This is a genomic window from Pseudoalteromonas rubra (assembly GCF_000238295.3).
Taxonomy (GTDB): domain Bacteria; phylum Pseudomonadota; class Gammaproteobacteria; order Enterobacterales; family Alteromonadaceae; genus Pseudoalteromonas; species Pseudoalteromonas rubra.
In genome coordinates this window covers 57,672-173,014 of sequence record NZ_AHCD03000035.1, presented here as the reverse complement: position 1 = coordinate 173,014, position 115,343 = coordinate 57,672, and the positions used below count along the sequence as shown (strand labels likewise).

Here is a 115,343-nt window from a genome sequence, read left to right as displayed (position 1 = left end):
AACGCACTATCGCATGCCAGCCAATGGCTCCAGTCATCAAAGCCAACATTGAGTGTTTTGTCTATCAATAAGGCATTCAGGCCACTACAGTCAATAAACATGTCAGCACTTAATCGAGCACCATCATGCAAAACCAACTCAGACACTTCTCCAGTTTGCTGGCTAAGCTTTACCTCCGTGACCTTGCCTTCTTTGCGGATAACCCCTTGCTTTTGAGCAACCTCTTTTAATAGTTTTGCATACAAACCAGCGTCAAAATGATAGGCATATTCAAGTCCTGGTAAACGCGTGTTTGGTATCACAGGCAAATGCGCGAAGCGTCCCGCTTTGGCAGCTCTATAGTTAAGCGAATAGTCCCACAACGCGCTTTTGGCTGTACCGTGCTGTTGTGCCAGCTGCTGCGCATGCTGCCAGACATGGTGAAAGTCACAAAATGGAAAGCGTTTGCCAATATTACCAAACGCATGCATATACTGTGAGTTACTATCCCCCCATCCGGTAAACTCGATCCCAAGCTTTATGGTCGCTTGTGTTCGAGTTATAAATTCGCGCTCATCCAATCCCAGTCCCCGGTTAAAATCAACCAAAGGTGGAATACTGGCTTCGCCAACACCAATCGTCGCAATCTCATCTGACTCCACCAGAGTAATTGAAAGCTTATCTCTGAAAATCCGGGAAAGCATTGCCGCAGTCATCCAGCCAGCGGTACCACCTCCCAGAATAATTAGTTCTCTGACGCCCTTTTTTTGCATGCTTCACTCCAAAAAAAGCCTCTGATGCAAAACGCATCAGAGGCTGATTGTTAGCTAGTTAATATTGCACTAGTCGCCATATTAAAACTTATAGCTGAGCCCTAACAATAGGGTACGACCATAATCCTGATAGTCGCGAACCTGCAATGCATTATCACCAGATAACGCGGTGAAAGGCTCTTCAGTGATATTTTGCACCTGGATATTCACAGCCAACCCATCTAGATCCTTAAACCCTGCGTCTCCAAAGTCGTAGCCCAGCTGCGCATCCCAGATAGTTTCCCCAAGAATATCAACCTGCACTGTGTTAAAACCAGTCCCGTAGATATCCCCTTTAAACTCACTGCGCTTACGCATGCTTGTTCTGAATTGCAGGCCATGATTCTCATAATAGACAGTCAGGCTTTGTACTTTGTCAGACAGACCTGGCAGCTTGTACTCATTACCATTGTGGTCATTAACATCTGATTCAACACCCGTATGGCTGGCGATCAAACCAAACCCTTCAAGGCTATCGTGGAACATGCTAAATGGTAAAGTCACCGACAGTTCATAACCCCACAGGTCACCACCTCCGCCATTGACTTTCAGATGACGCGTTGCAGTTGGATTTTCTGGCACCAGGCCGGTTGCCGGGTTTACAACACCCGATAAATCTTCAATGACAGAAGCATCAAAAATCCAGTTGTTCAGATCTTTATAGAAAGCAGCAACCGAGAAGTAGCCTTCTGAATGGAAATAGTTTTCATAGGTAATGTCGTAACCGTCAGCTTCTTTTGGCTCCAGATAAGGGTTACCGCCCTTCACTTCCCAGTTATTCCCTTCATTGTCCGGCGTTTCTCTGTAATTACGCGTTACCGATGAATTCATTTCATCCATACGCGGACGTGAAATAGTCTTTGCATAGCCAAATCGGACTGTTTGCTCATCATCAATCGCCAATGACAAGTTCAGGCTTGGTAGTAAATGGTTGTAGCTATGATCAACATTGCTGTTTTCCAGTACTACTTTTCCATTGCCGTCAATACCAGCTTCGGTGCCTTGCGTGCTGATGTCGGTCTTCACGTAACGCAGACCCAGGTTGCCTTTTATTGGCAGGCTGGCAAATTCTGTATCAATGTTTGCCTGAACATACGCTGCCATCACTTCTTCTTTAACACCCCATGATTTGGACGCATGGCTGGTGTTAGTCAGGCTTTCTGCCAGCAAATCAAACTTACCGTCTCTCACCATAGCGCGAGAGTCATAAGCAACCATGTTGCCCATGCCAATGAAGTCCAGATTAGCGGTGCCCAGTCTGTATTGCTCTGGGATCGCCTGTAGTGCCAGGTTGTCCGGGTAAGACGCATCGGAAACCGTCATGAAGTAACCTTCTGACTGCTTGGTTTTTTCACGCTCACGATAAGATATCCCACCTTCTACTGAGCTAAACAGGTCACTCTCGAGTGCTTGTTTGGCCGCCAGTTTCAATGAGTTAATCTCGTCTTCTAACACGGGAGCGTTAATGAAGCCGTCCTGAAGTGTGTTTTCGTAGTCTGTGCCAGTTACATTGTACTTTTCATTCAATGCCGCACTGCCACCCCAAGACAACGGGCCTCCCAGCTTGATCAAGTCATAATCACTGTAATCTAGCTCATGCGTAAATTGAGCACCGGTGTTTCCACCATTAAACGCATAGCCGATGTTGTCTGCCACACCGCGACTGTCACCACGGCCTGTGCCAGAGTAGCTTTCCAGGCTCCAAATTTTTCTTTCTACACTTGAATGACTGGCATCTAACTCAAGCTGCAAAGTGTCAGTCAACTCATACTTAGTATTAAAACCAAATGACGTCATTTCTGCGTCGCGATCTTCGTAGTCGTTTCTGACTACCGGGCGCTGCTCTGAAATGGTTGCGCTGGTGATGAAGCCAGATGCATCATCAACAGTTGCTGACCCGGGTAAAATTGTACCTTGACCCCAGGCGAACGGGATCTCGATACCGCGTAGAATTTTTTCGTCTTTGAAATCAACGTACAGTGCATCAAACACCATAGACAGTCGATCATTAGGCGCGGCTTCAAAAACAAACATCGCAGAATCACGTTCAAGCGTCGACGAACGTACAAATGGCTTAGCCCCACCGAGTATTGAGTAATTTTTACCATTTGCTTCAAATTCAGGATAACCCCAGGCATTCCAGCGTTTTTCCTGATTTGGTGAAGACATGGTCGTTAGCGCAAATGCCACACCTATGGTGTCATCGGCAAACTGGTCAATGTACGAAAAGGTACCGCGATAGCCTTTGTCATTGCCATCTGGGTTAAGTTTATCAAAACCGGTTTGTTCGTACGCGGTGTTTACCTGAAAAACGCGCTCGTCCATACTCAGAGGTTTGACAGTTTGCATATCTATAACGCCCGCAATCCCCTCTGCTTCAAGGTTTGCGCTGGGCGTCTTATAAACAGTTACGCCACTCATGATTTCAGAAGGGTAAAGATCAAACTCGACCCCCCGATTGTCACCAATAGACACTTGCTCACGACCGTTGAATGTTGTCGCGCCTTCATTCTCACCAAAGCCACGAATAGACACTTTACTGGAGCGACCATCAAGGCGCTGAGAAGTCAAACCAGGAAGTCGAGCAATAGACTCCGCAATCGATGAGTCTGGTAACTTACCGATGTCTTCTGCTGAAATAGACTCAACGACTTCAGGAGAGAAACGTTTAGTATTGATAGATTTTACAACGCTTGCCCGAAATCCTTTAACCTCAATAACTTCCACTTTCTTTTTCGCAGTGTCGGCTTGCGCCTGCGTGTCTTCAGCAAATGCGCTCGTGTTAATACCCGCTGCAACAAATGCCAGCGTTAGCATGCTTGGTTTGAACATAGACATAGTGTTTTATCCCAATTAACCATTTTTATGACGCCTAGTTGTTTATTTTTCCGTCACACGGTGAACCGTGAAGCGCTACAACGATTTTAAAGGCGGTAATTTTGTTGTCAGCGGCAATAGTAGCGCTGCCTTCAACGTCCAAACAACTTTATGCATACGTATTCAATGCAGCCTTCATTTCATTTTGTTCACAGAACATTCACTCCTAGAAGCACTAACCCCCTGTTACCTTTATAAATATTATCGCAACAATCTGTTGGTGAACCTTGCATGTTATGCTTTCGCTGAATTTACTAAGTTTTAACGAAAATCAAATAACTGCCAACGATTGTGCCATCAAATTTGCTGAACTTTTCTGCTCCGAAATCAACATGAAAATTGGTATTACCAATTAATTAAACTGTAACACAGATAAAAGAAGGTAACCTGAGGCAGAAGCACATATTGGTAAAGAGCTTTAATAAGTTTGAAACCTTGCTTTTATATTAATCTAATGACAACTAATTATGCTGCATACGTATGCAGGCTTTTTACTCATATCAACGCATGTCGTATGCTCTTGGCCATTGTTAATATTTAGTGTTGTCGTACCCTGCTTACATCATAATCTGACCTCACCTTGTCTGAATTGACTACAGTTATTAAGCCCCTCAATACATTGAGTTGCGAGATGGCCTCAGAGGCAGATACGGATACGACAGCTCAGCTGCACGGCGCAGGAGAAAGTGCATGGCTCATAATGAATGGTGGAAAGGCGCGGTTATCTATCAGGTATACCCCCGCAGCTTTTGTGATACCAATAATGATGGAATTGGCGATCTTCAGGGGATCATTAGCAAGCTCGATTACATTAAGTCACTCGGCGTAGATGCCATCTGGATCTCGCCATTTTTCAAGTCTCCTATGAAAGACTTTGGCTATGATATCAGCGACTACCGTGATATTGACCCGATGTTTGGTAACCTTGATGACTTTGATGAATTAATCGATAAGGCACATCAACGAAATATCAAGATCATCATTGATCAGGTACTTAGCCACACTTCAGATGAACACGCCTGGTTTAGCGAAAGCCGTGCCAGCAAAACAAACGCCAAAGCTGACTGGTACGTTTGGGCGGATGCCAAGCCTGATGGCAGCCCGCCAAACAACTGGCTGTCTATCTTCGGTGGTGTTGCATGGCAGTGGGATTCCCGCCGTTGTCAGTACTATCTCCATAACTTTCTGACTGAGCAACCGGATTTGAACTTCCACAATCCTGAAGTACGTCAGGCGGTTCTGGATAATGTCGAATTCTGGTTGAAAAAAGGTGTTGACGGTTTTCGCCTGGACGCCATTAACTTTTGCTTCCATGACCAACAATTGCGTGACAACCCTGCAAAGCCAAAGGAATTACGTCAGGGTCGTGGCTTTAGCGAAGACAACCCTTATGCATTTCAGTACCACTATTACAACAATACCCAGCCGGAAAACCTCGCGTTTATGGCTGAGATCCGCGCCCTGCTCGACCGCTACCCAGGCACAGTCAGCCTGGGAGAGATTTCATCCGAGGATTCTCTTCAAACAATGGCTGAATATACCTCTGGCGGTGACAAACTGCACATGGGTTACAGCTTTGAGTTACTGACCAAAGACTACAGTGCAAGCTATATCCGTGAAACCGTATCTCGCCTTGAAGCGGTCATGACCGAAGGCTGGCCATGTTGGGCATTCAGTAACCACGACGTAGAACGCGTTGCAAGCCGCTGGTCTAAAGACGGTAAAACGGTTGACGCACGCCAGGCCAGCATGCTCACTGCGTTGTTGGGGTCATTGCGTGGCAGCGTATGTATGTATCAGGGCGAAGAGCTGGGACTGGGTGAAGCCGATGTTGCATTTGAAGATTTGCAGGATCCTTACGGCATTACGTTCTGGCCGAACTTTAAAGGCCGTGATGGCTGTCGCACACCAATGCCCTGGCATACCGAGCTTGAGCACGCAGGCTTCAGCGAAGGAAAGCCCTGGTTGCCTGTATCACCGGCACATCTGCCTCAAGCGGTATCCCAGCAAAGCGACTTAGCCGATTCTATTTTGACGCGCTATCAGGCATTTATGGCATGGCGTAATACAATGCCCGAGTTACAGGTTGGTGATATCGAGTTCATAGATAGCCCGGAACCTGTGCTGGCATTTTATCGGCGCTATCAGGGAAAATCCGTGCTATGTGCGTTCAACCTGAGCGAGCAGCCCGCGCAACTCGCATTGAACATTAGCCACCATGCGCAACACCTCGAGTTAGTTCATCATAATGGTCGCTATGAACAAGGCCAGCTGTCCCTGCCCGGATATGGCTGTTACTTTGCCTCATTGTAACCCCTTGACCTAAAAGCCCCGTTTTTGGGGCTTTTTCTATTCACTGGCTGGACTTAGCAAACCTGTTTGAGTTTATGTATTGGCATCGCTTTATAGTAGTACCAGCCCTGATGCACACACACGCCCTGACGGGATAAATACTCTGCCTGATGGGCCGTTTCTACGCCTTCTGCAATCAGCTTTTTATCAAGCTTAGCTGCCATCTCTATCATCGCATTCAGTACCGGGGACTGTAGGTTATCCATCCCAATAGAGGCAACAAAAGTTTGATCAATCTTCAACAGATCAATTGGAAAACTCTGCAGATAATGCAAACCACTGTATCCAGTACCAAAGTCGTCTATCGCGATCTCGACCCCGGAGTTTACCAATGACTGAAGAACGGAGTGTATTTGTGCCTGAGATAACACGTCCCGCTCTGTCAGCTCTATGGTGAGTTTCGGGATAATCTGGTTCGCTTTGTGCAACACTTCAAGGTAGTCTGCGCAAGTCAACAAATACCCGTTCACGTTAAATGAGACCTTGAAGTGAGGTTTGCTTTGTAAAATCGCACGCAACTCAGTCAGCGCTCTTTCTATCTGATAAATCGACAGATCAAGAATACTGCCATCGCGCTCTGCTTCGGGAATGAAATACGCCGGGCTAAGCTCCCCCTCAACTGGGTGTTGCCAGCGGATCAGCACTTCAACCCCAACAACTTCCCGAGTCGTTGCATCTACCAGAGGCTGATAAACATTAAATAGTTCCTGCTTATTGATAGCCCCAAGCAACAGTGCCCGGCTGCTCAATACCCGGCTATCATAGTGGTTAAGTAACATAGTGAGTCCCACCAATGAGCCACAATATAAAAGCAACAGGGTTAACAACCACACAGGCTGGATGGTAGACAGTCGCTTCGCATCGCTGGCCACCATAATGGTCAGTTGTGGCAAAGCAGCAAGCGGCCGTGCAAAGATGTATTTCTGCGTACCATCGTCAAAACGCCCTTCAAACTCCAATACTTCCGTAACGGGAAATATCGTCTCGCCTAAAGGCAAAGTGTATTTGCCACGCAAAAATATGGGCACGCCGGACTCACCATCGAGCAAAGCAATGAAAACCAGGTTTTTATGCCGGGTAATGTCTAACGTATCACTTAACCAGCTGGTTGGTAGTAAGGCATTAACTTCAAATCCATCATTGCGTGTGCGCGCCAGCACAAACGCAGGGACTTGCAAAAAGTCAGTAATGATTGGGCCATGATACCTCAAGCCGGGTTGTTTTATGGGCTCTGTGGTTTGTACGGGGGGCGTCAGACGGCCAAATGAGTTACACAGCAATCGGCCATATTCATCGACGATGCCAATCTCACTCAATGCCGGATTAATGAACACCTGCTCTCGCATCAAAGAGATAGTATGCGCGTCACATGTTTCATCGAGGCGCTCTGCATGTTTTAAAAAGACATCAATATTATGAAGCTGCGAATCGAGCTCCTGGCGGATCAATTCGGAGGCGGCCTGAACGGATTGCTTTGCGGCTTCTTTCTGTTGCACATAGACAAAAATCGCCAAAGAGCCAAATAGCAGAGAACTTATCAACCACGCAACACTGATATTTTTTATACGATTAGTCAAGGAGTGATTACCCTGGATCAACTTCGCACTCCAAACAAATACAAAGGCCAGATGGTAAAACAGGTAAATTAAATTTTTATGACAAGAAACCCCGGTTGATGCCGGGGTTTCTTAACTATCATACAGATATCTAGCTGAAGGTAACGCAGCAGTACATGCCTGCGATAAAACCCAAAGACGTCTGTGTGATCACAGGTTTTTGCTGGTTCCCACTTCTACACGTGTTTTTAACTTCTGACCAGGTCTGAAAGTTACAACACGGCGTGCCGAGATGGGAATGTCTTCACCAGTTTTAGGGTTACGACCAGGGCGTTCTTTTTTATCACGCAGGTCGAAATTACCAAAACCGGACAGCTTTACCTGCTCTCCACTTTCCAGCGCTGAGCGGATTTCTTCAAAAAACGCTTCAACTAAGTCTTTGGCATCCTTTTTATTTATCCCCAATTTCTCAAATAGGTGTTCAGCTATGTCGGCTTTAGTAAGCGCCATATCTAGTCCCTCAACGATGCATTAAATTGTTTGGCCAATTCGGCCACCACGATTTCTACAGTGTCGTTGATGTCTTTCTCTTCGAGCGTTCTATCAACGGCTTGCAGTGTTAGAGCAATGGCTAAACTCTTATAACCAGGCTCAATACCTTTGCCCTTATACACATCGAATAAGTTTAGGTCAACTAATTGATTTCCGCCAACTTTCTCAATGCTTTCTAAAATATCGCCTATTTTTACATCATCTGCAACTAAAATAGCAATATCACGGCGATTTGACGGGAATTTCGAGATACTAACGGCTTCTGGAAGCTTACGCTCAGCGATCGCTGCTGTTTCAACTTCAAAAACATACGCAGTTTCATTAAGATCCAATGATTTTTGCAGCTGCGGATGAACCGCGCCGATATAACCCACTTTCTCACCATTGGCATAAATGGCAGCAGATTGACCCGGGTGCAGACCATCACTTGCTTGCGCTTTGAAACTAAAACGTGCTTTGTCATTACATAAAGCCAGCAATGCCTCTACATCACCTTTCACGTCAAAGAAATCGGTCTTACGGCTTTCAATACCCCAATGTTCATTGTGCGTGTTGCCATAAACCACACCACCAATCACAGGAGTTTGACGTACGCCGTTTTCTGCTGCTTCGTCTTTAACGAACTTCAGACCGTGTTCAAACAAACGAATACGAGTTTGCTGACGGTTTTGGTTGTAGGCCACGGCATTAAGTAACCCAGGCATCAGGCTTACGCGCATCGCAGACATCTCTACCGAAATAGGATGTGGCAGTACCAGAGCGTCGCTTTCAGGGTGCAGCAGTTGCTGTTTCTTAGGATCAACAAAGCTGTAGGTAATTGCTTCCTGATAACCACGTGCAACCAGTTCATTACGCAGGCGAGAAACCGGCAAACGCGCTTCCTGGTGATCTGTCATTTTTAATGCCGCAGTCGGTGCTACATTTGGGATATTGTTATATCCAAACACCCGTGCAACTTCTTCAATAAGATCTTCTTCAATACTAATATCGAAGCGATAACTTGGTACAGTTGCAGTCCAGCTATCGTTAGCAAACGCCACATCCAGACCAAGGCGCGTCAGGATATCAGTCACTTTTTCATCAGCAATATGATAACCAATAACACGATCAAGACGTGCACGGCGCAGTGTCACAGATTTTGCCTCAGGCAAATCAGCTTCAGACACCGCTTCTACAACCGGACCGGCCTGACCGCCAGCAATTTCAAGTAGCAAGGCTGTAGCTCGCTCCATTGCATCATGCTGTAACTGATAATCCACACCGCGCTCATAACGGTGTGATGCATCAGTATGCAGGCCATAGCCACGTGCCTGACCGGCAATTGCTAAAGGACTGAAGAATGCACTTTCAAGCAAGATGTCTGTCGTGCCTTCTTTAACACCTGAGTTTTCACCACCGAAGATACCGGCCATCGCCAGCGCTTTGTTGTGATCGGCAATGACCAACGTGCTTGGCTTCAGCTTGGCCGTATTGCCATCAAGCAATACCAGCTCTTCGTTTTCAGCAGCACTACGTACTTTGATACCACCTTCAATGGCATTTAAGTCAAACGCATGCATAGGATGACCCAGCTCAAGTAATACGTAGTTAGTGATGTCGACAACCGGATCGATTGAGCGAATACCAGAGCGACGCAGCTTTTCAACCATCCAAAGAGGTGTGATTGCGTCCAGATTGATACCTTTAACCACACGACCCAGGTAACGAGGACAAGCCTGACTGTTTACCAGCTCAATCTCAATTTTGTCATCAATGGTTGGCTCAACAGCTGGGATGGCCAGCTCATTGACGTCAATGCCATTTAATACGCCGACTTCGCGCGCAAGGCCTTTAATACCCAGACAGTCACTGCGGTTTGCGGTCAGGTCAACGTCGATGGTGACATCGTCAAGGTTAAAGTATTCGCGGATGTTCTGACCAATTTGCGCATCTGCTGGTAACTCTAAAATACCGTCAGAGCTTTCTGCCATGCCCAGCTCTTCAAACGCACATAGCATGCCATGCGACGGCTGACCACGTAGCTTTGCTTTTTTGATCTTAAAGCCACCTGGTAGTACAGCACCCACTTTCGCCACTGCGACTTTTAAACCAGTGCGGCAATTCGCAGCACCACACACGATATCCAGCAACTCGTCTTCACCAACATTGACTTTGGTTACACGTAATTTGTCTGCGTCCGGGTGTTGGCCACACTCAACCACTTCACCAATTACCACGCCTTCGAAGTCACCCGCAACCGGGTCGACACCATCGACTTCCAGTCCGGCCATTGAAAGCTGTTCAGATAGAGCCTCGGTATCAATCGCAGGATTAACCCATTCTCTTAACCACTTTTCACTAAATTTCATTGTTGTATCGCTCTTATCTGAATTGGTTTAGGAATTTTAAATCGTTTTCGAAGAAAGCACGTAAGTCGTTTACGCCGTAGCGCAGCATGGTCAGACGTTCTACGCCCATACCAAATGCAAATCCAGTGTACTTCTCAGGGTCAATGCCTACAGAGCGCAATACGTTCGGATGCACCATTCCGCAGCCTAACACTTCTAACCACTTACCATTTTTACCTTTCACATCCACTTCCGCTGACGGCTCAGTGAACGGGAAGTAAGAAGGACGGAAGCGGATCTCCATGTCTTCTTCGAAAAAGTTACGTAAAAAGTCGTGCAAAATACCTTTCAATTCAGTGAAGCTCACATCCGTATCGACCATCAGACCTTCAACCTGGTGGAACATTGGCGTGTGTGTTTGATCGTAATCGTTACGATACACTCGACCCGGAGAAATAATACGCAAAGGCGGCTGCTCAGCTTCCATTGTACGGATCTGAACACCACTGGTTTGCGTTCTCAGAACCAGCTTAGGGTTAAAGTAAAAGGTGTCATGATCAGCACGAGCCGGGTGATGCTCTGGAATATTCAGCGCGTCAAAGTTATGGAAATCATCTTCTACTTCCGGGCCTGATTTAACCGCAAAGCCCAGTTCTCCAAAAAACTGCTCGATACGCTCAATGGTCCGTGTTACCGGGTGTAAACCGCCCTGCGGTGCCGTACGGCCAGGCAGCGTTACATCAATGGTTTCTGCCGCCAGTTTTTGAGCAAGTGCAGCCTGCTCCAGCGCTTCACGCTTTTCATTGATCGCGGTCTGAACCTGATTTTTTGCCTGGTTAATCACCTGACCCGCTTCTTTACGTTCTTCTGGTGCCAGTTTACCCAGGGTTTTTAGTAGTCCAGTGATCTCACCTTTTTTACCAAGGTAGTTAACTCTGACTTCCTCAAGTTGCGCAACTTCGCTCGCGTTAGCAACGGCGTCTAGCGCTTGCGCTAAAATATTCTCTAAGTTCATTCTATACCTGATCTTGTTGAGGTCATTTGCCTTTCATTGAATCGATTATAATAACTGAAACAACGGGGCAGATTCTAGCCCAAATTAGGGGCTTTTCATGGACAATTTGCTGGTTGTTGGTTGATTTTGGGCTGGTTTAGCGTTTCTTGTGGAATTTGTGACGTCGACGGTCAAAAATTCCACAAGTGAGGTTCACAAATTCAAAGTCGTCTTAATGAATGGGATTGTTAATTTTCGCTGGGCTGCCATTGAAGCATGATCCAGTTTATCAAGCACATCCAGCAAAGCACGCATATCGCGGCTAAGCCGGGTCAGTAAAAATCGCGCGCATTCATCGCTGAGTTCAAGGCCCCGCATTTTCGCGCGTTTTACCAGTGCTTCGGCCTTATCGTCATCGCTCATTGAACGGATCTGAAAGGTGGTTCCCCAGGTAAACCGTGATTCCAGATCAGGCAAACTCAAATTGAGCATGTTCGGCAACAGATCCGCGGTCACAACCAGGCACTTGCCGGGTTCGTTGAAGCGGTTAAAAAAATTAAACAGGGCTTTTTCCCAGGGCTCATCACCTGCCACCAAATGCACATCGTCAATGCACACAACATCCAGATTTTCCAGACCATCGAGCACTGCAGGACCAAAGTTAATCACTTCTCTGAGCGACAGCAGTATGGTCGACAGGCCCTGCTCTTGCGCGTGGATACAGGTAGCATAAAGTAAATGCGACTTACCTGAGTCACCCAGGCCACACAAATAAGTGAACTGAAAATCCTGCTGGCTCGATTCGAGCGCGCTTTTCAGATGCGTCACTTCAAGCGACCCCTCACCACCAAAATAGGCACTGAAAGTTTCATCATCAGGTAAAGTAACGGGCAACGCCATTTGCATTGGCTGCATCATATCATTGCCCTACCCAGCTATATCTGAGGTTATTGGCACTAGCAACCTGATAAAACGCGCGAGGGTCAACATAAACACTAAATGCGCGCTCTAATTTGAGTGATTTTTGTAGGTCAACGACGGATGAGCCATGTTCAACTTCAAACTTGACCAAATCTCCCTGACGATAAATGACATCTACATCCTGCACTGTGCTAATACTTAGCAACTGTCTTCTGGCCAGTTCAATTTTACTAAATGAAGTCAGCTTATCCACGGTCAAAACAGTGCTGCTGGTCGCATATGAACGATTAGGGTCTATCACATACTCAGCGGCCAGTGCCGTTGACATATCGTTAATCATGGCGATAAGTAATTGCTGTTTGTCACCCACTTGTTGGGTCGATTCAAACTGATCCGTATCTGTGTAGCGCCAATCGAGTTGCCAACTGCTGCTATTCGGTTGTTTAAACAAACGGCCGGTGATCACCCGCTCTGCGTTATAGCGCATCGAAGCGGCTTCAACCGGCTCCGAAAAATTTCCCCACACTTCAGCAATGCCGACCTGCGCTCGATCAGTCAGGTCCATCAAAGGTACAACAACGGGGATCCCCCACTCTGCCGCCGTGTCATAAATTAACCGCTCCAATTGGGGGTAACTTTCCTGGGTAACAAATTCTCGTCTCAGGTTGTCTTCTATCACCAGCCAGATTGCAATCATGGGACGACGATTTCCCCATAAGGGTAAATTGCTGTCTCTGACAAGCTGCTCGACTTTGTCTGCCTCAAACCTTACGCGTATTTTGATATCACCATCCGCAGACTCGATATACTCATATTTGAGCATATAATCAGAAATACGTTTCTTACTTTGCCGGATAAGTGGGTGATTTAAATGCTCCGTGCGGCCTGTCAACTTTTGGATCACACGGTCCAGCGCTTGCTGACTGGCTACCACGCGCTTTGCACGCGTTTTGTTGTCCACCTGTAAGGTGGCTTCGTATAGGTCTGTTACCTCAACCGCGCTTGCAGCCATACACCAGCCAAACAAACCCAGTAAAAAGAATCTCAGTGCCATAACAACCAAAAAGTTAAGGAGAAAACCCGATCCTAATGCAATCGACGCTGCAAAGCAAAAGCCAGTGCAGAGAGATTTTAATTAGCTGATACCGGGTTGCGGAATTTATCGTCAAAGCGACGCTTGTTCATAAAAAAATGCCTGGTTTTTGCCCAGCTCTTTCGATGAATAGAGTGCACTGTCAGCACATTTAAGCAGGGCCTCAGCACTGAACACCCCAGTGTTATTAGCAACGCCGATACTGCACCCACACTGTACCTGTTGACCGCCTTCCAGTTGAATAGGCGAAGAGATACAAGCAATAAGGCGCGAACAGATCTGCATTAGCACTGATTTTTCGAGTGGATCAGACAGCACCACCACAAACTCATCCCCACCCAGACGACACAGCACATCGTAAACACGCAGCTCACCCTGTATTCTCTTGGCAACTTCCTGCAACACGATATCACCACTGTGATGGCCATAGTTATCATTGATGGGTTTAAAATCGTCTAAGTCCAGATACAAAATATGCACGGTAACCAAACCTCGCTTTGACCGCTCTGCGAGATTATTCAGCTCCCGGAATAGAAATTTTCGGTTCGTCAGGCCCGTCAGTGTGTCGTGTAACGCTTCATGCTCCAACCGCTGTTGCAATGCCTCCCGAATACCAATTTCTTTTTGCAACTCAGTCAGACTCGATTCGAGCTCTTGGGTGCGTTCCGCGACTTTGATTTCTAATTCACCCTGGTAGTTTTGCAAAACCGTGTTGGCTTCTACTAAAGCTTGCTGGTTATTGAACGCATCCAGGGCTGAGGAGATCACATGGCTAATCGTAAACAGCACATCGACAATCACACCTGAGTATTCATCCTCACGACGATAAGATTGTATGATAAATGCGCCCATAAAGTTGTTGCGATTGACGAGGGGAAAACAAAGCCATTGTTTTGGCACTGTGCCGATGATATTTAACCGCCCTTCTGCCACCATGTCATTCAATTGCTCTGTGGTGTAGTTACACACATTTTGCGACTGCAAAGCATAGGCTGTTAATGAATGAGCGATTTCATCCAGAGACAGTGCCTCTAAATCTTCCGGGTCAATGTCATCCTTTACATCATGAAAATAAGGGAAGGTCAGACTGCCATCTTCCCGATATAGCACGACATAAAAGTTATCCGCATACGTCACCTTTTGCAAAATACAGTGTATGTCCAACAAAAACCGTTGGATTGAATCACTGGTATTTAAGCAGGCCACTATGTCTGTCATGCTGTCAATTACTTCTCCGCTGTCGAGGGCTTCTTCCGTCGTCTCTGACAAAAACTCATTCATCCGGTTCTCACTTTTTCACCTTTCATCGGGCACTTATTTAGTTTAGTCGAGGTTTTATCAGATTGCGTTGCGAATAATTCGCAGGTGAATACATGAATTTACGCATGAGTTAGTGCTTGACATAAAACTGCAACCCTTTATGTTTACACTATTTAAACATACGAATAACAAAAATTACGATGCGTAGAGTCACGTTTGTCCTTCTTCATGCCTTGGTCATCTTATTGGTGGTTTGCAGTCTGCTTACCGGCTTAAGATTTTCTTTGCTAACGCAAGATTGGCTGATGGTCATTAGCCCACTGCTGCCTGAGGGCGACTTATACCCTTGGCATATTGCCAGTGCCAGTAGCCTCAGTGTACTGGCGACCTGTTTTTTGTTGCTTTCACTGTGGCGACCCTATCGTAGCAACCCAAACCAATATCACCTTTGGGTTAACCGTCTGGGGTATCTGATTATATTAAGCCTACTGTTTTCAGGCTGGTTACTCTGGGCCGGTATATATGTTGCGCAGATGCAGCCACTACACTTTTTCAGTATGTGGCTATTGCTACTTTACCTGCTCATCCATGGCTGGATTTACTTCATTCAACACGGCAAGCGCGTTTTGTTTGCGCTCCTCCCATCACACATTGAGAAACAAGGTGCGTTTATTCTGGCCTCTGTATTCGTACTGGGGTCTCTGTTATTCATCAGCACTCGCTATTCGGCTGACACACTTGAAGTCGCGTCGCTGAGCCCAAGTGAATTCATTGACATAGATGGGCACGGTGATGAAGCACACTGGACAAGGGCACCTGTTTACACCATTGAAACCCATGGTGGCGCGAACTTTGATGATGGCCGCAGCACTATTCGCGTGCAGGCACTGGCCAATCAGTATGAAAGCTACTTCCTGATACGTTGGACCGATCCCAGCATGAGCACCAACCACCTGCCTTTATTAAAAACCGAGGCAGGCTGGAAAATCCAACAAAATGGCTTTTACCAATTTGATGAGCGTACTTTCTACGAGGACAAACTGGCGGTGATGCTTTCCCGCTCATGTTCTGGCGGAGCTGACAATACCACCCATTTAGGCCATCGACCCCTTGATGGCAAACCACCCAATTGGCATGGCAAGGGGTTCCACGCCAGTATGGATGGACAAATACGAGACTTATGGCACTGGAAAGCGGTGAGAACCAATGACATGTATCAGGCTGATGATAATTTTTTTGGGCCACCGGCCCTGGTGCAGCAAGGGCAGCGCCGCTATACCGCCGGGTATCAGCCTGATGGCAAAGAAAGTGGTGCCTATGTGATGAACTGGCAGTGGTACACGCCAGAAACCGTCATCCCAAAACGGTTACCAGACGAAGACAATGTGCACCTGAACGTCTTACCCTGGTTTGGCAGTACGCCTTATCACAAGAAAAAGGATATGTTTGTACCCGGAAGCAAGCTCTCATCTATTCTGTACCGCTCTAATCGGTTCGAGGGAGATCGAGCCGATGTCAGAGCACGAGGTAGCTGGGACAGCGGTATCTGGACCCTTGAATTAGTGCGCAAGCACAACACCGGCTCTTTACATGATGTGCCACTTGAAAGTGGTACTTGCATGTGGTTTTCCGCTTTTGACCATGCTCAGGTGGCACACACCCGCCACATTCGTCCAGCCATCTTAAGGTACCCGCTATGATCACACGTCTATTAATGTCATTGGCGACCGCTGTCATTGTTATCTCATTGTTGTGGATAGAGCCTTTGAGCCCAGTCGTCCAGCCACACCCTAGATTTGTTAAATTGGATCAATCAGGTAATGCATTGTCCCCCTGGCAAGGTCCCTGGTCTTGTGTGTTAGACACCCAGCGGGACCTGGTATGGGAAGTTAAAACCGACAGCGAAAACATCCATGACGGCTACTGGACGTATTCCTGGTATCTCTCAGCTGACGAGACCATGCAAAGCCAGGCCAGAGGCGAAGCAAACCTGGGAGATTGTTACTTCGAGTCTTCGCGATGTGATACTCAGGATTTGATTAACCGAGCCAGACAGACAGCCTTGTGCGGTCTGACACATTGGCGCCTGCCTACCAGTGGTGAATTAAGCAGCTTACTGCAAAACCCGGCACGCCCCGGGCATGTGCATATCGCCCAGGACTTTTTCCCTCATATGAAGCATGGAGATTACTGGAGTGCGGATCATTCACAGCCTCTTTCGGGCCATTATCAACGCTTCAAACAAGGTGCAACTGCTGTCAACTTTCATACCGGGGAGCAGTACCCACTTCCCTATCGTAATGCAGCGTTTGTGTTACTGGTGGCCGACTTACCCACAGAGTTTCAATCTACACGCCTCAAAGGTGTGACCCATTAACCAACAACAGGAAACGAGTCTATGAGAGTGCTTTTAGCGGGCCTCACCACGGTTGCTTTATATGCCACCACTGCCCACAGCGCCAGTGATTATCATCGTCTGATCTGGGACGCCAACCCCAGTCATCAGGCCACTGTGGGATATACCCCTACTGGCGGCAATAACCATTACGTAAAATATGGCACCACAACGAATGAACTAAGCTGGACGACAGTGCAACCAACAGCCACGAGTGTTTTTGATGGGAGCCTGCAAAGCGAGTTTGTGACATTAACGGGGCTGAGTGCCAATACTGCTATTTACTACCGCGTTTGCGACAGCACCGGATGTGGCCAGCGCTTATGGTTTAAAACAGCACCCCAAACTAGCACAGGGTTCGTCGCCATCGCGGGCGGAGACACCCGCACAGGCTGGACGACTCGACGTGAAGGCAACGAACTGGTCGCAAAGATCCGTCCTCTGTTTATCATGCATGGTGGTGACTATACCAATGCCAATTCTGCTCAGGAAATGCGAGAGTATCTCAAAGACTGGCAGCTGACATTTTCAAACGACGTGATCGACGGACAAAGCTATAAACGCATCTACCCGTTTGTGGCGACATTTGGTAACCATGAAGGCGACAACTTTAAAACGCTTTGTCAGGTATTCGGCGTAGATTTTGACAAAGATGGTGCCTGCACCAATAAAGACAGCTATGGTGCCTTTAATATTGCTAACCTCCTGCGTGTTTACACCCTCAACAGCCAGTATAAAGACAGTGGCTGGTCTGCCTATGCGACGGCCATGAACAATTGGCTGAAACAAGACTTGCAAAATAGTGGCGCTAGCACCAAGTGGCGTATTGCCCAATACCATAAGCCCATGTATCCCCACTACTCTGGCAAATCGGACAATACGATTTTGCATACCTGGTGGGCTGATTTGTTTTATCAAAATGGCATGAACCTGGTCGTGGAATCCGATACACACATCAACAAGCTGACCGAAGCTTTGCAGCCTTCAGGATCCGGATTTACCAAAACCACCACCGGCGGTACCGTCTATGTAGGCGAAGGCAGCTGGGGTGCCCCGGCACGCTCTGCCAACGATCCGAAAAGCTGGACGATTGATTTAGCCAGCATTCAACAGTTTAAAGTACTGAGTGTGGCACCCGACACCCTGAAAGTGCAAACCGCGCAATTCACAGCTGGCGCTGATACGCTCACACGCGAACAACGTGCTGCCGATGCGCTGGCGCTGCCTGCCAATATCAGTTGGTGGTATGCCAGTGAGCTTGGAGAAACCATGACACTCAAGCGCGCAGCCAATTCACTGTCAATCATCGACAGAGACAGTGGCCCGGTTGACCCTGGCAATGAGCTGCAAAACGGCCAGCCTGTCGGTAACCTCTCTGGCGCCGCTGACAGTGAAAAGGTCTTTACAATGCTTGTACCAGAAGGAGCAAGCAATCTGCGCTTTACCATGAGCGGTGGCAGTGGCGATGCCGATCTCTACGTACGCTTTGCGCAAAAACCCACAACCTCAACGTATGATTGCCGCCCCTATAAAGATGGTAATAATGAAAGTTGCAGCATCAACCCGGCACAAGCAGGCACTTATTATATCGTGGTTCGGGGTTATCAGGCGTTTTCCGGCGTATCCATAGTCGGCCAGTATGATCTGGGCACTCCACCGGGAGATGGTAATAAACAAGTCTGGACTGGGTTGAATGCAACAACAGGCAACTGGATCCATAAAACCTTTGATGTGCCAGCCAGTGCCACTAAGCTCACCGTCAGTACCTCCGGCGGCAGCGGTGATGCCGATCTGTATGTTCGCTATGGCGCCCAGCCAACCTCATCCAGTTACGATTGCCGTCCATACAAAGATGGTAATGCCGAAACGTGCACACAAACTCAACCTCAAACCGGTACATGGCATATCTCCGTGAAAGCCTATAAAGGCTTCAGCGATGTCACATTGACCGCAGAGTATTGATAATCTGACGCAATCAGGAGAGCAATCCCCCTGCTCTCCTTGATTTTTCTCGATATGCCCTCATCTTTCAGTCCTGACTTTAAAGGGGCAAATTTATGAAATATCTGCATACTATGGTTCGGGTCGAGAACCTCGACGCATCATTAAATTTTTACTGTGATCTACTGGGTTTGGTGGAAGTAAAACGTAAGGACAGTGAAAAAGGCCGTTTTACACTGGTTTACCTGGCGGCACCAGGCCAGCTGGAAGAAGCTAAAACGCACTTTTCTCCCACCATTGAGCTTACTTACAACTGGGATACTGAACAATACACTGGCGGGCGTAACTTCGGGCATTTAGCCTTTGCCGTAGAAGATATTTATGCGCTGTGCGAAAAGCTTCAGGCGGCGGGCATTACTATTAATCGCCCTCCCAGATGCGGGCACATGGCTTTTATCAAATCCCCCGATGGTATCTCAATTGAATTGTTGCAACAAGGTGAGCCGCTGCCACCACAAGAGCCCTGGCTAAGCATGGAAAATACCGGAAGCTGGTAAAGCAGTTCTGTCTTAGAGACAGTCATTGATTGTAAATTCGGGTTCAAAATCTGAGCCCGATATAAACGCGCAAGTCTCAGCCCGGACCTGCATCTATCTGATAACGGCTTAATAATTGAGTCAGCTTGCTGCGAAATTCTTCATCGCTGAGTATGGCTGATAACTTTTCAAACTGGGGCTGAAGTTGTTTCGGTAAAAGCATTGCCCGATAGTAAGTTTCATGAGGTTGTTTGGACAGATGGAAGTGCTCCTGCCAGCGATTCTTTTTGATAAAGTAGTTTAGTGTTGAACGGCTGACAATCGCAAAATCAACACGCTCTCTCAGCGCCAGCTCCAGCAGACCTTCTTCACTGTTTGCATCAACTCGCTCCAGCGCCCCCGCTTTTACGGGCTTAACCGTGCGAAAATAATGATAGCCTAAAATGCCACCAAACTTTTTGTTAGCCATAGAAGCTGCGCCATCGTATTCAAAGGGGTTTTCAGCACAAGAGACGAACTCATCGGTGTCATACATCAGGGCTGTACTCCACAAATAACGTGATTTATCGGGGTCTTTAAACCACACAGGGTGAACCCCCAATACAGCACCATCGAGAGTTTGCTCGTTAAGATCCCGTTCAATACGCCTGCGTGGCAGATAAACCAGCTTATAACGTGTATGGGACTGAGACGCATTGAGTAAGGCTACAAAGTCAAAATACAGGCCGCGCTGCTCTTCCTGATTCATGATGTAAGGCGGTTTATTGTGGTAGACATAGATGTTCAGCTGCTCTGCTGCGTGCGACGGCAATAGTACACTGAGTAAAAGTAAGATAAGGCCATTAATCAACAGGTTTAATTTCACAAATAGCTGCCACAAAAGGCTGGAGAAGACCCTTTAAATCTAGAGCCTGTCTCTCCAACCTTCAAGCACGTTTGTTAAATAGTCTTAACCTTAGTTACACCAGCCATCGTTATAAGTAACCTGGATAGTGGCACCACTTGGCGCACCGCTCACCTTCAAATATCCCCAGTACTGGCTTTGCCCGCTGAGGTTGATACATTCACCATTGCCTGCACGCTCAGAGCGGGCGTCAACATTGCTCCCGTCAGGCCAGCCCTGGTTACTGTACTCCAGCGTCAAATCACCATTGCCATGTGCGGTTTCAATGCGAATGCTTTGCTGACCACTCACATTCTCAAGGCTAAACCACATAGGATCCTGATCACTTAAGCAAACCGCCTGATCAGCGGATAGTCGACCACCAGAGACACTGCCCTGATCCACGCAAGTATCCGGCAAACCCGCAACCGGTGCTGTATAGCTTGCAACCAAGTTCACATCCGCGTAGGCGTTATAGCCTCTGAGCATTATGTAATACTCTCCGGCCTGAGGTGTCGCAACATCGCATCGCTCAGCGTTACCACCTACATAAGGTCGACAATCGTAGGTGTCCAGCGTGGGTTGCTGACCATGGCGCAGGTATAAATCAACGTCCCCCGTGCCATCACTAGTGCTGACCGTCAGATCAGTTGCCCCGGCCGGCAGTTGGACTTTAAAGTACTTCAGTTCGTCCTGAGCGCCAGCGACTCGTACTGCCTGACCATTTTGCAGCTCAGTGATCCCCTGATCTGCTTCAATCACGGCCTGAGTGGTGACTTGATGTGCCAATCCCTCACTGTCGGTTACTTTCAATGTCACCGTGTAATTTCCGGCATCCCCGTAAGTATGTGCGGGGCTGGCCTGGGTGCTCTGCGCGCCATCGCCAAACTGCCACAGATAGCTCAGGCTTTGACCTTCAGGATCTGAACTGCCCTGACTGCTGAAGCTGACCGATGAACCAGCAGTGCCCTGATAAGGCCCATTGATCACGGCAGTTGGTGCCTGATTGGTGTCCCCGGCCAGTTGCTGGGTCCACTGAGTAAACTCGTTGCTGTACTGTGCAGCCCACTTATTCATACGCGTTTTATAGGCGCTCCAGTTGCCAACCCGCGTCTCCCCCAGCATTGCATTAACTTCATCTTTATGTGTTTCAATCATGAAGCGTACCGCCAGATAGCCCCAGCGATAGATACGATCCTGGTCAAAACCATCATAAGTGGTTTCAAATACTTCGCCTAACTGATAGGTGCTACCGTCTTTAATCGTATCTATGGCGCGCTGATTATCGTTCAGGTTTGCCACATACTCTGCAACCCCTTCGCTCCACCACACAATTGCCTCAGTCGGCGCGTTAAAGTCACCATACAAGTCAAAACGGCCATCCAGGTAATGCACGTATTCGTGCTCCAGATTCCAGACATAATGATCAGCCTTGGCATAACTGGCTTCATAGGCAATGAAGTTAGCCTGGTTGCCAATCACACTCGGATCGCCTTCCAGATACATACCGCCGTTATCTGTGCTAATACCAAAAATTGGTCCTGCATACTTTTTGTAGTCACTGCTGCTGTTGAAAATATTGACCTGCAGCATCGTATTGTTGTCATCAGCAACTGGTGTTTGATTGGTTTCCAGCATGGTATGGAAGCGAGTTTCTTCCGCCGCCATGGTGTCACATGCTGACAGATGTTGTGCCTGGGTCATATCTTGCGAACGAATGCGGATTGTGCTGCTGCACTGATAGGTCTGTGACAAGGCCTTGTTGGTCAGCTCCTCTTTAAACCCACAGATCCCAAAATCATTACAATCCGCGTAGTAAGTCGCAACATCAGCGGCCCCAAGCCAGATCCCGTCCCCATAGCCATAGCTCTGATAAGTAGAAAATAGCGCTTTCAAGGCCGTATCAACCGCGCTCTGGATAGGCGTACCCTGATAGTTTTTAAGTCTGGCAAGTTCTCTGCCCGCATTAATTATCAAGAATTCTGCGTCCGAGCCCACCATCCAGCTTTGTTTAGTGAAATTAGCCAGCAAGCTAACCAGTTCCGTATCTTTGCCAACCAGCGTAACGAAATCACTGTTCCACTGACCCCTAAATAAAATGGTGAAGATCCCATTCACCGCACCACGCATATGCCAGCTGGTTGCATAGCTTTCACTCCAGCGAGATAACCAGGCTTTGACCACAGGCAGATAAACATGCTGTAACTCAGCAGAGTCCATCGTCGTCATGACTTCACTCAGCACTTCTCCGTGCGCATCATTGTTGTCATAGAAATGACGATTATTCACAAAGGCATCAAGGGCACTTCGAACTGTACTCTGCACTGTGGGATCAAAGCTCACGGAGTCATTGTAAAACTCAACATAAAAACCGGCTCTAATAAACAAGAACAGCGCTTCCAGCTCGCTGCTGCCGGTGCCACTATAGCTGCCTGACAGGGTCGTCGCTTGCTGCGCTGCAGCCAACATTTTGGCCGATGTAAAAGTCGCCACCTGAGTCGCCGACGGCGCACTGAACAGATCATTAACGCAGGTTGCACCCTGCCCCGTGATCTGGGCCACGATTGTCGATGCACTCGCGTTAGCAAATGCGGTTAAGTCGCAACCACTGGCAAGGTCAACCTGCTCAGACGCCATCTGCATCATCACGGGCAAATGTGAATGCAGCGCAGTGTCACGTGCTGCTGTCGGCGCGTTGTCCTGTGCGGCGTGATTATGACCCTCATCGCCATGTGCTAATTGCAGATCAGCCACGCTCAGTGGTTTAAAGTGTCGTTCAACGTGTTGTTGCGCGGCTTCTACACTTGCACAGAGCAAGGGAAGCGCAGCGATTATTGCTTTTATTTTCATAATTTAACCTTTTTTAAATGTGTATCCAAACCCCAAAAGAGGTGACATATTATTAACACCACGCACACAGTGTATACAATATAATTTATATAATTTTATTGAATATACCACCTAGCTTTTCCTTTTAAGCATAATTTATTCATTTAAGTCAGAAAGTTATCGGTTTTATGAAAAGAATAAAAATAGATACCTTTGTGATTTCGCTCAAAAAGCAGTCAAAAGATCAAAAAATTAGTAGCAAATTCATCAACAAAGGCTGGCTCGCAACTGGTCGCATAGCCACCACTTGTTAACCAATACTCAAAGTGAAGTGCAAAAAGTGGAGCCTGAAGTCTGGTACGTTGCCGTAAGACCGGCTGTTAAACTGGCCGAAGTTGGCATGTTAGAATGAGAAAGCTGCACGATTGAAGCGGTATGAGAGACTTACCAACGCACACTACTCACATTACAGGCGCGGTAATTGAATCAACTCTACAGAGCCCGATAAACATCGGTGCTTTCTGCGTGGTCCTGGTGTTATTTATATGGATTGGAAGAATTGGCAAGTAAAATGGTATCCAAAAGGATAACCTGCAGAATGAATGAACAACTCAGAGCAGACACCCAAAGTCTCTTTGCGCGCCAGCATACGAAGTGGGACACGATGCCAGGAGTCTGTTCATCAGCTTGTATAGCGCGCAGCTTTAAACACAGGTGAGGAAAAGTAAGCCTTTTACTAAGTCTACAGCTGACTCAGGCTAACGACTTTCGTAGATGGTTAATGCTTTTTAAACATTTTCAGATAGTTACATATGGACCAGACAGGAACATTACAATCCATTTCTGTGCTTAACTTCAAATAAATCAAAGCTCTGCCTGCTCTTAACTAATCGGTGTGTAACTCGGTAATCGACACAATCCCATGGTTTTCAATTGTGACTATCAGGGTTTGATGCTCTAATCTGATCGGGTATTGACCATCAGGCAATCGCCTGGCAGTCAGATTATTGAGCCCGACAATCAACCCGTCCAGCTCGCTGGCCTTTTGCGGCGCTGAGCCACCTCGCCCACGCATATACTCCATGCCCTGCTGAACACATTTTTCAACAACAGCATCAGCCACTTTTCGGCCCGCCTGGTGCTTCAGAGACTTAAACAATAACCCTTTGATTAAAGAAAACATAAAACTTCCAATATGCGATGACGACGATTCAGGAAGTGTAGCAAAGGTGGGTCCAGATGAGTATGACAAATCGTTTCAAAGTATGTAGGTGTGTGGGCGAACGACGGGCATTCGCTCTATCTCTTTTTTGGACAGGAATGGGTTAGAACGAATGCGCCCTTTTTTGTAACTTGTTATGCGTTTTTTAAAAGTTCGCCGAACTCTTGTTTGCGTGGCTCGCCGCTAGAGATATGAATAACTAGCGTATCTCTAAGTTCATAGTAAGGGTGTGATGCTAAATGTTTTGCAAACCAAAATACTTCTGACAGCGGCTCATCATCATGCCAAGTTGTTACAACCATATTTTCATCATTCAAGTCGCTATCTCCGACGAAAATGATATTAGCAGACTAAAATTGACGACGAAGGAGCACAAGCCTGCTGTTTTGTGTCCTTAGTTATACGGCCTTGTTAACTGCTTTATTCTTCGAGCCATTCTTTATGCTGTTCAATGAAATCTTCCCAAAAATCATCTTCTCCAGAAATGCTTTGTAGTCGTGTTTGTATTGAAGAAAGCGTATTAAAATCAGAGATTGTACTTTCATCAGGTTCGATTTGCGGACAGTTTTGTTCACTTAATTGAATTAGTTCCGACTAGACCTGACATTTCGATTTGAAAAATTGAGAGTTACCCGTTTTGATAAAGGTGTCGAATCTTTGTTCAAAACAACTAAGGAGTAACTCTCATGTTACATACTAACAATCCAATCATTAAACACAAAGCTGGTTTGCTCAACCTGGCTGAAGAGCTTGGAAACGTATCTAAAGCCTGCAAAATGATGGGGGTTTCGCGAGATACATTTTATCGTTATCAAGAGCTCGTTGATGAAGGCGGTATTGATGCACTCATCGATAAATCGCGTAGAGCACCAAACCTGAAGAATCGCGTAGATGAAGAAACTGAAAAAGCAGTTTGCACCTACGCGCTTGAATTTCCGGCTCACGGGCAAGTCAGAGCCAGCAATGAGTTGAGAAAACAAGGCGTGTTTGTTTCTGCCAGTGGTGTGCGGTCAATTTGGTTGCGCCATGACTTGGAAAACTTTAAAAAACGTCTGAAAGCACTAGAGGCTAAAGTCGCGCAAGAAGGTATCATTCTCACAGAGTCCCAGGTAACAGCCCTTGAGAAGAAAAAACAGGACGATGAAGCCTGCGGCGAAATTGAAACTGAGCACCCCGGATACCTTGGTTCACAAGACACTTTTTATGTCGGAAACCTAAAGGGAGTTGGCCGTATATATCAGCAAACTTTTGTTGATACATATTGTAAAGTCGCTTTTGCAAAGCTCTACACCACTAAAACACCGATCACAGCAGCAGATCTACTGAATGATAGAGTTTTACCCTACTTCGAGCAGCATGAGCTGCCCATGTTAAGGATCCTCACAGACCGGGGAACTGAGTACTGCGGTAAGGTTGAGCACCATGACTACCAGCTTTACCTAGCGATCAACGACATAGACCATACTACAACCAAAGCGATGTCGCCGCAGACAAACGGTATCTGCGAACGCTTCCACAAAACGATACTTCAAGAGTTTTACCAAGTGACATTTCGCAAAAAATTGTACAGTTCTCTGGAAGAGCTCCAAAAGGACCTGGACGAGTGGATAAATTACTACAATAATGACCGAACTCATCAAGGTAAAAAATGCTGCGGAAGAACGCCGCTTGAAACATTATTAGATGGGAAATCGATCTGGGTTGAAAAGAATTTAGCCCAAATCTAGGCTGACAGTCACCGATTGAAAAACGGGTAACTGTCAGGTCAAGTCTGAGCTAGTACAACTTAATCCATGCAGATAAGAAAGTAACTCTAAGAAAGAAGTTAAAGAAGTTGCAACTAGCTCAGGTTCCCAATATTCATTTCCATGCATTGCGGTATAAACTGGCAACGATGACTCACTTATATCTACGAAGAATGGATCTCCGACTTCAGTATCAGTCCCTATAACAACCCAACTATCCTGCCAATCCCCTTCGTTCATACCAGTTAAGTCGTTACCATCAGGGTCAATACTGTAGCCTAACTGGAGTTTATTAATCGAAGATCCATCAACAATATTAAAACCACTTGCACCAAAAAAGACTTCTTTGATACTCAGCGGTTTTAACTTACTTATTACTTCATGCACTACACTCTCCTTTGGCAGTTAATGCCATCAATTTTTTAAGTGACATATATGGACGCTCCAGACATGACTTTCTCCTGAGCTATAACGCTTTGCTATGGTGCGACTAACTCCGAGCAACATGAGCAAAGCCACGTACTCCCTGCACTTCACCGAACCAAAAGTATCAAAGCCTAACCGTCACTCTTGAGCAATTTGTTAGTTTTCAAATGTCACGTCGCCATCAACATATTTACCATACCCTTCAACCATTGCTTCTTCCATTTCAGGGATATCAAATATATCTATGAAAGGTACAGATAGAATCTTGGTTTGATTGCCAAGCACACCACCCTGAAATCGCTCACGTAAAGCTAAGCCCGGCGTAAAAATCTCAATCAAAAAACCTTCGAATATGAAACAGAATGAGTACCGCCGATGAGCTACTCTCCGGAAAAACGGTTTTATAATCAGGCTCTTCAGGCTTGTTAAGCTGAACCACTCTGTTCGATCGATTAACCGAGAAACTTTAACAGTAGCCAAGTTTGCAGGGATCTTCTGTTTCGAGATCAGCTTTGATCTGATTTGCGAATTCCATGGTTCTGGAATCATAACCTTAAAATAATTGGGGTGTTTTGAGTTGGCAGCTCTCCAAAAAACGGAAATAAAGAAGCTAACCAGTGTTTTACCGGTTATTCCATTGAAAGTGACACCGCCATCATGCTTGATGATTCGGCAACCTTTACCCCGAAGCACTTTGATTGAGTACTGTTCGTAGCTGACATTGAGCAATGACTCACAACTTGAGCATAATTGATTCGTCGCCCAACTATCGCTGGAGTAATGAATTGGTTCATCTCCTCCTCCCGGTACAACAATAGCCTTACCTGCGTTTGAGCGATAAATTCGTTTAAAGAAAGTATCAGGAATTGCATGTGAGTTCTGAAGCTCACTTTTACTCCCACACATTAAACATTTTTCCACTGAACTCTCCAAAAAAACTAACGCCGTGCTCTGAGGAATCCCCAGATAATCATTCTTAAAATCAATGTGGCGGACACGCACAGCATTGTTTGAGCTAATTTATTTCGCCAAAAACTAACCAGATAACAACACCATGCGTGATATCACCATCCTACACGATATGCTAAGAAAAAACTGCCCCCAAATTCATGCCCGGCGCCTTGATTCATTAATGCTGGCAACTGATACTTTGCTCGATAGCAATCAACTTTCTCTTACTGAGCTGGGTCGAAACATGAAGGGACCTGTCGCTGCAAAACACAACATTAAACGTATGGACCGACTGCTTGGCAACACTGCCATGCATAACGACCGGCTTGCTATTTACCGCTTTCATGCTCGCCTGACGTGTGGCGCTAATCCCATGCCCATTTTACTGGTCGACTGGGCCGATGTGCGCGAACAACTACGGCTGATGACGTTGCGTGCTTCCGTCAGCATTCAAGGGCGTTCAATGATCGTGTATGAACGCACTTTCACCTTTGCTCAATACAACTCACCTAAGTCCCATCAGCTGTTCCTTGATGAACTGGCCAGCATCCTGCCTGATAAATGTATTCCACTCATCGTGACCGATGCTGGATATCGAAACACCTGGTTTCGACAGGTCGATAAAAAAGGTTGGTTCTGGCTGGGACGGGTGCGTGGCAAAGTCACTCATCAGCATAAGAACAGCGAAGATTGGCACGTAAATCAAGCACTTTATCCATCCACCACTCCCCGTGGACGTTATATTGGTGAGGTAAAGCTGGCAGGCATCATACCGCCCAAAAAAGTTATCGAACTGGTAGTAAGGAGCCCTGGCTATTAGCCACCAACCTGCCCGTAGAATTGTTCCAACCCAAACGTGTAGTCTCACTTTACGCCAAACGTATGCAAATCGAAGAAAGCTTTCGAGACCTGAAAAGCCCCCAATACGGTATGGGCCTGAGACATAGTAAAAGTCGATGCCCCAACCGGCTCGATATACTGTTATTACTCTCTTTGCTGGCGACCATTATTCTCTGGTGGATCGGCCTGTATGCTCAGCACTCAAGTTGGCAACGAAAGTTTCAGGCAAATACCATCAGAGATCGTGCTGTGCTGTCAATTTTTTAAGTGACACCCACCGGTAAATTCACAGACCTATTGTGGGCAGGTTCAATAAAGAAATGCAAGACTATCAAATGCTGCGCTTTCTATAAGCTCTGATTAGTGAAAGTCGTAAGTTTAAGCATGAAATCCTGAAGAATAATCAGATTCGGACAATACGAATGCGCATCCCAGCCTCAACTTAGATAAATCGAAATGGTACTCACGGGAAGGTGTTAACCCAGTAAACGCTCGCACTGAGTCAAGTTGGCGCGTCGCCTTTTATGAAGATGCTCACAGTAATCCGTCATCACTTGCTTTCGCCCTACCGCGCCATGGAAGACCTTCGTAAATTGCGTAGTGAGCTTGAGCCAATTGTCTGGCTCTATTTGCAACCGTGTCAGCAATGGCTGGCTATCGCTGATATAACCCCGCTTATCTGCACGCATGCATCGGCCTGTTAATTCAACTAACTGTATGTAATAGGTCAGCTCAAACGGCAACCCTTTAGGCATGTGCTTTCTTGGGTTACCCGCAAAACGCAGCAGGCTTTTGGGTTGCTTACCTTGCTGTGCATGCTCAATACGCTTTTTAATGCTGGTGTAGTCTGATGTTTCCGGTGTCTCTGCCATTTTGGCTCTGATTGGGTTCAGGTCAACATACGCCAGGCACGCTGCCAGTGCTGCTTCATCCAGTAAGGCCTGTGACTTAAATCGCCCTTCCCAAAACCGGCCTGTACAACCATCTTCTTTATTGGCCTTGCGGGCAATGCCTTCATTCAACACCCGCATGAACCAGCTGATGCTCGCAAGGCGTATTCTGAATTCTCTGATGTCTCCATCAAGCATATTGCGCTCTGACTCGCTAAGCTCATCACCATTGATGTATTTTCGCGTCAGCCAACTACCTTTAAACAGTTTATGTGACAATTTCCCCCCACCTTTAACCAACCCATCCAAATGCGCTTTAATTTTTTCTACATCACCTTCTAAAGAGGGATTAGAAAAAGAGAAATTAGAACACAAAGAAAAAAACAAAAATAATAAAAATCTATTCATATCTTTTACTCTTCACAAAAGACTTAGGTATCCCCAGCATATCTTGTATATATATAAAAACATCTCCATCAACCACCGTTGTTTGGGGCGTAGTCGCCTTAATTATATTTCTGCTAGGTTTTCATGAGACACCCACCTGTAAGGGTTTTCATAAGACACCCACCTGTAAATTTACAGACCAATTGTGGGCAGGTTCAAAGTCGAATTGCAAGACTAACAAATGTTGCGCTTCCTATAAGCTCTGAGCAATTAAAGTCGTATGTTTAAGCACGAAATCCTAGAAAATAATCAGATTCGGACAATACGAATGCGCATCCAAGCCTCAACTTAGATAAATCGAAATGGTACTCACGGGAAGGTGTTAACCCAGTAAACGCTCGCACTGAGTCAAGTTGGCGCGTCGCCTTTTATGAAGATGCTCACAGTAATCCGTCATCACTTGCTTTCGCCCTACCGCGCCATGGAAGACCTTCGTAAATTGCGTAGTGAGCTTGAGCCAATTGTCTGGCTCTATTTGCAACCGTGTCAGCAATGGCTGGCTATCGCTGATATAACCCCGCTTATCTGCACGCATGCATCGGCCTGTTAATTCAACTAACTGTATGTAATAGGTCAGCTCAAACGGCAACCCTTTAGGCATGTGTTTTCTTGGGTTACCTGCAAAGCGCAGTAAGCTCTTAGGTTGCTTTCCTTGCCGTGCATAATCAATACGTTTTTTAATGCTGGTGTAGTCTGACGTTTCCGGTGTCTCTGCCATTTTGGCTCTGATTGGGTTCAGGTCAACATACGCCAGGCACGCTGCCAGTGCTGCTTCATCCAGTAAGGCCTGTGACTTAAATCGCCCTTCCCAAAACCGGCCTGTACAACCATCTTCTTTATTGGCCTTGCGGGCAATGCCTTCATTCAACACCCGCATGAACCAGCTGATGCTCGCAAGGCGTATTCTGAATTCTCTGATGTCTCCATCAAGCATATTGCGCTCTGACTCGCTAAGCTCATCACCATTGATGTATTTTCGCGTCAGCCAACTACCTTTAAACAGTTTATGTCAGCGAAGCACTATCGCTTTATCTGATAACCTTTGTGCTTTCTTATCATCCACATACAACACAATATGCGTATGATTGCTCATAACCGCATAGCCACACACATCAATGCAAAACACCTTCGCAAGGGTAAGCAATTTTTCCTCAACCCAGTCTCGCCGATGTTCATAAGACTTGCCCGTGACGCGGTCGTTGCCGCACAGAAATGCCCGGCGAACACACCGGGATATACAGTGGTAGTACTTAGTGTCTGATAAGCTGACCTGCTTCTTCCTTGCCATTGGCATAATCTAGCATCCTCAATCCATTGAGCATTACCTAAAGGTAGACGACGTACATTCCGCACGCCAATTTTAGGTGGGTGTCTCTGTTTGTCCCACATCTCTGTTTGCTCCCTTGCACGCCAATTTCGGGTGGGTGTCTCTGTTTGCTCCACTTGTCAGAGCAACAAATTTACTGCGGACTGGACCAAACATCAGGCATGGCAACACGGGTAACATAACGAACGAGATAACGATAATTCGCTATCTCGCAGGCCTACTCGGCTTGACATCGCTGGAGCGTCCATATATGTCTATTCTATCTTTTCAAGGCCTTTTACTTAAAATATCTTCTAAAATAGTAGTCAAAACATCAATAGAGATATACAAAAAACGTGTGCGTTGAGTTTGCAAAGCTAAATCCTTTAATTTCTGACCCGCGTCTAGCATTTCTCGACAAGCATACTCAAACTGAACTTTCTTACCTTTTTTAAGCTTTTCGTACAACTCGTTATATACCTTCTCATAATCAATGACTTGACGATATTTATGATCATCTTCTTCCAGTGAACATAATAACTTATGAGCTTTGTCAAAATATTCGAATGCTTGTGAGGAGGCTTTCGCATTATTCGAAAGTTCAACAGATTGCATTAGGTATAGCCTGGCCTGCTGAGTATCAATATGTTCGGTACGGTAACCATTAGATTTCTTCTGGGCAAACCGATAGGCACTGCTTAAATGCTCCTGAGCTTCCACAATGTCTCCAAAGCTAAGTCGGCACATCGCATATTGCACCCAATAGTGTGGGTGTTCTCGTAGCCAAATACAGTTGCGTTTTAAATGTACAAAGTAGTTGTTCAGTGCATTCTGTTTTTGAGGAATCAACTTCTCTACGTTGTGGAAAGTTCGCAACTTGGAATGAAGCTTTCTCAAATGTCCTAAACTGGAGTTGTCAATTCTTTTCATAATCTCTAGACAACTTTCCACAACGTATGATTCTGAAAGATAATTGTTAACAATAAAAAGACAAAGAATACTAGACTTTGATACGATACTATTATCAGCGCCAACTTGAAATAAGCTCTTAAAAGCCTCTTCTTTTCTAAATGAAACTTTTAAGATATCCTCATTACCAGCGATATCTGCGATATAGCTAGACTGCTTTTGTACATCAAAAATATCACATAAGCAGATTGCAAATAGTGTCTTTTTGTATGAATCATTACTAAGTAATTTGGATAATAAAGACCTTACTCTGCTTTTGATATCCGGGCTATTTAAAAGACCTATAAGTACATTTGATAATTGCTCTCCATAAGAATTTTTGAACAATTCCTTTTTACGCTCAAGAGGCCACCCTGTATATTGTTTCCACATGTTCTGGTCTTCGAGGATGCTGGTTACCTGAACTATTTCATCATCGGCTAACTTGTCTAATGTATAAACGGAGAAATCTATGTTTGATTCACTTAATATTTTAATATTTCCAAAGGAGTTTAAAGTGCGATCAGACAATAAGAGAGTTATATTGTTTGGGATTACAGCAGCAAAGTACGAAAAAAAATCAGCTAGACCTGTTATGTCATCAATTAATAATAAATGTTGGCCTTTTAAGGAAAGGAGGTCTAAATCCCTACATGGGTTAGCATCAAAGTTTGTAAGCTTCCATACATTTAGTCCTTCATTAGACAAGATAGAAGCTACTTGATCCATTAATACAGACTTGCCATTTCCTAGTTCACTTTGAAGAAGTACATGTCGCTTGGATTTAAGCGTTTGACAGATCTCTTTAGTAACACTTCTCTGAAACATGTACGGTATTTCAAAATTGGAACGTATCGCTGTGTCAACATCCTGAGTTTCATATCGCCCATATAGGAGAAGATTTCTGGCAGCATGGTCATCGAGGTTAGCATCTTCAGATGATACGACAACCTGAGTAAAGCACTCTGGCAACAAAACAGACTCATCTTGATATGTTATTTCAGAAATGAAGTTACCAAAACTCTCTGTTCCTATTGTACTAACGTATCCATACTTTGAAAGCTTGTAAGTATCTTGATGGCTCGCTCCTGCGTGAGTAATAAAGTATGTTTTCTCAGCATAGGCTGGATTTTCATTTAAAATCTTTGTAATATCAGCATCATACAAGGAGTAACCCACAAAGACTATCGCGCTACAATGATCAAGATCCTTGTTGAATACACTTCTCCATTCCGTATTTAAGAAAAAGTCACCGGACAGGTAAGAAGAATCAGTCAATTTAATTTTATTATCAAGATCGTCCTCTACTGCGTTCTTAATAGAACCATTAATATGAACGCATACCTGCCTTGAGCTTTTTATATAATCTGATGTTTTGTGTAAAAGAGATATCGAGTCGATATGCTTACCGTTTTTTCCATAAGCTAATTCGACACTATTGTCGTAGTTAGTTGTATAGATTCTACGCCAAGGAATACTACAAATTTTCACATTAGCATCAGAAGCTTCTGTTAAGGAATATTGTTGGTGTAGAATTTCTAGAATATCCAACTTGTTACCATATCTCATAAAAATATCAGATGTGTACATTAGGTCGTCATTCTCAGGTATACTAATATACTCGCTAAACAAATGAGATAACTTTTTAGCTAGCGGTGGAGTACCACCAGAAATATTCGTGCAATCTAGTGAGAAGCCAGCGCCTGTGAATAAAACCGCATTGCCAGTTGCAAGACGGCTTTCTAACTCTTCGAAATTGACTTCTGGCAATGCAACCTTTGATAAATCAAAACCTTTCTTTAACACTATTTCCTCTGACGATCGATGCTTTGGTGAAATAACTTTAACACCAATGAAAACAAAATGTATACAGCACTGTTAAAAAATACCAAAATACATTACTTCATTAGAAATTGATCAAAATCTCAAATTGATGAATAAGCTAGGTATCTTACTAAACTCCGATTAGACCACAAACAAGTAATAACTAACCCCCCGCCTTTAACACATAAAAAAACTGTCAGATTAAGCTTGTTAGCCAAACCTGACAGTTCAAGTTAAGTCTTATTTAAATTAAGCAACAGTCTGTGCTTTCTTAATAATAGAAAACAGCTGGTCTTTCAGGTGAAGACGTTGCTTTTTCAATGTTTCCAGGTAAGCGTCAGAGGTGTTTTCTGCGCCGGTTTCTATGCGATGTACCTCGTGATCGCACTCATGGTATTCTTTAAACAAACGAGCAAAGTGTGCGTCGTTCATCTTCAGGTGGTGGATCTCGTCTTTGTATTCAGGAAACTCGTGGTGCAGATCATGTTTTTCAATTGTCATAATACGGTCCTTTCTATTTTGCGCATTTAATACAAGTCGTTGTGTAAGGCAGAGCGTTTAAACGCTCCGGGTTGATTTGTTCTTCACAATGCTGACACAAGCCATAAGCCCCCTGCTCTATACGCAGTATCGCCTGATTAACCATCACCAGCTCTTGCTTCGCTTCCTGGTGAATTTCATCCAGTACATCGTCGTTTTCACGCTCTGTATTTTGCTCTGCGAAGCTGGCCGACCGGCCCTTTCTGAAATCGGCTTCAATGGCGGCTATCCGTTGACTCAGTTCGTTTTGTTTGGATTTGAGAAAACTATTTAGTTGGTCAGCAGTCATGATGTTCTCCTTTGTTAAACTCATCATAACGCGCTGCTTTTAAGGCTCTTTGATCTGGCACAAAGTTAAGGAGTGGGTAATAAAAAACCCGACACTGGGTCGGGTTTTTGGTGCTATAGGTTAGACAAATCTAGACATATTCAACTTCGATGATGTCGTATTCAACGCTACCGTTAGGAGTTTGAATGCTCACTGAATCATCCAGTTCTTTTCCGATCAGACCACGTGCAATTGGCGAGTTAACTGAGATCAGATTGTTTTTAATATCTGCCTCATCATCACCTACGATCTTGTAGGTCACTTCCTCGTCCGTATCAACATTGACTATGGTCACCGTGCTGCCAAAGATCACTTTGCCATTGTTTGCCATTTTAGTGACATCAATGACCTGTGATGTTGACAGTTTGGCTTCAATTTCCTGGATGCGGCCTTCACAGAATCCCTGCTGCTCACGTGCAGCATGGTACTCGGCGTTTTCTTTCAGATCGCCGTGCTCACGCGCTTCCGCGATATCGGCAACGATCTTTGGACGGACGACTTTCTTTAAGTGGTTCAGTTCTTCACGAAGCATTTCTTCGCCTCGTACTGTCATCGGAATTGATTGCATAGTATCTCACTCATTGCCAGAGCTTACGCTCTGGCCTTGTTCTTCTTAGTTCAAACGCTGGTGTAGCTCCTGAACAGAGTTTACAGAACTTCTGTCATCAGCCTCATTAGCTGTACAGTTTGCAAACGCTGCATTGAGCGTAGTGGTGTAGTTAGTCTTATGCTGAAGTGCACCACGACGTAACACCTTCGAATCTTCGATAGCCTGACGGCCTTCTGTGGTATTAACAATGTAGCTGTACTCACCATTCTTGATGCGGTCAAGAATGTGCGGACGACCTTCGAATACCTTGTTTACGCGACGTACTTCGATGCCGGCGTCTTCCAGAGCTTGTGCTGTACCTTTGGTTGCATCCAGCTCAAAGCCAATGGCTTTCATGGTCTTAGCCAACTCAACAACACGTGCCTTGTCACCATTGCGAACAGATAGTAGCGCGCGACCACCACGTGGTAAAGCGTTTGATGCACCTAATTGCGCTTTTGCGAAGGCTTCGGCGAAGTTTTCACCAACACCCATCACTTCACCCGTAGAACGCATCTCTGGGCCACGCATTGGGTCAACACCCTGGAACTTAGCAAATGGCAGTACCACTTCTTTTACGCTGTAGTAAGGTGGGATAACTTCTTTAGTTACACCCTGGCTTTCCAAAGACTGGCCAACCATACAACGTGCTGCCACTTTTGCCAGCGCAACACCGGTTGCTTTAGAAACAAACGGCACGGTACGCGCAGCACGCGGGTTCACTTCAATCAGGTAAACTTGACCGTCTTTGACTGCGAACTGAGTATTCATCAGACCAACCACGCCCAGCTCAAGTGCCATGTCACGCACTTGCTTGCGCATTACGTCCTGGATTTCCTGAGACAGAGAATGTGCTGGCAATGAACAAGCTGAGTCACCAGAGTGAACACCGGCTTGTTCAATGTGTTCCATGATACCACCAATGATGACGTTCTCACCGTCACAGATTGCATCAACGTCTACTTCAATGGCGTCATCCAGGAAGCGGTCCAGCAATACTGGTGCTTCGTTAGACACAGATACTGCTTCGGTCATATAGCGACGCAGGTCATCTTCGTCATACACGATTTCCATCGCACGACCACCCAGTACATAAGAAGGACGTACAACCAGTGGGAAGCCGATTTCCTGAGATTTCGCAATCGCTTCTTCCAGTGACGTGACCGTTGCGTTTTCAGGCTGAAGCAGGTCAAGACGCTCAACCAGCTGCTGGAAACGCTCACGGTCTTCCGCACGGTCGATTGCGTCTGGAGAAGTACCAATTACAGGTACACCATTCGCTTCAAGGTCACGGGCCAGTTTCAGTGGTGTTTGACCACCGTACTGAACAATCACCCCTTTTGGCTTTTCAACGCGCACGATTTCAAGCACATCTTCCAATGTGATTGGCTCGAAGAATAGACGATCTGACGTATCGTAGTCAGTTGAAACCGTTTCCGGGTTACAGTTAACCATGATGGTCTCGTAGCCATCTTCACGCATTGCCAGCGCAGCGTGTACACAACAGTAATCGAACTCGATGCCCTGACCGATACGGTTAGGACCACCACCAATTACCATGATTTTGTCTTTGTCAGACGGTGCCGCTTCACACTCTTCATCATAAGATGAGTACATGTAAGCCGTGTCTGAGCTGAATTCTGCTGCACAAGTATCAACGCGCTTATAAACCGGCAGGATATCCAGCTGGTGACGCTTCTTGCGAATTTCTTTTTCAGACACACCCGCAATCTCTGCGATGCGCGGATCTGAGAAACCTTTACGCTTCAGGCGACGCAGGAAGTCTTTGTTCAGACCGGCCATGCCCACTTCAGCGATGGTTGCTTCGTCTTTCAGAATGTCTTCAATCTGAACCAGGTACCAGCGGTCAACTTTGGTCAGCTCAAACACTTCTTCTACGCTCATACCGTGACGCATTGCATCGGCGATGTACCAGATACGCTCTGCGCCTGGCTCACGTAGTTCACGAATAATGGTTTCTTTCGCTTTCGGGTCGTCCAGTGCAACAATTGGGTTAAGACCTGTTGCGCCCACTTCCAGACCACGAAGTGCTTTTTGTAGTGATTCTTGCTGGTTACGACCAATGGCCATCACCTCACCCACTGACTTCATCTGTGTAGTCAGACGGTCGTTAGCGCCGGCGAACTTCTCGAAGTTAAAGCGTGGGATCTTAGTCACAACGTAATCGATTGACGGTTCGAATGACGCAGGGGTTGCACCGCCTGTGATGTCATTTTGTAGCTCGTCCAGGGTATAACCCACTGCCAGCTTAGCTGCAATCTTAGCGATCGGGAAACCGGTTGCTTTAGATGCCAGTGCTGATGAACGCGATACACGCGGGTTCATTTCAATGATAACCATACGGCCATCATCCGGGTTAACACCGAACTGAACGTTTGAACCACCAGTTTCTACGCCAATCTCACGCAGTACCGCCATCGAGGCGTTACGCATGATCTGATATTCTTTGTCAGTCAGCGTTTGTGCTGGTGCAACTGTGATTGAGTCACCGGTATGAACACCCATAGGGTCGAAGTTCTCGATAGAACACACAATGATGCAGTTGTCGTTTTTGTCACGCACCACTTCCATTTCGTATTCTTTCCAGCCCAGCAAGCTCTCGTCAATCAACAGCTCGTTGGTCGGAGACAAATCAAGACCACGGGTACAGATTTCGTCAAACTCTTCCATGTTGTAAGCAACACCACCACCGGTACCACCCATGGTGAAAGAAGGACGAATGATACACGGGAAGCCAATGCGCGACAGAACGTCGTGCGCTTCATCCATTGAGTGTGCAATCTCGGCGCGAGGACACTCAAGGCCAATGTTTTTCATCGCAACGTCGAAGCGCTCGCGGTTTTCTGCTTTATCGATGGCATCCGCAGTTGCACCGATCAGCTCAACACCGTGCTTAGCCAGTACACCATGCTTGTCCAGGTCAAGCGCACAGTTCAGCGCAGTCTGGCCACCCATAGTCGGTAGTACCGCATCTGGCTTTTCTTTTTCAATGATTTTCTCAACCACTTCCCAGTGAATTGGCTCGATGTAAGTCGCATCTGCCATTTCCGGGTCAGTCATGATGGTTGCCGGGTTTGAGTTAACCAGAATAACCCGGTAGCCCTCTTCTCTCAGCGCTTTACACGCCTGAGCACCAGAGTAGTCAAACTCACAGGCTTGGCCGATGACGATTGGGCCTGCGCCCAGGATCAGTATGCTGTTTAAGTCGGTACGTTTTGGCATTGTTACTCCGGTTCTAATTAGGCTTTACGTGCTTGCATTAATTCAATGAAGTGGTCGAACAGCGGTGCTGCATCGTGCGGACCCGGGCTTGCTTCAGGGTGACCCTGGAAGCTGAAAGCCGGCTTGTCAGTACGATGGATACCCTGCAAGGTACCGTCGAACAACGATTTATGCGTTGCACGCAGGTTATCTGGCAAAGTGGCCTCGTCCGCTGCGAAACCATGGTTCTGTGCTGTGATCATTACCACGTCACGCTCCAGGTCTTTCACCGGGTGGTTACCGCCATGGTGACCGAATTTCATTTTCACCGTCTGCGCACCAGAAGCCAGTGCCAGTAACTGATGGCCCAAACAAATGCCAAAGATAGGCGTATCAGTTTCTAAGAAGGCTTTAATCGCATCGATTGCATAAGTACATGGCTCAGGGTCACCAGGGCCATTAGACAGGAAAATACCGTCTGGATTCATCGCCAGCACTTCTGCAGCGGAGGTTTCTGCAGGTACTACTGTCAGTTTACAGCCACGGTCAACCAACATACGAAGAATGTTCTTTTTCACACCAAAATCATACGCTACAACATGAAATTTTTCTTCCTCAGAACTCAGAGTCTGGAAGCCCTGACCTAAAGTCCAGCTCCCTTCACGCCACTCATAAGTCTGTTCTGTTGTAACGACTTTCGCTAAATCCATCCCTTTAAGGCCTGGGAACGCTTTTGCCGCTTCCAGTGCCTGCTGCTCATCAATCTCATCGCCCGCGATGATGCAGCCATTTTGAGCGCCCTTATCACGCAGGATACGCGTCAGCTTACGCGTATCTATATCGGCAATCCCAAGGATATTGCGTGCTTTTAAGTAGTCACTTAACGATTGCTCGTTACGGAAATTACTTGCAAGCAATGGCAAATCCCGAATTACCAGACCCTTAGCCCAGATTTTATCGGCTTCTTCATCCTCACTATTTGTACCGGTATTCCCGATGTGCGGATAAGTCAGCGTCACAATCTGTTCTGCATAAGAAGGATCCGTCAAAATTTCTTGATATCCCGTCATAGACGTATTGAATACTACCTCACCAACGGACAAGCCGTCAGCGCCGATGGCAGTACCGCGAAACACAGTGCCGTCTTCAAGGACTAAGAGAGCGGATTTAGTCAAGTTAACCTCCTAGATAGTAAAAAACGGGAGCAAGCCAGCGCTTATCTTCCCGTCTACAAAGCGCTTGGTAACACGCAGTTATTAAAATTTTGGCAAATTCGTTATAGTCTACAGCACATTCTTAGATTCGTCTAATAATTCACGTAAAAAATAAAAAAATAAGGTTTTTAGCGACTTTTTATAACGAACACGCTAAAATAGTAAGCTTACTTCTTCAATCCAAGCACATCTTGCATGGAATAAAGTCCGTTTGGCTTATCTTTTAACCACTGTGCAGCCCTTACAGCACCTGATGCGAAGGTTAATCTTGATGTTGCTTTGTGTGTTAATTCCAGCCTTTCTCCCATGGTGGCAAAATAAGCTGTGTGTTCACCAACTATATCGCCAGCTCTGAGCACTGAATAGCCAATTTCTTGTTGACTTTTCGCCTCATGTACCTGAGTTCGGTCATAGCGTGCAACCTGCTCATGATCCCAGCCTTTTGCCTCTGCAATGGCTTCACCAATCGCCAGTGCAGTGCCCGACGGCGCGTCTACTTTGTTACGGTGGTGGGCTTCAAAAATTTCGATGTCCATTTCATCTGCAAGCTTTGCCGCGGCGGTCTGTACCAGGTCCAGCATCAGGGTTACACCCACACTAAAATTACGTGCAAAGACGATAGGAATAGACTGTGAGGCGGATTCCAGTTCCTGCATTTGCTGCGCGTTCAGGCCGGTTGTGCCAATCACCATTGGTATGTTGTTCGCGACAGCTTGTTGTAGGTGGCCGAGCATGCCCTCTGGTAGTGTAAAGTCGATCAGTACGTCCAGCTCATCACCCAGTTGTTGCTCAGTGCTAAAAGTTGACCCGGCTGGCGCTTGCGGCTGTAAATTAGCAATGGGCTGAGCCAAATGTGGCGATGATGCTCTGACAAACGCGCCACCTAACTGGCAATGTTGAGACTGTTGGACTGCTTCAATCAGCGCCAGACCCATGCGGCCATTGGCGCCAAAAATACCGATTTTCGTCATATTGCGGTTTTCCTTTGTATTAGATTTTCCACCCTGTTCAGTGGTACGGAAACGTATTTTCCCGATTTTCAGCGCAAGAGAGATAAGCCCAGTCACCCAGCTTTTTAGTTGGATGATTGATTTTGTGGCCTAGAGTTTACCCGATCTCTGTGTCATAGTCAGTTGACAATAATACTAATCTATCCCGTCATGGACAGCTGTGAAGCAGGCCTGGTTAATACTTCGAGTAAGACTGGCTTTACCAAAAAGGCGTTTCAACCGCTGTAAATCATGTCGATATGCTCAGCGCACACGCCGTTACCGGGAAGATAAACATAATAACGAAACACCATGGACTTTGGACGTCTAACCATATAAACTTCCGCCCTCGCCGATTTCAATTATTGCGGGCGACGTAGTTTAAATGCAGCTAATAATGGATCCGTTGGCTGTGGTTAGTTTTTGGGGAGTGCTATGCAGCCAAACTTAAATCACACACAAGCAAAGCTTTCTTTGCTACCTCTTTTAACCTTTGTTGGCCTATTCCTGGGCGCGGGTCTGTACCTGCAATCACAGGGGGTCGATTATGCTTTCTATCAGTTACCTGCACCGGTAGCCATTTTACCTGCCATAGTGATCGCGTTTTGGATCAACAAAGGTACCATCAACCAGAGCGTTGAAACCTTTATCAAAGGTGCCGGGCACAGCAATATCATCACCATGTGTTTAATCTACTTGCTTGCCGGCGCCTTTTCGTCGGTGGCCAGTGCCACAGGTGGCGTTGACGCAGTGGTCAATGCCGGTTTATCGCTGATCCCACCCAGTCTGCTATTACCCGGACTGTTTTTAATCGCTGCCGTGGTTTCAACCGCCATGGGAACGTCCATGGGTACCATAGGCGCCATCGGCCCCATTGCTTACGCAGTCTCCGTCAAAACCGGGATCGATCCGGCTCTGATGGCCGGTACCATAGTCTCAGGCGCGATGTTTGGAGATAACTTATCGATTATTTCTGACACCACCATAGCGGCAACCCGTACTCAGGGCTGTGAAATGAAAGACAAATTCAGGGAAAACCTGAAAATTGCTCTGCCCGCTGCTGCACTCACCGTTGCCTTATTGGTGTTCCTGACACCTGAGCCACAAGCCGTTGAAACCAAACCTTTTGACTGGCTGCTGGTGTTACCTTATGCGTTTATTCTGGTGCTGGCTGTGGTGGGTATTAACGTTTTTGTGGTGCTCTTTAGTGGCATTATTTTCGCCGCCCTGATGGGATTCACTGGTGATTACCAGGGGGCAGCCTTTGTCAAAGACGTGTACAAAGGCTTCAGTGACATGCAAGAGATTTTCCTGCTCTCTATGTTCATTGGTGGTTTGTCTGAATTTATTCGTGTTAATGGTGGACTGGATTATCTGGCACATAAGATCCAGGCAATCACTGCGCTCATCGCCAAATGGCACAGAAAAGTGGCAGATCAACTGGGCATTGCAGCGCTCGTATTGACCAGCAATCTGTGTATTGCGAACAACACTGTCAGTATCATTGTTGCTGGGCCCGTTGCTAAAAAGCTGGCCGATGATGGAAAGATCTCAGGCAAACGTTCAGCCAGCCTGCTGGATATTTTTGCCTGTGTGATGCAAGGCTCCCTCCCTTATGGCGCACAAGCGCTGTTACTGGGTGCAACCTTTAAGATCAGCCCCTGGGAAGTGTCTACCTCGTCTTTTTATTGCTTTATTCTGGCATTTACAGCGGTCGCTGTGATTTGTATTCGTCGTCATAAAGACTAACACTTCAATGGCATCCAAGCGGATGCCATTAATTCCCCGCATTAATAAAATATAAGTTTTTTATTCCTTTTCTGTAGTATTTTGCGTATATAATTCAGCTGTTTATAACCCCACAAACATGAGAAACAATGAAAACACCTATTTTTACTGCGCTCACACTGGGATTTACGCTCACAACAACATCGGTCACTGCCGCGGACTGGAGTAACACGCAATTACACATTAACCATGGCGAGTTCAAAAACCCGTTTAGTCAGCAAAAAGCAAATCAGACAATCTACTCCCTGCAACATGCCTCGGGCTACCGCTACGGCGATAACTTTTTCTTTATCGATTACAGTACAGATGACCTGGATGATGGTCATCAGGATGGCGACTTTTACGGCGAATGGTATTCGACTTTTAGCCTGGGGAAACTGGCGGGCCTGAAGTTTAATGACTCACCATTACAAGACGTTGGCATTGTGATGGGCTTTAACGCCGCCGGTGATGCCAAAGTCATGAAATACCTGCCAGGCGTAAAGCTGTCCTGGAACCTCGAAGGGTTTAATTTCTTCGCGACCACTTTAACTGCCTACATCGATGACAGCCGCGGTGTTAAAGCCGGTGGCGCACCGAAAGAAACCAGCAGTTACATACTGGATGTAGCCTGGAGCTATCCATTCTCTTTGGGCGACCACAAGTTTGAATTCACCGGTCACGTTGAATACCTCACGGGCCGTGATAATGAAGTCGGTGGTGACGTGAAGAACTGGCTACTGGCACAACCTATTTTACGCTGGGATCTGGGTCACGCGCTGGAGATGCCTGAAAACCAGCTCATGCTCGGTCTCGAATGGCAATACTGGCAAAATAAACTGGGCACTGACACCGACGAATCAGTCCCTCAGATCCACCTTGCCTGGACGTTTTAAGCCACACTGTTTGACCGGGCCCTCTGTTCAGGCCCGGCTACCTCATTTCACTTTTTAAATACGTCTTCTGAATATTTCTGAATAAAAAGCGGACAAAGATCATTGCCAATGAACATACCATACAGTATGGTATGTTCATTCAATCTCATAAGGAGTTGTTTTATGTTCAGTCATATCACTAGCCTGACCCCAGAGCCCGATCGCCTTCAGGCAAAAGCAGGCCCACACCATTTCCGTGATGCATTACAAATTGCGCTCGACACCCCCTCCCTGACCCCCAGTCAGCTGCAATACCGGATCTTTAATACCATGCCTGGTTGGGTCACACAGCTAATGCAACTCAGAAACAAGCTGGTCGCGGTATTTGGCTTTTCCACCGGACAAGAGACCATGACACCCGCCAGTGATGAGCTCGCAGTAGGCGATCAGGCAGGTTTTCTGAACGTGTGTGAAAAACATCCAGAGGAGATCATCAGTTACTCGGAAGACCGCCATATGGTTTTTTATCTCAGTGTAAAAAAACAGCAAAGCTCCGTGATTGTATCCACCTTGGTCAACCCAAAAACCCTTACGGGGCGCATTTACCTCAATGCCATCTTGCCCTTTCATTATGTCGTGGCTCGCAGTGTTATACAGGGCGCAAAGAAGGCGGGCCGATTATGAGTGATGCAAAACAAGGCTGGCTGGCATTTGCCTTAAAAACGCTGATCAGCAGTGGCCCAGATGCCCTGACAATAGACCGACTATGCGCCCGTAAAAAAGTGACCAAAGGCTCTTTTTATCATCACTTTAAAAATCGCCAGGCATTCATAGACGCACTCATGACGTACTGGTATGAACAGGCTACAACACGTCTGATCGCCATTGCCGATACGCAGCCCTGTCCGCTGACCAGACTGGAACGCCTTGATGAGGCCATCGCAGCCACAGACATTGAAGCCGAATTGCATATTCGCGCCTGGGCACTGAAAGATGCCAGCATACAGCACCATTTATGTACCATAGACACGCAGCGCCAGTACTATCTTAAAACCTGCTACCTCGAATTAGGCCTGGATCAAACGCACGCAGAACACCTGGCAACAACCAGCTATGCCAGCTTTCTCGGGCTCCAGCAGCTCTACCCTCGCCTGTCCGTTCAGGACTGTCTGGCACTGAGTTCACAACAGGCAAAAACGCAACTGAAGGAACTATTATGAAATCCCCCTATTTCATGAGTTATGGCCTGATTGCCATCGGCTTGCTACATAACCTGGTTGGTTTATTGATGGGCTGGGAGGTGCTTACCGCAATGCATCAGGATGGCTGGTTTGCCAGTACAGTGAAACAAAACATGATGTTATTCGATCGCGAAGCCATCGTTTGGTTTTTGGTCTGCGGATCCTTATTTATTCTATTGGGTTTTGTCCTGCAACACATGCAGAAACACGATGTGCCTTTGCCTGGGCTGCTTTGCCCGGCTTTATTCACCCTCGGCCTGATAATCGTGATCATTATGCCACTCTCAGGTGGTTACCTTCTCATTCTCCTGGCGTTAGTGCCATCAATAGCACGTCTAAGGTACCGCAAGTCATCGCATTTATAGTTACTTTTTTCCTAAAGGTGTCACTATCCCTGCCGATACAAAATAAGATAAAAGTATTATTCGGTGTATATTTCGCGCATGAATGACCCAAGGAACGTGCAATGACATTTATCATCCATCAGGCCACCACTGATATTTCCGCATTTAAAACTAAGCCACCAGCGCCTGCAAAAGAGCCAGCCGGAGAAAAGACCAGCGAAGAGCAGGCAGCTGCCGCGGCTACTGACACAGCTGAGAAAGCTCAGGGTATCACCTTGTCCAATGAAGACAAGCATGTGTTGTCCGGGGAAAAAGCCAAAGAAGATGAAGAAAAATATGAGGATGTGCCGGCTTACATTCAACGTATGCTCGAGCGCCTGGAGGAGATTAAAGAAGAAATAACGTTACTTAAAGAGGAGCTGATGGAATTGCAAGCTGAACGTACGCCCGATGAGGCAACACAGCAGCTCACTGAAATGAAAAGCCAGTATCTGATGCAGTTACAGGAGCAATATTTCGACATCATCAAGAACATTCAGGAGGCGCTGAAAAAAGAAGGGATCACGGACCCCGGGATCATTATTCGCGCCATAACCTGACATTTACAGCCTGGTTCAGCCTATCCAGGCAGACAACCCTATGCCAAATATGCCGAACAGACTGATATAACAAACGCCAAAAGAGACACTGCGCATCAGTTTCTTTCCGAGGTAGTAACAAGCCATATGGCCGACTCTGGAGGCTAAGTACACCACAGCCAGTCCGTTTAGCCAACTGGGATTGGCCCCTGAAAACATCGCAAACATCACCACCAATATCAGGATCCCCACAGTCTCATTACTGTTAGCGAACACACGATTACAGCGAAACAAAAGATCATTCGGATCCTGCGTCACCGCCACACCCGGCGGATGCTTTTGTTTAATTGCCATAACGTCTACAATCGCCAATTGAACTAAGAATAAAGCGCCTGATAATCCAAGTACTAAAATACTCAACTGGTATGGGGCCAAAAGGTCTGTCATGCTGACTTCCTTGCTGTATAAAATTTAGGTGCAAACACAGTGACCTATTTTGTCCAGGTGTGTCAATCACTGTACGATTAAATCTCTAAGTAAAATAAGATGACCTGGCCTAACCCAATCGCGACCTTGACTATGTCCTGTCTGCCGGAAAGACCATTTCAAACAGACAACCCTTATCAGGCGCAGATATACACTTAATTTCGCCGTTCAGTACAAAAGTCACTAAATTAAACACCATATAAAGGCCCAGCCCTACATTGCCCTGGTGTCGGGTGGTAGTGTGAAACGGTTCGAAAATGTGCGCCAGTGTGTCGTCTGCGATGCCTTTGCCTGCATCTTTAAAACTCAGTTTAATCTGCCCTTCATCGTACGATAATGTGATCCACACGTCCCCGTGAGATGAATCAAACCCATGCTGTATCGCATTCATTAGTAAATCTTCTAACACGCGCTCCAGCGCCTGCTTATTAAAACGCACGGAAACAGACGCGGGACAGTCAACATTGAAACTGACTGATTTGCTAACATGGCACGCAACAAATGCATCAAGGAATGCCTTTAACTCAGCACGATCTTGATTGCTGGTGTATTCGTGGGCAGATGCCTGCTTAAATCGCTTCACCAATTGTGCCGCCCGCGTTGTGTTACTCTCTATCAGCTGTGCACTGGATTCGGACACATCAATAAACGCCTGCGTATCACTTAAGGTCAGTTTGCTTTGCGCCAGTTTGTCCTTAAATCCATACAACGCCTGGGTCAGCACCGAGCAGGCTGTAACCGTGGTGCCCAAAGGCGTATTGAGCTCGTGAGAAACACCACTGATCAGACGCCCAAGCGAGGCCATTTTTTGTGCTTCTACCAGCGTCGACTGCGTTCTGGTCAGCGTATCCAGTGTGTTGGCCAGCTCATCCCGGGATTGCTTTAAACGTTCGGTTCGCTCCTCAACACGCTCTTCAAGGGATTTATTCAGTTCAGCCAAAGCGATCTCCGTTCGCTTAAGTGCTGAGATATCCTTGATTGTACCGCATGCCCTGACGGCCGTACCGCTTTCATGCCGGGTCGTCACTTTCCCCCGATCTAAAACCCAAAGCCAGCCCCCCTGAGTCGTTTTGACCCGGTAGCTCACTTCATAGAAGTCTGTTTCCCCCTCCAGGTGCTTATTAAACGCTTGTTCTAATTCGGGGTAATCTTCAGGGTGTACAGATGCTTTTATGACACTGAGATCTGAGCCAATCTCGGCAGCAGGTAATTGCAAATTACTCTGTTGGTTGTCTCGTGTAATCACGCCTTCTGCCAAATCCCAATCCCATAGCTCATCGCCACTTCCCCATAGAGCCAGACTGAGTCGCTCTTTAGCACTACTCACCTGCTTTAGCGCCAGCTGCTCGATTTTTAGCTGTTTATTCTTGCTGTACCAAAAATACAAGAAAAACACTGTGCCAAATACCAGTACCAAGGCAATAAGAACGACCCCCTTTTGAAATGCCTGCTTTTCTATCTGTAAGTCTTTAATACGATTTTCTTGCACCAGTTCAGCAATTTCACGTTCCTTTTCTTCTACATCGAACTCGACACTTAATGCGCTGAGCCGATACTGGTTATTCCTGTTTTCCCATTCGCTTTGATAAAATAAATAGGCATTCAGGTAGTGAACTGCCTGCACAGGCTGCCCGGCCTGCTCGTAGACTTGCGCAAGTTCGCGCTGATATTGCATGACAAGGGCATCTCTTTGATGCTCAGTGGCTATCTCAATGGCTCTGAGATACTCATCGATTGCTTGCTGGGTCGCTCCCCGCTTTAACGACAATTGTGCGAACGCCTGATAAATCTCAGCAATGCGATCTTCCCAGGGGGAGCCCAGATACAATGGCAAGCTTTTATTAAGATACGCTTCGGCTTTTTTCAGCTCACCGGTGGCTATATACAAACGCCCCAGATCCAGATAGGTTGAAATGTTCGTGTCAAAGCGGTTAATCGCTTGTTTCAGGTTCAAGGCTTCCATCAAACTGTTTTCAGCGCTGCCATAGTCCCCCACTAACCGATACACAGAGCCCAGGCGATTATAGGTGTGGATCATACCCATTTTATAGTCCAGCACTTTCCTGTACTCCAGGGATTTAAGGTACGTCTCAATGGCACTGTTATAATCACCAATCTCTTCAAGATAGGTACCCATATTGCTGTAATAAATTCCCAGCTTTCTGTCATCCTTGAGCTGTAACGCTATCTGGATAGCTTTGTTCTGGTGAAACAGCACTTTTTCGTAAAGGTTCATCCTTCTGTAAAGAGAGGCCAAACTTTGGTGTATCGAAGATACCCGGTAGTTATCCTGTAATTTGCGATATAAATTCAGGCTATGAAGAAAGTCAGCTAAGGCGTCATCGAAGCGCATCAGCCGAATATTGAGTGCACCTGACAACTGGCGGGCTCGAGCAAGGTACCTGTCATGGCCAATCTTCGTTGCTACCTGCATAGCGGTGACAAGATCAGCTTCAGCAATATCAACATTTTGCTGTCGCGTAGCAATATCCGCAGAGACCAGTTTAGCCAATATCTGATTAGCCTCGATCCGGCTTTGTATTGCCAGTATATTCGCGCGCTCAGCCAACCTTTTAGCCTGGCTAAGTTCTCGTTTCGATATGTGGGCACGGGCCAGGTGACTCAACAATCGGGCACTCTGGTCATCATTGGGGTTGTCCGCCAGCAACGAGAGCCCTGCCTGGCCATAAGCAAGTGATTCGGCAGTACGAAAATGAAAGTGTTGCGCAACATAAGCTATGATTGCTTCTACTTTTTCACTTCCTTCTGCACTTTCTATCTTTTCTGCCATCAGCTCGGCGGATAAAGACGTTTGAGCGACAGAGGCCACACTGAATGTCAGGCACAAAACAAAGCACACCAGATATTTCAAATCAGCGGTGTTTTCGGACATATAACCACCCGTTTCCCTTACTTCAGATGTTAAGAAGGCGCATCTCTGTTATTGAATATGTTAGTATAATTCAAAGGTGTTGTTTTGCCGCCCTAGTCCGTTTCTCCAGTCCATCAATATTTTATGAGGCACCAACCCCCTTACACGACACAGTTCATCAAGAAAAACCACCGAAACTGAGCTATAACTTATACTAGCAAGTAGTCACCTTTACCTGGCAAAGTTGTGTGGAATAATGCGAATTTAACAACCTTTTTGTTTTGCTTTTTTGTTAGTGCTCCGAGCTTTGCGATGTGTAACTTAATGCGCATGGGCGGTAGCCCGGATGCCCCGCCAATAAGCTACGCTATTCATGAAGACAAGTTGCGTGGCATCGGATTTGATTTTGTACGCCAAGTTTTACCTGCACACACGCAAATTGAAGTCACTAAACCTATGCCCTGGCTGAGGGCAATACAATGGGCCAGAGACGGCCACATAGATATGCTGGTTGGGCTGCAAAGTACAGACTATCCGCGCGAGTGGTTTACCTACCTTGAACCTGCCTTAACCACCTCAGCCCACAGTGTGTTCTATCGACGCGAGGAAATATCACTCACTAGCATGACAGAGCTTATCCCCCTCAGAGGCGCTACCTTGCGCGGCGAAAAATCAGCGGCTCAAAGTCACACAGGCTTTGACCTGACTCAGCTTACCCTCACTACCGCTGACAGCGTTGAGAAAGCGCTGAAAATGTTATCCATGAGGCGCATAGACTACTTTATTGCACCTCAGTGGCAGGCCATCAGTAGCTGGCTAAACCTGTATAACGCGCAAGCTCTGCCACTAGCTATGCTCCCGGAGCCCGTGCATATCAATCCTGTTTACTTAGTGCTGTCTAACCAAAGTGCCTGCCTGCCGTATAAATCAGAGCTGGAAGCTGCAATCATAAAAGCACAGAAAGAGGGCCTGATGGAAGCTTTGCTGGAACAAAGCTTCCTGTACTCAAACGTGGTTGATCAGTTTCATGATCTTTTACGTTAAAAAGACGCGATGACCCTGACACTGTCATCCGCACTGCCACTGGTGACATAACCGATAATACTGGCATCTCCTTTCACCATATCCAGTACTTCCTGATCATTGGCCAGCTTTTTTGGCGGTTGTCCTTTACCAGTAAACAGGAGCTTAGACCAGTATGCTTTTAACTGGCTGGCACTGCGACCGATCACTTTGCTGTAGAACTCTTCACTGGCAGCACTTGTATCAGACTGACTGACTGGCACGGCTTTACCCGCACCATTAAAGGTTTTTAACTTACCCAGGAATATTTGCTCTATCTGATTCTTGTCCAACGCAGCTGTATTTGAGGGATGGACAACGACATCAACAGCCCAGCATGAAGAAGATAGGCCAATCAAGCCCGTAAATATAATCGCTTTCATTACTTTCCCCTCAAAAGACCAAATCGACGCCCGCGGTCCAAATCGAATAGTCACCGACTGAAGGCCGGGAGTCTTCACCGCTTACATACTGGAACTTCAACGCTGCATTAGGATGAAAATCATATCTGACAGACAGACCGACACCATCAAACTCTCGCATTGCCAGGTTATTTCGAATCGCAACCCCGGTCGCTCTCAAAGTTGGCTGGTCTACGCCATTGAGGAAATCCAAGTCTTTGTTATCTTGCAAAAATCTCTCGTGATGTACTGTAACGATGACATCATCGACTACACGGTAACCAATTGCGGTGTACCAGACCTGATTAAATCCATCACTCGAGTCTTCAACGCCGTAATCGGCATATTCCACATCCAGAATGACGCGGTCGTAATCGATATGAAAGCCCGTGTAACCATATAGGCCATTTTTGCCATCCCAAACCACGGCATCTCTGAACGCCTGAACCTGTTGCTCTGTTGCCCCCTGGGACTTAGCCAGTTCGATTGCCCCCTGAGCGCCTCCAAGGATCGCATTGGTGTCGACCGTACCGCCTTCTATTTCGACTATGAAAAAGCCACCGTACACGGTCCACCAGTCTTTAGATAATTCGAGCCTGACAGACAACTCATCTTTGAAGCCAAAAGATTCGTCCTGCTGAGTTGCGGCCAGAAAGGTCGTACCGCGCCAGCTGCCATAAAGTACTTTGGTCGACAATGCATAATCGCCAAAGATAAAGTTGCTGTCTAAAGACACCCCTTCAATTGTGGTGAAATCAAATCCAATGTAGACCGCTTTGGGCAAACGACCAAAGTTGTGTGTATAGCCAACATTTTGGTACTCAGATTGGTAAAAGCTGGGATTGGCAAAGCGTCCCATACTGATAGTATGCTGTGGGTTAATTTCGTAACTGACATACGCCCACCTCGCTTCTGCGTCAAAATCACCTTTACCTTCAGCGAGCAGCTGAACAGTCGCGCTGAGGCCACCGCCCAGATCCGCTCGTGCCTGAAGCGCAAACAGAGATTCGTCAGAAAAAGAGATATCGCCGTCTCCCTCAAGTGTCTCAAATGGTGACGTACCCCCATCACTATCGGCGGCAGTCGCCCTGAGAGAAGCAAAGCCATTAAATACGACGTCGGCGCAGCTGGCGAAACTGCTCGTCACCAAAGCGCCTCCAATTACCCACTTCAAAGCATAATTACAGTTCATAGTTAGTCCTACCCGTTAGTCTTTCAGTGCGCGCAGAGTTACATAACGCCTTTTAACCGTAGCGCAACTTAATCCTTTTGCTAGCAAGGATATTTTAATTTCCTGATGCAGGTAATATCGGCTCTGATCAGCCTCTCATGCTTTCGTCAACAGGACGACGTACAGGTTAACCAGAACCTGTTCTCACAACATCCATTCGCCTGAGCGTCTCTTAACAGCAACGAATACTGAGCTAAGTGGATTTAAAATAGGGTAAAATCCATTATATTTCTGACAGTTAAAGACATATAACCGCTTGCTCCTGAGATCACATTGCACTGCTAAAAAGTCACGAGGCTTGGGCAAGGTGTGTAAATTACAGTGCCGTGCACACAGACCTATACAAGCCTCTGACAATGTAAGAAAGGCTAAGTCATCCCTTTTTTATTTAATTTTTACAAACAATTGGCAAATTGGGCGTTTATGGCTAAGACTTGTTACTGTGTTGGACTAGCATCGCGCCTGTGCAGGTACAGGCAGTCATTCAGTTGATAGTTTGGTGTTTTAATACTGGGGAACTCGGTTATGCATTGGTTTAAAAACCTACCACTGTTTTACAAAATAAGCTTGATTGTTGCTCTGTCTGTCTCCGTGTTCACTGCTAACCTGCTCATTAATTTCTTTGCCTTCCAGAACACTCAAAAAGAGCTCGTACTGCTGGAACGGCAAATTTACAAAACTGTTCAACTGTCCACAATTAACAGTGTTCTCATCCGTCGGGCAGATGAGTTGTTCAGTCAGGCGGTCTCGTTTGCCGATAACGACGTCATGAATCAAGCCTTGCAGACTGTGCAAGATCTGAAAGCCAACCTCGATGAACTACGTGTATTAGATGTTGAGAACAGTACATTGATTAAAAACCAGCTTGAAGTCATTGCCGAATACAAAACACTGTCTGAACGGCTCGCACAAGGTATGATCAATGACACCATTGACTTCAGTACACTTCCCACGCTTGCAAAACAAAAATCAGACCTGTTTGAAAAAGCAGAAAACGGCCTTACAGCCTACCAAAAAAGTGTCGACGAGTTGTTTCAAAGTACCATCAGAAAAGCATATGAAAGCGGTAATGACGGTTTGTGGCTATCAATCCAGTCAGGCGTGGTTCTGACGATTCTGCTGGTGATAGTGGCACTGTCCGTTGCTCGCAATATCAGCTTCACTGCCAATGAATTACGGAGCTCGTTAAGTGAACTGGCAGACGGGCATGGTGACTTAAATCAGCGTATTGAAGTACTGGGTGACGATGAACTAGGCCGCACAGCGCTCAACTTCAACAAATTTATGGATACGCTCACCACTGCTATCAATGGGGTTATGTCCGTTTCACAACCACTCCTTGATACCTCAGAAAAGCTGGTACACAGCACCGAAAAAGTAAGAAGAGTAACAGATCAGCAATCGGCGCAGGCAGCACAAACACAACAGTCGATTAATGAACTTATTCAGTCCATCGACAGCATTAGCGACTCTGCATCTGCGGCAAACACCGCAGCGCATGAAACCGAGCAAGAAGCACACAATGGCCTTTCAGCGGTAACCGATACCATAGCTAATTCGAAAGAGCTAAACCAACAGATTGGCGAAGCGGCCGAAGCGGTCAATGATCTCGCTAAAGGCACCGGCAATGTCTCATCTATTCTAGATGTGATCAGTTCAATCGCAGAGCAAACCAACCTACTTGCGCTCAATGCAGCCATCGAGGCTGCCCGGGCAGGTGAACAAGGCCGGGGCTTTGCGGTGGTTGCCGATGAAGTACGTACGCTGGCCTCGCGCACAGGGGATGCGACGACAGAAATACGCACAATGCTCGACTCACTGCAAAATGCCGCTGAGCGCAGCGTTAAAATGATGAGCCAGGCCGATGAACAGGCAAGCAGTAACGAATCCAGAGCGCTAAAAGCCGGTCAGGCATTAGAAGAGATCCAAAGTAAAATCGCCAATATTACGCTAATGAACAACCAAATTGCGTCTGCAACAGAGCAACAGAGCTCTGTTGCAGCCCAGGTTGCCGATACGATTGAAAAGATGAATGAAGGACAGAAACAAGTTAACGCGTCCTTCACCGACCTGGATGATGTTTCTCACAGACTGCACCAGGCTTCTGATCGGTTAGTCTCAGCGACCAGTCAGTTCAAACTCTAGATTTGGTGTGCCAAATTGTGTCTTTTCCGGGCTCTGTGGCCCGGTCGGAGACATGTGTCCAAAGCTTCTTACCTCCTCCTCACAAATCCCACAAAACTGCTCACAATTTATGCAAAAAACCTTTCTTTTTTGCATATATAACTATACTTAGCAGTGCCAACAACACGAGTTTAGCGGAGCTATCCATGAAACTAAAATATACTCTCTTGGTCACAGCGTTAGCATCAACGACACTTCATGCCGAGGTCAACATATCTGGGTTCGCCAGTATGACAGGTGGCCAGGTGTTAAGTGGTTCGGGTGTCCCTCAGTTCGGTCTGGAACCTACTTTTCTGGCTGACTATCCCATCGTGAGCGCTTATAAAGAAGACTTATCCTTTTCGCCTGAATCCCTGATTGGTTTACAGATCAGCAGCGACCTGGGTGAAGGCCTTAGCGTCACAGGTCAGATTGTCGCCAGGGGTGCCAATGATTACGATGCAGAATTTGAATGGGCCTATGCCTCATACGAGATAAACGACAACTGGACATTTCAGGTCGGTAAAAAGCGTTTACCTTTGTTTTATTACTCTGATTTTTATGATGTAGGGTACGCGTATGTGTGGATGCGGGCCCCTGCCGACAACTATACCTGGCAGATATTTAATTATGAAGGTGCCAATCTGCTGTACAGCGGTGCAATCGGAGATTGGGGCATTTCTGCCAACGTATACACAGGCCGTGAAGACGACACGGAAAATAAACTCTTGTCTGAATTCTTCTTCCAAACCCCTACCCGGGAGATTTGGGAAGATATTCTGGGCGGTGTGGTACAGCTCAGCTATGACTGGCTTGAGTTGCGCGTCACCCACATGCGCTATACCAACAAGCGTTTTCGCAATGGTGAGCCTGAGCTTTGGAATGGTAAAGACAGCCGGGATGGCAAATTTTATGGTCTCGCCGCCAATGCAGATTTTGGCAATGTCTTTATCTTATCTGAGTTTAACCGGCTGGACCTCGATGGAGACTTAGATACTTACATGATCAGTGCTGGCTACCGATTCGACACCATCACCCCATACATTATGTATTCCAACTTTGAACAAAAAGATGGAGACGATCCGGAGAAACATGATACTCGTGCCGTCGGGGTTAGATGGGACTTCCATCCTTCCGCAGCCTTCAAAGTACAATACGACAAAGTCGAAGATGATTCGACTGCACTGGCAGTAGCAGGCGACAGTGAATCACTCACTTTTGGTATTGATTTGGTTTTTTAGGGGAAATGACATGAGAAATTTAATATACGCAGTGCTATTGTCGTCGGCTTTTAACGCTTATGCTGGCGTATCCGTGATTGTTCACCCCAGCAACGGCAGTAGCTTTGATACCTCAACAATCAACCGTATTTTTACTGGCAAAGAGAAATCTTTTTCCAATGGGAATAAAGCGATCCCGGTGTCACAAGAGCCGGGTAACCCAATCACCGATGAGTTTAACAGCAAAGCACTCAATAAGTCTTCAGCTCAGCTCAAGGCATATTGGTCTAAACTCATCTTTACCGGTAAGGGCACACCACCTAAGGAAGTTTCTAATGACGCGGAAGTCATCAAAATGGTCTCCGCAAATCCGGATACAATTGGCTTTGTCTCTTCCGATTCGGTCACTGATGCCGTGAAAGTGGTGCAGCAGTTTTAGCAGCCCTGAGCGTACTTTTTTATCAGTCTTAAGCCGGTTTATCTGAACCGGCTTTCACGTGGCAGCGCTTGTATTAAACAGCACTGAATTGTTCCTACCTTATTCGTCCAGAACCTGAAAGGTTATCTCTTGTGTCTCTAACGAGAAGACTTTCCCGTTATCCAATTCTATCCTGATATAAAAAGTCATGTTTACAGGATACTCAGGTCCTGTATTTAACACCAGATTGCGTGTAAAGCCTGCGTTCAACGCCTCTCCATCGCGACCGTATTGCAAAAACTCATCCACTGTGAAAAACGTTTTTGTGTCGTTATGATAAGAATAATATCTGTTGAGCGAATCATCATAAGTCACCGAAAATAATGCATTCAGATTGCTCCCGGAGGGGTATTGCTGACTAAAATCCACTGCTGAAGTGATATCCAATGATACAATACTTTCTTCTGTCTGAGGGGGGATCGGCGACAAAGCATAGGCTTTAGAGATCAACTGAAAAGGTATAAATGTGCCAAACCCGGACGCCAATTTGACCGACTCTGTTTGTGTATCGAGGCCAAATACGATATCCCGATAAGTGACAGGTTCATTCACCTTATAAGGTGTATCTCGATTGTACTCAGGATCGTCTGCATCTTGCTCAGCCAGTCGATTATAGATGCTCACTTCAAATCCCTGAGTGACTATCTTAGTGCTTTTTTCACTCGGTTTCGGTGGCGTTACAGGCCCTGTTATACCTGACGTGGTCTCTCTGTTGCCAGACCCGCAACCAACCAGAATACCCGATAATATGAATGCTATGAATGTGTGTTTCTTCATTATTTTTCCTTAAACAAGCTCTGCGCGGCATTCTATCTGGGTGTATGATAGTGTCCAACCAGTTGCGTGTTATTTAATGTTACCGTATGTCTCATTACGCAACGGGTAAAATGGGCCTGATACGAAAGCAGTTCAGGCCCTGTGTTGATTACTTGCACTCCCCAATTACTTTCCACACTGCCCAGCGGCTTGAGTAATCAGCCGGAACTTGATTACGTGTCCACCATTTTGCCTGGTACAGTTTGCCGTTATGGCTCACCTGATCGCCAGCAGTATATACAGTGCCAGCAGACCAGGCACCAGTCCGGCAGCCTGGTGCCTTCGCTTTGATGCCAATTTGGTGTGTGGCTGAACGTGTTTGCAAACCGCTCTTATCGCTGGCCACGGCATACAGCTCGTAGGTCCCTGCCTCGCTCAGAGTCGTCGACGCACTGAAAGGCTCCAGATTGCTGCTTGCGACTTGTTTGCCGTTTATGAAATATCGGACCTGAGCCAAATCACCATCTTTATCCGACGCTTGAACCTGAAGCATAATGGGCTGTTCAGGGGCAAACTGACTACCATTTTTGGGGCTAGTTAAAACCACCTCCGGCGCATTTGCCTCATCCTGACTGGGTGTCACTTTGATAGCCCGTGTTACAACGTGAGAGCGCGCACCGTCATCATCCACTGCAACGGCACTCAAGGTGTACTCGCCAGCTTGCTGAGCATTAAAATTGAACGCGTAAGGTGCTCGGGTAAGTTCGGTCAATAGCTGGCCATTTACGCTGATCAGCACCTCTTGCACTTCACCATCCTGATCGGTTGCGCTTAGTGCCACCGCTACCCGGCTACCTTCTGTGACTTCGAGATTATTTGCTGGTGACAAGAAAGTCAGCTCAGGTGCCTGGTTTGGCTGTTCTTGAGTCAGCCCACACTCAACGCCGCGTTGCCATACTCCCCAGGAACCCGAATTATGCGCAGGACTTTGACCGCGATTCCACCATTTAGCGGTGTATTCATAGCCATCAAAGGCGGCTTTATTACCCTGCACATAGACCTGACTTTCCTGCCATTGGGGTGTCTGACATTGACTCGGGTCGATTAACGTAAACTGCACAGGCTCAGAGGTCACGCGCAAGCCTTCATTGTCTTCCACTACCGCACTCAGTTGATACGTCCCGGTTTGATCGCTTTGCCAGCGTACCTCAAAAGGCGCCTCGGTTAATGTCTGGTATTGCTCACCATTTACTATAAAGGTTACTTTAGCAACTTCACCATAGTCATCTTGCGCATCGGCACTGAAAGTCAGCGCTGAGTTAATCTTAAAACGTCCGCCCTCACCCGGGTTCGTTATGGTGATTTCAGGGGCTTTATTTTCTGTACAGGCAAACACGCCGACCTGTTTAAATGCCGCGCCAACGTCCTTGATATCATAACCCAACTCTTCGGCTGCATCCGTTACACCGCAAGCCAGCGACTCAAAATTACCGTTGTACACCCAGTAGTGTTTATTTGCATGCAACATCACCTCATAGGCTTTTTTTACGCCCCAGCCTGGTGTGGTAGACAATAAATAGAAAGCTTTGTTGAATACCCCTGAACTGTAATGAACGTCGAGCCCTATGGTGTAATCATCCGCATGACCAATAGACTTGCCGTCTTTGGTTGGATCATCCATATAACGCAGCGCTGTGCGGTTTTTGAAAATGCTGGCACCGATTAACCAATCCACTTCACAATTGCCATCGGCGTCTTGATTCAAAAAGCATTCCAGTGCCTCCGACGTCATGTCTGAAAACGCCTCGTTCACCCCACCTGACATGCTGCTATAAACCAGCTTTGAGTTTTGCGAAGTCACGCCATGGGCAATTTCATGGGCGACCACGCCCAGCGATGTGAAAGGATATACGCCATAACGAGACAAGTTGCCATCACCAAACGTCACTTCTTTGCCATTCCAGAACGCATTGAGATAATTTTCCCGGTAGTGCACCCGCATCACCAAATCGCCTTCCAGTGCGCGGCTGCTGTACCAGTCATCAAACATCTCCAGCGTCGCTTTACCATAATACATCGCATCATTAAGGGGAGAATAGGCACCATTGACTGACTTATGCTGATTCTCATGACAATCAAACACGAAGGTCTCGGTATTGCTGATGTCATGTTCCATATCGATCACACGAATGTCATCATGCGCCAGCGCACAACGTCCGTCATCACGCTCCGTCGCATAAAATTTAGGCATATCGTCACCGTAATAATGGCGGCCTATTTTCTCATTGCCGCCGGGGCCCGTACCAATTTTTCCATGGGTCAGAGTCTCAACATGACTCAGGATCTCGGCACTGTGTGCATCAATGAAAAACTCCGGTCTGCTGGGGGCTTGCTCTGTCTCAGCAAAGAAAGTGACCATGTATGCCAATCTAAAGCCATTCTGGTAAGGATAAACCACCAGTTCAACCTGCTCATCGTGCGTGAGCAATAGATCCGCAATACTGCTCTTTGCACTACTCAGAGCTTGTGTTTCATCAATTGACGCAACAACTGAATCCAGCTTAGGTGCCGGTACCACTGAACCACTCACTCCAGTGATATCCCCCTCAGGTGAAAACCATACACTAAGCAGGTTTTGTGCATCATGGTGAGTGACAATTTCCCCACCGTGTACGCGGACCCCCTGATAATACTGGCTACGACGAAGGTGTTTGCCATCTTTGCTGCGGCTGTGGGTTTTAAATTCCAGCCCAGACTGCGTGCCTGCCTGACGAGATTGGAAAAAACGCGTTGATTGTTGTAGCTGCTCAATGAGCTGTGACTCAAGTTGCTGATCGCTATGAATGCTCACTGGTGCTGTGCTGGCTGCGGCACCAAACACGCTCATCGCACCGAGAAAAGACGCTATGGGTGATAATTTGTACATGATTATACTCTTATTGTTCGTTGTTTTTATTAGTTGGAAGCGCATCCCTGCGCTAATCGGGTTATCCATAACAGCGGGTTAATTTATAGCTTGCGCCACACACCGTTAGTGCCTGGCGTCTGACCTCGGGTCCACCAGCGTGCCTGCCAGGTTTCTCCGCCGTGTGTTACTTTGTCTCCACCGGTATAAACCAGGTCACTGCGCCAGGCTCGCACTTTGCCGTCGTCCGGAATGATTTCCTGCCATACGCCCCCGTTGGAAGGCGTCGCTCCCTGTGTCCACCAGCGAGCGCGATATTCAACGCCTTTGTAAAACACCTTGTCACCGCCTACATACACTTTGCTGGCATCCCAGGTGGTTTTGCCATCGCCAGGCGTCGGATCAGGCGTATCAGCCAGGTTTTTCACGGTGACGTTAAACTGACGCTGCACTTCGTGGACGCCATCACTGACGGTCACAGTGCCGGTCACAGTCTGTGTTTTTTCCACTTCAGAGGCGTTCAGAGTGACCGATGCGCCCTGGCCGCTGATGGTATGACCCGGCACATGCCAACTATAGCTCAATGCTTTACCTTCCGGATCAGTGGCACCCACAGTCAGCGTTTTGCTGGACTTTTCATCCAGGCTAATACTCGCTATGTCTCCAACAACGGGGGCTTTATTTTCAACCACCGGCGCTTTTACCAGTACTTTGACCTGTCGCTGTACCTGGTTCACCCCATCGGAAACCTGCAAGTTAACCGTATACACCGCATCCTGAGTGACATTCGGCGCCGTTACGATAACGCTGTCATCCTCGCTTTGCAGATTCAGTTGAGCATCACCTGACCAGCGATAGATCAGAGCTTGACCTTCGGGGTCGCGCGCATCGGCAGTCAGAATATAAATGTCACCCGCCGCCAGCGTCAGGTTAGTCGGCATAGTGACTACTGGTGCTTTGTTCACTGGTACCGGTTCAGTCACTTTCCCGGCCAATCCTTCGTGCATCGCATTGAGAATATCACCGTTATCCGCATCAATTTCCCAGGCAAACAAACCGCCCAGATTGTGTTCACGGACATATTGGCCCTTTGCTCTGACGGAACGCGGGCTGTCATAAGTCACCAGGGTGCCTGTATCTCGGTTCCAAACATAAGCCGCTTCGGCTGTGGTGTCATAACCCACTTCAAAGCCATTAATTCCCTGCTCATCACTGCCAATCATGTGTGCCTTGAGTCCTTTATAATCAATGACACCGGCTTCCCAAATGCCCTGTGACGTGCTGCCACGCAACTTACCATTGGCCGGCGCGGTCATCGGATTATCTGCAATTTGGGCATTGTTCGGATAAACACCTTCCCAGCCACGACCGTACATGGCTGCACCGACTACTAGCTTTTCACTGGGAACACCTTGCTTAAGTAATAACTGAATTGCATTATCCAGAGTATAAGCAGGGCCTTTTCTTGCCTCCCCTTGCTCATCTAACCCGGTACCCTGACATTCTTCTGAACTGAGGTGTGAACCACAGTAAATACCCGTCTGATGGCCTGTTTCATTGTTCCAGCCACCGTAAAAGTCATAAGTCATGGCAAAGATGTAATCCATGTACTGCGCAGCATCGCGATAATCAACATCTTCGATTTTGTCCCAGCCAGTACCAATGGCTGATGTCAGTTCATAGTCACGACCCGTCTGGGCTTCCAGCTCATCCAACATCACTCTGAGCTCTTTCATCAGTAAGACATAGGTTTCACCATCCGTACTTGCACCTAAGTCAGGGTGGGCACCATCACCGCCCGGGAATTCCCAGTCTATATCCACACCATCATAGAATTTCCAGGTCGTCAGGAACTCGCGCATTGACCTGACAAAGGTGTCGCGATTTGCTTTGTCCGTAAAGTCAAAGAAGGGATCGGATAAAGTCCAGCCACCCACCGAAGGTAAGATCTTCAGGTCCGGGTTTCGCTGTTTAAGCGCCATTAATTGCGCGTAGGTACCGCGAATTGGATCTTTACTGCTGATCCCCGGCAGGGCTTTTTGCACTGCAGCCCAGGGGTCGTGGATCACCACTTCATAATCTTCAGAGCTGCCACACGCCAGCTTTAACGCGCGCAGACTATTGCCATTTTCAATTTCTGCCAGCGAGTCATTCGGCCCACAGATAGGAATGAAGCCATACAACAGGTGAGTCAGGTTATCCGCCGGGAGCTGCGTTACATCAAAGTTGCGGCCGTATATGCCCCACTCGACAAAATAGGCTCCCACCACGGTATTGGGGTCGGTGTCATATTGCTTGTTATTGGGGTTGACGTTCAGCTTGAGTGGTTCCAGGTGTCCACCATCAGTATCCGCAATTACGATGGGCTTACTGGCAGAGGTGGCGCAGCCCGACGCATCACACAATGCAATGCGCAATTCATGACGGCCCGATTTATGATAAGGGAAGCGGATCACCCCGCTGGTGGTGCCTTTCGCCAGCTGCCCTTCATTAACCACCTTGTCATCAAAGTACACTTTGTAGCTGTCCCCTCCTTTGCCCGACCAGGCATTCCATTCGATGGCGATATCGACCACTTCTTTGGCCTGGATCAGCTGTTTGTAGGAGCCTCTGCCGTAAATGTTGACGTCAACAAACGAGTAATTTTGCGGTTTCCAGTTGATGCTCGGGGTTGATGGTGCGGCGACAGCTGTCGCTACTGATAACGCTGATGCGACTGCGGCCGCGCTGATTAAATAGTTAAACATGTTTTTTCCTCTTGAATTGTTATAGTTTTTTCCACACATTGTGCTTGCCTGGTTGCTGCCCTCGGGTCCACCAACGGGCCTGATAACGTTGACCCTGGTAACGCACAACGGCACCACCCGCGTAAGCCACTGAGGCTTGCCATTGGTCTTGAGGTTCAGAAGGTGATGCTATGCGCTCCCAGGCATAGCTGCTGTCTGGCCGCTGTCCGCGAACCCACCACTTGGCCCGGTATTGACTGCCGTTAAAGCTCACAATGTCTCCACCGGTATAAACCTTATCCGCCTGCCAGGCATCGCTCTCAGGCGGTGTCGGAGTGGTATCCTGATTAGTCACAGCAATGACCACATTGACTGAGGTGCTTAGCTGTCCGTCAGAGACGGTGACCTTGCCACTAAACTGCGTGTCTTTATCAACCTGTGGGGCCGTGACTGTGATGGTTGAGCCGGTGCCGGTGTAACTGATCTGAGCCGGCAGCTGCCAGTCGAAATGCAGTGTGCTTTGCTGATCATCGAAAGCATGCACATGCAAATGAGCGCTTTGCTCTTCCTGTACAGTCAATATTGCCGGGGTATGTACCGTAGGTGGTGTATTCGCAGGTTTAGCCACCACACTGAGGTTGAAGCTATGCGTCTGATCAGTAACAAAAACCTGATTACTCGCCAGGCTAGTTGCATCAAAGTGAATATTGCCATGTTCATCCTGCACGCCAATACGGATCAGCGAAGCAAACGCCTCATTGAGCTGAGTCGCGAAATACTCAGGCCAGTTGGTGTGATGAGGCTCAGTAATAGTGAGCTTTTCCTGGATCAACTCTTTACCATTGGTATCGAACACGCGCATCCATACCGTATCGCCAACATGCGCTTGCTGCCCCTGACGTACATAATACCCGGCGCTGTGCCAGCTTTGTGGTGGCTGAGGTTCTGCTCCCCTGACAATGGTAATGTCACTACAGTTGTAAAAACCTTCTCCGACTACATCGTCCCGCTGCCAGCGACTGTAAAGGATCGCGTCCCCCGAAAAACGCTCGGGAATGGCGACTTTCATCTCGTAGTAACGTTTACCATCGGGTGCCATAAAAAATTCGATATTGCCATGGCTTTGTACCAGTTCGAGATCAGCCCAGCTAAGTGCTTTGTTTTTAAAATCAACACCCGGCTTGGTCAGATAAAACTGCCAAAAACTGGGGTTGTGTGGTGTTGTAGCCCGATAACGAATTTTAACTTGTCCCTGACTGTCGACCGTTACTGGGGTTGTCTGCCAGTCTTTTGAGGGTAAGCCCATGCCCGCTTTGTTTTTATCGCCGGCATGACACAAAGTGCCATCAGGAATATTCGCCTCAACCGCGCTTTGATCGTTAAAATTCGCCGTATTGACAGCAAATTCATGCTTTTGAATAAACTGTACATGGCCGGATTTCAAAAATGCGGCACGGCAGGCAGCATTGGGGATCTTAGAACCATCTTTTGGCCACCAGAATCCGCCCTGCTCCTGACAAATCGCCTGACGGGCCATAGGAAAGTCCATATAGCCATGCGCTAATGCCTGATTGGCAGCAGCCAAGCTCATCCCCACGGCGAGAGCCGATAGGGTTTTATTATATTTCATAGGGTTATCTCCTGCGGTGGCAGCTATGCCACCGCTATTTATTGAGGATTACAGCGAGCAAACCTGCTGCCAGGCACCACCATTAGACGGCGTGGCATTAGTCCACCACTTGGCTTTGTAGACGTAACCGTTATGGATCAGCATATCGCCACCGAGCGCATGGCTTGGTGTACCGGCCCAGTTGGTGCGCGGCCACTGTGGATAATGATTGATATTACTCAGCTCAACCCCCTCGCAAAGCGTGCCGGATGGAGGGTTACCACCGGAAGTGTCATCCGATTTTTTCGCTACAGGCAACTGAGGATATTCGCTACTGAAGGCGTATTGTTTGCCACCTTTTTCAATGACAAAATTGACCGGCCCCGTGATCGGCATGTAGTACATAACCTGAGCATTCACGGTCTCGCCTGGTTTAAACGATTCCAGCTGACCGCCCCACTCGTTTTTCAGGGTGATTGAAAAACGATGGAATGCGTTGTCAAAGCCACCAATGTTGTTACCGCGTGTATTGCTGGCATCATGCTCTACTTTCATGCCCAGCTTTTTGCGAGCATTCCAGTTGGACTTGAAGATCGCAGAGGTTGAGACTGGCACATTGAAGCTGATTGTCGCCCCGCTGAGATCCAGCTCTGAGTGGTTGGTGAACGCGAATGTGGGTCTGATCGGGTAGTTCTGATCGCCAACCGGGAAGTCTTTGGCGCTAAAGCGAATATCAACCGCTGACTCAGGCACAACAAACTCTGCATCGCCCTGCACCGTGGCGTAGTCTGTGCCACTTTGATTGAAAGTGTTGTAGGCGAGACTGGTCATGGTTGACCCCATGAAGTACTCACCTTTCTGTGCATGATAGTCAAAGTCGCCTGCAAGCTCCCAGAACATCACGCCACCCAGGCCTTTTTCAAGCACATAATTAAGCTTGGTTTGCATGGATTCAGTATCTTCCATCGACAAGAAGACTTTTTTCTGTGCATTGTACAACCAGGGAGCGACAGCGATGTCATCGTAATGCCGCACATAGTCGCCTCGCATCACATCATCCGGATCTGTAGCAGGCGTCAGGCCATAGTCAGCCAGATAACTTGGATTGATGCCATGTTGCAGGTTTTTAGCGTGCCATAAGGGGTTCGACCCGGCAGCGACTTCCTGACCATTTTCAATGTCATGCCACAGGTTGTCGATGCCAATGGCACCGTTACCACATTTGTTCTTCTCACCGATCCCTGTTCCTTTCGGACAGGCGTTTTGATCAGGCAATGGCGCACGACCCCAAAGACCATTTTCACCACCACGCACATCCTTAAATCCACGGGTGTAATAGGGAATACCTATGTTGATCCGCCCGGCTGGCAATGCACCTCTGAAATAATTCACGGCCCAGTCTGTGTTGAGGTAACCAATTCCACCAAACTCCTTGGTACCGTATACATTCCAGGTTTTCAGTTCAGTGTCTTTACCGGTATCATACAAAGGCGCGTTGTGGCCAACATGGTCATTCCAGGCACCGTGCAGGTCGTAACTCATGATGTTCACAAAATCCAGGTACTGTGCAGTCTGAAACGTTTCCATGCCTCTTAACAAGTAACCCGAAGAAGGAGACGCTATGGTCAGCATGTAGTGCTTACCATCCTGCTCACCCGCTTTATCCAGCGCTTCACGCAAAGATTTCATCAGCACCTGATAAGACTTATTCAGGCCAGCACGACGCTGGTTACTGATGTCAAAATCATCAGGGTGACCCGAGTCTTTCATTGACGACGGATATTCGTAGTCAATATCCAGGCCATCAAACCCGTACTGACGTAGGAAAGCCACAGAGCTGGCAACAAACGCTTGTATCCCTTCATGATTCACACTGCCGTCGGCATGGGTGGTCATAGTGTAAAAACCACCATTGTTAACGCGCGTCCCGGTTTCATCGAAGTAACCGCCGGTTTCAGCCCAGCCACCCACAGAAATCATCGTTTTGACGTGTGGATACTGCTTTTTGTAGCGGTTTAACAAGTTAAAATGTCCGGTATAGGGCAGACTTGGGTCCATTTCAGCACCCGCCTCACCCGGCCACGTCATGTTGGTCGCAGCGTTGCCTTCAGCTTTGGGGTCACCAATACTCAATTCATTCTGACTGTTTACATGGGCAAAGGCATAGTTAATATGGGTGATCTTGTCCCATGGGATATCATTGACCAGATAACTTGGCTGATTATTTTTACCATGCCGCCAGCTGGTAAAGTAACCAATCACGCGCCGTGGATGATCTGCCCCCATTTTCTCCCGACCTTCGCTATCGTACACATCACAATAAGCACTGGTTACGCCAGGTGTGCGATATAAACCGGCAGGCAAACAATCCAACTGGCTGGTTTTATCGTCACCCGGCGCTTTCACAATAAAAGTACGCGTGATGGTTTCTGACACCAGGCCATGCTCGTCAGTTGCCTGCAAAGTAAATTCATGACGCCCGGCCGATGCAGCTGACCACTCGTAATGTGCTTGCGCAAGCTCAGTACGCTTGATCTCTTGACCATTCAACGTCAACACCTGTGTTAAGCGGTCATTTTCTTTGTCGTGACTTCGCAGTGTCAACCGGACCTTGCTACCCACTTCCAGTTCATTGGGCAATTCAGCTGTGAGGCGTGAGACAGGAGCGGTATTTTTTTCTCCCGGCGGCAATGCTGCTACCTGAACAGTACGTTTTGCTGATACCGACTTTGCACCATCGTCATCAATCGCAACAGCATGGAAAACGTGATCCCCGACGCGTGCCTTCCAGTTGAGCACGTATGGGGCCTCGTCCAGTACTTTCACCAAAGCGTCATTGTGATACACAGAAACCTGTCTGACGATGCCATCGCTGTCATGTGCACTGAAAACGAACTGAAGCTTTTCGCCTTCCGTCACGCTCATATCACTACCCGGTTGCTCCATGTCAATCACAGGTGATTGATTAGGTTGCTCACCTCCCTGGCATTCACCGAGTTTACGCCACTCCTGCCATTGGCCAGAGCGAAGCTTAGGTGATGAACGGTTCCACCAGTTTGCCCGATAAGCTATGTTATCTTGTTGCACTTGCTGGCCAGATGTATACACCTGTCCTGCCTGCCACTGAGGTATCTCATTACAATCCACCGCCGCACTCGCGTGGTGTGCCATTAATGCTAGCGCTATTGCACTAAGCTTAACGGTTGGCTTTTTTATGTTAACTAGTTGCATAAATGCATCCTCACTTGTTTTTATTTTTAACCTGACATCAATAGAACTTCATTACATCTCTATCTCAGATGCAGGCGGATGAAGTTTATCGAGACAAAAAAACATAACAAGTGACTAGGCAACAATAATAATCTAGTACATTTTTACTGTTAAAAGCACAGCGATATCAATACAAATTATCACTATATATATGATAAATAATAAGATTATTTATTTGTTGCATATTTATGAATGCCGGGGTATTTGGAAGGTTCCATCTTGTATCAATACATTTACAAAGCGCACTGGTAAGAACAGCCGTAAGGATGGCTAAATTTTTAAATGATAATGCTTTAGGACTGTAAAAATGCAATATTTACTGCATAGTTCAATACGATATATTCACAAAAAATAAGGCGTTATCAAAAAATAAACAATGTTCAAAGTCTGCGCACGATACCAATTTGCTTATTTAAGTGTTCTATTTTGATGCGAGAAAATAGAGTCAACAACACCGCTCCCGCGTCCTGCTATCGCTAAGGCACCTACATCTATATAGGCGAGACAGAAAATTTGCGAATCTATGTTTAAGGTATAAGGTTCTAAATGAGAAACTTTTAACGCCGCTAGCGTCATATTTGCTCCTTCAAATTGAACAGGTATTAAGTGAAATTGGTATAAGTGCAAGAAGCCACAAAAGTATCGAGTCAGACAGGCGTAGTCATCTGTTCGATGAGCCAGGGTATGTCGAATTTCGAAGCGATAAAGCAGGTCTGATTAAGGTAAGGAAAGAGTCTGTGGCAGCATGGCTAAACCTGCATGACCAGGAAACTAAAAATAATACCAGAGCAAAACTTTACACTGGCATCGCGACCTTTATTAACGCCCCCGCTGCAGCGTTAATTGCTTTTGCCCACATTACTTTATTCATAGTTTGCAAGCTTAATGCCTCCACCTCGAAAACAAGCATTTCACGCTTCAGCTCCTCATCAAGTTCGCTCGGACTAAGCTCTCCAGTTTGCAGTGCCATGTACAACTCGCGAATGGAGGCTTCCTTCTCTTGCAGTGCCTGTAAAGCAAACTGCCCCATCTCAGCGCCACCGGCAACGAGTTCCGTATTCATTGAGTCAGCCATATCAGCCAACACATCGTTTAAGTTTATTTGCATGTTAATCCCTTCTATTTTCTATATTTTCGCGCTTTCGCCCGCCATCATGGCGTTAAATACGCGTTGGTACTCATTTAAACGCCGCTTAATTTTAAAGTTACTGAACCCGTTGGATGATTGATGTGAAGCTCGGTCTTTCCGCCAGAGCTCAAGCAGAATCTCAGACTGACGAATACTTTCACTGTTGTTCTCACGTAACAAATTGAACTGTCGGATTGCCATAATATCTTTCTCTATGTCCGTGTACATCTTGCTAAAACGTTCAAACTGACGCGCCGAGACATCAATGCTACGCATATTTCGCCAAAAAAAATCTACTTCAACAGAGGTCCTGACTAACAAGTTGCGAACTTCGGGCTCGTAACTTGCCACAGGAACAAGTTGGCAAGCGGTCATAAACACACAACAATATACAAGTACCACCTGTTTCATTCTGAGCAACGTTCTGTATCGCCCTTGTATACCCTTTGTCATTTTCTTAAGTCCTAATAATTACGAATTTATAAATTCCACTCTGCGGTTAAAGCGATCCACAGGTACGCCTGACCACAACACTTTGTCCTCAATGCATTCCCGGAATTGGGCTAGGTTGTTTTCAGCGATATACTGCTGCACGCGCTTTCGGCTGCGAGAGTCATAGTCTCCTCGATACCTGAGGTCGATAAGTACCGTTTTTATCTTATCGTCCAGGTGCTGCCAATCGACGCGACCATAAGCTTCAACACAATCTGGTTTAGCACATATCCGCTGTACATCTGCCACCATCTCTTCATAGGTAGCGTTAAACAACTTGATTTGCGTTTGTTCGCTAATTTCAAAATCAGTCAAGTTATGATCTAAAATAAATTGCTGCGCTTCCTTACCAGATAAGCCTGACGCTTTAGACAAGACATTTGAGTGCTGTTCGGATACGCCCGCCATTGCTAACATACTGTTGATTTTGTCTGAGCTTCTCGCCTTCATGTCAAAGCCACGACCCAGTGTGAGTCCGGAATTGTTACTCGGAACATGGAGCTTTCGGCTATGAAACTTCCCACCTTCTGTACCCTCAGCGTCATAAGTAAGCGCGCTGCCTGATACAAGCGGTGTATTTAACGTGTTTGTCGAGCTTGTCGGTTCTGAAAGCTCTGAACCTAACCTTTGCGAACTCATCTTTGCAAGTTCGACACCATTGTTATTTGAAAATTGATCCAGAATTGAATTATCAGATTGGCTGGCTTCTGAAGACAAACTAGTTGCATGCTCTTGCTCCGGGCGTACGCCACCTTCACGATTTACTAGTGATGCGCCTGTGACTTCTAACTCTGACTTCACTGCATCGGACATATATGCTCCTACAGGTATTCCTACTGCCTGTTCGGGTTTTGCGAGTGGTTGTGACACCACAAGTTCGGAGAGGTTCTGTCCGGCAATTTCGCCGCGACCCGACGGATGAAAGGTTGAGGTATCAACTTCGTTATTGTGAAAATCATAAGAGCGATTATTGTGTCTATGTACGTTGGAAGACGTCTTTTCTGACACCTGATTTAGCTTTCTTATCTGCTGCTTCATTTTAGCAACTTCAGATCCCTCAGATTGACGACCACCGGAAAACAGTTGATTTGCCAGCTCAATAAAACGGTTCAAAATTCGGTAGATTAAGTCAGCAGAGAAGCCCCCCAACAAGGCTGCAACTGGTTTATCGAATTGCTCCAGTCCCGATACTTGCTCGCCGCTGATAGAATTAAGCGGTAATAATTCAGAGATAATTAGCCCAGCTATTAAACCCATTACCACTCGGATCCAATAGGAGGAGTCAAATTTCGGGTCATAAGTGCCGACTTTTATATATTCGCTAAGCTTGTGCAAACAACCAAATGTAGCACCTAACCCGGCACAGCTTAAAAGAAATAGTTGATTCAATAATAGCGTCAGGCCACTTGATTTAAACAAACCGCTATTTAATGTGTCAGTATTCACCGTAGGTGATGTAGCTGTACCTATTATCAATAGCAAAAAGATAACGGCCAAAACTGATAACTTCCGAATTAATGGCACCGCACCCAGAAAATGTAACCAGGTTGGGTTATCTGCATCTTTTTTTAACAGTGCAACGGATTTAGGACGAGCAGGCTCAATCAATACCGTCATTTCTGCATGGTGACAGGACAGCCTGGAGAGCTCTTCTTCATTGAACCCATCACTGCCCGCTTCGCTGTTCGCAGCTGACCCACTATTCATTGCCGCCAACTTTTGCTGCATATGAAAAACGTGTACCACCACCTCAGAAGGAACAGACTCACCATTCCCCGTAGCGTACAGCACCATGGCATCCAGCTCATCGAGTAAACTCTCAACAAATTTATTGGTCATCGTCAAATCCGTTCACCGAAACTATAACCAGTATGATAAACGGTTCCAACACCCAGGATCCTTTGAATTGTGCACTCGCTGCTTTGCTAAACGCACTCATTCTTTATTGCTCATATGATATGAGAGATAAAGAAGCCAAAATGACGGTTCAGGCTGCTTTATACGTTGCGCGCGCCTATAAAAAGTGTAATGAAGCAAGCGGCTTGACCGCTTTATATGATCTTGATTTTAGTTGCAAAACATAATTTTTTTCGAGTCCAGTACCGTTCCCCTCTCGTGTAACCTCTGTGTAATGGTTTTACTTAAATTCTCTTTTAATATAAATATGCTTGCTCACCGATTTATAGCAACGAATAAAAATCTGATTTTTAGACAGCACGCTTAGAAAAAGACCCCATATAAAAAACTAAAAACACCCCTTAAAAAATAGCTTATTATTTTAAAGGATCAAGAACACTATAATCATAAAGGAAAATAAATTAAATCAAACAAACCAAACCAGCTACTTAATAAAAAACAAATTAGCCAATCAGAAATCAACACTGGCATCTTGTTATTGTTAGTGTTTTAGAGCAACTTCTATATAAATGGAGACATTATGACTAGACATGTTTGTAAAGCGCTTATTCCAACACTACCGTTTGGAAACGACGTCAAGATTAGTAAAGTAAGAGTTCATTGGTTCACAACGGACAATGGCTTTGTTCAAGTTACAGGTATACAACTTAAATGGAGAAATAATACAACGGAAAGTGATTGGTCGGAAATGATAGGCAATGGCGAGCCCGGAAGTAGCCCTGGAATTATCTATGCTTCACAAGTAAGTACTTTTGCCTTATCAGAAGGTGACTATATTAACAAGGTTTTCTGTGTGTACTCCCCCCCTGGTGGTGGCTGGGATACTGCTCTGAGCGGCATTAAGTTTGTTACTAAGAACGGAGATGATTCGGGATATTATGGAAGTGAATTGTCAGAAGGTGCAACCAACAGCTCATTTAGTATCGCACACCCTGATGGACAGGTATATGGCATTTCAGGAAGCTATGAGGAAAACGTAATATTTACAGTTGGGTTTACTGGCAATTTCAGAACAAGCGATATTGAAGGTTCTTAGTTAAATCTATGGCACACAGCTACAATTAAATATGAGGTAGGCAGAGTGTGTTCTGCATTCTGTGCCAGCCAAAATTTGTACTCGCCCAGATCTAGCCTGACAGTCACCGATTGAAAAACGGGCAACTGTCAGGTAAAGTCTGAGCTAGTACATATAAAGCTTGGCTAAAAAACTGTGTAATAAGTGTCTTTGTCGCTTTGCCCTCAATAAAGACCTGTATTGGCATAGTGTGTGACAAAAAATCTTGACAGCCTCTCGAGTATTGTAAAACAAGTGACTTGACACTTTGACATTTTTTAATATTCCTATTACCTATAACGGTTGGACTAAAAAGCGTTTTAATGATTTTTAGGTTTTGTTATGGGCTTAGGTCACTGACGCCAAGATAGAACAAAAAAATTGACTTACAATACTCTCTTTTACTTTTCAGTAAGTAAATCAATCTATTTCCTCTTTTCTTTCTTCCATTGCTTTTTGCAATTTATTAAATTTGATACTATTGCCGTTAGTCGGGAATGCTTCTTGGATAAATTTCAGGTGTCGGTGTAACAATTTTTTTTCTTCAGGTCCTCCCTCCTGCTGCTGCCTCGCATTATCACCCGCCCTGAAATCGTACAATCTAATAGCTGCATACTCTAAATCTCCGGATTCCAGCTTTTTACCTTTAGATGTTTTATTGTTTATCAGCCAATGTACATATTCAGCCTCGCCTCCTGCTTTTCCTTGAGACTGTACAGCAGAAAATGGCGTTCTTGCATAAAGATTCAATACGCGAAGCAATATTTCACGACCTCCTATTTCCCAATTTTTCAGCTCCGGCCTCGTTTTTATCTCTGCTATACGTGCCGTGATAGCGTCTCGTTCTGCATTCCAAGAAGCTTGATCTTTATCATGTGCATATCCATCAGTCACATCTCCTACATTCCAAAGCCCTTGTACCGTAACATCATCCAGGAAAGTATTCATAAACCGTTTTAATCTAGTAAGCCCAGAATTCACATTTTTATCCATCAATTGTGTGGTCATCCAGTTCCGGATCACAACCCATGCAGTGGTATGCTGCCCTTCACTATTATCTTGGAAGGGAACCTCGGGTCTTCCCTCAAACTCGAGGCGTGTTATCTTTCTTTGAGCATTTTGATCAAAATCAATTTCAAATGTGTCTTGACGGTTACCCTGTTCCCCATAACGCAATGTAATAGCGTCTCTTTGCTGGTCAATAGTTCCCATCCCAGCTCCCCACACAACGTCCTCTCTTGCATGAGTCCGCGCGTACTCCAGTCGCTGATCTGGCCCAAACCCTAGTATCGTAGCTGCTTCTGCGACCCTAGGATACGCCGCTTCAAAAGTATTGGTGAACCTTTGCCCTGCGTCCGACCGAATATTCATTGCCGTCTGCCCTACTGCCGCTGATGTATTACCTTGGATTTTATTATCAGGCGCCAAATCCATCACTCTATCATACAGACCCGTAACAGCAGCTTGTACCACCTGTCGTAAGTTTGCAGGTGCCGCCTCCCCTCCCTGCATTCTAGCATCAATTGCCCGCAAAGCCTTTGCATAAGAGGCTTCACCACGGCCTGGGTTCGCGCCTGGTCCAGTATTATACGCAGTACCCGCAAGAAGTTCATTTAAGTTCAAATAATGCTCAATCATCTTCCCAATACGTGCCGTTGTCGCCCCCCCCACCTGTATCGCCAGCGCGTGTATGTTGTTATATAGTTGTCGTTCAGCGTTATATTTCTCTCGTGGCGATCCAACACCATCGTTCCTTAATCTGCCCATGTAAACTGCCTCGTGAGCAATAACATTGTTATGAAGTGTTTGGACCGCCTCAGGTAATGTCAGATTTATCAAACTTCTCCTTAAAGCATCTTTATACATTTGGTATGCAGTCGTGTGAGCCCCCATGGTATTACTCCATATACCTGGAGGTCTACCTACCATCGTAATGTTACGAATTTCCCTGACCCCCAATTCACCTGCTCGGTCAGCATCTTCAACTAACGTAACCGCACGTAGTTGCATTGTTGAAACATGGTTAGAATTAAAGTCCTTCAGATTGTTATGTAGTCCAGTATTATTGTCTTTTTTCTGAATTGGTAACGAAGAAGAAAGGTTGGCTAGTGGTTGCACTTTTCGTTGCGTTATAGCCTCAGGCCGATTATCCAAAAATACGAAACTTTGCTTGTCATTACTTTTTGTACAAGCAGTAGTTTTAGCTATCGCCCGACTTTTATTTTCTTTTAGTTTCTCGACTGGTACATACATATCTCAAACCTTTTTAAAATTGGCTTTATTCGATGTTATAGGCTTCCTTTAGTTGCCTACAACAACCTCATTAGGCCACAACATGGCCGAGTGGCCTTTATCCCGACTATCTCTTTTTCTACTGGTGGTCTGTTAACACCCAAATCAGGCGTTAAAAGCTCATTCCTCTTTCCGCGCTTGCCATTTCAACTGCGCTTCTATCACAATATTTTCCAAATCGACCTCAACCCCACTCCTGACCCACAAATTAATCTGGAGAAAATTTAAGTGGAAAGCAGGATGTCTGAAATACCATAAGTGGGTCACACGCATCTTGCTTATTTGGGCTGTATACGATAACCTAAAAGATCTAACTTACCTGCTCCGAATTGGTACACTCTGACTCTCTCGTTATAAGTTTGCTATTCCCTAGTCGCTTGTCCCTTGCATCTAAATACTTCAATTATTTTCAAAGCTATGGTACACAGTCTCGTTTCCTTCAGATTCATGTTCACTTTCCACGTCGTTATTGCCTTCTATCTGATCATTGTTTTCTATTAACAAGTTGACCTGGTGCTGATTTTGCTGTGCGTCGTCTTGCAACTGTTGAGCCTGCTGCTCTCCTTGCCCCGGTTTAGGGCTTATGCACATTTTTATTCCTTTTAATAAAGTTGACATTCCTGATGCACACGTAGCAATAAGCACCCAAGTCGCTTCACTGATACCAGTAGGGTCACCTTCTGAATGTCTGTATGCCATGATTGCCGATACCAGCGCTGTCACCTGTGCAAGCCCATCAACAATGCTCACAGCCTTTGCCATTCGCCCTGATTTTGCAGTTTTAAATTCTTTAATTAGCACGAGCACAGACGCTATAAGATGCAGTGTTTGTAAGCATAATGTCGCTATAAGCGCCCCTTTGTCTGTATCGTTATTTGTGTATTTCAGTATTCCAAAAACTATGGTTTGAAGGCTGCTTAGGATTGTATCTGCCGCATCTATATTACTCCTCAGCACAGCATTGAATACACGAGAAAACCACCTCTCCATCTGCAGAACTTGTTGGTTGCTCCCCTTAAGTTGCAGCGCACTTTCTTCAAGTTGCCTATTTGCATATGGCCTTACATACATTCGGTTTTTACTCCTGTTATCCGCAAAAACATAACCGCCTCTCACGCCGCTATGTTTCTGGTGGATTGAATGCGCAACGCCTCGGTCCATTGTTTCGTTTGACTTTTCCATTTGTATGTACATATTTTTGACCTTTTAGTTCGTCTGTTGCCTATTGAAGGGAGTTTTGATTATCTATATCTGCCCTCCCTGAAGCGTGTATACCTCATTGTTCAAGCACACCAATCGCAATAAAATCAAAGCCACACTCGAGTGGTGTTTCCGGGCTTTGTATTTGCACTTCAAACTTATCCGTGTCGGCGCTATGTACCGTCGCGTTAAAGGCCACATCGTAATTGCCTTGCTGTTTAACATTGGCGGTCACCAAAATAACGGGTTCACTAACAAAGGGGTCATTGAAAGTAACCTGGTAATGCCCTTTCGTTTCACCCGGCCTGAGTTTTTCACTACTAAACCCCGCGCCACTTCGCTTGCTACCATCACTCGCAACCTTTCCCACTACCTGAAACATGCTTTACCTCTTTTTTAATCCTGTAGAGTTTTGAAATTCGACAGGCTAACTTTTCGCAGCCATTTGCAGGGCTTTTGCGCCCATAACGTCGGCCTCTCTTTCAAGCGCGGGGCTGTCATTTACGGCCATGCCTCCCACTGATGTGGTGGGATTTACCCGCCCTTGCATTTGTTGCACTACATGGCCTAGTTCATGCGGGAGGTGTTTTTCCTGCCCGGAGGCCAGGTGAATGTCGCTGCCCTGTGCGTAAGCATGAGCCTGAACGGCAGCGGGTTTAGATGAGTTATAGTGCACCCGTACATGATCCAGGCTGTAACCTGATAAGGTTTCCATTCCCGATTTCAGGTTATCTGGCAAGCCGGTGTTGTTGCGCTGAATGGGGGCAAACAGCGCTTGTTGCTCTTGGCTACGGCGCTGCATTAAAGGGCTGGCCATAAGTTGTGCTGCCATTGCGCTGTTTCCTGCTTTACTCAACCTAGACCTTTGTTGACTCAGGGTTTGCTGGTGCATTTTAGTGTGCATAATTAGCTTCCTTTTTGTTTTTCTCTCTGTATGCCTATGATGATGTCCTGGGGGTCTATGGTATTACTGTTCTTGTCGATACTTTTGAGTGAGGCAAAGCGAATGATGTTATTGATTTCAGCACCGGTTAAATCGTATTCCTGTGCCAACCAGTCGATATCCAGTGCACTCAGGTCAGCTTTGCTGCTAAATCCTCTTCGCCACAACTGCGCCCGCTGCTCCGCCTGAGGCCTGGGAAAGTAAATAATGGACTGGAAGCGACGCAAAAAGGCGTCGTCAATGTTGTCTTTGAGATTACTGGTGAGGATCACCATATTCTGGCAGGTATCAATGCGCTGTAATAGATACGCCACTTCCTGGTTGGCATGGCGATCGTTCGCACTGTTAACTTCACCGCGATTAGAGAACAGGGCGTCGGCCTCATCAAACAGTAAGATCCAATTTTGCTGCTCAGCCCGCTTAAACACTTTTTCGAGATTTTTTTCTGTCTCCCCTATGTATTTGGACACGACCTGAGATAGATCTACGCGGTACACAGGCACATCCAACTTTTTGGCCAACAGAGTAGCTGTCAGCGTTTTCCCGGTCCCAGGTGGACCATAGAACAAAGCTTTGTAGCCTTGTACCTGTGGCGTATCAGCCCACTCAAAGCGCAGTGTATTACCATGCCTGAGCCACAAAGCAATCTCGTCAAGGTGGTACTGGGTGGCTTCTGGTAACACCAATTCTTCCCAATGCTGGTCAGTACGCAGTGCGGTGGCAGGAAAATCTGCACTGTACTCTGGCGCACTCTGACAACCCAGCAACACCTGTTGCAGACAACACTGACTTACACTTAACAATACTGATCCCAATTGGCTGTCACTATCCTTAGTTGGTATGGTTAACAGCGCATTACTCAGTAATTTACCGTCAGGTTCGAACACTGCGCGCGCCTCAATTAACTCTGTAACGTCAGCCCCCGCCAGGATGTATAGCGCAGTTTGCACTGTGGGTGTAAAGCCAGACCTGGACGAATTCTGACTGGCACCAAACTCAGCATACGGCAAGTCATACAGGGTATTGCGGGTTTGCAGTACGTCCAGAAGATCCGGTACCAGCTCGGCAGCCAGTGCAATGGCCAGCACCACCCGCTCCTTCACAGACAAGCCGTAGTGCAAAACCATAGCGCCATAGTAGCTTTGCGTACTCAGGTCAGGAGGCGTAAAATCAGCGACACGGACATGTAAGTCTTCAAAATAACTGGCTATTCTTGCATCCAGAATGGCTTTCAACCACGAAAACTCACGGAGTAACGCACTTCCTAACTCGTCTGGTCTGTCATTGGCGTGAAAAAGCGGCACTGGGATCCGGGCAAGGCGCTGTGCTCTGGCAAGCTCGGCCTTCTCAGCCTCTTCAGACAACTCGTTAGTATTTATCTCTTCTAGTGTTTGCGTATTCATTTCCAGTCAACCTCCAAAAGTGTGTTCATCCACGGCAGCTGAATACTCGAAAGCGGCCAGGGCAGCGGGCATCGCTGTGCCAACGCATCAAACGGTGCTTCCACCAGAATTAGCCTGGAGCCAAGGGGGGTCGGTGATAAAACACCAGTACGCTGGGTAAAAAACTCATAAAACTCTGCCTGTTGTTCATGCTTCAGAACTGGCCAGAGGCTTAGTAACTGTTGCAAATATTGACTTTTGCTGGCTGCCAGCTCTGTGTGCATGCCACTTTGCAGTTGAGCAGATGTCAGCACCCTAAATGCGTCATCTGGCAGGCCACACAATACTCTTAAGAGTGGCTTCATCGGCTCAGGATCCCCCTGAACCAGTTGCAGTAGCCAGTTGGCGGCATAATTAGCATGCTCATCAGACATAAATTTACCGTCGCTACCCAGCCATTGTTGCCCATTAAATATCGATTTCAGTAAAACCCAGCCAAATACCACACCTGCGCAAGGGATCACTTGCTCTAACAGTTCGGTCTGTGCATTCGGCGACTGCTGGATACGCGTCAGGTAAGCTTTTAAACGGGCTTTTTGTGTTTTTTCGTCTATCAATAGCCTTGTATTTAGCCTAGACGAAATCGGGGTTTTTACACATGCAGCGCCCTGCCCTTGCGGCAGAATCATTGATTTTGCGACTGATATCTCGGGCCGAGTATTGTAAGTATCATGGTTTAGACCAGAGGCGCTCCCCTGTGTCACAGTGACCTGTGTGTGTTTCTCTAGCGGCTCTTGCTTATTGATATCGCCGTTATCTGATGCGAACGCCTTTTGTTCTGGCTCTAATTGATAGTCTGAGCTAGCTTGGCCAGGGGCGACTATGTTTGCGTTTACATCCCCTAGCTTGTCACCCAAGTTACGGTGCGCTTCAAAGATATTGCATGGCCAGCTATCGTCTTCCTGACAAGAGAAACGAGCTACAGTGGTCCCGACATGTTCTGGGTGCTTTTGTTCCGGTTGCACAATAACCCGGAACAAGTACTCTTCAGCCGTGTTTAGCTCACCAAAGCCGTGTTCTGCCGATTGCTTATGGGAGATAGTGTGCAGTGCCACGCTCAACGCTTTTAACCTACTATTTTCTAACCGTTCGATATCATCTGGCTGTGGTTTCTTACCCGGATTAATAAAGTAGGCTTTAAGTAGCTGATAGACATCGTCACTGATTAGTTCGTTAAATGTCGTGTTGTATGCAGTGACAAGTGTCCGTAAGTCGGTCACCCTCAAAGCCGGGTTTGTAAGTAGTGCTTTCAATTTATCCTGTGATCTGGATGCTACTTTTGAATACGCAATTTGCTTTTCTGGAGTGAACCTAGGTCCGTTTTCAGCGTCAGACTCTGGCTCACCTCCACTATGAACTTCCGTGATTTCCCGCGGTATTGATAGCTCTATTAAATTCAACAAAGCTGCTTTGTGATCCTTTTCATAGTCACTGAATGAGTAGAAGTATTCACCCGACGAACTGGCACTTACTTGTTGCACTTTACGAGCAACATTGAGGGTGTTTTCACCCACTTCGTCATTGCGATTTGATGAGAAACTGGCGTGCTCTTTCACCTCTTTGCTGCCACTATTAAATAATGATTCAGACCGAGTCATAGATAGCCAGTCAGACATGGTATCAATTGACTCTTCTGCCTGGCCTTCAGACAAGTTTTGACCGCTCGTTGACGACCACCAGTAGGTATTACGAGCTGCAGTGGTCCCGACATGTTCTGGGTGCTTTTGTTCCGGTTGCACAATAACCTGGAACAAGTACTCTTCAGCCGTGTTTAGTTCACCAAAGCCGTGTTCTGCCGATTGCTTATGGGAGATAGTGTGCAGTGCCACGCTCGACGCTTGTAATCTACTATTTTCTAACCGTTCAATATCAACTGATTGTGGTTTCTTGCCCGTGTTAATAAAGTAAGCTTTAAGTAGCTGATAGACATCATCACTGATCGGTTCGTAAAATGTCGTGTTGTATGCAGTGACAAGTGTCCCTAAGTCGGTCACCCTCAATGCAGGATCTGTCAGGAGTGCTTTCAATTTATCCTGTGATCTGGATGCAGCTTGTGAATACGCAATTTGCTTTTCTGGAGTGAACCTAAGTCCGTTTTCAGCGTCAGACTCTGGCTCACCTCCACTACGAACTTCCGTGATTTCCTTCGGTATTGATAGCTCTATTAAATTCAACAAAGCTGCTTTGTGATCCTTTTCATAGTCACTGAATGAGTAGAAGTATTCATCCGACGAACTGGCACTTACTTGTTGCACTTTACGAGCAACATTGAGGGTGTTTTCACCCATTTCGTCGTTGCGATTTGATGAGAAACTGGCGCGCTCTTTCACCTCTTTGCTGCCACTATTAAATAATGATTCAGACCGAGTCATAGATAGCCAGTCAGACATGGTATCAATTGACTCTTCTGCCTGGCCTTCAGACAAGTTTTGACCGCTCGTTGACGACCACCAGTAGGTATTACGAGCTGCAGTGGTCCCGACATGTTTTGGGTGTTTTTGTTCCGGTTGCACAATAACCCGGAACAAGTACTCTTCAGCCGTGTTTAGCTCACCAAAGCCGTGTTCTGCCGATTGCTTATGAGAGATAGTGTGCAGTGCCACGCTCGACGCTTGTAATCTGCTATTTTCTAACCGTTCAATATCAACTGATTGTGGTTTCTTGCCCGTGTTAATAAAGTAAGCTTTAAGTAGCTGATAGACATCATCACTGATCGGTTCGTAAAATGTCGTGTTGTATGCAGTGACAAGTGTCCCTAAGTCGGTCACCCTCAAAGCCGGGTTTGTCAGTAGTGCTTTCAATTTATCCTGTGATCCGGATGCAGCTTGTGAATACGCAATTTGCTTTTTTGGAGTTAACATCGGTCCGTTTTCAGCGTCAAACACAGGCTCATCCCCACTACAAACTTCCGTGATTTCCCGCGGTATTGATAGCTCTATTAAATTCAACAAAGCTGCTTTGTGATCCTTTTCATAGTCACTGAATGAGTAGAAGTATTCATCCGACGAACTGGCACTTACTTGTTGCACTTTACGAGCAACATTGAGGGTGTTTTCACCCATTTCGTCGTTGCGATTTGATGAGAAACTGGCGCGCTCTTTCACCTCTTTGCTGCCACTATTAAATAATGATTCAGACCGAGTCATAGATAGCCAGTCAGACATGGTATCAATTGACTCTTCTGCCTGGCCTTCAGACAAGTTTTGACCGCTCGTTGACGACCACCAACAGCTACTTATAGCGTGAATATCCGCTGTATTTATCACTGTGGCATATGTGGCCGTTAGAGGGTTAGGGATTTGTTCTGAGTATTCAGAACACTTCGCATTTGGTATTGCAACCTTGCAAAAGTCGTTGGTGAGTAACTTTATTTCAGGCTTAGCAATCGTACTGAATACACAACTGCTTTTGGTGTTGTATTGAAATGTATGTACGGGTCGGTCATAAGAGTCCAAAATGGTACTTTCTACGTCACCTTTGCTTTCACCATATTCAGCCAGCAAACTTTCCGCGAGCAGACAATTTAGCTTCTTTCTGTTCGCAACGCGGTTTTGTTCTGCAACAACCTTTCGAATGCCCTTAGTAAGTGAACTGATAGACCATGGAATGGCACTGTCAGGCAGTTGTGTGGCGAATGATGTAACTGGTTGCGCTATTGCGCACTCATCTTGCTTCAACAAGTCTGACAAGACCGTTTTTGTTGCTGCGAGCAAGTTATCGCCAAACCGATGTTTAAACGTCACAAAAAAATAAGTAAGGTCAATACATTGTGCTGAGTCGCAATCAGCAAGCAGCTCTGCCAATGTGGTGTAAGTCTGTAAAAGGTGCGCCCGGTGTTGAAGCAGATAAAATTGTCGTATCAGTAACTGGCGCCATTGCGCCGCCGTTAGCTGGTTATCCACTTGAGCAGAGCCATTGCTGCTTTGCTGCTGATGAGTACGCTTAGACGATGACCCCTCGTCGACCTGGCTAAAGAAAATTTCAAGTAACTTTACTACTTCCCACTCTAACACCTGATGATATACCGTCTGATAAGCAATCAATAAAGCGTCAAGGTTGTTAACTTCAAGCGCAGGATCGCTCAGTAACTCAAGTAGTGTACGGATCGCACTAGTTTTTGAGGGGCGGTACTGCGCAGCAATGTAGAGAGTTGCCTCATCAGTATTACTAAACATTTCATTGCTGTTCGTTTTCTGTGACTCCGAAATGCCTGACAGTTTGGTACTGTTTAAATACTCAATAAGTGCGTGTTTGAGATACTGTTCGTGGCGCTGGTACTTTGATGGCCTGTTATCCAACGCAGAACCTTTATAAGTTCTGGTCTTGTGGATTCGAACGGTGCCGAGATGCTGGGTTAAGTCATCATCTGCTGGTAACGCATAAACTTCCCTTCGTAAGGACAACTCGTTTACTTTGCAATAGTAACCATTCAATAAGGGAATGAGCGATTGAGACACCGGCTCTCGAAATACTTCTTCATATCGCTTTAGAAGTGCATCGAGTGCAATCAGCTCGTTTCCTTCCTTTTCTATCAGTGTCAGTAAATTATTGAATGCGATGTGCCACGCATCAGACTGAGCCTCAGATATAGCCTTGTCACTCATATCCCACAGTTGCTCCTTCTTAACATGACGCAGCATGTAAGTCAGCAATGGGCCGGGAGCAGTATCACCCCCGCTTATCAAGGTAGGTTTTGATAGACCTAATTCGTTACAAACAGAGTTACGCCGACCAGTGCTCTGTGATTTTGCTCTTTTAAAGCTTCGGCGCTCAAATGTTGTTGAGCCAGAATATTTTCTGTGTTTGTTTTGATTTTTTTCGGTCTGAGCCTGAATACTCTGCGCCTGGTTGAAATCCTGCCAGTAACGCTCCAGCCGCTTGATTAAATATGATGGCATAGCAATACCTAAATGGGCCTGGTATGCCTGGAATAATTGTTCTATTTCCAACCGCTGTTCTCTACCAAACGTGCGTAACACATTCATCAACTGAGAACTTTCATACTCACTGCTAAACGGTGTAAGCAAAGCCAACCAGCCCGATACACTGATCCCGTGCAGCTCCTTACTTTTGTCATGTTCAATTTCAACCGAGGCATCCATTTGCACAGGATCCCAGAGTTCATCACTCGGACTCATACTGAAAAAGGGTTGCAACATAGACTGCAGTGAAAGCGAAAGTGCTCGGTTATATGTGCGGTGAAAGCAATTGAGTAGCGTATCGAAATCACCAAAATATGCGCCTGATTGATCTAACAATGCAAGTAAATCTCCATAGTCCTGGCGGAAATTCTCGATTTCATGACTCTGTGTTTGACTACCCGCTGCTCCTTCAGACACATGCAAAGCAGTCAGTTGTTCATTTAAAAATCGCTGCAATGCCTGCATGTGTTTATCGCAAGGTTCATTACTCTCTTCTCCGTCCAACTTAAGCATGCTATTTGAATGGGTATCAGCCACTGACGAGGCTTCCCAATAACCCCTTAACAGCTCGACAACCGTCTTAGGTAGTACATATCCATGTTGTGAGGAAAATGTCGTACTAAGCAACGCCACGAATTCAGACTCACCCTTTGGTATACCCTCTATTTTCTTCAGTACTTGCAGTAGATTCGTCAGCGATCGTTGTACTACCTGCCCTTCTAACAAAAAAGGCGACGGCATTGTATCAACAGACTGAGTCGCCCGATTTGTGGTCTGCAAATCAAACCGCTGGCTGTTCAGACTCAATCCCCTTGAATTTATCCGCTTTGCTAGCTGCCGGGCCAATTCCTCTATGGCTGCGCTTAACCGCAACACAAATGCGTCCATAAACCCTGAAATAGGCAATGCACCGAGTTCCAGCGTCAAATGCCGAATGATGAATTTGTCAGGTACGCCTGCTCGCCCCAACTGACGGCCAAGTGCGCCGCTCAATGTCTGCAATGCAGTCGCAATTTGTTGTTTGCTCAAAGAGGTTGCTTGAGCAGACCGATACTGGCCTTCGATGATCACGTCGCAAATGCGAACCTTAATCATGGCCTTGCTCTTTGTTTATTAATGCGGCGAATTGCTGCTTTAGCGCTTCAATTTCCTGGAGACCTTTAGCTCGCTCTTCACTCAACTTCTGTTCAAGCTGTCTAATCTCTTGTGCCTGAGCAGTCTCAGTTCGGTAGTCGATCCAATCTCTATTCGGCAGCACCCAATCATTATAGAGTTCTTCCATTGAACGTCGTTGCTGCTCATCTCGTAGTGGTTTCTCCGGGTGATATTGCGCCAACAGGCCTTGTTGTTGCTCATTTATGTTAGGGATGAAGGCGTCGTGCAACAGTGCTTTAAAGGAATCAACGTCGCTTCCTCCACCATTTATTACGTATTTAATATTTGGGATCATATAGACAGGCAGAATACTGGCTACTCTATCTAAAACCCTTGCCTTGTCCGCTTCATTTAGCTCTGTTGCTCTGTCGCTACTGCCTTGGTCAAAAAATAAAAATACGCTAACACCAAAGTTTAACCGTATCGCTTTGTCTGATGAGTGCTGCCATACAGGTGCTAAGAAACAGTGTTCCAGCAAAAATACATTTTCAATCCCTATGTCCTTCAGTTGTAAATGTATGAGCTGTTGAGCACGTTGTAATGCGGTTGAACGAAATATCGCTGGCAAATCATCACAACTGTCGATATTCGGCCCATATTGCAGCAGGCTCAAATACGCTTGTTTAAATTGAAGCTCCTGTTGAAAACATCGGATCTGTTCTGCTCGATGAGCATCGACAGTTTTTGCCCCCAATTCACCCTGTGTTTTAGTGGCTGGTTTCAAATTAGAGACGCCATGTAAGGCCAGCAGAAAGTTCAGACGTTTATCTGCCTGTTCCAGATCATACATAGTAGAAACATAAGCTTGATCACTGCTTGCGTTGCCCGTATCCCATTTATCAGAGTTAGACAACACGCCTGCATAGTATTTGCTGTTCAACAGGCTGTGCGTATAGAGCGATTTATCCGCAAGTCTTCTGGCCTCACGAGAATTCGATACGTGAGGAATGGCAAACAGATTACTGAAATTGTCCATTTGCGCACCTCTGTCGGCACGCACCTGATCCATAAAATACAAAAAGGAACGCAACGGGACTGACTGTTGAGAGTCAGCAGGTAAATTGTTGCCAATCTGATAGTTATCCGTATAAGACAGCTGTAATGAGTTAAATTTACCTAATTCTCTGTATTGCCCTGCCCGTACTTGTTCTTTATCCAGTTCTGACCTTTTATCAGCTTTTAACCCTTGTTCATTCTCCCACCAGCTACTGATAAGAACGGCATCGTCATTGATAGACAGAGCGCTAAGCCGACTGAACATGGGTTCTGCATATTCAATCAGCGCATACTGGAACCCTTCTTTATCCCCTGCTTTTTTCAAAGCAATTGATTGTACTGATGATACAAAGCTCAGATCTTCAAGCACCGCGTACAAATTGGCGACGATTATTTGTTTGCTAAACCCGGATGGATTGAGCGCTGGCTGTAAAATCTGTTCTGCAGATAAGGAATTCGCTATTTTATATTGTGGTATTGCATAAGGTAAAAGCGCCTGTTGTAAAGTGCTTGCCAATGCCAATCGGTTTTTTTGTGTATCTTGTCGATGTAAAAAACGAACCGTAACCTCGGCTTTCAGGTCCTGGCACCGGCTCACATTGATTGGGCTGAAGTAATCTCCAATGCCTCTTTCTTTGAGTAGGGCTTGCCAGCAAGCCTCTTCATTTTCCTCACCAGACAGGTAAACAACATCGACACTCAGTAAATCAAGTGCGTTGTCATCACTAGTATTACCACCGTCCGAATTGAGTGGGGTTTTGATGGGTGAAAGCGCTGCGTTAATTACACCATCAACGTGTGCGAGCACGACCCGATAATCATTTTCTGTCACCGCATAAGGTGTTTCCAGCAACTGCCTGGACCACCCATCAAAAGCATTGTACTCACGTCCCTGCATCAAATCCTGAATTGGAAAGCTGTAACTGTACGCCAGGTTGTCAAGCGCAAAGTTGACGGCCTCGAGCGTGGCAACTCCGGTATCGTGAATATTAAAGTCCGTCCAGCTGAATTCGACTTTTCCCTCAAATGATGGCGGTAAAAAACACAAAAAGTCGGGATCATTAACGTCAAATGCTAGCTCAGTAGTCATGACTTAGCCTCCTCCTGATCCGATTTGACCTCGGTGAGTGAGACAGAAAAGGTTTTATCACCTACCGTGAGAAGCAGCTGCTCACCTTTAACAGTTAACGTGCCCTGGCCTAGCTTTAGGCTGCCCTGAATCTCGGCGTTACCATCAACGTGTAATCTGGCTACCGGATTCTCAACACCAATCCCCAGGTTTTCTTTGATATGTGCACTGCCGGCAACATCGAGTTGCTGGCTTGGATTGTCTGTGCCAATACCTACGCATCCGTTGCTACCATTGATATAAATCCGGGACTTAAACTTCTCATCGAAGTTCCCTATGGCAATATTGTTGCTGTAGTTTGCCCCTAGGTGCAGCATTTCAGCGCTTGGGTGCGCGACATGAAAAGTTGAGTACTTGTTATCCCCGGTCTGAAATGACTGTCTGCCCAGCGATGCTTTTTGATTGTATGCACTTTGGGGATTTGTATTGATAGACAATAATGCTATTTCATCGTCTTTAACATGAGTCAGGCGCAGAGACCGCCCATCTTCTTGTAGATGATTGTCACCGATCGTCACTTTCTTTTCACCAGCAGACAGCTCTATACCTGCTTTACTATCTTTGCCATACAGCACTGCCCGTCCACTACCATCGCTCTGTGAGCTGAGTAGAACTTTTGATTTTGCAACCTCAACTTTATCTCTGAACCAGCCACTTCCCTGAGTCGAGAGCTCTACAGCACGATTATCGTTGGACCCCTCCTCACTTTTACCGATAACTTGTAACCCCTGAGTTGAGGTCATTAGCCCACTGTCCAAAGATAGAGTAAAGTCATCCATCAAGCTCTCTAGCTCAAACTTATTCCACGGCACAGGCTTCCAGGGGTGCTTGGCTAAATTACTTAAAACAGCAAAGTGCCCATGTGCAATAATTTTACTATCGGGATTATTTGTCTTGAGTTGCAAGCTGATTGTGTTGCACTCTTTTTTAATTAATCTGATTTCAGACAACGACAGTTTTTTTGGGTCAGCCACATTCATCGTGTTCATCGACACATTAATGTCGACAGTGTCATTGAGCGCAGCTTCTTTATTGTTGAGCGCAACGGTTACTATTAAAGTAGAGCGAGTATTTGGGTTTTCGGTGTCCAAATTGATCAGATAAGAGGCTGCACTTCCGCGTGATGACGGCTGCGACGATAGTTCCGCGATTGTATACCATGAGTTTGCTTCTAAAGGCTCCTGGCTAGTATAACCATCTCCCAGGCTCAGTGTTTTTAGGTTAATTGCACTTTCTTCCAGGTCCAGGTAGCGCGTTGTCCCAGTGGCGTAGAGCGTTTCTTTCGCTCGCATATTTACATTACCGTCAAGGTGAATTGACCGAATAGATAAATCAGCGTTTGGCGATTTGATGGTGCCATCCTCAACTGTCAGATCGCCTTTAATTGAGGTATGACCATTAACTTTTAACTGACTCGACTTACATTCACTTTGTCCCGCCCTGTCGGGTGCACAGCCAATGCCCACGAACCCCTCCGCAGAAACCTGTAATGCCTGACGCTCAGGCTGCCTCGATGCACCTAATCTAAACAGTTCGTTTTCTGCAACAAGTGAAAACTCTGCTCCCTTTGAATTGTCTGCCTTTGTTTCCTCCAATAAAATGCTTGGGCTAGTTCCTTTGAGGGTCAAGTTATCTGCGCTTAGCCTACCTTCATCGAACCCAATTTTCGCCTTTTTATAGTCACCTTCCTTGTTATCAGATTGACCACATACGTGAAGTAACACGTCTGGCGACTCGGTGCCAATGCCCACATATCCATTTGGTGTGATTGTCACAGCCGAAGCAAACATTTCATCAAAATGGCCGAGCATCAGATCTGTTTTTCCATTTGCGCTTAAACAAACTGCGGGTGATGTATCATTCAGAGCATGTGTTACCCCAAATTTAGACTCAGATTTTCCGCTATTTTTGTCCTGCCAGATCGCATACGAACTAAAAGAATAGACGTCTGACTGCGGCTCTTTTAGCTCAACACTCAGGCGAGCAGTAGGCTCTTTTGTGCCGATCCCAATACAGTTGTCTTTTCCATAAATATCGTCACTCTCTTGTATTAGGCATGCATCTATCCATTCAGCAAATTGTTGTTGAGTTGGCCTGTCACCCGTTTTGAAGAATTCTTTTATTTGGTCGCGCTTACCGCTGTTTTGATTAGTCATTCGTTTCGTTCCGCTCTGTAAATTATTTGACGTAAAAATCTTGATTTATTTTCATGTACCCAATGCCCTGATACTTTGATGGGTCGTACTCTGAAAAGTGGTCCACTACCTCAATAGTGGTGTTTTTCTTACAGAAAATAGCCACCTGATCTGGCTGAAATACATCAGATTTGGTTGGGCACAAGCTTCTGCCATCTGCCGTACTAAGCTTGAGATTTAATATTGCTTCTACGCACTCGATTTGTTGCAGATAGCTCAGTAGTTCACCGTAAGTGAACCAACAGCCAAACTTTAAGGGGGTGTCTCGGTATTTGACCCAAGGGTTAATGAAGTCTTCCAACGCCGCCAATAGCGCTCTCTTGTTGTCTTCTTCTTGTTGGCTGGTGCGAAACTTGACCACAATTCGAAAAGAGACATTTCGGTAGGTCGGATTCACGGCTTCAAATACAATAGGCCGGTCGCCTTCACAAGGCGGCTGAGTGTCAGCACTGGACATAAATGGCGTCGTTTGTGTCAACACCTGCTTAGTTATGTCTTTTAATAACTGTCTTGCTACCTTTCGTTTTAATGGATAAGGCTGATATAAGGACTGATTTTTTTCGACAATCACCGCTTTAACGGTTATTGGCTCGTCCGGGGTCAACGTTTGTGAATTGTCAAACACCGCCGGAATACACTTAACCTGCATAACATTGCCAAAACGGGTCAGAATGAAATCTTCAAAATCCTTGACTGTGACCGCTCTTCCTTTGTAGCGCACGCTACTGAATGCTCGCGTCCAGAGCTCTTCTTCTGTTTCCGGTTCTTTCCCTGGCGCTATGGTATAGAACTCAGGTAGTTGCTCTCTTTTGCCGTCTAAGAACAACTTGCTGTCTACTGGCAATTGTGTAATGTCACCACAGTCTTGCAAATCTCCTATTTCTCGACGAATTATAAACCCGTTGCTTCTCACGGCTTGTATTGTCATAAGTGCTTTATAGGCCTCGTAATCTTGGCTGTTTTCTTGGCTATTAGCTTGATCTTGGCTTTTATCTTTACAGCCGGGGATGAGCCCTTCTTCAGTAGGTACCGCGGCAATCCAATAGGTACCCGTTGGCATTAATGGGTTATTGTTTTCAATATCATCCGGCGTAATCCATCGCAACAAACCACTTTGTGTCAGCCCGTACGTCCCATCCTCGATAAGATACTTATCAAGCTCCCGCCAGCCGGTTTTTGCCAGATAGGACCAGCGAATGGCGACTTTTGGCCTGTTCGAATCCCCTGGAATACCATGAAAAAATAACCTGGACTCCTTGCTTTTAAGCAAGTTTTCCAAACCAAAATACAGGCCTAAGAGTGGGCGTAAGTGCCTTGTATCCTCGGCCTTTGGTTTTGAATCAATACGAGTTACAGCATCAGTGTCATTTTTTTCTTCCTGACCATGGGTACTGTCACCTAACTCCTTACAGCCTTTATTTAAACCTTCCTTATTTGAGCTTTCTTCATGTTCCAGTGCCCCTTTGTGATGCGCAACTGGCATATACCCCGCCGGTTCCAGGCGATATGTTCTAACGTCTGCTCCCCTGTTTCCTGGTGATTTATAAAATATATCCAGTCGATTGATCTGAGGAATATAAGGCAAGTTAACAGGCGTGGGGGCAACAAGTGTTTGAACAAACGCGGTCAGCTGATTTACCAAGGGCTCGATACTTTCACCGTGTTTTTCGACTCCAGCCAACAGAATTATAGACGTTTCAATTTCTCGCTTCATTGCTGTTAAAGACGGTTGAGCGTTCAGCGTTTTTGTAAGCTGTTCTAGATACTCAATAAGGCTAGTTAGCTCAGGATTGGGGTCAGATTCGAGTAGCTTTTTCAGTACGAGCAACTCGTTAGCTATCGAGTCAATTAGCTTCTGTACAGCTTCATCCATTAGCTTTCTGTAAGCAGCAAAGTCGACGGCATAGTTTGTCATCAACAGAGGATATTCTGCATGACCAAAACTTTGTCCTGTTAACTGAATTTCAAAATACAAATCTTGCGATAGAGGATCGGCTTCGGCTGTTTTCCAGTCGCTATTGTTCAGCGCCTCAGTCAACTCGCAAGTTTCGACTTCAAGTGTATCTGAGCTTGCGTTCTCTGACTGATTTGTTGCTTGGTTTGGTAACTGATTTGATGAAGGATTAATTGTATCAATTACCTCCGTTTGTTCGCTTTTCTTCTCGATGGAACACGTTTTAAAAAGTGCCTGGTCTTTGGCAACCCCAACGACCTTTGACTCTTTTATTGTATTAACTTGTACCTTAAAATCGGCTTGCGGCTTATCGTAAGCTTTATAATATTCAGTCAGGTCTTTCGGTTTTCCCAGCCAGTGCAGTGTTAGGTTCATTTCGCTAATGGGCTTAAGCGCCAGTTCCGGATGTGCGAAGCTAAATATGGCTTGTTCAGGTGCATCATCACCAAAAAGCACTAAACTGCCCTCTGGCGACATCACAGTATCCTGGTTACGCACAAGCTCAGGAGTCAACCCGTTTACTTCAACGGTGAGGTCTTCACACACAATGCTCCACTGTTGATTCGAAACAATTTTTATACTTGGCGCGTCTGCCGCAAACGCTTCGTAAGGCTCTGGTTGTGATATGGCTACAATAGGAGGGAATTCTGCCGACAGCTTAAACGTGAACTCGCAAGGGCAGTCCTTGTTCTGTGTTGGCGTATTCAGCTTTTCCCAACCCGCTGCCGTACTTATGAAAAAGTTAACATGCTCAACTTTTATGTCCTTTGCTTGAGTACTCCCAAACTCGTCAGAAATGTCTAATGTGAGTGTGATTGTCCGGGTACCCTGAGATAAGTTTAGTAGCTCAGAACTAAATGCCCAGGCGCGCTCAAATACTCTACCTCGCTTTGCTTCAACTGGTGCGAGAGGGTGTAGCGTATTTTGCTTACTCGCCTTAAGGTTGTGCGGGTTATACAAAGGGAGTTTATAGTCGGTGACAACAAATTGAGATTTGCTGACTACGTCTGGGTTCACCGACATAAGCTTTTTCAGGTTAATCGCGTGAAAATCAAATCCGCACTCCACTTCATATTTAAGTGGCCGGTCACGGCCTTCTACATAGGCTTTTAATTCAATGTCCTCATTTTGTTGCTCTAGCAAAGGTGCCGCACTGAGGTCCAAGAATGTGATGATCCGTTCCGCCAGTGCTGGATTTGGTTCAAACCCTAAAATATTCCTGGCAATGTAATTTTTGAAGTCAGTTGTTATGGTTTTATTTTCTTCGTTGAACTTGGACAATTTTTTCAAAAAATAGAACAATACAATACGCTGTGGCTGCTGTAGTTGTTCAATCTGCTCTTGTGACAACACATTTTGATCAATGACTGCTCTCGGATCGGCAATATACTCTGCTAGCAACAATTCGCTGATCCCTTCAGGAAGTAATTGATTCAACTGACCATCAAGACCCACACTCCATTGTTTAAACTGGTGAAGCCAGTAAAGTGTGTCGCGTGGTTCCGCCTGAAAATAACCTGGTTTCAACTCCGGCGGTATTTGGGCAGTCGTTCCACTTAGCGTTGAGCAACATGTTGTATTTGCAATATCTGACTGTTTCATGAAATCTGGAATCCATCAATTAGGTTAAAGGGAATGACCAGGTTGTATCTGGAGTTGGTATGGTTGAGCTGATAGTTGATTGCTATCTCTAAGGTAACGGACTGGCTAACACTGCGGTTGACCATTATCTGTAGTACCTGAATACGCACTTCAAACAAGGTAATCGCTGTCAGTATGGTTTGTTTAATATCAGACAACAGAGAATTGCTAATTGAACGAAACATATACTGGTTTAAGTCGCATCCAAACAAAGGATGCGCAATGCGCTCTCCAGGTATCGTCGTCAGTAAAAGTAGTAAGCTCTGTTGGATGTCCTGATTACACACCGCAATATCCAGCATCGCGCCGTACTCACTGAACCCAACCGGAAACTTCCAGCCTTTACCTATAAATTCATCCCGATTCATCCGCCGACCCTCACTGAACCCGATGCCACGATCTTCCCGACAGGTACAGCATTGGGGTCATTACACGTACAAACCGGATCCCCCATTCGCGCGGCGGGTTTACCATTGATTTTTACGCTCATACTGCCCATGAAAACGGTGCCAACATTGGTAGGCTGATTTATGAAGCGGGTTCCGATCTGCACATGTTTTGGTTGATTCTTACCCGAACTGTCCTTGGTTGCCGCAGGCTTACCCATAATTTTTACATCGTTACTCAAACCATCTGTCAATTGTCCGCTAAATGGAAAAGGTAACGGCACGACGACCGGACCTGCTGGTGTCGGCATTTCGACTAAGTGTATGTCGGCTGGTGATACAATTTTGTCACCTTGCTTTGCAGCTGGCATGCCCATGCTTTGCTCCTTAGTTTAAGTTGATAACCTGGCCTTTAATGGTGACTGAACTATCCGATTTGAGTTCTGCTTTACTAGCACACTCGATTGTCAGGCTGTTTTTGGTTGTCAGGGTCATCCCTTTGTCAATCGATAGAAGCAGCTCATTCTTGTCACCTGTCGTGAGCTTTAGCACCTTGTTTTCCGGTTCAAACACCATATTCACGTCCCCCCAAAACACCCCACTGGGCGACTTCGGGTCGAACTTAAAGGGCTTTGGGAGACTTTTTTCAGATGAATATACAGAGGTAAGAATGACACCTAGCGAAGGATTACTGTTGATAAAACCGATATAGACCTGTTCACCTTTTTTAGGGATGAAAAACCCCCCTTGTTCTTCGCTGGCACTCAGCTGGCCACAGTACGCCCAGTAAATACCCTCTCCAAAACTGTGGACATTAACCGGAATTCTGCCCAGCTTTAATGGATCGGCCTGCCATTCAAGTACTTCCGCACTTTCTATGCCGGTACGCACATTTTTGAAAGGAAAATTATATTGGTTTAATAATGGCAGGCTTGTCTGGCCAATTTGTAATTGTGTTGTCCACTGACCGGCCCTGAGGGTGTGCTGCACGCCAGTTATTGTGAAGCTATCTGAGACAATATCGGGAAACCGGCTCAACTCCAACGTTTGCCCCAGCTCAACATCAGAGTTTCCTGCTATCGTGACCGAGCCAGAGTTTTTATTCAGTACCTGTTGAAGTTCAAAATATGACAGCGCACTCAAAGCTTGTTTTTTTGTCGTCAGCTGAGGTAAAAAAAACTGCCCTTTTGCATTCTTTAGGTGCTTGGTTGCATCGTCTCCAAAGGTTTTTTCAACCTGATCGAAGGTATTTTCTGCCTGATCCCAGTATTCAATCGACACAGATGAATACAAATCCCGGCCACTGTGGCAAAGACTAAAATCCAGTACAGAACGCTCTACTCCCAGATCTATTTTGAGTTTCTGACTACTAGGCTCATTTAAGTCAACTATCTGTATTTCACCGTTTGCCGGTTTTACCAACAAACCATTTGCCAGAACCTGCTGCAATATAAAGTCCCAATCGCTCTGCTGCATTTGTACCCATTGATCATGCCGGATGGTATCCAGCTTGCCTGCCGCCTGACCAGCCAGCTTTAGCCCCTCATGTTCGGCCAGCACCTGTTTGATGATGTCAGCGTCGGTTTTATCTGAAAACAACCTGGACGCAATCGATGTACGTAGTCGTGAAGCAGGATCCTGCATAACGATGCGCATTACCGGCAACTTACTTTTAACTTCTGCGTATCGCTCCATGATGATGCCACTGAACAACAATGTATCCCGAGCGCCGCTTTCCTCGTACCTGGCATAAATGTCGATTGGCTTGCCCAATTCAAACTGGGGATCCTGAAATAGTGGGTAAACACGATCACTAAAATTGCCAGTGACGAGTGTCATTTCAGCACTGGGAATGCAGTTAAATTGCTGATTTACCTTTAAGCTGACAAGTTGTTCAGACAGCACTTTCTCTTTATTTTTATTAATGGTGATGGTGACTGTGTTTCTCATGAGGCGTTTACCTCATCAAGTGGTGGGATCAGCAAGGTTACGCCCGCTTGCAAGTTGTACAGGTTATTTAAACCGTTGGCTCTGGCTATCTGTTTACCAAACCCTGTACTGCCATAGTAACGATAAGAAATGTACGGTAGCGTATCTTTATCAGAGACATTGTGTAGATGAAACAGATCTGGTGAGCTGGGGTTTGCAACCCGTTTGTCATATTCGGTGTTGACATCTTCTAACAAGACCAGGTCGACATCAGCTCTTATTGGTATTCCTTTATCTGTGAAGGTTCGGTAATGCACATCGCATTGCTCTGCCCGCCCATAAAATATTGGCATTTTCCCCCAGATGACTTTTAAGTATGGTGGCTGGTGGATATTGCCAACATAATTCATTGTCGCGTTCATCAGCTGAGTTAATTGCTCCACCACGCCTGCATCTGACTGGCTCTGCTGTGCAAGCAGGCCCGAGCCATCTAAGATTAAAGTCGCTTTCATATAATTTGGACCTCCACTTGAGAAAGCCGACAACATACTGGCGCTGCTGAGTGGAAACTGTTTACCGTATCTATTTCGGGTGAATACACTCACCGATTGCGGGTTAACCAGGGCGGTAAATGTGCCTAAAGACTGACTTCTTGCTGCATCCTGATAGGCATCTATCTTGAGCAAATCCAAAGTGCCTGAGCTATCCATTACATTTGCCCCCTACGTTGGAGTTGAATCAATACCTGTTCCACACACTGTTCAACCAGCTCCTCGAGAACCAGCTCATCAATTTGGGGAGACTCAGCAGGCAGCCGGTGTTGCTCATTCGACTGCTCGCACTTGGCCTTTATCTGCAATTTGTCGATTTCAATTTCCATCAGATCTCCCTTAGCTGCTTGTATTCAAACGTAAGTTTTTCAATCAGGACGCCTCTGGCATCGGCACTGAAACCTTCTACCTGCCACTGAGTAATATAGGCATCTATCACCAGCCAACTTTTTAAAAAACTGCCGTCCTGGTCCAGTAAATAGATAGCCATGTCAAAACGCTCTATCTGAGTGTTTTGGTTCAATACTTTCAGAAATTTCTGTGCAACATCCCTGTCGCCAGTAACCAGAGCTCTTGAAATTGTTAAGTTGTCGAACTCCAGTCCTTTTTGTAGCTGTCCTTGGGTATCACAAGCAGTGCTGGCAGCGTCGGGTAGCCGTAACCTGACACCGAGGCCAGAAACTTCCTGGGCTCGTATACTGTTGTCTAACAGGCCCGTTAACTCAGCCAGTGTTTTTGCACCATTACCTGAGCGTGGCAACAGAGAGATGCTAAAGCGATATGCCGGGATCACACTGCTCATAGGCCACCTATGACACGCTGATTGAGGCGGCTTTCAATTCAAGGCTTTGAAAAGCAGCACTGTTGTCATCTGCTTTTAAGCTCGGACCTTCAAACTTGGTCGGAAAAGCGCCCAGCACAGACCAGGTCATGACCGAGCTGTTTTCGTTGTCCAGCAACGAAATAACAATGTCCTTTTTTGTAAAATCCGATGTGTGAATTTCACTCAGCCACTTGTACATTTCCGACTTTGCTTTAAACAGGCCGCGCTTTAAGGTGATTGATGGCGGCTTGACCTGACCGAGTAATTGATAGCTTTTTACGCCCTCTTTGGTCGCTTCTTTGTACTCAAAGTCGTCATATTCGATATTGAGCCCTGATACTTCACTACAGTTCATTTCGTCGTCTCCGACTTTGACCATGTAACGAAAGGCGCTTAATGGATAGGTATCTTTGATGGCTGCTTGGTTATCTGCCATGGTTTTTCTCCTTATAATCTCGGGTTAACAGGTTATTATTCGGCCATCATTTGTGAGAAGGTCAGGACAATAAATTCAGCCGGCCGTAAAGGCGCCACTTTGATGCTGACCTTCATGAATCCATCCAGAATATCCTGCTCACTCATGGTTTCCCCTTGGCCGATCATGACCTGATAGCTTTGCTCAGGGGTTTCTCCGGCAAAAGCACCGCGTTCAAACAAGCCAAACAGATAGGCCTCTATCATAATTTTGATTTCTACCCAGGTGTTGTGCTCATTAGGCTTAAAGACGTAGGCTTCCAGTGCCTTGCTGATATCGGTTTCCATGGCAATAAACAGACGACGTACATTGATATAGCGCCAGTCCAGGCTGTTTCCGTCGGTTGTGCGTGCGCCCCAGACCAGTGTCCCCCGGCCCGTAAAGCTGCGAATTGCATTAATTGATTTGCCTGAACTGGCATCGACATTGAGGCCTTCTTGCTGATTTCTGGTGATATCTATTAAAGGCGCAGTGACACCGACCGGACTGACGTTGGCTGGGGCTATCCACACGCCCTGAGCATTGTCTACGCGACTGTAGATCCCCGCCATAAAGGGGGATGGAGGCATATCGATGTAGTTTTGAGCAAGAAAGTTTTCGACTTTGTTGACTGTTGCATTGTCGGGGGCAGCGACACGAACCAGAGTGGCTGTTTCACCGCCTTTTACCTGCCCTGTGAATTTGCTGTTCACTGCAAATTGATAGTCTTCGGCTGCACTTTCATTGCCGGACTGGCCCAGAAAAGTGTTAACCTTATTCAGGAGTTGCTCTGCGGTTATCTTGTTAACATCAGCAGTCTCAATGGTAATAGTGAGTGTATTATTATTTGCCTCTGCCACCGAGAAAGCCTCGCCCGCGGCAATATTTGCACTCACCGTGCTGTTCTTTGGAAGCCCTCCCGAACGTTTAAGGATTAAGGGGAATGATGCATCACTCTCTGTAATCCAGGGGTCATCCTCGTTGAAAGTTCCAGGTTTCTCATTTTCTGGAGGAGTGATATCTGCCAAACAGGTTAACTGCCAGCCTTCCTGGTCTTTAATCCACTTTCTCTGGAAATCGTCAGGGGTCATCCCGTTAGTTCCGACCGTGACCACAACTTCATTTTTATCTTCACCAGTTGCTGTTACAGAACTCTCTTCTGTCGCTCCGCCCTTTACGGTCAACTTGGGCGTAGTCGTGGGGCTTTTATTATTGTATTTCGCAACCAACACAGGGATTTCATCTTCATCGTTGTTCTTATACTCACCCGAGTAGGAGTAACCATTAATACTCAATACCGACAGTAGTGTGCCATTGAACGTCGTGGTGTCTTTATCATAGGCATAGGGAGTGAGTGACTTAAGATAAGGGAAGTACCCTGCGCCATAGCGTACTGCGCCGGAGACATGCTCTCTGAACGCGATTGCATCATTTGTACTATAAATGTTTGAATCTGAGTTCTGAATTACATCCATAATCAGAAACTGTCGTTTGGACTCTTCCAAGTAATTCAACAGCGCACTGCAACGGTCATAGTACTTGGCCTCACCAAAGCGAATGAGGTCGGGGATCGCGATTAGCGTTGCAGTTTCTGCGTATTCAATAGCTTCTTTAAACAATCCCATATCAGGTATTGCCGCAATGTCATTAAAGCTGTCGTAGTTACCTAACGATACAATGTAACACTTGCCACCACCATTGGCGAAAAAGTTACTGATTGACGGGTACATATAGCTTGGTGTGTATTTAGTTGTACCTTTTTTAATTTCCGCTCTAAACTCACCGTTATCTTCTGTGACCTTCATAGTCCCCGTTTTGTCTTCGCCGCCAAAATGCTCCTGATAGGTTAAAATGCTGTCGACTAGGACTGGCATAGACACCTCGTCGCCACCGTCAGCACTCGTTACCGCCGGGATGTCATCACCGTTGGTCATCTGCGCTTTTTCGGTATATCCAAAGAAAATGGGTATCGCCGTTTCATTGGCGACTATGCTGGATCCGAATGCGTTTTTTTCTTCAACATAAACGCCCGGGGTTTTATACTGTGTCATCTGTCATGCTCCTGGATTGATTTAACTGGTTTTGCTCAAGCAGACTTGCTTGCATTGAATTACTAAATTTGTCGAAGTTGCGGCGAAGTAGTTGTTGTATAGGCTGGCTTCCATCGGGGTGATTAAGCGCACTTAGCCACTGCATATATTGCGCCTTGCAGAAGCCCTTCGGCGGGTTTGCTGAAGCTGCGCCAGGTTGAACATGGCCGCTGTCCGCTCCCTGTGCTTCATTTGAAATTTTCTCTAGCGACATGAAGAGTGTTTGAATTGCCCGCTTAGCTTCGAATGCTTCCTGTGTCTCTTCGTGCTTTGGGATCTCAAAGGTCTGATTTTTGTCCGCTCGCTTAAGCGCTTCGATCGCAATAGTGAACACACCGTTTTCTTGCTCATTGCCAAAGAGCTGTGTTCTCGCTTTTATAATTACCGGCCATTCTTTTTCGTAATCAGTCTCTGCTTTGTCTTCTGTTGCAAAACCGTTAAATTGCGCAACTGCCCAAATAATCTCGAGCATATTTTGTTTTGTTTTTGCAAGCAGCGTACTTACAGCACTGTCAGCGAGGTTTGAAGTCGGGAATGGCGCTGGTTTTTCACCTTCTTCAATCTTGGTTTTGACCAACAGCGGCACATCTTTTTTCGCAAGTGCTGAGACCCTGACCCAGTTGAGCTCATAACGGAGCAAAGGCAGGCCGCTAACATTAAAGTTATTCCAGATCTCTAGTTCCTCACGAGCGCTGAAGTGGGACAGCACCACATCTACCTGCCAGTCAGATTGTTGAGCAGACTTGTCACCCGTTTTAGTGTGAAGCAGGATGGAATTTGAATACAAATGCCGCAATATTATTTCGTAAAATTTAAGCCCCTCGCTGTAATCTTTTTGATTGAAGATCAACAGCATATTTAATGACAGGTGGAGAGGTGCCTTTTGTGGCCTTGCCTTAGCTTCTGGTGTAATTGTATAACCAAGTGGGTTTCCCCCATTGAATGCGCTCTCTTGCTGCGAGCTAAACAACACGAGGTTAACTTTATTCTTGTGTAGGACGTGTGGAGACTGACCAGGGTCGATAAACTCGATTTTGTCAGCGTCGGCCGATACCTTAGGTGTAGCAGCAGTAATACTTGTTTGTGTATTAGCTATTACTGAGTCAAGCTCTTGCTGTTGCAGTGAAATCATCCCCTGCAACAAAGCTTGATTGAGCTCATTTTTAAATGCATCTATTACCTGAGTGATCATCTCCCCTCCTTAGAACAGTGCTCCGCCGGTGTGTAAAAACACCGGCTAACTGTTGGAGCAATAGTGAGGGTTCAGATTATCGGTATACCTATTACTGCGCCTTTGCGCCTATCACCCATTTCTTTGTTACTTTCACTATTGCACCCGCGAAGACACCACAGCCTGCTTGCGAAATTGAATAGGAGATGTCTGAAAACACCTTTTGAATGCCGTAGAAAAGTTATTGGAATCCGAGTAGCCCACCGAGAAAGCGATTTCCTGTATAGAATTGTCAGTACTACAAAGTAATTCCGCCGCTCGTTGCATTCTCAGCTCACGTAGCCAATTGAATACCGTTGCGCCGTAATAGCTTTTAAACACCCGCGACAGCCGGTTGCGATTTGTTGCCATTAACTTGGTTAGGTCGTTAAGTTTGACTTCTTCTGTATAATTTGATTTGAGGTATTGTGCTGCGTTTTGTGCAAGCTTGATATCTGCACAGGAAAGGCTAGGCAGGTAAATCGCTACATCAGGGCAATGTGGCGCTTTTTTTTTTAACAGTGTGAACAACCGGTTCGTTCCCTTCATGTACAAACTTATTTGATATCACAGAATAGCTAAATGTCGGCGTGACCCTATGCAAAACTTGGTTTGGGATAACCGGCCAAAACAGGTAGTCCATCGCACCATTAGCATAAACAAACTCTATCAGGCTCAGGTCTGGCTGTATTAATGCCAATATCGGCGGTAATGTTTCGTTAGTGGACGAGCGAGTGTTAAGCGCAAGAGTTTCTCTGATTAACTTAACCAATCCAACGCCGGCCACGGTACAGTCAACCAGAATTATATGATGCTCAGCCTCAAATGATGTCCTGCTAATCATTTCGAGATAGACTTGTTCAACAGTTATTTCGTGCCCTTCTAGCAGCACAGAAAGTACAGAAAGTTTTTCAACGTCATTTGTTACAAAATTGATTTTTTTTTAGAAACCATGTTTTCACCTGTTTAATAATTGATGTTGGACCCCCCAGGTGAGCTTTGTGAATGGGTATTGAATTGAAAGTCGATGAGTTGCGATAACACTAAATTATGTCGACAAGACATGCGTAAAAAGTTTTGAGTCAATCGGCCGACCTTATTGCATCGGACTCAATTTATACGCTCATCCGATAACACACTTAGGGAGAGTGAGTTCACAGAGTATAATTGAGCGCTCGTTCCTAAAGCATTACACTTTGCTTACACCAAATATACACACAAAATTAACAATGAAACAAACTTTTAGGTACATTCCGATAATGACTGATCGCCAAGGCCGCCTCTGTGGTAAATGCCAAGACTGTCTGATGGACAATTCGTTAAGTTCATCATTAAGAAGTTCAAGCTGTTCAGTACGCAGCGTCGAAGTGTTGCTTTGATCTTTTATAGTAAAAAGTGTTGGAAATTAGGGGGAAAAGGTGTGCGTTGAATATGGAAGTGGAATAGCAGGCGCAATACGCCTGCTATTTTACAATTAGCGTTTACGTCTGCGACGCAACCATACTAACGGTAACGCAATCAGTGACAGCCAGCTTAATGAAGCAGACTGGCGCTCGTACGTCTCTGTTTCCGGCGCGACACATTCACTGATCTCTGTGCTACCCGTTTTAGTCAGAACCACTGGCACCACAACTGATTCTGATGCTTCGTTACCATCTGAGTCCTTGTCTGGGTTCCCAAACGAATCTAGCTTGGTCACCGTTTTGGTTGCAACCGCATATATCGTATTGTCATCCGTTATCCGGATTGCCTCGGATACGGTATAGGGGAACTCATCGCTTTTACAAGGTAGTAAATCATTGATGTTAGTTAGCTTTTCATCACCAATCTTATACATAAAGGCTTCACTGCGAGGGTTAGATACGTTTTTTTCCGTTTCGCCTTCACCAACCATATAACCGGCGTTGTTAATGTCCCGGACATACGTGTCGGAGCCACTGAAATAACTGGGGATCTCTACCAAGGTTTTATCATTCATATCGTAGTAAAACCCGTTCACTTCAAATAACGTGCCCTGGTTTTGTCTGCCTACGTATCCCGCAATCACATTGTTGTCATTGATGTCCAGAGCATAACCGGTCTGATAAAAGTCATCATGCTCTCGTAAAGTGAAAAACTGACCATCCTGGTAGTAGCCTGGCTCTTCATAAGCCTTTAAGCTATCGTCGATCCTGACTCTGGACCTGCCAACCGCAATACCCGCTTTGTTGATGGCATAAGCCGAGCTGTAAAACGGATTATCTTCATCGTCTTTGCGCTCCAAACCAATACCCAGATCTTTCGTCTCAATGACATTGAAGTCTTTATCCAGTGTCCATTGGTAAGCGCGCAGATCATAGACCCCTCTGCCCTGACGCCAGATACATACAGCCTCAGGCTCATCTTTATCATCACAGTTGTCCGTAATCGTCGTTTGGCTGTTTTCAGACAAGCCCACCGATGCCTGGCCAACCACCAGATAATTGCCTTCATCAGTCAGAGTAATATCAGAGGCGATGCTGTAGCCACCATATTCTGTAAATGAAGGATCCAATACTACACGCTTGCCACCGGGAGATATCACTATCCCACGAGCATGCCAGTCACGCACAAAATAGGTTTTCGCTTCACTTTCTCCCTCTGGAGTGAAAGTGATTTTTTTAAAAGGTGCAGAGCCCCAGCCAACCGCAGTGCCGTCTGCCGCGACAGCGGTCATCGCATTACTAACTGAACGTGTCAGACCCGCATAATCGGGCGACTCTATATCGAATATATCGACCTCGTTAGCACTGGTGCCTGTGAATTCGAGGCCAGCGACAGAACTGATTTTTTGGAATTCAGCGCTGGCACTTTGCGTACCAGACGATAAATAGCCCAACATAAAGTTATGTGCTTCTGAGTCTGTTGAGAGTGCGTCACCATTTTCGATATCATCCAGAGTGAAAGTAATGGTTTCTTCTCTGTCTTCTAAGATTCTTTTGTAGGTATCGTAATAATTGGTGATCGTACTGTCTTGAAAATCGATATAACTGATATCGACAGGCAGGTTGTACAGTCCCGTTACGCGGCCAATGGCGTCGCCGCTTTCATTGACATCGGTGACATAATGCATTTTGCCAATGTCGCTGGTTGGTAATTCAGTGAGTTTGTAGGTCGCGGCAATCGCCTGACCAGATAGGCCGAAAATAATGCTGGCGGCCATAAGTGAATATTTCATTTCAATCCTTACTACTGATTCTGTAATGCTTCTAATTCTTCCCAACGCTCAAACGCGGCTTCAAGCTTGGACTCAAGGTCAGCCAAATGGTTCAACGCGGTTTGGGTCGTTTCAGGATCTTGCTTAAAAAACTCCGGTGAATTCACCAGATTTTGCTGCGCTTCCAGCTCGTTTTCCAGAGCCTCTACTTTACCCGGCAATGCTTCCAGTTCAAGCTTTAATTTGTAGCTTAATTTACCGGATTTGTTTTTATTGGCAGATTTTTTGTTATCGCTCGCTTGTTGTTTCTCTTTGTCGAGCTTTTCTAACGCTTTTTGCTGCGCCTGCTGCTGTGTTCGGTACGCTTCAAAATCACTAAAGCCACCGACGATCTCAGTCACTTTACCATTGCCTTCAAATGCCCAAACACTGTTACAGGTATTATCGATAAACTCCCTGTCGTGGCTGACTATCAGGATAGTCCCCTGATACTGGTTAATGATCTCTTCCAGTAGCTCAAGCGTTTCAATGTCCAGGTCATTAGTCGGCTCGTCCAGCACCAGCACGTTCGAAGGTTTCAGGAACAGTTTAGCCAGCAACAGACGATTCTTCTCTCCCCCCGATAATGCCTTGACCGGGGTACGGGCGCGTGCAGGAGGAAATAAAAAGTCTTGCAGATAACCCAGTACATGACGGCTACGACCACCCATTTGTACTTCTTGTTTACCTTCAGCGACATTGTCCTGAACCGTTTTTTCTTCATCCAGTTTTTCCCGATACTGGTCAAAATAGGCCACTTCAAGGTTAACGCCTTGCTTCACCTTACCTTTATCCGGAGAAATATCACCAAATAGAATTTTCAGTAACGTCGTTTTACCGACGCCGTTAGGACCGATTAAACCAACACGATCACCACGCATAACCAAAGTCGAGAATTCATCGACAATGCGCTTATCTTTGAAGGCATGGCCAATATGCTGAGCCTCAAAGACCAGTTTCCCCGAACGCTCCGCTGATTCAATGTTAAAGTCAGTCTTGCCGACTTGCTCAACACGCTGCTTACGCTCAACCCGCAGTGCTTTAAGAGCTCTAACTCGCCCCTCGTTGCGTGTACGTCGTGCTTTTATTCCTTGACGGATCCAAGCCTCTTCCTCTGCGAGCTTCTTATCAAACAAGGCATTTTGCGCCTCTTCAACTTTCAGATCATGGGCTTTTTGATCCAGATACTTGGCATAATCGCCAGGATAAGAAATAAGCTTACCACGATCTAAGTCGAGTATTCGGGTTGCCACACCACGAATAAATGCCCGGTCGTGCGAGATAAAAACAATACCGCCTTTAAATTCTTTTAAGAACTGCTCCAGCCATTCAACGCTGCTCATGTCCAGGTGGTTGGTCGGTTCATCAAGCAAAAGCAGATCCGGGTCACTCACCAAAGCCTTAGCCAGAGCCACTTTACGTAGCCAACCACCAGATAACTTTTCGAGTTTCATATTGGCGGTTAATTGCAACTGCGTCAGTACCAGCTTGATACGACTTTCAAAACGCCAGGCATCCTGGGCTTCAATGTCTGCGGACAAGCGTTCCAGACGACTCAACAGGCTGCTCGAGTGATCGGTCTGCAACGCTTCGCTGACGTTATGATAATCAATCAGCAGCTGGGCAATATCTGGCAGGCCACCCGCTACATAATCAAATACACTGCCCTGGGCCCCTTTTGGCGGATCCTGTTCAAGCCGAGACACTTTTAGCCCGGAGACCTGGTTAATTTCACCATCGTCCAATTGGACTTGCCCGTCAAGGACTTTGAGCAGGGTTGACTTACCGGCACCGTTGCGCCCGACGATACAGACCCGCTCACCCGCTTCAATAACTGCATCAGCCTGATCTAACAGGGGATGAGTACCAAAAGCCAGTTGGGCCCGTGCAATTCTGATTAAATCCATCTTACTTTAACAACTCTTTTATATCTTGTTCTGTGAAGGGCCAGAACAAAGTTCTGGCGCTGTCTGTTGACTTAAGTACGGGAATCGATGTCTGATATTCAGCCATCAGTTGCGGATCTTCTACAATATCCTGATGCTGTACGGCATCACTGGCAACGCAACGTAACACCAATTCATAGGCTTGCTCGCAAAGATGACAGCCATCGGTATAAAACAGGGTAAGTTTAGCCATGAGTGATCAACCAACTGTTGTGGATCTGCTTGTTACGCTTAAAATCAGGCGACAAGGTTTGATCTGACACATTTTCGGCTTTCAGACCCAGTCCCATCAACCCCACTTCATCCATTTTAAAACCACGTTTGTTGTTGGAGAATAACAAGGTGCCACCCGGGCTGAGAATTTTTTTGACCCACTCAAGTAGCTGGATATGATCGCGCTGCACATCAAAGACCTCTTTCATGCGCTTTGAATTCGAGAAAGTCGGCGGATCAAGGAAAATCAAATCATACTGACCTTGTGCATGCTCAAGCCATTTCAGGCAGTCTGCCTGTTCAAACCTAAAACGAGGGTTACGCAACTCGTTTAAGGCAAAATTTTCTTCTGCCCACTTGAGATACGTCTTGGACATGTCGACCGTCGTCACCGCTTTTGCACCACCTAGAGCCGCATGAACTGAGGCGCTGCCAGTATACGCGAACAAGTTAAGAACACGCTTGTTCTTAGCATTTTGCTGAATATATCGTCTGGCCAGACGGTGATCTAGAAACAGCCCGGTGTCCAGATAATCAAACAAGTTAACTTTGAATTTGGCACCAAATTCTTCCACGACTTGCACCCGGTTTTGCTTACTGAGTGCGTTGTATTGTTCCTGACCTTTTTGCTTTTTACGGACTTTGACCGCAATGTTAGAGGGGTCAATATCCAACGTTTCGGCGGTAAGCGTGATCACGTCCTGCAGGCGCTTATTGGCAACCAGTTCATCAATTTCTTTTGGCGCTGCATACTCAAATACGACGGCACTGTCTCCATAGACATCGACCGCTACATTGTATTCCGGAATATCCGCGTCATAGACACGGTAGGCCTCGACTTGCTCTTTCTTGAGCCAACTTTTCAGGGCTTGTTTGTTCTTTTTTACCCGGTTGGCGAACGCCCGAGACTGCTCAAAATGCAGCGCACCCGCTTGTTCGTTTTGTGCCACCTGACGCTCGTCCATATCATACAAATAAAGGGACACGTCGAGCGGACCATTTTTGAATTTATAGCGTTTTTTAGACGACAGCTTAAGTGTTTTAAACAGCGCTTCATCTGTGCCAAGTAATGCCAACGACCAGTCTTTATAATGCTTCTTAAAGCGCTCACCCATACCCCGGTACAGGTTAATCAGCTCAGCCATAGAGCCCAGACGCTCACCATAAGGCAAGTTACTTAATAACGTGCCTGGACGCTTAGCGACACAAGTCAGCTGACTGGCATCTCCATCGTTGAAGCGGATATATTGCTCTAGCCCGGCACGTTTAGCATTTCCTCTGGCTGTATCCAGCACCTGCGCATCAATGTCCTGGCCTATGATCCATAAGGGTTTATCCAACTGTGCCTGCTTCAATTCAGCTTTAAGCTCTTTAAATTTGGCATCACGAAAACCTGGCAAACGTTTGAAAGCAAAATCTTTATTCAGATTAGCTGGGACATTCAGGGCCATACTGGCCGCCTCAATCAATAAAGTACCGGAACCACAACATGGGTCGAATAATGGCTTAGAGGTATCACTCAGCCAGCCACTTCGTTGTACGAGAGCCGCAGCCAGGTTTTCCCGGATCGGTGCCCGACCTTGCTTGGTTCGGTACCCTCTGTCAGATAAGCGTGGACCTGAATAGTCGATATATAATGCGATTTTCTGTTTATTGAGCTTGGCGATAACGCGCACATTGGCTTCTTGTTTATCAACAGACGGACGTTGCTCGTACAGATCCTGAAAATAATCCACAATGGCATCTTTGATGACCAGACCGGAAAACTGAGTGTTCTTTAGTTCCCGGTTAGTGCCGTTGAATTCAACCGCAAACGTTTGTTTTGGACCGAACCACTCCTGCCAGCCCTGAAAACGCGCAAATTTGTACAAGTCATCTTTATTGTTGATGTTTTCATGTTCATCAATCAGCATCATGACACGCGTGGCAAAACGCGTTGTCATACAGAATTTTTGAACAGCCAGGCTATCCGCAGTGAAGCGGACCGAACCAACGCTTTGCTTGACGACTTCAAGTCCCTGAGACTGAAGTTCTTCAAGCAACAGGTTTTCAATTCCGATGGACGTTAAGGCGATAAACTGCAATGTAAATACTCAATAATTTCAATTGCAGCGAGTATAACACAGCAAGTGGCAGACTGGGATATCAGAGTAGGTGAGCGCAGTGTCTGGTATAGGCGATGCGCAAAGCTATCAGGCGGTTTGGGTCAGCTTGTGTGTTTGGATCAGAGGGTGCACTCTGTCATTCAGTACCTTGATGGCCTGAAATTGCTCCAGCTCGATGTTCTCATCCAGCATGAAACCCTGCGTCAGGTTAATACACATGCTAGTTTCCTGGTTATGGTCAACTATCAGGAATTCACCTGACTGGCATCTTGATTGAAGTGTAATCACAGCCTCGCACAAGGGCTGGCCTCCGTTGTAACATTTGAAAAACCAGCTTTTAGCTTGCACGGGAAGCAAATGGAACTTTGCCGCAGTGGCGTTAAGCGCTATCTGACAGCATTGAGGTTCAGACCAGACTTTAAAACCAAGTAAATAGTCATAGACGTTACGATAAAAAGCGGCTTCGTCGACACTTAAATCGACGCTATGCAAGGAATCTTCAGTTAACTGTCTCAGGCGAAATGGCGTGCACAATTGAAGGTCTTCGCCCAAATCAACAAGCAGTCTGTTTCTGTGGCTACATCTTATCCAACGCCACTCTTTGGATGCTTGCAAAATGGACCTCCCAATATCAATGTGTTATGTGTGTAAACCTGTAAAGAAGTATATCGCGAATTATCACGGTGTAAAAATTTTTGTAATAACAAATTGTTTTAGATCATCGCGCTATATAAATGATCTTTATAAGGAAAAAACGATCTTTTCCGAGAAGAAGAGATCGTTTTTCAAATTAGCGCCAGAGTTAGTCTGTATATTTCAAAATAATTACAAACTATTTCATAAGCTTATAAAACAGCTGGTTAGATCTCAGTGAGGATCTTTTTGATCAACTGAGGTCCTTCATAGATAAAACCAGTGTAAACCTGCACTAAGTCAGCGCCTGCATTGAGCTTTTCTTTTGCCGCAGCAGCGCTGTCGATCCCACCCACACCAATAATAGGCAGCTTGCCTTCAGTCATTCGTTTCAATTCACTCACGACTTGAGTAGACTTTTCACGTACCGGGCGACCCGATAAGCCACCTGCTTCTTCGGCGTGCTCTAACCCCTTCACTGCTTCTCGCGATAAAGTGGTATTGGTTGCAATAACACCATCAATACGATTGTTCACTAATGACTCGGCAATTTGCTGCAACTGAACGGCGTCAACATCGGGTGCGATTTTCACTAGCATTGGTACCGATTTTTTATGCTTCTCAATCAGGTCAATCTGCTCATTCTTTAAACTTTGTAGCAGATCATCCAGTGCTTCACCATATTGCAGGTCGCGCAGTCCTGGTGTATTGGGTGAAGATATATTCACGGTAATATATGACGCGTGCTCAAACACTTTACGCATACAATGAATGTAATCATCTTTGCCCTGCTCGTTCGGCGTATCTTTGTTTTTCCCTATGTTGATACCCAGGATCCCGTTATAACGCGCTGCTTTTACATTGTTAACCAGATTGTCGACCCCTTTATTATTGAAGCCCATCCGGTTAATAATTGCGTTCGCTTCAGGCAACCTGAAAATCCGCGGTTTGTCGTTACCTGCCTGAGGTCTGGGTGTGACCGTACCCACCTCAATAAAGCCAAAACCCATCTGGCTGAATGCATCAATACATTCCGCATTTTTATCGAGTCCCGCCGCTAACCCGACCGGATTGTCAAATTCCAGGCCAAGGAAATTAACCGGTTTCTTTGGAAGTGATTGTGACCAGGCCATACTTAATGGGGTATTCGCGAAGCGGCGTAAGTTTCCGAGTGCGAAATCATGAGCCCACTCGGCATCTTTACTGAACATATAACGACGCGCTAAATCATAAAACATTGAGACTCCTTAAGTTCCTAGTAACGTATGACACCAATCCGCATTCATGCATAGCTAATTTAAAGGGTAAAATCTGCCGCTAACTGCGCTAAAAGTCTTGTATTCACTACACTCAACAGCACAGTTTTTGTCTGGTTATCGCCAAGATTTTGTTGCCTCAAAATGGCTCATTTAATGAAGCAGCTTGGTATCAATTTCAAATCTGAGATAAAAAAATACCCCAGCAAAGCCGGGGTATTTTAACGGGTTATTTTTTATTTGGAAGTGTCACAGTTGTGACTCAACAGCATCAGTTCACGCAACGCCACTGAGAACTTCGCAAAATCATGGCTTTGTGAGGTCTTGAACTCAGCCAGCATCTGCTGCCAGCGGAGCAACAAGGTAGACTGGTTTTCCATCCACTGATTGATCAGTGAATCGACATCATGGTCGTCTCCCTCAAAGCTGTTCAATACAACTTCAGACAAAGCGCGTTGCTGCCAGTCCAGCTCTTCGCGGTAAGATGCACGCGCCAGAGCCTGCCAGTGGTTAGCGACAGGTTGTGCAGTGATCTGATCCAGGAACCAGTGCAGACCCATATTCGCACCTAGTTTGAAGTAAGTGTTAGACACCACATCAATCGCGCGACCCGAGTTTGCAGCGACTTCAGCCAAGTCCATTACAGAGAACAGACTAGACAGAGAAACGATACGCATAGCAATTTGCTCTGGTACACCTTGTGCGATAAGCGCATCGGCTTTTTCTGCCAAACGTGCACTTTCATCTTCAACCATGTAGTTGTTCAGGTTATTGCTCAGATCAGCAAATGTCGGAGCAAAGAACGCGATGGTTTCTTCAATCGTCATACCTTTGTTACGGTGACGCAGGAACCAACGTGTCGTGCGACGTACTGTACGACGCAACTGATACAACATTTCAGTCTGTACTGCTGATGGAATATGGTTATCCAATGCTGCAATTGACTGCCAGGTCTCTTTCATTTCAAAAATTTCGCTGGCAATTGAGTAACACAGCGCAATTTCTGCTTCCATTGCACCAGTTTCTTCGTGCATACGGATCATGAAGTTCAAACCCATGTCGTTCACGATATTATTCGCAAGTTTCGTTGCAATAATCTCTTTACGCAGTGGGTGGTTATCCATTGCTGCGTTAAAACGCTCACGCAGTGGGATTGGGAATGAATTTACCAATAGCTGACGATAGTATGGGTTCTCTGAAATCTCATCAACAACCAGAGACTCTTTCAGCACCATTTTAGAGTAAGAAACTAACACAGACAGCTCTGGACGTGTCAGGTCTGACCCTGCCGCAGCACGCTCTGCCAATTCTTCATCGGTAGGCAAAAACTCAATCGTACGGTCAAGCTTGCCATCTTTTTCCAATGCATGGATAAAGCGAATTTTCTCTTTCAGCGTTGCCGGACCTTTCGACTTAGTGATAGACAGCGTATGTGTTTGACGGTAACAATCTGCCAATACCAGCTCAGATACTTCATCAGTCATGGCATACAGAAGTTCATCACGCTGTTTCTTAGTCAAGTCACCTTCAGCAACCAAACCATTCAACAGGATCTTGATGTTTACTTCGTTATCCGAACACGCCACACCACCTACGTTATCGATAAAGTCGGTGTTGATACGCCCGCCCTTCTCGGCAAACTCAATACGACCCAGCTGTGTTGCACCCAGGTTACCACCTTCACCGAAGATTTTCGCGCCCAGTTCAGAACCATCGATACGTAAACCGTCATTTGCACGGTCACCCACATCTGCATTAGATTCAGACTTAGCTTTAATGTAAGTACCGATACCACCGTTCCATAGCAGGTCAGCAGGCATTTTAAGTAGCGCTTTAATCAGCTCATTTGGTGTCATGCTGGCTTTTTTAGTGCCAATCATTTTCTTCATCTCAGCGGTCAATGTGATTGACTTAGCTGCACGAGAGAATACACCACCACCTTCAGAAATAAGCTCTTTGTTGTAATCTTCCCAACTTGAACGAGGCAAATTGAACAGACGATCACGTTCTACATAAGACGATGCCGCATCCGGGTTCGGGTCGATAAAGATATGCATGTGGTTAAAGGCTGCCTGCAGGCGAATGTGCTTAGACAGCAACATACCATTACCAAACACGTCACCACCCATGTCGCCGATACCAACCGCTGTAAAGTCAGTTGTCTGACAGTCAATGTCCATTTCACGGAAATGACGCTTAACCGACTCCCACGCACCTTTCGCAGTGATACCCATTTTCTTGTGGTCATAACCAATTGAACCACCAGAAGCAAATGCGTCGCCTAGCCAGAAGTTATACTCATCAGCAATACCGTTGGCAATATCAGAGAATGTAGCGGTCCCTTTATCGGCAGCAACAACCAGATATGGGTCATCTTCGTCGTGACGAACTACGTCAACCGGTGGAATGATTTCGCCATGAATGATGTTATCTGTGATGTCTAACAGACCACGGATGAACATCTTGTAGCATTCCTGACCTTCTTTAAAGAAGCCTTCACGATCGTTTGGCAGCTGCTTACAAACAAATCCACCTTTTGACCCGACAGGAACGATTACTGTATTTTTAACCTGTTGTGCCTTAACCAGACCCAGTACCTCGGTACGGAAGTCTTCACGACGATCTGACCAACGCAGACCACCACGCGCAACTTTACCACCGCGTAAATGTACACCTTCTACACGTGGTGAATAAACGAAGATTTCATACGCAGGCAGCGGCAGAGGCATCTCAGGGATCGCATGCGGGTTGATCTTGAATGAAATATAAGATTTGTTGCTTTCGTCCGCTTCTTTTTGATAGAAGTTGGTACGCAATGTGGCGTTGATCATATCAACATACATGCGAATGATACGGTCATCATCCAGGTTAGCAACGTTTTCCAGCTCCTGATAGATTTTCTCGATCAGTTTTTCAAGCGTCTTCTCAGCCGCTTTTTTCGCTGGTGAGAACTTCTTCACAAACAGCTCAACAATTTGTGCTGCGATGTGCGGGTAATGCTCAAACGTATTTTCGATGTAAGACTGCGAGAATGTCACACCAATCTGGCGCATGTACTTAGCATATGCACGCAAAATTGACGCTTCACGTCCGGTCATGCCACCTAGCAGGACCATACGGTTGAAACCATCGCTCTCCAGACGGTTATTCCAAACGTTCGTCAGCGCAGCACGGAAACGAGCTGACACTTTATCAAAGTCCGCAATCCCTTTTGAGTCGATCATCATGGAGAAATCCATGATCCAGTTTACCTGGCCATCGCTACTCTTAATTGCGTAAGGCGTTTCACCGATCACGCGCAAACCAAAGTTTTCCAACATTGGCATAACGTCTGACAGGTGGATTGGTACGTCTTTGTGGAACAAGCTCAAACGAACGATTTCGCTATTTGATTCTTCCTGAGGACGGTAAAAAAGCATTTCCAGCTTTTTCTCATCGCTCAGTTGCTCCAGCTTCTCAATATCGACTACCGCGGCACTTGGCAACACTTGATCTTTGTATGAGTGTGGGAAAGCGTTGGCATATTTACGGTTTAGCTCGTTACCACGGGTCTCACCATTGCTACCAAGCAATGCTGATTGTAGTTTGTCTTCCCAAGTGCGAGCGGCTTCTGCCAGGTTGTTTTCAATGTCTTTCACGTTGTACTTAATACTGTTATCTGCCACACGTACGATGTAATGCGTTCTCGCTAATGTGGACTCTGAGAAAAAGGTCGTAAACTCAACTTTTTCATTGGACTTAAATGCATCTGCCAATAGTTTTTGAGTTTCACGACGTAGTGCTGTGTTATAGCGCTCACGAGGCACATAGACCATGCATGAGAAGAAACGCCCGTACACATCGCGACGAACGAACAAACGACACATGTCGCGTTCCTGAATTTGCAATACGCCGGTCGCGACTTCTAGTAGCTCGACTTCGCGCGCTTGCACAAGCTCATCACGCGGATAAGTTTCCAGCAAGTTAAGCACAGCCTTGTAAGCATGTGTCCCTTGTGCAAAGTCACACTGCTCCATAATGCGCTGGATCTTACTCTTAAGAACTGGCACATCTGCCGCACTGTTATTGTAGAAGCTCGATGAGAATAAACCGATGAAACGGTCTTCCCCGATAACGTTGCCCTGCTCGTCAAAGCGCTTAATACCCACATAATCAATATAGGCTGGACGATGAACACGAGACTGTGAATTGGTCTTAGTTAATATCAGTAGATTTTTGCTGCGAGCTTCTTTGCGTGCGACTTCTGGCAGCTCAGACAGTAAGCGGCCGCCGTCATGGCTCGAGTTTTTCATCAAACCCAGGCTAGTGTCTGGCACTGCGCGCAGTTCATGGTCACCCTGAACAGGCACCAGGTCATACTGACGGTAGCCCATAAAGGTGAAGTTATCTGAAGACAACCATTCAAGGAACTCAACTGCTTCATTGACTTCTGCCTGTGAGCAGTCATGGTGACGCGTCGGTATCTCTTTACTGACCGCAACCAGTTTATCGCGGATAGGCTTCCAGTCTTCTACAGCAACAGACACATCTTTCAATACTGATTCTAGTTCTTCTGTGAACTCTTTCATTGCTTTTGCGTCAGTCTGACGATCAATCTCAATGAAGAAAACAGTTTTTGTCGATGAGGATTCCTGCTCGGTTTTTAAGTTCGAAAGCGCCGTAATCTTATTGTCACCATCGCGCTTTACTTTAAGCGGGCTGTGTAACAGCAAGTGAGACACGATATTTTTGCGGCTAAGTGCCATGCGTACTGAGTCAACCAGGAACGGCATGTCTTTCGCGATGATCTCAACGATCGTGTGAGAGGATTGCCAACCATCTTTGGCTACTTCAGGGTTAAAAACGCGAATAACCGCATCGTCATTGGCATTCTTTTCCAGAGAATTCCAAAGACTCAATGCGGCTCCGTATAAGTCGCTGTCGTTACGATGTGCCAAGTCCTCTTTAGACATATTGCTGTACAAGGCTTTGGCAAAAGTTTCAACGAGCGACACGTTTTCGGCATGAACTTTTTTGTGGATCAGCTTGGTGACGTTATCCAGGATAACTGACGCTGGACCTTCATTTTGTGTCATTATGTGTTCCTTAATCTATACCACCTTTGAACGGTAGATTATTTGTACAGCCATTTATTAGCGTGGAGTCATGTGAATTTTAACCTTTCTGGCGCTAATAAAAAGCCTTTTCGACGAAAACATTATAGCCTTTTCAGCTGGTTGGTCAGATATTCACTAAATATAGATATAAATGGCCGAAACCGGCCATTTATAAGCACTTTTATTCACACTTTTTTTTCTGGTCTGTCCAGATTAAGGTTCCTATTGCAGGTAATAATAAAACGGCGCCCAGCATATTAACCAGGAACATAAAGGTTAATAATATCCCCATATCTACCTGGAATTTGAGTGCTGAGAAAATCCAGGTACTGACACCAATAGCCAAAGTGATCCCGGTAAAGAGTACAGCACTGCCTCTTTCTGCCAACGCATTGCGATATGCATAGGCAAGTGGCACGCCTTGCTTAAGCTGCGTCATCATAGAAGAGAGGATATAAATACCATAATCCACGCCTATACCCACACCTAACGCGATCACTGGTAAAGTTGATACCGTTAAACCGATTTCGAGTTTAACCATCAAGGCTTGCGCCAGAGTCGATACGATATACAAAGGTAAAACCACCGCAATGGTTGCACGTATACTTCTGAAACTGATCAGGCACAGCGCGATAACCGCACCATATACATAGATCATCATAGGCAACTGTGCTTCAGATACGGATTCATTGGTCGCAGCCATAACACCAATTGGGCCAGAAGCCAGTTTAAACTGCACAGTATCGGTGCCTTCTTCCTCTACAAACACTTTAATCTGCGTGACCACATTGTCTATAGTCTGTGCTTTGTGATCGGCCATGAAGATAATAATAGGCATCACAGAGCAATCACCATTGAGCAAGCCGGTACTTGTTTCAACTCGTGACGTCGCCTGAACCAACGAGGCGCTATTGCGCGGCAACGTTTGCCATTTCAGATTGCCCTCGTTATACCCTGCATTCACAGATTGTGCGACCGAGCTCAGTGACACGGCTGACTGAACACCTGGTAAGTTCTCAACACGCCACTGGAAACGACTGACCCTGTCCATGGTGTCGTGCTCTGTACAGGCCGCAGGATACGCTTCAACCAGTACTTTGAGAATATCAGATGAAATAGCATACCGGTCTGAGATCAGGAAGGTATCCTGATTGTAGCGAGCATCTTCATGAAGTGCAGGTGCGCCCGCATGCAAATCGCCAATTTGCATGTGCTGAGATTGCCAGTAGCCAAGGCCGAATAGAATCGCACTAATCAGCAAGATGACACGTGCAACGCGCTTATCTGTAGTTTTCACAAGTGCTTCGCGCATAGTGGTGAAAAGTTTATTACTAAACGAATTACCGTCATCAACACGGTGTATTTTGCTGGAGTTAAAATAAGAAGCCAGAACTGGCAGCAGGATCAGGTTAGTGAAGATAATCACGGCCACACCCAAACTTGCGGTGATGGCCAGCTCACGGATAATGCCGATGTCGATAGCAAGTAAGGTCAAAAAGCCTACTGTGTCAGACAGCAATGCAATACCACCCGGTATTAATAGCGCTTTAAAACTCGCCTCAGCCGCCACCTTACTGTTTACGCCTTCAGCCACTTTTTTACCGATCGCATTAATCATCTGTACGCCATGGCTCACACCAATAGCAAAAACTAGGAATGGCACCAGAATAGACATAGGATCTAACCCAAAGCCCATCACGGTAAGCAGACCCATTTGCCACACTACCGCTATCAAGGAGCACATAATCGGCAACAAGGTCAATTTGAAGCTTTTACAGAAAAGCCAGACCATCACAAACGTGAATAGAATCGCAACAGCAAAGAACAAGATGACGCCTTTTGCACCATCTGCAATATCACCCGCCATTTTAGCAAAGCCGATGATATGAATAGACACCTTATCCGTACTGAGTGGCTCACGAATTTCACTTTCAAGCTTTTTCGCAAATGCCAACGTATCTAACTTTTCCTGTGTCTGAGGGTCAGTTTCCATGAGTTGAGCTGTGACCATCGCACACGAATAATCACTGGCGACCATGCGGCCCACTACTTTTGCTTTTTCAATGTTTTGCTTAACCACAGCCAGACCGGCCTCGTCGGCCGAAAAGTTTGCAGGAATAATCGGACCGCCTGCAAAGCCATCTTCGACAACTTCGACAAACCGTGCACTAGGCGCAAAAATAGAATTAACCAGCGGGCGATTC

General features: G+C 46.2%; 79 protein-coding genes and 2 pseudogenes (2 of these 81 cut by a window edge). 18 read left to right on the top strand and 63 right to left on the bottom strand.

Annotated elements, in window-relative coordinates; genetic code table 11:
• Nucleotides 1–752: the start of a tryptophan halogenase family protein gene (locus PRUB_RS11730; protein ID WP_010384791.1), read on the bottom strand. The gene continues 766 nt to the left of window position 1, outside the view; the window shows 752 of its 1,518 coding nt (coding positions 1–752); its start codon is at nt 750–752; its stop codon lies off the left edge, out of view.
• 81 nt (nt 753–833) lie between these two features.
• Nucleotides 834–3,629 (bottom strand): TonB-dependent receptor, encoded by a 2,796-nt coding sequence (locus PRUB_RS11725; protein ID WP_010384792.1) that lies wholly within the window; start codon nt 3,627–3,629, stop codon nt 834–836.
• A gap of 729 nt (nt 3,630–4,358) precedes the next feature.
• Between PRUB_RS11725 and PRUB_RS11720 the strand changes: the two genes are divergently transcribed.
• On the top strand, nt 4,359–5,981 hold the full coding sequence (locus PRUB_RS11720; RefSeq protein ID WP_010384793.1) for an alpha-glucosidase family protein: 1,623 nt from the start codon (nt 4,359–4,361) through the stop codon (nt 5,979–5,981).
• Between the two features lie 53 nt (nt 5,982–6,034).
• Here the strand turns inward: PRUB_RS11720 and PRUB_RS11715 are convergent, their stop codons facing one another.
• From PRUB_RS11715 to PRUB_RS11685, 7 genes are all read right to left on the bottom strand, one after another.
• On the bottom strand, nt 6,035–7,597 hold the full coding sequence (locus PRUB_RS11715; RefSeq protein ID WP_242065242.1) for an EAL domain-containing protein: 1,563 nt from the start codon (nt 7,595–7,597) through the stop codon (nt 6,035–6,037).
• A gap of 189 nt (nt 7,598–7,786) precedes the next feature.
• A complete protein-coding gene (gene ihfA / locus PRUB_RS11710) occupies nt 7,787–8,086 on the bottom strand; it encodes an integration host factor subunit alpha (protein ID WP_010384797.1) in 300 nt (99 codons plus the stop codon).
• A gap of 2 nt (nt 8,087–8,088) precedes the next feature.
• A complete protein-coding gene (pheT, locus tag PRUB_RS11705; protein ID WP_010384798.1) occupies nt 8,089–10,476 on the bottom strand; it encodes a phenylalanine--tRNA ligase subunit beta in 2,388 nt (795 codons plus the stop codon).
• Nucleotides 10,477–10,489: 13 nt separating this feature from the next.
• Nucleotides 10,490–11,470, bottom strand: coding sequence for a phenylalanine--tRNA ligase subunit alpha (pheS, locus tag PRUB_RS11700; protein WP_010384799.1), 981 nt, complete (start codon nt 11,468–11,470; stop codon nt 10,490–10,492).
• Nucleotides 11,471–11,662: 192 nt separating this feature from the next.
• Complete coding sequence (gene hda / locus PRUB_RS11695) at nt 11,663–12,367, bottom strand: DnaA inactivator Hda (protein ID WP_021032882.1); 705 nt, start codon at nt 12,365–12,367, stop codon at nt 11,663–11,665.
• Nucleotide 12,368: 1 nt separating this feature from the next.
• On the bottom strand, nt 12,369–13,424 hold the full coding sequence (locus tag PRUB_RS11690) for a DUF2066 domain-containing protein (RefSeq protein WP_010384802.1): 1,056 nt from the start codon (nt 13,422–13,424) through the stop codon (nt 12,369–12,371).
• Between the two features lie 111 nt (nt 13,425–13,535).
• On the bottom strand, nt 13,536–14,744 hold the full coding sequence (locus PRUB_RS11685) for a sensor domain-containing diguanylate cyclase (protein WP_010384803.1): 1,209 nt from the start codon (nt 14,742–14,744) through the stop codon (nt 13,536–13,538).
• 263 nt (nt 14,745–15,007) lie between these two features.
• Between PRUB_RS11685 and PRUB_RS11680 the strand changes: the two genes are divergently transcribed.
• From PRUB_RS11680 to PRUB_RS11665, 4 genes are all read left to right on the top strand, one after another.
• Nucleotides 15,008–16,423: an ethylbenzene dehydrogenase-related protein gene (locus tag PRUB_RS11680; protein ID WP_242065241.1), complete on the top strand. Its 1,416-nt coding sequence runs from the start codon at nt 15,008–15,010 to the stop codon at nt 16,421–16,423.
• Nucleotides 16,420–17,100 (top strand): Lcl C-terminal domain-containing protein, encoded by a 681-nt coding sequence (locus PRUB_RS11675; RefSeq protein ID WP_010384805.1) that lies wholly within the window; start codon nt 16,420–16,422, stop codon nt 17,098–17,100. Before PRUB_RS11680 ends, PRUB_RS11675 begins: the two co-directional genes overlap by 4 nt.
• A 21-nt stretch (nt 17,101–17,121) precedes the next feature.
• Entirely contained in the window at nt 17,122–19,080 is a 1,959-nt protein-coding gene (locus tag PRUB_RS11670) for a pre-peptidase C-terminal domain-containing protein (protein WP_010384806.1), read from the top strand.
• 95 nt (nt 19,081–19,175) lie between these two features.
• Complete coding sequence (locus tag PRUB_RS11665) at nt 19,176–19,616, top strand: VOC family protein (RefSeq protein ID WP_010384807.1); 441 nt, start codon at nt 19,176–19,178, stop codon at nt 19,614–19,616.
• Nucleotides 19,617–19,692: 76 nt separating this feature from the next.
• On the opposite strand, the gene PRUB_RS11660 is transcribed toward PRUB_RS11665, so the two are convergent.
• From PRUB_RS11660 to PRUB_RS11645, 4 genes are all read right to left on the bottom strand, one after another.
• A complete protein-coding gene (locus PRUB_RS11660; RefSeq protein WP_040645221.1) occupies nt 19,693–20,460 on the bottom strand; it encodes a type 2 periplasmic-binding domain-containing protein in 768 nt (255 codons plus the stop codon).
• 90 nt (nt 20,461–20,550) lie between these two features.
• The gene (locus PRUB_RS11655) at nt 20,551–23,328 is read right to left on the bottom strand and encodes a collagenase (RefSeq protein ID WP_010384809.1); all 2,778 of its coding nucleotides are present in this window, start codon (nt 23,326–23,328) and stop codon (nt 20,551–20,553) included.
• Between the two features lie 865 nt (nt 23,329–24,193).
• Nucleotides 24,194–24,490, bottom strand: a complete 297-nt coding sequence (locus tag PRUB_RS11650; protein ID WP_010384810.1) for a hypothetical protein — start codon at nt 24,488–24,490, stop codon at nt 24,194–24,196.
• Between the two features lie 173 nt (nt 24,491–24,663).
• Complete coding sequence (locus tag PRUB_RS11645; protein ID WP_052026457.1) at nt 24,664–24,846, bottom strand: DUF7684 family protein; 183 nt, start codon at nt 24,844–24,846, stop codon at nt 24,664–24,666.
• A 369-nt stretch (nt 24,847–25,215) separates the two neighbouring features.
• Here PRUB_RS11645 and PRUB_RS11640 point away from each other — a divergent pair, with 369 nt between their 5' ends.
• Nucleotides 25,216–26,256: an IS481 family transposase gene (locus PRUB_RS11640; protein ID WP_198452353.1), complete on the top strand. Its 1,041-nt coding sequence runs from the start codon at nt 25,216–25,218 to the stop codon at nt 26,254–26,256.
• Between the two features lie 33 nt (nt 26,257–26,289).
• Here the strand turns inward: PRUB_RS11640 and PRUB_RS11635 are convergent, their stop codons facing one another.
• Together PRUB_RS11635 and PRUB_RS11630 are read right to left on the bottom strand one after the other, a co-directional pair.
• Nucleotides 26,290–26,661, bottom strand: coding sequence for a hypothetical protein (locus PRUB_RS11635; RefSeq protein WP_010386121.1), 372 nt, complete (start codon nt 26,659–26,661; stop codon nt 26,290–26,292).
• Between the two features lie 195 nt (nt 26,662–26,856).
• A complete protein-coding gene (locus PRUB_RS11630; protein ID WP_155946428.1) occupies nt 26,857–27,621 on the bottom strand; it encodes a hypothetical protein in 765 nt (254 codons plus the stop codon).
• A gap of 133 nt (nt 27,622–27,754) precedes the next feature.
• On the opposite strand from PRUB_RS11630, the pseudogene PRUB_RS26430 reads away from it, so the two are divergent.
• A pseudogene (locus PRUB_RS26430) lies at nt 27,755–28,752 on the top strand (IS4 family transposase); the annotation flags it as partial.
• 215 nt (nt 28,753–28,967) lie between these two features.
• On the opposite strand, the gene PRUB_RS11615 reads toward PRUB_RS26430, so the two are convergent.
• The 9 genes and pseudogenes from PRUB_RS11615 to dapB form a co-directional block, all read right to left on the bottom strand.
• A complete protein-coding gene (locus PRUB_RS11615) occupies nt 28,968–29,789 on the bottom strand; it encodes a transposase (RefSeq protein WP_242065240.1) in 822 nt (273 codons plus the stop codon).
• Nucleotides 29,790–30,150: 361 nt separating this feature from the next.
• Nucleotides 30,151–31,122, bottom strand: a pseudogene (locus tag PRUB_RS11610) (transposase).
• Between the two features lie 300 nt (nt 31,123–31,422).
• The gene (locus tag PRUB_RS11605; RefSeq protein ID WP_010386118.1) at nt 31,423–33,888 is read right to left on the bottom strand and encodes an SIR2 family protein; all 2,466 of its coding nucleotides are present in this window, start codon (nt 33,886–33,888) and stop codon (nt 31,423–31,425) included.
• Between the two features lie 267 nt (nt 33,889–34,155).
• The gene (locus tag PRUB_RS11600; RefSeq protein ID WP_010386117.1) at nt 34,156–34,407 is read right to left on the bottom strand and encodes an HP1242/YdcH family protein; all 252 of its coding nucleotides are present in this window, start codon (nt 34,405–34,407) and stop codon (nt 34,156–34,158) included.
• Between the two features lie 13 nt (nt 34,408–34,420).
• Nucleotides 34,421–34,735: a TraR/DksA family transcriptional regulator gene (locus PRUB_RS11595; RefSeq protein ID WP_010386115.1), complete on the bottom strand. Its 315-nt coding sequence runs from the start codon at nt 34,733–34,735 to the stop codon at nt 34,421–34,423.
• A 130-nt stretch (nt 34,736–34,865) separates the two neighbouring features.
• Nucleotides 34,866–35,342, bottom strand: a complete 477-nt coding sequence (gene greA / locus PRUB_RS11590) for a transcription elongation factor GreA (protein ID WP_010386114.1) — start codon at nt 35,340–35,342, stop codon at nt 34,866–34,868.
• A 45-nt stretch (nt 35,343–35,387) separates the two neighbouring features.
• Nucleotides 35,388–38,606 (bottom strand): carbamoyl-phosphate synthase large subunit, encoded by a 3,219-nt coding sequence (carB, locus tag PRUB_RS11585; RefSeq protein WP_010386113.1) that lies wholly within the window; start codon nt 38,604–38,606, stop codon nt 35,388–35,390.
• A 17-nt stretch (nt 38,607–38,623) separates the two neighbouring features.
• Complete coding sequence (gene carA / locus PRUB_RS11580; RefSeq protein WP_010386112.1) at nt 38,624–39,760, bottom strand: glutamine-hydrolyzing carbamoyl-phosphate synthase small subunit; 1,137 nt, start codon at nt 39,758–39,760, stop codon at nt 38,624–38,626.
• 206 nt (nt 39,761–39,966) lie between these two features.
• Complete coding sequence (gene dapB, locus PRUB_RS11575; protein ID WP_010386111.1) at nt 39,967–40,770, bottom strand: 4-hydroxy-tetrahydrodipicolinate reductase; 804 nt, start codon at nt 40,768–40,770, stop codon at nt 39,967–39,969.
• Between the two features lie 453 nt (nt 40,771–41,223).
• Between dapB and PRUB_RS11570 the strand changes: the two genes are divergently transcribed.
• The 6 genes from PRUB_RS11570 (at nt 41,224) to PRUB_RS11545 (ending at nt 45,614) form a co-directional block, all read left to right on the top strand.
• Nucleotides 41,224–42,537, top strand: a complete 1,314-nt coding sequence (locus PRUB_RS11570) for a Na+/H+ antiporter NhaC family protein (protein ID WP_010386110.1) — start codon at nt 41,224–41,226, stop codon at nt 42,535–42,537.
• Between the two features lie 128 nt (nt 42,538–42,665).
• Entirely contained in the window at nt 42,666–43,451 is a 786-nt protein-coding gene (locus PRUB_RS11565; protein ID WP_010386109.1) for a hypothetical protein, read from the top strand.
• 162 nt (nt 43,452–43,613) lie between these two features.
• Nucleotides 43,614–44,114: a DUF2867 domain-containing protein gene (locus tag PRUB_RS11560; protein WP_010386107.1), complete on the top strand. Its 501-nt coding sequence runs from the start codon at nt 43,614–43,616 to the stop codon at nt 44,112–44,114.
• Nucleotides 44,111–44,650, top strand: a complete 540-nt coding sequence (locus PRUB_RS11555; RefSeq protein ID WP_010386106.1) for a TetR/AcrR family transcriptional regulator — start codon at nt 44,111–44,113, stop codon at nt 44,648–44,650. Before PRUB_RS11560 ends, PRUB_RS11555 begins: the two co-directional genes overlap by 4 nt.
• Complete coding sequence (locus PRUB_RS11550) at nt 44,647–45,036, top strand: DUF6463 family protein (RefSeq protein WP_010386105.1); 390 nt, start codon at nt 44,647–44,649, stop codon at nt 45,034–45,036. Before PRUB_RS11555 ends, PRUB_RS11550 begins: the two co-directional genes overlap by 4 nt.
• A 101-nt stretch (nt 45,037–45,137) precedes the next feature.
• Complete coding sequence (locus PRUB_RS11545) at nt 45,138–45,614, top strand: hypothetical protein (protein ID WP_010386104.1); 477 nt, start codon at nt 45,138–45,140, stop codon at nt 45,612–45,614.
• A 15-nt stretch (nt 45,615–45,629) separates the two neighbouring features.
• On the opposite strand, the gene PRUB_RS11540 is transcribed toward PRUB_RS11545, so the two are convergent.
• Together PRUB_RS11540 and PRUB_RS11535 are read right to left on the bottom strand one after the other, a co-directional pair.
• Nucleotides 45,630–46,040: an MAPEG family protein gene (locus tag PRUB_RS11540; protein ID WP_010386103.1), complete on the bottom strand. Its 411-nt coding sequence runs from the start codon at nt 46,038–46,040 to the stop codon at nt 45,630–45,632.
• 130 nt (nt 46,041–46,170) lie between these two features.
• Nucleotides 46,171–48,972 (bottom strand): tetratricopeptide repeat protein, encoded by a 2,802-nt coding sequence (locus PRUB_RS11535; RefSeq protein ID WP_010386102.1) that lies wholly within the window; start codon nt 48,970–48,972, stop codon nt 46,171–46,173.
• Nucleotides 48,973–49,263: 291 nt separating this feature from the next.
• Between PRUB_RS11535 and PRUB_RS11530 the strand changes: the two genes are divergently transcribed.
• A complete protein-coding gene (locus PRUB_RS11530) occupies nt 49,264–49,995 on the top strand; it encodes a substrate-binding periplasmic protein (RefSeq protein WP_155946298.1) in 732 nt (243 codons plus the stop codon).
• Here the strand turns inward: PRUB_RS11530 and PRUB_RS11525 are convergent.
• Entirely contained in the window at nt 49,992–50,396 is a 405-nt protein-coding gene (locus tag PRUB_RS11525) for a type 2 periplasmic-binding domain-containing protein (protein ID WP_010386100.1), read from the bottom strand. The genes PRUB_RS11530 and PRUB_RS11525 overlap by 4 nt on opposite strands.
• A gap of 10 nt (nt 50,397–50,406) precedes the next feature.
• Nucleotides 50,407–51,606 carry a porin family protein gene (locus PRUB_RS11520; protein ID WP_010386098.1) on the bottom strand — a complete coding sequence of 400 codons (1,200 nt, stop codon included), beginning with the start codon at nt 51,604–51,606 and terminating at the stop codon, nt 50,407–50,409.
• Nucleotides 51,607–52,170: 564 nt separating this feature from the next.
• On the opposite strand from PRUB_RS11520, the gene PRUB_RS11515 reads away from it, so the two are divergent.
• The 3 genes from PRUB_RS11515 to PRUB_RS11505 all read left to right on the top strand — a co-directional run bounded on the left by PRUB_RS11515 (nt 52,171) and on the right by PRUB_RS11505 (nt 55,467).
• The gene (locus PRUB_RS11515) at nt 52,171–53,790 is read left to right on the top strand and encodes a methyl-accepting chemotaxis protein (RefSeq protein WP_010386097.1); all 1,620 of its coding nucleotides are present in this window, start codon (nt 52,171–52,173) and stop codon (nt 53,788–53,790) included.
• A gap of 185 nt (nt 53,791–53,975) precedes the next feature.
• Nucleotides 53,976–55,049 carry a porin gene (locus PRUB_RS11510; protein ID WP_010386096.1) on the top strand — a complete coding sequence of 358 codons (1,074 nt, stop codon included), beginning with the start codon at nt 53,976–53,978 and terminating at the stop codon, nt 55,047–55,049.
• Between the two features lie 10 nt (nt 55,050–55,059).
• Entirely contained in the window at nt 55,060–55,467 is a 408-nt protein-coding gene (locus PRUB_RS11505) for a type 2 periplasmic-binding domain-containing protein (protein ID WP_010386095.1), read from the top strand.
• A 99-nt stretch (nt 55,468–55,566) separates the two neighbouring features.
• Here PRUB_RS11505 and PRUB_RS11500 read toward each other — a convergent pair whose 3' ends face one another.
• The 8 genes from PRUB_RS11500 to PRUB_RS11465 form a co-directional block, all read right to left on the bottom strand.
• A complete protein-coding gene (locus PRUB_RS11500) occupies nt 55,567–56,283 on the bottom strand; it encodes a hypothetical protein (protein WP_010386094.1) in 717 nt (238 codons plus the stop codon).
• A 148-nt stretch (nt 56,284–56,431) separates the two neighbouring features.
• Nucleotides 56,432–59,188, bottom strand: coding sequence for an Ig-like domain-containing protein (locus tag PRUB_RS11495; RefSeq protein WP_010386093.1), 2,757 nt, complete (start codon nt 59,186–59,188; stop codon nt 56,432–56,434).
• Between the two features lie 83 nt (nt 59,189–59,271).
• Nucleotides 59,272–61,914, bottom strand: coding sequence for a glycosyl hydrolase family 18 protein (locus tag PRUB_RS11490; RefSeq protein WP_010386092.1), 2,643 nt, complete (start codon nt 61,912–61,914; stop codon nt 59,272–59,274).
• A gap of 19 nt (nt 61,915–61,933) precedes the next feature.
• Nucleotides 61,934–63,523, bottom strand: coding sequence for a lytic polysaccharide monooxygenase (locus PRUB_RS11485; protein WP_010386091.1), 1,590 nt, complete (start codon nt 63,521–63,523; stop codon nt 61,934–61,936).
• Nucleotides 63,524–63,571: 48 nt separating this feature from the next.
• The gene (locus tag PRUB_RS11480; RefSeq protein WP_010386089.1) at nt 63,572–66,733 is read right to left on the bottom strand and encodes a glycosyl hydrolase family 18 protein; all 3,162 of its coding nucleotides are present in this window, start codon (nt 66,731–66,733) and stop codon (nt 63,572–63,574) included.
• An 835-nt stretch (nt 66,734–67,568) separates the two neighbouring features.
• Nucleotides 67,569–67,880 carry a hypothetical protein gene (locus PRUB_RS11475; protein ID WP_010386087.1) on the bottom strand — a complete coding sequence of 104 codons (312 nt, stop codon included), beginning with the start codon at nt 67,878–67,880 and terminating at the stop codon, nt 67,569–67,571.
• A gap of 18 nt (nt 67,881–67,898) precedes the next feature.
• On the bottom strand, nt 67,899–68,354 hold the full coding sequence (locus PRUB_RS11470) for a hypothetical protein (RefSeq protein ID WP_010386086.1): 456 nt from the start codon (nt 68,352–68,354) through the stop codon (nt 67,899–67,901).
• Between the two features lie 18 nt (nt 68,355–68,372).
• On the bottom strand, nt 68,373–70,232 hold the full coding sequence (locus PRUB_RS11465) for a pesticin C-terminus-like muramidase (protein WP_010386085.1): 1,860 nt from the start codon (nt 70,230–70,232) through the stop codon (nt 68,373–68,375).
• Nucleotides 70,233–70,830: 598 nt separating this feature from the next.
• Between PRUB_RS11465 and PRUB_RS11460 the strand changes: the two genes are divergently transcribed.
• Nucleotides 70,831–71,346 carry a jacalin-like lectin gene (locus PRUB_RS11460; RefSeq protein ID WP_010386084.1) on the top strand — a complete coding sequence of 172 codons (516 nt, stop codon included), beginning with the start codon at nt 70,831–70,833 and terminating at the stop codon, nt 71,344–71,346.
• 438 nt (nt 71,347–71,784) lie between these two features.
• Here PRUB_RS11460 and PRUB_RS11455 read toward each other — a convergent pair whose 3' ends face one another.
• The 27 genes from PRUB_RS11455 to PRUB_RS11325 form a co-directional block, all read right to left on the bottom strand.
• Nucleotides 71,785–73,617 carry a hypothetical protein gene (locus PRUB_RS11455; RefSeq protein WP_010386083.1) on the bottom strand — a complete coding sequence of 611 codons (1,833 nt, stop codon included), beginning with the start codon at nt 73,615–73,617 and terminating at the stop codon, nt 71,785–71,787.
• A gap of 438 nt (nt 73,618–74,055) precedes the next feature.
• Nucleotides 74,056–74,850, bottom strand: coding sequence for a hypothetical protein (locus PRUB_RS11450; protein WP_010386082.1), 795 nt, complete (start codon nt 74,848–74,850; stop codon nt 74,056–74,058).
• 82 nt (nt 74,851–74,932) lie between these two features.
• Nucleotides 74,933–75,238, bottom strand: a complete 306-nt coding sequence (locus PRUB_RS11445) for an H-type lectin domain-containing protein (RefSeq protein WP_010386081.1) — start codon at nt 75,236–75,238, stop codon at nt 74,933–74,935.
• 45 nt (nt 75,239–75,283) lie between these two features.
• Entirely contained in the window at nt 75,284–75,760 is a 477-nt protein-coding gene (locus PRUB_RS11440) for an eCIS core domain-containing protein (RefSeq protein WP_010386079.1), read from the bottom strand.
• A 2-nt stretch (nt 75,761–75,762) separates the two neighbouring features.
• Nucleotides 75,763–77,202 carry an ATP-binding protein gene (locus PRUB_RS11435; RefSeq protein ID WP_010386077.1) on the bottom strand — a complete coding sequence of 480 codons (1,440 nt, stop codon included), beginning with the start codon at nt 77,200–77,202 and terminating at the stop codon, nt 75,763–75,765.
• The gene (locus PRUB_RS11430; protein ID WP_198452351.1) at nt 77,199–83,258 is read right to left on the bottom strand and encodes a contractile injection system tape measure protein; all 6,060 of its coding nucleotides are present in this window, start codon (nt 83,256–83,258) and stop codon (nt 77,199–77,201) included. Before PRUB_RS11430 ends, PRUB_RS11435 begins: the two co-directional genes overlap by 4 nt.
• Nucleotides 83,251–85,404, bottom strand: a complete 2,154-nt coding sequence (locus PRUB_RS11425) for a hypothetical protein (RefSeq protein ID WP_010386075.1) — start codon at nt 85,402–85,404, stop codon at nt 83,251–83,253. The genes PRUB_RS11430 and PRUB_RS11425 overlap by 8 nt, the downstream gene beginning before the upstream one ends.
• Nucleotides 85,401–87,599, bottom strand: a complete 2,199-nt coding sequence (locus PRUB_RS11420) for a hypothetical protein (protein WP_010386074.1) — start codon at nt 87,597–87,599, stop codon at nt 85,401–85,403. Before PRUB_RS11420 ends, PRUB_RS11425 begins: the two co-directional genes overlap by 4 nt.
• Nucleotides 87,600–87,621: 22 nt before the next feature.
• Nucleotides 87,622–91,194, bottom strand: coding sequence for a baseplate J/gp47 family protein (locus tag PRUB_RS11415; RefSeq protein WP_010386073.1), 3,573 nt, complete (start codon nt 91,192–91,194; stop codon nt 87,622–87,624).
• Nucleotides 91,191–91,601 (bottom strand): GPW/gp25 family protein, encoded by a 411-nt coding sequence (locus PRUB_RS11410; RefSeq protein ID WP_010386072.1) that lies wholly within the window; start codon nt 91,599–91,601, stop codon nt 91,191–91,193. Before PRUB_RS11410 ends, PRUB_RS11415 begins: the two co-directional genes overlap by 4 nt.
• Entirely contained in the window at nt 91,598–91,996 is a 399-nt protein-coding gene (locus tag PRUB_RS11405) for a PAAR domain-containing protein (protein ID WP_010386071.1), read from the bottom strand. The genes PRUB_RS11410 and PRUB_RS11405 overlap by 4 nt, the downstream gene beginning before the upstream one ends.
• 10 nt (nt 91,997–92,006) lie before the next feature.
• Complete coding sequence (locus PRUB_RS11400) at nt 92,007–93,569, bottom strand: phage baseplate assembly protein V (RefSeq protein ID WP_010386070.1); 1,563 nt, start codon at nt 93,567–93,569, stop codon at nt 92,007–92,009.
• Nucleotides 93,566–94,258, bottom strand: coding sequence for a CIS tube protein (locus PRUB_RS11395; protein WP_010386069.1), 693 nt, complete (start codon nt 94,256–94,258; stop codon nt 93,566–93,568). The genes PRUB_RS11400 and PRUB_RS11395 overlap by 4 nt, the downstream gene beginning before the upstream one ends.
• On the bottom strand, nt 94,258–94,428 hold the full coding sequence (locus PRUB_RS11390; protein WP_155946317.1) for a hypothetical protein: 171 nt from the start codon (nt 94,426–94,428) through the stop codon (nt 94,258–94,260). Before PRUB_RS11390 ends, PRUB_RS11395 begins: the two co-directional genes overlap by 1 nt.
• Nucleotides 94,428–94,901, bottom strand: a complete 474-nt coding sequence (locus PRUB_RS11385) for a phage tail protein (RefSeq protein WP_010386067.1) — start codon at nt 94,899–94,901, stop codon at nt 94,428–94,430. The genes PRUB_RS11390 and PRUB_RS11385 overlap by 1 nt, the downstream gene beginning before the upstream one ends.
• 7 nt (nt 94,902–94,908) lie before the next feature.
• Nucleotides 94,909–95,358 (bottom strand): phage tail protein, encoded by a 450-nt coding sequence (locus tag PRUB_RS11380; RefSeq protein WP_010386066.1) that lies wholly within the window; start codon nt 95,356–95,358, stop codon nt 94,909–94,911.
• Between the two features lie 35 nt (nt 95,359–95,393).
• The gene (locus PRUB_RS11375) at nt 95,394–97,427 is read right to left on the bottom strand and encodes a phage tail sheath family protein (RefSeq protein ID WP_010386065.1); all 2,034 of its coding nucleotides are present in this window, start codon (nt 97,425–97,427) and stop codon (nt 95,394–95,396) included.
• Nucleotides 97,414–98,658: a Pvc16 family protein gene (locus PRUB_RS11370; protein WP_010386064.1), complete on the bottom strand. Its 1,245-nt coding sequence runs from the start codon at nt 98,656–98,658 to the stop codon at nt 97,414–97,416. Before PRUB_RS11370 ends, PRUB_RS11375 begins: the two co-directional genes overlap by 14 nt.
• 135 nt (nt 98,659–98,793) lie before the next feature.
• Nucleotides 98,794–99,048: a helix-turn-helix domain-containing protein gene (locus PRUB_RS26745; RefSeq protein WP_422624401.1), complete on the bottom strand. Its 255-nt coding sequence runs from the start codon at nt 99,046–99,048 to the stop codon at nt 98,794–98,796.
• Nucleotides 99,049–100,150: 1,102 nt separating this feature from the next.
• Entirely contained in the window at nt 100,151–101,872 is a 1,722-nt protein-coding gene (locus tag PRUB_RS11360; RefSeq protein ID WP_010386062.1) for a DUF3466 family protein, read from the bottom strand.
• A gap of 11 nt (nt 101,873–101,883) precedes the next feature.
• On the bottom strand, nt 101,884–103,797 hold the full coding sequence (gene uup, locus PRUB_RS11355) for an ATP-binding cassette ATPase Uup (protein WP_010386061.1): 1,914 nt from the start codon (nt 103,795–103,797) through the stop codon (nt 101,884–101,886).
• A 1-nt stretch (nt 103,798) separates the two neighbouring features.
• Nucleotides 103,799–104,029 (bottom strand): glutaredoxin family protein, encoded by a 231-nt coding sequence (locus PRUB_RS11350; protein WP_010386060.1) that lies wholly within the window; start codon nt 104,027–104,029, stop codon nt 103,799–103,801.
• On the bottom strand, nt 104,022–106,133 hold the full coding sequence (rlmKL, locus tag PRUB_RS11345; protein WP_010386057.1) for a bifunctional 23S rRNA (guanine(2069)-N(7))-methyltransferase RlmK/23S rRNA (guanine(2445)-N(2))-methyltransferase RlmL: 2,112 nt from the start codon (nt 106,131–106,133) through the stop codon (nt 104,022–104,024). The genes PRUB_RS11350 and rlmKL overlap by 8 nt, the downstream gene beginning before the upstream one ends.
• 108 nt (nt 106,134–106,241) lie before the next feature.
• Nucleotides 106,242–106,772 (bottom strand): cell division protein ZapC domain-containing protein, encoded by a 531-nt coding sequence (locus PRUB_RS11340; protein ID WP_040644924.1) that lies wholly within the window; start codon nt 106,770–106,772, stop codon nt 106,242–106,244.
• A 242-nt stretch (nt 106,773–107,014) separates the two neighbouring features.
• Nucleotides 107,015–108,025, bottom strand: coding sequence for a quinone-dependent dihydroorotate dehydrogenase (gene pyrD, locus PRUB_RS11335; RefSeq protein WP_010386054.1), 1,011 nt, complete (start codon nt 108,023–108,025; stop codon nt 107,015–107,017).
• 254 nt (nt 108,026–108,279) lie between these two features.
• Complete coding sequence (locus PRUB_RS11330; protein ID WP_010386053.1) at nt 108,280–113,118, bottom strand: NAD-glutamate dehydrogenase; 4,839 nt, start codon at nt 113,116–113,118, stop codon at nt 108,280–108,282.
• Between the two features lie 202 nt (nt 113,119–113,320).
• Nucleotides 113,321–115,343, bottom strand: the 3' portion of a protein-coding gene (locus tag PRUB_RS11325) for an efflux RND transporter permease subunit (RefSeq protein WP_010386052.1). It continues 308 nt past the right edge of the window; 2,023 of the gene's 2,331 nt are visible here — the last part of the coding sequence; the start codon falls outside the window, past its right edge — the gene reads right to left on this strand; it ends in the stop codon at nt 113,321–113,323.

What these genes read in the sequence shown, in the direction of transcription:
- PRUB_RS11600 (WP_010386117.1), bottom strand. Translation starts at nt 34,407, where the DNA reads ATGACAATTGAAAAACATGATCTGCACCACGAGTTTCCTGAATACAAA.
- PRUB_RS11535 (WP_010386102.1), bottom strand. Translation starts at nt 48,972, where the DNA reads ATGTCCGAAAACACCGCTGATTTGAAATATCTGGTGTGCTTTGTTTTG.
- PRUB_RS11675 (WP_010384805.1), top strand. Translation starts at nt 16,420, where the DNA reads ATGATCACACGTCTATTAATGTCATTGGCGACCGCTGTCATTGTTATC.
- PRUB_RS11685 (WP_010384803.1), bottom strand. Translation starts at nt 14,744, where the DNA reads ATGAATGAGTTTTTGTCAGAGACGACGGAAGAAGCCCTCGACAGCGGA.
- PRUB_RS11360 (WP_010386062.1), bottom strand. Translation starts at nt 101,872, where the DNA reads ATGAAATATTCACTTATGGCCGCCAGCATTATTTTCGGCCTATCTGGT.
- PRUB_RS11425 (WP_010386075.1), bottom strand. Translation starts at nt 85,404, where the DNA reads ATGACTACTGAGCTAGCATTTGACGTTAATGATCCCGACTTTTTGTGT.
- PRUB_RS11390 (WP_155946317.1), bottom strand. Translation starts at nt 94,428, where the DNA reads ATGGAAATTGAAATCGACAAATTGCAGATAAAGGCCAAGTGCGAGCAG.
- PRUB_RS11475 (WP_010386087.1), bottom strand. Translation starts at nt 67,880, where the DNA reads ATGCAAATAAACTTAAACGATGTGTTGGCTGATATGGCTGACTCAATG.
- PRUB_RS26745 (WP_422624401.1), bottom strand. Translation starts at nt 99,048, where the DNA reads ATGGCAACAAATCGCAACCGGCTGTCGCGGGTGTTTAAAAGCTATTAC.
- PRUB_RS11670 (WP_010384806.1), top strand. Translation starts at nt 17,122, where the DNA reads ATGAGAGTGCTTTTAGCGGGCCTCACCACGGTTGCTTTATATGCCACC.
- PRUB_RS11505 (WP_010386095.1), top strand. Translation starts at nt 55,060, where the DNA reads ATGAGAAATTTAATATACGCAGTGCTATTGTCGTCGGCTTTTAACGCT.
- PRUB_RS11430 (WP_198452351.1), bottom strand. Translation starts at nt 83,258, where the DNA reads ATGATTAAGGTTCGCATTTGCGACGTGATCATCGAAGGCCAGTATCGG.
- PRUB_RS11375 (WP_010386065.1), bottom strand. Translation starts at nt 97,427, where the DNA reads ATGACACAGTATAAAACCCCGGGCGTTTATGTTGAAGAAAAAAACGCA.
- PRUB_RS11665 (WP_010384807.1), top strand. Translation starts at nt 19,176, where the DNA reads ATGAAATATCTGCATACTATGGTTCGGGTCGAGAACCTCGACGCATCA.
- PRUB_RS11690 (WP_010384802.1), bottom strand. Translation starts at nt 13,424, where the DNA reads ATGGCACTGAGATTCTTTTTACTGGGTTTGTTTGGCTGGTGTATGGCT.
- PRUB_RS11515 (WP_010386097.1), top strand. Translation starts at nt 52,171, where the DNA reads ATGCATTGGTTTAAAAACCTACCACTGTTTTACAAAATAAGCTTGATT.
- PRUB_RS11385 (WP_010386067.1), bottom strand. Translation starts at nt 94,901, where the DNA reads ATGAGCAGTGTGATCCCGGCATATCGCTTTAGCATCTCTCTGTTGCCA.
- PRUB_RS11495 (WP_010386093.1), bottom strand. Translation starts at nt 59,188, where the DNA reads ATGTACAAATTATCACCCATAGCGTCTTTTCTCGGTGCGATGAGCGTG.
- PRUB_RS11510 (WP_010386096.1), top strand. Translation starts at nt 53,976, where the DNA reads ATGAAACTAAAATATACTCTCTTGGTCACAGCGTTAGCATCAACGACA.
- PRUB_RS11545 (WP_010386104.1), top strand. Translation starts at nt 45,138, where the DNA reads ATGACATTTATCATCCATCAGGCCACCACTGATATTTCCGCATTTAAA.
- PRUB_RS11615 (WP_242065240.1), bottom strand. Translation starts at nt 29,789, where the DNA reads ATGAATAGATTTTTATTATTTTTGTTTTTTTCTTTGTGTTCTAATTTC.
- PRUB_RS11405 (WP_010386071.1), bottom strand. Translation starts at nt 91,996, where the DNA reads ATGGGCATGCCAGCTGCAAAGCAAGGTGACAAAATTGTATCACCAGCC.
- PRUB_RS11445 (WP_010386081.1), bottom strand. Translation starts at nt 75,238, where the DNA reads ATGTTTCAGGTAGTGGGAAAGGTTGCGAGTGATGGTAGCAAGCGAAGT.
- PRUB_RS11555 (WP_010386106.1), top strand. Translation starts at nt 44,111, where the DNA reads ATGAGTGATGCAAAACAAGGCTGGCTGGCATTTGCCTTAAAAACGCTG.
- pyrD (WP_010386054.1), bottom strand. Translation starts at nt 108,025, where the DNA reads ATGTTTTATGATTTAGCGCGTCGTTATATGTTCAGTAAAGATGCCGAG.
- PRUB_RS11370 (WP_010386064.1), bottom strand. Translation starts at nt 98,658, where the DNA reads ATGATCACTCAGGTAATAGATGCATTTAAAAATGAGCTCAATCAAGCT.
- PRUB_RS11725 (WP_010384792.1), bottom strand. Translation starts at nt 3,629, where the DNA reads ATGTCTATGTTCAAACCAAGCATGCTAACGCTGGCATTTGTTGCAGCG.
- PRUB_RS11435 (WP_010386077.1), bottom strand. Translation starts at nt 77,202, where the DNA reads ATGAATACGCAAACACTAGAAGAGATAAATACTAACGAGTTGTCTGAA.
- PRUB_RS11400 (WP_010386070.1), bottom strand. Translation starts at nt 93,569, where the DNA reads ATGAGAAACACAGTCACCATCACCATTAATAAAAATAAAGAGAAAGTG.
- uup (WP_010386061.1), bottom strand. Translation starts at nt 103,797, where the DNA reads ATGGATTTAATCAGAATTGCACGGGCCCAACTGGCTTTTGGTACTCAT.
- PRUB_RS11565 (WP_010386109.1), top strand. Translation starts at nt 42,666, where the DNA reads ATGAAAACACCTATTTTTACTGCGCTCACACTGGGATTTACGCTCACA.
- PRUB_RS11450 (WP_010386082.1), bottom strand. Translation starts at nt 74,850, where the DNA reads ATGTACATACAAATGGAAAAGTCAAACGAAACAATGGACCGAGGCGTT.
- dapB (WP_010386111.1), bottom strand. Translation starts at nt 40,770, where the DNA reads ATGACGAAAATCGGTATTTTTGGCGCCAATGGCCGCATGGGTCTGGCG.
- PRUB_RS11720 (WP_010384793.1), top strand. Translation starts at nt 4,359, where the DNA reads ATGGCTCATAATGAATGGTGGAAAGGCGCGGTTATCTATCAGGTATAC.
- PRUB_RS11330 (WP_010386053.1), bottom strand. Translation starts at nt 113,118, where the DNA reads ATGACACAAAATGAAGGTCCAGCGTCAGTTATCCTGGATAACGTCACC.
- PRUB_RS11485 (WP_010386091.1), bottom strand. Translation starts at nt 63,523, where the DNA reads ATGAAATATAATAAAACCCTATCGGCTCTCGCCGTGGGGATGAGCTTG.
- carB (WP_010386113.1), bottom strand. Translation starts at nt 38,606, where the DNA reads ATGCCAAAACGTACCGACTTAAACAGCATACTGATCCTGGGCGCAGGC.
- PRUB_RS11520 (WP_010386098.1), bottom strand. Translation starts at nt 51,606, where the DNA reads ATGAACTGTAATTATGCTTTGAAGTGGGTAATTGGAGGCGCTTTGGTG.
- PRUB_RS11500 (WP_010386094.1), bottom strand. Translation starts at nt 56,283, where the DNA reads ATGAAGAAACACACATTCATAGCATTCATATTATCGGGTATTCTGGTT.
- PRUB_RS11410 (WP_010386072.1), bottom strand. Translation starts at nt 91,601, where the DNA reads ATGAATCGGGATGAATTTATAGGTAAAGGCTGGAAGTTTCCGGTTGGG.
- PRUB_RS11460 (WP_010386084.1), top strand. Translation starts at nt 70,831, where the DNA reads ATGACTAGACATGTTTGTAAAGCGCTTATTCCAACACTACCGTTTGGA.
- PRUB_RS11380 (WP_010386066.1), bottom strand. Translation starts at nt 95,358, where the DNA reads ATGGCAGATAACCAAGCAGCCATCAAAGATACCTATCCATTAAGCGCC.
- PRUB_RS11560 (WP_010386107.1), top strand. Translation starts at nt 43,614, where the DNA reads ATGTTCAGTCATATCACTAGCCTGACCCCAGAGCCCGATCGCCTTCAG.
- PRUB_RS11650 (WP_010384810.1), bottom strand. Translation starts at nt 24,490, where the DNA reads ATGTTTTCTTTAATCAAAGGGTTATTGTTTAAGTCTCTGAAGCACCAG.
- PRUB_RS11595 (WP_010386115.1), bottom strand. Translation starts at nt 34,735, where the DNA reads ATGACTGCTGACCAACTAAATAGTTTTCTCAAATCCAAACAAAACGAA.
- hda (WP_021032882.1), bottom strand. Translation starts at nt 12,367, where the DNA reads ATGATGCAGCCAATGCAAATGGCGTTGCCCGTTACTTTACCTGATGAT.
- PRUB_RS11540 (WP_010386103.1), bottom strand. Translation starts at nt 46,040, where the DNA reads ATGACAGACCTTTTGGCCCCATACCAGTTGAGTATTTTAGTACTTGGA.
- pheS (WP_010384799.1), bottom strand. Translation starts at nt 11,470, where the DNA reads ATGAACTTAGAGAATATTTTAGCGCAAGCGCTAGACGCCGTTGCTAAC.
- ihfA (WP_010384797.1), bottom strand. Translation starts at nt 8,086, where the DNA reads ATGGCGCTTACTAAAGCCGACATAGCTGAACACCTATTTGAGAAATTG.
- PRUB_RS11415 (WP_010386073.1), bottom strand. Translation starts at nt 91,194, where the DNA reads ATGAAACAGTCAGATATTGCAAATACAACATGTTGCTCAACGCTAAGT.
- PRUB_RS11525 (WP_010386100.1), bottom strand. Translation starts at nt 50,396, where the DNA reads ATGAAAGCGATTATATTTACGGGCTTGATTGGCCTATCTTCTTCATGC.
- PRUB_RS11465 (WP_010386085.1), bottom strand. Translation starts at nt 70,232, where the DNA reads ATGACCAATAAATTTGTTGAGAGTTTACTCGATGAGCTGGATGCCATG.
- PRUB_RS11480 (WP_010386089.1), bottom strand. Translation starts at nt 66,733, where the DNA reads ATGCAACTAGTTAACATAAAAAAGCCAACCGTTAAGCTTAGTGCAATA.
- PRUB_RS11655 (WP_010384809.1), bottom strand. Translation starts at nt 23,328, where the DNA reads ATGAAAATAAAAGCAATAATCGCTGCGCTTCCCTTGCTCTGTGCAAGT.
- PRUB_RS11440 (WP_010386079.1), bottom strand. Translation starts at nt 75,760, where the DNA reads ATGCACACTAAAATGCACCAGCAAACCCTGAGTCAACAAAGGTCTAGG.
- PRUB_RS11530 (WP_155946298.1), top strand. Translation starts at nt 49,264, where the DNA reads ATGTGTAACTTAATGCGCATGGGCGGTAGCCCGGATGCCCCGCCAATA.
- PRUB_RS11490 (WP_010386092.1), bottom strand. Translation starts at nt 61,914, where the DNA reads ATGTTTAACTATTTAATCAGCGCGGCCGCAGTCGCATCAGCGTTATCA.
- PRUB_RS11570 (WP_010386110.1), top strand. Translation starts at nt 41,224, where the DNA reads ATGCAGCCAAACTTAAATCACACACAAGCAAAGCTTTCTTTGCTACCT.
- greA (WP_010386114.1), bottom strand. Translation starts at nt 35,342, where the DNA reads ATGCAATCAATTCCGATGACAGTACGAGGCGAAGAAATGCTTCGTGAA.
- PRUB_RS11350 (WP_010386060.1), bottom strand. Translation starts at nt 104,029, where the DNA reads ATGGCTAAACTTACCCTGTTTTATACCGATGGCTGTCATCTTTGCGAG.
- PRUB_RS11550 (WP_010386105.1), top strand. Translation starts at nt 44,647, where the DNA reads ATGAAATCCCCCTATTTCATGAGTTATGGCCTGATTGCCATCGGCTTG.
- PRUB_RS11420 (WP_010386074.1), bottom strand. Translation starts at nt 87,599, where the DNA reads ATGACTAATCAAAACAGCGGTAAGCGCGACCAAATAAAAGAATTCTTC.
- PRUB_RS11455 (WP_010386083.1), bottom strand. Translation starts at nt 73,617, where the DNA reads ATGTATGTACCAGTCGAGAAACTAAAAGAAAATAAAAGTCGGGCGATA.
- PRUB_RS11640 (WP_198452353.1), top strand. Translation starts at nt 25,216, where the DNA reads ATGTTACATACTAACAATCCAATCATTAAACACAAAGCTGGTTTGCTC.
- PRUB_RS11395 (WP_010386069.1), bottom strand. Translation starts at nt 94,258, where the DNA reads ATGGATAGCTCAGGCACTTTGGATTTGCTCAAGATAGATGCCTATCAG.
- pheT (WP_010384798.1), bottom strand. Translation starts at nt 10,476, where the DNA reads ATGAAATTTAGTGAAAAGTGGTTAAGAGAATGGGTTAATCCTGCGATT.
- PRUB_RS11470 (WP_010386086.1), bottom strand. Translation starts at nt 68,354, where the DNA reads ATGACAAAGGGTATACAAGGGCGATACAGAACGTTGCTCAGAATGAAA.